The following is a 115,343-nucleotide window of genomic DNA, read 5'->3' as shown; positions in this document are numbered from 1 at the left end:
AGCCTATCTGGGACAGTACCACTTGCAGGTTTCCGTGCTGGAAGAGGGCAGGGAACGCGAGTTCATGGGCTGGATCATACCCAGTCGCGAGAAGTTCTCCTTCCTCAACGTGCTGCTCTCCAGCCTGCCCAAGGAACGTGGCCGCAAGTTCCCGCTGCACACCAGCAAGTTCGGCAGCCCGCGCGCCATCGTGCCGGTCGGCGTTTACGAGGACGTTATCCCGTTGGACATCCTGCCGACCCAGTTGCTCAAGGCGCTGGTGATAGGCGACACCGACCAGGCCCAGTCCTTGGGTGCCCTGGAACTCGATGAGGAAGATCTGGCCCTGGCCACCTTCGTCGATCCGGGCAAGCACGATTTCGGTATCGCGCTGCGACAGAATCTTACCCAAATCGAGAAGGAAGGCTAATGTCTGCTACCCGAGCATTTTTAGACAAGCTGCACCCGCACTTCGCCAAGGGCGGCCGCTTCGAAAAGCTGTACCCCGTCTATGAAATGGTGGATACGTTTTTGTATTCGCCGGCCGACGTGACTGCGGGCGCCACCCATGTGCGCGACGCGATCGACCTCAAGCGCGTCATGACCTATGTCTGGATCGCCGCGCTGCCCTGCATGCTGGTGGCCCTGTTCAACACCGGCTATCAGGCCAATCATGCCATGGAGGCGCTGGGCGTGGCCTCGGCTCCGGGCTGGCGCGGTGCGATCCTGGATGTCTTCGGCTACAACCCGGCCAATCCGATCTCCGATCTGCTGCACGGCGCGCTTTATTTCTTCCCGGTCTACATCGTCACCCTGGTGGCGGGCGGCATCTGGGAAGTCTTGTTCGCCACCGTACGCCGTCACGACGTCAACGAAGGTTTCTTCGTGTCGTCCATCCTCTTCGCCCTGACCCTGCCGCCGGATATTCCGCTGTGGCAGGTGGCTTTGGGCATCTCCTTCGGCGTGGTGATCGGCAAGGAAGTGTTCGGCGGTACCGGCAAGAACTTCATGAATCCCGCGCTGACCGGCCGTGCCTTCCTTTATTTTGCCTACCCGGCATCCATGTCCGGCGATTCCATCTGGACCGCCGTGGACGGATTCAGCGGCGCGACCACCCTGGGCCTGGCCGCTCTGGGCGGTCTGGACGGAGTTCATGCCGCCGGCATTTCCTGGTGGAGCACCTTCTTCGGCATCGAACAGGGCTCCATGGGCGAGACTTCCACCCTGGCCATCATCGTGGGCGCCGCCTTCCTGATCTACACCCGCATCGCCAACTGGCGCATCATCGCCGGCACCGTGCTGGGCCTGGTCGTCACCTCGATCCTGTTGAACATCATCGGCAGCAACGACAACCCGATGTTCGCCTTCCCCTGGTACTGGCATCTGACCGCCGGCGGCTTCGCCTTCGGCGCCGTCTATATGGCCACCGATCCGGTGTCCGCCGCTCAGACCCAGGTGGGCCGCTGGATCTTCGGCTTCCTGGTCGGCTTCATGACCGTACTGATCCGCGTGGTCAATCCGGCATTCCCGGAAGGCATCATGCTGGCGATCTTGTTCTCCAACATTTTTGCGCCGTTGATCGACTACTTCGTAGTGCAGGCGAATATCAAGAGAAGGGTGAAACGTCATGCCTAATAGCAATCAAACAGCGCAGTTCTCCGACAAGTTCGCCGGCTGGGTGGAGCGAGCAAACGTCTACGCGCAGCGCATCCTGTCGCTGCCCAATGACAGCTTCGAAAAAACCATCGCGGTGGCCTTCGCCCTGTGCCTGGTCGGCGCGGTGCTGGTGTCCGGTTCCGCGGTCATCCTGAAGCCCTTGCAGGTCGCCAACAAGGAAGCCGACGAGAAGGTCAACATCCTGGAAGTGGTCGGTCTGCTGGAAAAAGACACCAACGTCGACGAAGCCTTCAAGAAGTTTGAGGCCAAGATCGTGGACCTGGAAACCGGCGACTACATCGACGCCGTCAACCCGGCCACCTACAACCAGCGCAAGGCCGCCAAGGATCCGGGCTCCAGCTACGAGATTCCGGCCGACAAGGACATCGCCAAGATCGGCCGCAAGCCGCGCTACGCCAAGGTCTATCTGGTGAAGGAAGAGGGCAAGACCAAGGCGGTGATCCTGCCGGTCAACGGCTACGGCTTGTGGTCGACCATGTACGGCTACCTCGCCCTGGAAGCCGATGGCCAGACGGTCATCGGGCTGAATCTGTTCGACCAGGCGGAAACCCCCGGCCTGGGTGGCGAAGTGGTCAATCCGAAGTGGAAGGCCTTGTGGAAAGGCAAGAAGGTCTACAAGGAGTCCGGCGAGGCTGGCAAGGAATTCTTTGCCAAGGACCATACCGAAGTCGGTGAACCGGTGCTGGGTCTGGTGAAGGGCTCGGTCGATCCGAGCAAACCCGGTTCCGAGCATCAGGTCGACGGATTGGCGGGCGCCACCCTCACCAGCAACGGCGTGACCAATCTGGTTCGCTACTGGCTGAGTTCCGAAGGCTTCGCCCCCTACTTGGCCAAATTCAGATCACAAAGAGGTTAAGACGATGGAAGCTGAAACCAAGAAAGTTCTCCTAGACCCGTTAGTCGACAACAACCCCATCACCCTGCAGGTGCTGGGCATTTGCTCGGCGCTGGCGGTGACGTCGCAGTTGTCCACGGCGCTGATCATGAGTCTGGCGCTCACCGCCGTGACCGCCTGTTCCAGCGCGGGCATCGCTTTCATCCGCAACCACGTGCCCAGCAGCATCCGCATCATCGCGCAGATGGTCGTTATCGCCTCGCTGGTGATCGTGGTCGACCAGCTCCTCAAGGCTTTCGCCTACGACATCAGCAAGCAGTTGTCGGTATTCGTCGGCCTCATCATCACCAACTGCATCGTGATGGGCCGAGCCGAAGCCTATGCCATGAAGAACCCGCCGCTGGAAAGCTTTTGGGACGGCGTCGGCAACGGCCTGGGCTATTCGCTGGTCCTGATCACCGTGGCCATCGTTCGCGAGTTGTTCGGTTCGGGCAAGCTGTTGGGTATCGACATCCTCACCCTGGTGAAAGACGGCGGCTCCTATGTGCCGAACGGCCTGCTGCTGCTGCCTCCGAGCGCGTTCTTCCTGATCGGCCTGCTGATCTGGGCGGTGCGCACCTGGAAGCCGGTACAAGTTGAGAAGGCCGACTTCGCCATCAGTCATGCCGCTCACGGGGAGGCACACTAATGGAAGCCTTGATCAGTCTTGCCGTTAAATCGATCTTCATCGAGAACCTGGCGCTGTCCTTCTTCCTGGGGATGTGCACCTTCATCGCGGTATCCAAGAAGATCAGCACCGCCGTAGGTCTGGGCATCGCGGTCATGATCGTGCAAACCCTGACCGTCCCGGCCAACAACCTGATCTACGGCTATTTGCTGAAGGAAGGCGCCTTGTCCTGGGCCGGTCTGAACGACACCGATCTCAGCTTCCTGGCTTTGATGAGCTGTATCGGCGTCATCGCCGCCCTGGTGCAGATCCTGGAAATGACCCTGGACCGCTTCTTTCCGGCCTTGTACAACGCGTTGGGCATCTTCCTGCCCCTGATCACGGTGAACTGCGCCATCCTGGCCGGCTCGCTGTTCATGATCGAGCGCGACTACAACTTCCAGGAAAGCGTGGTCTACGGTGTGTCTTCCGGCTTCGGCTGGGCCCTGGCGATCACCGCCATGGCTGGCGTGCGCGAGAAGCTGAAATACAGCGACGTGCCGCCGGGTCTGCGCGGTTTGGGCATCACTTTCATCACCGCCGGTTTGATGGCCCTGGGTTTCATGGCCTTCTCCGGCATCCAGCTCTGAAGGATAAAACGCGATGTTGGAAATTATTCTAGGAGTTACCTTTTTCACGGTGATCGTGATTGCCTTGGTGTTCGTCATTCTGGGCGCCAAGTCCAAGCTGGTGGCCGAGGGTAACGTCGAAATCGAGATCAACCACGAAAAGAAGATCCACGTTCCGATCGGCTCCAAGCTGCTGACGGCGTTGGCCGACAACAATCTGTTCGTCTCCTCGGCCTGCGGCGGCGGCGGCACCTGCGCGCAATGCCGGGTGCAGGTGCTGGAAGGCGGCGGCGACATTTTGCCGACCGAGCTTTCGCACATCACCAAGCGCGAAGCGGCGGCCGGCGATCGTCTGGCCTGCCAGGTGACCGTCAAGCAGGACATGAAGATCCATGTCCACGACGAAGTCTTCGGCGTGAAGAAGTGGGAAGCCACCGTGCGTTCCAACCACAATGTGGCGACCTTCATCAAGGAGCTGGTGCTGGAACTGCCCAAGGGCGACCTCATCGACTTCCGCGCCGGCGGCTACATCCAGATCGAGTGTCCGCCTTACCACGCCAAGTACGCCGATTTCGCCGTCGAGGAACGCTTCCGCGACGAGTGGGACAAGTACAACCTGTGGAAGTACGAGTCTGTCGTCAAGGAGTCGGCCATCCGCGCCTACTCCATGGCCAGCTATCCGGAAGAGAAGGACATCGTCATGCTCAACGTGCGCATCGCCACGCCTCCGCCGGGGCGTGACGATGTACCGCCGGGCATCATGTCGTCCTACATCTTCAGCCTGAAGCCGGGCGACAAGGTCACCATTTCCGGTCCGTTCGGCGAGTTCTTCGCCCGCGACACCGACAACGAGATGGTCTTCGTCGGCGGCGGCGCCGGCATGGCGCCGATGCGTTCGCACATCTTCGACCAGCTCCGCCGTTTGAAGAGCAAGCGCAAGATGACCTTCTGGTACGGCGCCCGCTCCTTCCGCGAAATGTTCTACGTGGACGATTTCAACACGCTGCAAGCCGAAAACCCGAACTTCACTTGGCACATCGGCTTGTCCGAGCCCAAGCCGGAAGACAACTGGACCGGCTACACGGGCTTCATCCACAACGTGCTGTACGAGAACTATCTGAAGGACCATCCGGCGCCGGAGGACTGCGAGTACTACCTTTGCGGTCCGCCCATGATGAACTCCGCGGTCATCAAGATGCTGCTGGACATCGGCGTCGAACGCGAAAACATCCTGCTGGACGACTTCGGCGGCTAATCAGGTCAAAGTCGAACAACAAGGGGAGCCTTCGGGCTCCCCTTTTTTTGTGCCTGTGCGGTCGGTCTTAATCTGTTCTTAATGTAGGGCTCATCTGGGCTTAAGCTGGCCTCATTAGACTTTCCCACGTCTGAAACGCATGCCTAAAGGAGGCGGCTATGTTTAATCTGATCAAAGCGATCTTCATCAGTGTCTTGTTTTCGTCCGCCGCCATGGCCGATGGGCACGGCCATGGCCATGGCCGTGGGCATGGCTGGGGGCACCACCACCATGACCACGACGAACACGTCATCGTGGAGCATGTCTACTATCCCGAACGGGTGATTCATGCTCCGGCACCGGTGCCGCGCTACCAGAGCTACGACCAGCGTTCGGCGCAAGGCTTGGTCGGAGGCGCCGTGGGCAGTGCGATAGGTTACGAAATGAGCAAGGGCGACCCGCTGGGCGCCGGCCTGGGTGCAGCGGCCGGCGCGTGGATCGGCAATGGCATTGCCCGCTAGAAGCATAGGGCGCGCGATATTTCGAAGCTGGCGCCGGGGGTATTCAAATGTGTTGTCTGAGCTATATATGGTGTGTATGGAATCCATGCGCTGACTGACTCGGAGTGTGTGGTCTCCGTCGTCTGGGGAGAGGGGTTAAGCACAGCCCTGGTTTTCTGCTTGCGGCGGCTTGCGCGGAAGGGCGGGTGAGCGTAAAAAGCGTCCATTCCAGATTCAAGACCATCCGGTGTATGAGCCGGCCAGCGGAGATAAAGCTATGACACTTTTCCTGATCAGTTTCGCCGTCATCGCCGTGGTGATCTTCATCATGGCGATAGGCGTGATATTCGGACGGCATGCCATCAAGGGCAGTTGCGGCGGCCCGGGGGCGGCCGATTGCGTTTGCGTGGAGAAATGTGACAAGCGTCGCAAGTGGGAGGAGGCGCAGAATCTTTGAGCCGCCTCCTTCGATTTCCATTGGGAGTCAGACAACAACAAGGGGGACATCATGCTAGCGAATATCAGCGTCAAAGAGTACATGACACCGAATCCGGTGGTTTTTCGCCCGGATACCGGGGTTCATGAAGCCATACGCATACTGCTGGAGCACCGCATCACGGGCGCTCCCGTGGTGGATGGACAGGGGAAAATACTGGGCGCGTTCTCTGAATTGGATTGTCTGCGCATCATCTCCACCTCGGCCTACCACGAGGACATGGGCGGCAAGGTGGGCGAACTGATGACGCGCGATGTGACCGTGCTCGACGCCGAAGCCAGCATACTGGACGCGGTGGACAAATTTTCCGGCACCCAACTGCGCCATTTTCCCGTCGTCAACGAGGGTAAACTGGTGGGCGTGCTGAGTCGCGTAGACGTGTTGAAGGCCTTGGTAGCTCTACGCTAATAAGTTTGCAATCCCCTCTTTCGAGCGATCACGGCGGAGCTGGAAAACAAAGGTCAGCCGCGCAGCGGGTAGACCGGGATGTTTTCCATGCCCCCCAGAAGGCCCAGGGCCGGGCGGGGCACCGCAGGGCGCAGGCTTTATTGCGTCCGTAGGTGACCTGCAAGGCATCCCGAACAGGCCGTAGAGTCATCTCGGAGCGATGCGGAGGCGACGGCTCTAAGGTCGCTGGAGCGAGTCGACGGGGGACGGCTGGGGCGCCGAAGGCAATAACCGTCCCGCAAGTGCGGCCGTGCGGCGTAGGGAACGCCGTTAGGCACAGCACGTCGTGGGACACGCTGCTCCGACGTGATCGCTTTTTATTGAATGTCCAGAACCACACTTTACTGGCACGACTACGAGACCTCGGGCATCGATCCGCGGCGCGACCGTCCCGTGCAATTCGCCGGGCTCAGGACCGACCTGGATCTGCATCCCATCGGCGAGCCGCTGACGCTTTATTGCCGTCCATCCCTGGATACGTTGCCGACACCCGAAGCGAGTCTGGTCACCGGCATCACGCCGCAACAGGCGTGGGAAAAAGGCGTTTGCGAGGCGGATTTCGTCGCCGCGATTCATGGCGAATTGGCACGGCCCGGTACCTGCGCCTTGGGTTACAACACCTTGCGCTTCGACGACGAGGTGACGCGCAACACGCTGTACCGCAATTTCTACGACCCCTATGAACGCGAATGGCGTAGCGGCAATTCGCGCTGGGATCTGATCGACGCGGTGCGCGCGGCCGCCGCCTTGAGGCCGGAGGGAATCGAGTGGCCAAGGGACGAACAGGGAAGACCCAGTTTTCGTTTGGAGGTCTTGACCGCGGCCAACGGCATCGCCCACGCCGGCGCGCACGACGCCCTGGTCGACGTGCGCGCGACCGTCGAACTGGCCCGCCTGCTTCGTCAGCGTCAGCCCAGGCTGTACGATTTCCTCTGGTCCAACCGGGGCAAGCGCGAAGCGGCGGCCCTGATCAAACTGGGCGAGTTTGCCCCCGTCCTGCATGTTTCGGAAAAATTTCCGGCCGAGCGCCATTGCCTGGCGGTGGTGGTCGCGCTGGCCCGTCATCCGGACAACGGCAACGGGGTCATCGTCTACGACCTGAGCGCCGATCCCGCGCCTTTGCTGGAACTGGATGTCGAGCAAATCCGCGCCCGATTGTTTACGCCCGTCCGCGACATGCCCGAGGGCGTGGAACGGATCCCCTTGAAGACCGTGCATCTCAACCGCTGCCCGGTGCTCGCGCCGATGAATGTGCTGAGGCCGGCCGACATCGAACGCCTGCAACTCGATCTCGAGCGGTGTCGCAGGCATCTGGAAACGTTGCGCCGCGCATCCGGCCTGGACGGCAAGCTGGCGGAGGTCTTTTCCGCTGCTCCGCCGGAAAAGCCGGACGACGGCGATCCCGATTTGATGATCTACCGGGGCGGATTTTTCGGCGATGCGGACCGCTACCGCATGTCCGAGATACGCGCTTTGGGGCCGGAGGATCTCGCCCGGCGCTATTTCGATTTCGACGACGCCCGCCTGCCGGAAATGCTGTTCCGCTACCGCGCCCGCAACTGGCCCGACACGCTGAGCGAGGAGGAAAGGGCGCGTTGGGAGACCTTGCGCCGGACCCGGCTGACGGAAGCCGGTCATGGCGCCTCCATCACCCTGACGGAGTATGAGAACCGCATCGAGGCACTGGGTCGGGAGCATGCGGACGACTCGCGCAAGCTGGCCGTGCTCGAGGCGCTGCGCGCCTGGGGTCGGGAAATTATCAGTTAACCCGCTCAGATTTTGTCCTTATACTAGGCGGCGTTTCAACGCAGACCACTTGGAGGAGTTAATGAAAAAAATCGCTACGCTCGCGGCCGCCGTCGCGCTGGCCTGGACCGCCACCGCCGATGCCCATGGCCCGACGCGCCAGAAAGTGACCGAAACCATCGAAATCAATGCCTCGCCGGATGTGGTGTGGAACATCATCAAGGATTTCGGCAATGCCGCCTGGATACCGGCCGTCGCCAGCACCACGGCGCAGGGTGGCAACGAAAAGGGCGCCACCCGTGAGCTGACCCTGAAGAAGGGCGGGGTCATCAAGGAAGAATTGAAGTCCTATGATGCCGCCGCCAAGAAATATTCCTACCGCATCAGCGACGAACCCGATTGCGCGGTGCTGCCGGTCAACAACTATTCCTCGAATATCAGCGTGGAAGCCAGCGGCAGCGGCTCCAAGGTCGAGTGGAACGGCGCTTACTACCGTTGCTTCCTGAACAACAACCCGCCGCCGGACCAGAACGAAGAAGCCGCCAACAAGGCTATCACCTCCTTGTACAAGGAGACTCTGGCCAATGTGAAGGCGCTGGCGGAAAAGAAGTAATCCGCCTTATGCGAATCTCCATCAAAGCTTCGGGCTTTGAGGCGAAGGCGGCGGCGTTGATCGCCGCCTTTTTCGTTTCGGGCGCCCCGCAGGCCGAGCCCTACGCCTGGATCACCAACCAGAAGGGCGACAGCGTTTCCGTCATCGATACCGCTTCGGGTTCCGTGGTCAAGACCCTCGAGTTGCCGAAGGGTTCCGAGCCGGCGGGAGTGGCCGTGAGTCGGGACGGCGGTCGCGTGGTTGTCGCCAATCCCGGCAAGAAGACGGTGACGGTCATCGACGGTAAGGGGCTCGCCGTGACGGCCAACCTGCCGCTCGGCGAGGGGCCTTTGGGCATCGCCATCGACCCGGCCGGCCGGACCGCCTACGTGGCGGATTGGTACGAGGCCAGCCTGCTCGTGCTCGATCTGGATGGGCGGACCGCTACAACCAAGATAGCGGTGGGTCATGTCCCCGCCGGCGTGGTGGTTTCGGCGGACGGGGCCAGGGTCTATGTCGCCAATCGGGACGACAACACGGTTACCGAGATCGACGCGAAAACCCGTGCCGTGGCGCGCACCGTGCAGGTCGGCCGGCATCCTTTCGGAATTTATCTATCGGATGACGGCCAGCGTTTGTATTCCGCCAATGTCGAGAGCAACGATGTCACCGTCGTCGACACCGGCACGATGCAGCCGATCAAGACTCTGGCCGTGGGCGATAGGCCTTATGCCCTGGCGGCGGCAGGCAAGCACGTGTTCGTGACCGACCAGTACGACAACGATGTGACGGTGATCGATACGGATAACTTGGCGGTGACCGGCCGGATTAAGGTGGGCGAATATCCGGAAGGCATCGCCACCCATCCGGACGGGCGGCACGTTTACGTGGCCAACTGGTTCGCGGACACCGTCTCGGTCATCGACGCCGAGGCCTTGAAAGTGGTTTCCACTTTGAAGACCGGAGCCGGCGCCCGGGCTTTCGGGCAATTCATGCCGCGCCCCGCTCCTCGATGATGCTAAGTACGCGTCAGAGCCGGTATTGCCCCGGCTGATTCCGGCACGCTCAGGAGCGCAGGAGATGCCGCACCATATCCCGCTCGGCCAATAGCTCGGCCTCGTTCGCCCTCATGCGTTCGAGGTCGAAATCGTCGAGCGGGAGATCTTGGACGATACGATAATCGCCATCCGCCGTGACGACCGGGAAGGAGTAAACCAGGCCTTCCCGGATTCCGTAGCTGCCGTCACTGTATACCCCCATGCTGACCCAGTCGTTCTCGGGCGTTCCGGCCAGCCAACTGCGCATATGGTGCAGGGCGGCGTGGGCGGCTGAGCCGGCGCTGGAGCGGCCGCGGGTTTCGATGATGGTCGAACCGCGCTGCTGGACGGTGGGGATGAAGACGTCCCGGTACCAGGCCAGTTCCACTTTCTCCAAGGCAGGGCGGCCCGCCACGAGGGCATGATGCAGATCGGGGTACTGCGTGGGCGAGTGATTTCCCCAAATGGCCACCCGGCTGACTTCGCTCACCGGGTGTCCGGTGTGCGTCGCCAGCAGGCTGAGCGCGCGGTTGTGGTCCAGCCGGGCCATCGACGAAAAGTTGCGCGGCGAGATCTCGGGTGCGTTGCTCAGCGTGATCAGGGCGTTGGTGTTGGCCGGATTGCCGACCACCAACACCTTCACGTCGCGCTTGGCGGCCGTGTTCAGGGCTCTTCCCTGCAGGGCGAAGGCTTCGGCGTTGATTTGCAGCAGGTCGCGCCGTTCCATGCCCGCCGTGCGGGGTTTGGCGCCGATGAGGAAGGCCAGGTCGGCGTCCTGGAAGGCTATCTGCGGATCGTCGGTGACCACGACGCCGGCCAACACGGGCGAAGCACAATCCGCCAGTTCCATCACCACGCCCTGCAAGGCCGCCACGGCTTCCGGCACCTCCAGCAAGCGCAACACGACTGGCTGGTCGATGCCCGCCAATTCGCCGGCGGCCAGCCGGAACAGCAGCGCATAACTGATCTGCCCGGCCGCGCCCGTCACGGCGATCTGCAGCGGAGTTTTCATCGAGACACCTTATTGTTCTTATCTGTTTTCGGCTGTGGGTCGGGGACGGGCGCGCGCCATTGCACGGAATCCGCGGACAAAAATCAATGGCCGGCCGCGCCGAACCCTGACGGAATCAGGTCAATTGGAAGCCCTGGTCGGCGATCGCCTTCTTGATCGTTTCCAGACTCACCTGGCCCTCGTCGAACTCGATTTCCACCGTATTGGCCTTGTGGTCGGGGCTCACCGACTGCACACCGGGATAAGCCTGGACGGTGGTGCGGACCGTGTTCTCGCAGCCGCCGCATTTCATGCCTTTTACGTTCAACACAGTCTTCATGCCCAAAATCTCCTCTAAGTCTCCGTTGAGTTACCTTGTGGAAGCTTCGAACCGGCAACGACCGAGCTCTTTCACGACCGCCGGAATCGAGCGTTCGTAAGCCCGTGCGTCATTATACAGGCCGACGCACGCGCTTCCCTCATGGGAATCGAGCGGTTATCCTGCCTTGATCGACAAACTTCCGTTCCTAACAGCATGAATTTGAAACCCTCCGAGATTTTCAGCCGCTTCAGCCAACAAGGACTCATCACCCGCCATGACGGGCCGGACCATGCTATTGGCCGTTTCGCACCGGTCGAGGACTGTGGTCCCGGTGACCTGGTGTTCGTGGACAACGCGAAATATCTGCCCCTCGTGCGCGAACACCAACCGTCCGCCGTCATCACGAGCGAAGCGATCGCCAACGAACTGACGGAAGGGGATGATCTGGCCATATTGGTGGCCGCCAACGTGCGGCTGGCGACGGCGCTGGTCAAGCAGGCTTATGACGATCGTGATTACCGTACGGACGAATGGCCGCGCGTCCATCCCTCTGCCGTTATCCACGAGAGTGTCCAGGTGCCGACCGATGCCGTGATCGGTCCCGGGGTCGTGATCGGCGCGAACGTGAGCCTCGGGGAAGGGGCGGTGCTGCTCGCCAATGTCGTCGTCGAACACGACGCCCGCATCGGCGCGCAAACGGTCCTGCATCCCGGCGTGGTGATCAGTTACGGCTGCGAGGTCGGCGCGCAGGCCATGCTCAAGGCCGGCTGCGTCATCGGCTCCGAGGGCTTCGGCTTCGCCCAGGACGAAAAACGGCATAACTACCGCATCCCGCATACCGGCAAGGTCGTCATCGAAGACCGCGTGGTGATCGGCGCGAATACCACCATAGACCGCGGCACCTACGGCGCGACGGTCATCCGCGCCGGCACCGTCATCGACGCGTTGTGCCACATCGGCCACAACGTCGAGATCGACGAGGACTGCATACTTTGCGCCCACACCGGCATCTCCGGTTCCAGCCGCTTCGGCAAGCGCGTCATCGCCTCCGGCCAGACCGGGGTGCTGGACCATGTCAGCGTCGCCAGCGATTCGGTGCTGCTGCACCGGGCCGGCGTCAACAACAGCATCAAGGAGCCCGGCATGTATGCCGGCGGTCCGGTTCAACCGCTGCAGCAATATCTGAAAAACATGGCGGTCATGCCCAGGCTCACTGAAATCTGGTCGCGCTTGAAAAAGCTGGAAAAAGCCGTGGCTGGACTGGCGGCGTCGGCCCCTGCCAAGGACTAGACCGCGCAGGCGCGCGCGCCGACCGGCTGGCTTCCGCCACGCCCTGCTTTTGCGGCAGCGGCGAGAATACATCAGGGGAGGCGCCTTCCGATCATGCCATCTCTGCCGTCCTATCCTGCCGGCGGATCGGATGACGGTATGCGTATCGTCCGATGGCTATTCAGGCCAAGCATCCGAAGAACTCCGAAAAAACGCTTGGCCTCGGTCGTCCACGGCGCGATGACCTGTCGGCACCTCGTGGAAGTAGCGCGAGCAGTTTACATCCGCGGATGAATGCGTCACGCTGGGCAGGCAGTAAGGGACCACGAGGGAAAAAGCATGGCTGACAAGAAAGACGGCCCGCATGAAGCGCCGCTATTGTTCGTGCGCTCGCCCGTAGTTCGGCAGATGCGGGATCCGCTCGATGCCGAATGGAATCGCGAGCCGCGGTCTGATTTAGCGGAAGAAGAGCTTGATTTGGCGCAATTGATCGACTTCGGCCAGATGAACGCGATCTTCCAAAGCTTACTCGAAGTGATCGGCCTGCCGGTGGCGATCGTCGACTTTCAGGGGCGTGTCCTGGCCTCGTCCAATTGGCAGCGTCTGTGCCTGACGTTTCACCGTACCCACAGCGGAACCCTGGCGCGTTGCCGGGAAAGCGACATCAGCCTGTCGCGGCAGATGCAGGAGGGTAAGACCTATGCCATTTATCGCTGCCGCAATGGCCTCACCGACTGCGCCTCGCCTATCGTGGTCGAGGGACGTCATGTCGCCAACCTGTTCATAGGGCAGTTCCTGCTTAACCCGCCCGATCCGGATTATTTCGAAGCGCAGAGGGCCGAATTCGGTTTCGACAAGGCTGACTATTTCAAGGCGCTGGCGGAAGTCCCCATCGTCAGTGAAGAGAAACTGCCGGCCATACTGAGTCTGCTGACCGGTTTGGCGAAACAGCTAGCCGCGCACAGCGTGTCCGAATACCGGGCCAAAGCGGCTTATGCCTCCGTGGAGCGGCAAATTGCCGAGCGTACGGCCGAGTTGCAGGTCAGTTACGATTTGCTGCATAACCTGGCCACGCAGGTGCCCGGCGTCATCTATCAGTACCGCGTGCGTGCCGATGGCAGTGCGCATATGCCTTACGCCAGTGACGCGATGCGCGCAATGTTTCGCCTGGAGCCCGAGGCGGTAAAAGGTACGGCACAGCCGGTGCATGCCTTGCTGCACCCGGATGATTACGCCGCGGTCATGGCCTCCATACAGCAGTCCGCTCTATCCTTGACGGTCTGGAAGCAGCGGTTCCGGATAATGCTCGCCGACGACGATGTCCGTTGGCTGTTGGGGCATGCCACTCCTCAGCGCGAAGCCGACGGCAGCACCCTATGGCACGGGTTCGTCACCGACGTGACCGAAGATGTCTCCGCCGAAGGGCGCTTGCGCCTGGCCGCCAGCGTCTTCGCCAATACCCGGGAGGGCATCCTGATCACCGATCCCAAGGGCCGCATCGTCGATGTGAACCCGGCGTTCACCGACATCACCGGTTACACCCGCGAAGAAGTCTTGGGCCATCTGCCCAAACTGCTATCGGCCGGCCGTCATGGGGCCGTGGTTCCGGAAGCGATGTGGCGATCGCTCAGGGAAACGGGCGCTTGGCGCGGCGAAGTCTGGAATCGCGACAAGAATGGCGAGGCGCATCCCCATCTGATCTCGATCTCGGCGGTGTGCGACGAGGCGGGTAAGGTGAGCCGTTACGTCGGAGTGTTTTCCGATATTACGTACTTGAAGCAACACGAAGCGGAACTGGAACTCACCGCTCATTATGACGCGTTGACCCGGCTTCCCAATCGCTTGCTGCTGGCCGATCGTCTGCGGCAAGCCGTGGTTCTGTGCCACCGGCACGCTCGTTTGCTCGCCGTGGTCTATCTCGATCTGGATGGGTTCAAGGCGGTGAACGATCAGCATTGCCATGATGTCGGCGACGAGCTGTTGATAGCGCTGGCTCAGCGCATGAAAGCCGCCCTGCGCGAAGGGGACACGTTGGCGCGCATCGGTGGCGACGAGTTCGTCGCGGTATTGACCGAACTGGAATCGCCGCATGATTGGCAGCCCGTCGTTAATCGCCTGTTGCACGCCGCAGCCGGTAAGGTGGTGGTACGTGAACTGACGTTGCAGGTTTCCGCCAGTATCGGCGTGACCGTCTATCCGCAGGACCCTACCGATGCCGCGGGTTTGCTGCGCCATGCCGACGAAGCCATGTATGCAGCCAAACAAGCCGGCAGAAATAGCTACCACTTGTACAACGCCGAGCAGCGGGTGGCGGAGAAGGCTTAACGCAAGACGCCCGGAGTTCGCCGCCGCCTAAACGGACGCGTCCGATCCAGCCGAGGCTCATGCCTGGCAGACACGGAACCGGTGAATTTTCGGCGCGGGTTCACGCGTGCTCGGTATCCGCAAGCGCCCAAGCCCGGTATTTTGTGAGGCGGGCTTCTCTTCTGAACGGATCCGAAACGGAATCTCCATGCTGAACTGGTTTGAAAAACGGGTAAATCCTTTCCCCGCCGAGTCTTCTCCGCCCCTGCCGAGCGGATTGTTCCCTTTTCTTTGGGTCTGCACGCAAGGTCTCAGGCGCTGGATCGCCGCCATGACTCTGCTCACCGCCGTCATCGGCGTGTTCGAAGCCATTCTGTTCGGCATGCTGGGGCGTGTCGTCGACTGGCTGGAGCGGGTGGAGCCGGCGCGGCTGTGGATCGACGAGCGCGATAAACTGCTGCTCTTGGCCGGCATACTCCTGGCCAGCCCGCTGGTGATCGCGGGCCAGACCATGATCAAGCACCAGGTCTTGCTGGGCAATTTCCCCATGCGGCTGCGCTGGAACTTTCACCGGCGGATGCTGGGCCAGAGCATGAGCTTCTACCAGGACGAATTCGCCGGCCGGGTCGCCACCAAGGTCATGCAAACCGCGCTGGCGGCGCGCGACACCGTGCTGGTGCTCACCGACATCCTGGTCTTCGTGGTCATCTATTTTGTGACCATGGTGCTGGTGGCCGCCAGTTTCGACACGGTGCTGCTGTTTCCCTTCCTGATCTGGCTGGTGCTGTACGCCGGCACCTTGCGATTCTTCGTGCCGCGCTTGGGGTCGGTGGCGCAGAGCCAGGCCGATGCGCGCTCCCTGATGACCGGACGCATCACCGACGCCTACGCCAACATCGCCACCGTCAAGCTGTTCTCGCACGCCGGGCGCGAGGCGGCCTATGCGCGCCGCGCGATGGAGGAGTTCCTGCGTACCGTGTACCGGCAGGGTCGCTTGGTGACCCGCTTCCAGATCGTGATCCATACCCTGAACATGCTGCTGGTGTCGGGCACCGCGGGTTCCTGCCTGTGGTTGTGGAGCGAAGGCCGGGTGGGCGTGGGCGCGGTGGCTGCCGCCACCGCCATGGCCATGCGCCTCAACGGGATCTCCCATTGGGTAATGTGGGAGGTTTCCGGCCTGTTCGAGCACATTGGCACGGTACAGGACGGCATGAACACGCTCTCCCGGATCCGCGCCGTCACCGACCGGCCCGACTCCCTGGCCTTGCAGGTGAAACAGGGCGAGATTCGCTTCGAGTCGGTGGGCTTCGGATACGGCAAGGATGGCCCGAAACTTTTCGAACGCTTCAACCTCAGCGTCCACCCGGGCGAAAAGATCGGCCTGGTGGGCCGTTCCGGCGCCGGCAAATCGACTCTGGTGAACCTGCTGCTGCGCTTCTACGATCTGGATGCCGGCCGCATCCTCATCGACGGCCAGGATATTTCCCAGGTCACCCAGGAAAGCCTGCGCGCCCAGGTGGGCATGGTGACGCAGGACACGTCTCTCCTGCACCGTTCGGTGCGCGACAATCTCCTCTACGGCCGCCCCGGTGCCGGCGAGATGGAAATGATCGCCGCCGCCCGGCGCGCGGAGGCCCATGATTTCATCTTGGGATTGACCGATCCCAAGGGCCGCATCGGCTACGACGCCCATGTGGGCGAGCGTGGCGTGAAGCTGTCCGGCGGGCAGCGCCAGCGCATCGCCATCGCCCGTGTAATGCTCAAGGACGCGCCCATCTTGCTGCTGGACGAAGCCACCAGCGCGCTGGATTCCGAGGTGGAAGCGGCGATACAGGAAAGCCTGTACCGTTTGATGGAAGGCAAGACCGTGGTTGCCATCGCTCATCGCCTGTCCACCATCGCCGCCATGGACCGCCTCGTCGTGATGGACAAGGGGCGCATCGTCGAAGAGGGCGCCCATGCCCAGTTACTGGCCCGTGGGGGTCTCTATGCCCGCTTATGGGCGCATCAGAGCGGTGGGTTCCTGGGAGAACTCTTGGAAGAAGTAGGGGAGGCCGAGGCGGTGGCCTGATGCGGGCGCTATTTCGGCTTGGCTTAAGGCGCCGACCGGCCGATGCGCCGCCCCGCTGGGCTGATGCCCGTATTTCCCCTTGGTTTTTTTTGCGCCTATTCCCGACAAACATTGTCGGGGTTCTTACATCCCGTGCGCTTTGAGATTCCGTAAGTCGCTGAAATTGATGGCGGTGCGGTCACGGTATGTCTTTTGCCTTCTGGTACTTGTTTACATTGATTCGGTTTTTTAAGCCGCCTCGCGGTCCATTACTGGTGGGACAAGTACTATGAACGAGTTATTTGCGGTTTGCCGTACCGTTGAAATCGACGAAGAGCAGGCACGCGGCTTCTGGCTGGCGATACGGACCGAGAGCGGCGAGGTGAAGCCCTGGCCCATCCTGGTGACCCGCAAGGGCAACCGCTTTTTCGGTTTCGAGAACGTGTGCCCTCATGCGGGCAGCCGCTTGGACACGGTGCCGGGACAGTTTCTGGACGAAGACGGCAACTTCCTGACCTGCGGCAAGCATCGCGCCCAGTTCGACATCGATACCGGCAAGTGTTTCATCGGTCCCTGCCAGGGCAAACAACTCGCGCCCGTGACCCTGGTGATCGACGACGGTGATGTTTGCGTTACCGGAGTGGAACTGGCCGAGGAGGATGGTTTGGACAGGGGCGACTGACCCACGGCAGGCCGCCATGGGTGCCGATTGATCGCCGCTCCGGGGCTGGAAAAGCGGGCTATCTGGGCGGAGCTCGCCCTGTGACGGGATCGTGAATCTCGGGGTTGCCTTCCTGATCGGTCGGCGGTTTTCAGCCTTGCGGTGACCAGCTCCTGGCTCGCCACTTCCGCGCATAGCGCAGGATCCTTGGGCTCGCGGCCCCGCGCCGGTAAAGCTCCCCCAAGGAGTCGGGAGGCCGATCTGAATTCAAGCGGGATTTCGTTCGTCGTCTTCCAACAGATTGAGGTGGTGCTGTACGACGGCCCAGGAACCGCCGATGCCCAGTGCGGTGGCCAGGGCGATCAGCCAGGCGGATTCTTCCAGACTGAGGAAGGCGAGTTCGAAGCCGCCTCCGTAGAGGGTCGACAGTTCGCGCACCGGGCCGTTGAGCAGCAGGAGGGTGAAGCTGACCAGCAGCCAGGCGATGATGCCACCGAGCAGGCCATACCACAGGCCGGTGTAGAGGAAGGGGCGGCGGATGAAGCGGTGGGTGGCGCCCATCAGCCGGGTGACGGCGATTTCCTCGCGGCGGTCCTGTAATTCCAGGCGTATGGTGTTGGCCACGATGAACAGGACCGCCGTGCCCAGCAGGATGCCCAGTACGATGCTGCCGCGTTGGGCGATGGTGATGATGGCGCGCAGCTTGCGTAGCCAGTCCATGTCGATCTGCACGTAATCGGTCTCTGACAAGCCGCGCAGTTCCTCCGCCAGGCGCTCGATCTGTTCCGGCTGGGTCAGCGTTGCCTTGGGCAGTATGCTGACCACGGCCGGCAAGGGATTGAAATCCAGCGCCCGCAGCGCGTCGCCGAATCCGCTGTAGGTCTGGAATTCCTTGAGGCCGGCTTCCTTGGTGATCAGTTCGGCCAGTGCGATATCTGGGTGTTTGCCCAGGCTTTCGGCCAGTTTTTTCCCCGCTTCGTCCGCTAGCTCGGGTTTGAGGAAGAGCGAGATCTGATTGCTGATTTCCAGCGCGCCGCTGGCCTGGCGGGCGTTTTTTACCAGTACGTGGAAACTGGCCGGCAGCGCGAGGGCGATGGCGATGACCAGGATGGTCATGCCGCTGGCGACCGGCGTGCGATACATACGGCCCAGGCTGGCCACGCAGGTGTGTGCGTGCATGAAGCCGTAATTCTGGATGCGCTCCCACAGCGAGACGGAAACCGTTCTGTCCGCCGCCGGATGCTCGCGGGTGGGCGCCTTGCTGCTCATGCCTCGGGTTCCAGCAGTCGGCCTTGCTGCAGGCGCAGCACGCGGCCGCCCAGTCGCGAGATCAGGCTTAGGTCGTGGCTGGCGATCAGCAGGGTTACGCCGACCCGGTTGAATTCCTGGAACAAGGCCATGATCTCCCTGGACAGTTCGGGATCCAGGTTACCGGTGGGCTCGTCGGCCAGGATCACCGGCGGTTTGTGGGCGATGGCGCGGGCGATGCCGACCCTTTGCTGCTCGCCGCCCGATAGGCCTCTAGGGTAACGCTTTTCCTTGTTGAGCAGGCCGACCTTGTCCAGGGCAGCGCGCGTGCGCCGGCTGACCTCATGCTGGCTGTGGCCCGCGATGATGAGGGGCAGGGCGACGTTGTCGAACACCGTGCGGTCGTAAAGCAGGCGGTAGTCCTGGAAGATCAGCCCCAGCTTGCGGCGCAAATGCGGAATGTCGCGCGGCCTGAGCTTGGCCAGGCTCTGGCCGTCCAGCACGATTTGCCCCCGGCTGGGGCGCTCGATGACGGGGATCAGGCGTAGCAAGGTGCTCTTGCCGGCGCCCGAGTGTCCCGTGAGGAAGGCCATTTCGCCCCGATCCAGATTGAAGCTGACGCCATTCAAGGCGTCGCCGCCTTCCGGGTAGCGCTTGCAGACCTTGGTGAATTGCAGCACGGAGTCGAAACGGAGCGCGGAGTTATTCGGCGAACAGCGCGTCTATGAACTGGCGCGCGTCGAAATCCTGCAGGTCGTCGATGCTCTCGCCGACGCCGATATAACGCACCGGGATGCCGAACTGCTTGGCCAGGTTGAAGATCACGCCGCCCTTGGCGGTGCCGTCCAGCTTGGTCAGTACCAGGCCGGTCAGGCCCACCGCCTCGTTGAATTGCTTGGCCTGGTTGATGGCGTTCTGGCCGGTGCCGGCGTCCAGCACCAGCAGCACCTCGTGCGGCGCGGCCGGATCCAGCTTGGCCATGATGCGCTTGATCTTGGCCAGTTCTTCCATCAGGTTGGATTTGGTGTGCAAGCGGCCGGCGGTGTCCGCGATCAGCACGTCCACGCCGCGCGACTGCGCGGCCTGCACGCCGTCGAAGATCACCGAGGCGGAATCGGCCCCGGTGTGCTGGGCGACCACGTGGATGTCGTTGCGTTCGCCCCAGGTCTGCAGCTGCTCCACCGCCGCGGCGCGGAAGGTGTCGCCGGCCGCCAGCATCACGCTATGACCTTGATTCTTCAGCCGCTTGGCCAGCTTGCCTATGGTGGTGGTCTTGCCCACGCCGTTGACGCCGACCACCAGGATGACGAACGGCTTGTGCGCCGCGGTGTCGACCGCCAGGGGATGGCTGACCGGCTCCAGCAACTCGTACAAGTGCTCGCGCAGCCGGCCGGTGAGCGCGGATACGTCGTCGAGCTGATGGCGATCCAGGCTGCTGGTCAGGTCGGCAATGATCTCCTGCGTGGCGCTTACGCCGATGTCCGCCATCAGCAATTGGGCCTCGATGTCTTCCAGCAGGTCGCGGTCTATGGCTTTCTTGCCCAGTGCCAGATTGGCGAGAAAACCGGTCAGCCCGCCGCGAGTCTTGCCCAGGCCGCTCTTGAGGCGTTCGAACAGCGCCGGAGCCGGTTCGAGGGCCGCGGGCGGTATTTCGACCGGCGGCAGGACGACTTCCGCGATGGGGGCGATGGCCTCGCGCCGCACCGGTGCTTCGGCCCCTGCCGCCGCTTCGGCGGGTGCGGGCTTGCGCAGGTAGAACAGGATGTGCAGCAGATTGAGGAGCAGCAGGGCGGCCACGGTGCTGTGGGCCACCGCGATGGGCGCGGGCAGGCGCAACAGTATCGCCCCGATGCCGAGGGAGATTTGTGCGAGCAGCAGGAAGTTCAGCAGCAGTCCCGGCTTGCTCAGGCGCGGAATCTTGGGATTGGAGGTGAGCAGCAAAGCCAGGATGCTGAGTAGCACGAATACGGCGACCGACCCCAATCGATGAGCCCAGTGGATGGCGGCCCGCGCCGAATGGGAGAGCAGGCTGCTCGCCTCGGGTGCCAGGCTGGGCGTGAAACCGCCGGCATAATCCACCGGCGGGTTGAAGGAGCCCAGGCAGGTCGGGAAATCCGGGCAGGCCAAGCCCGCATAATTCGCGCTGGTCCAGCCGCCCAGTGCGATCTGCAGCAGCAGGGCCAGCAGGCTGGCCCGCGCCAGCCAGCGCAAGCCGGGGGTGTCCTGCGTCGGCAATCGATCGGCATCGGGGCGCTGTCCCAGGTAGACCCGGTAAAGCAAGCCCAGGGTCAGCAGACCCAGCGCCAGATGGGCGAGTATGCGTACGGGCGCCGCGAGCCAGGCGGCGGCCCACAGCCCCAGAAACGCCTGTCCGGCGACCGCCGCCAGGGCCAGGAAAGCCAGTAGAACGGTGGCGAGGCGTTGCCGCTGGACCCGAAAAGCAGTGGCAAAGAGCAGCAGCACCGCCAAACCCAGGCCCTCGGCCAGGTGGCGATGGGCGGTCGCGAGCACTGTGCGCACGGTGTCGGCCGTGGCTGGCTGGGGCGTGGCGTCGACGATGATGCGGCCGAAGCAGCCCGGCCAGTCGGTGCAGCCCAGGCCGGCGTCGACGACGCGGACATAAGCGCCCAGCGCGAGGATGCTGAGAGTCAATAGGACGCAGAAGAGGGCGTAAGGTCGGAACATAAGGGGCTCACGTAAGAGTAGGGCGCGATCAACCGATCTGGGAGACGCGGAGCAGGCGTTGCAAATCGCGCTGGGCGCCGTAGGGATCGAAACCGGGTTCGTACCACATCAGCAGGTTGGCGAAGGGGTCGAACAGGAGGATGGTGCCTTCCTTCAACGGCTGGCCGACGGCCGATTTCAGCCTGTTCAGGAGATCGTCGGAAATGCCCGCGACCAGCAGGGTGGGGTCGGCCTGCATCAAGGCCTGCAGGGATTGCGTGTCGGCTTGTCCTGGGACCAGCAACAGCCGCCTGACCCGAGTGATCTCCTTGTTCAGCATCAGGCGCAATTGGGCTGTTTTGGCGGCGGTGGCGCGACAGGCGTCGTCGCAGGCCGGGCCCGGCGCGATCTGGACCAGCAGCCAGTGCCCCTTGGCTTCCGGCAGATGCCCGGCCGGGCTGATCGGTCGGGCGAGCAGTTCCCCGTAATCGATGGGTATGGCCGGATCGATCAGGTGTCCATAGTTGGTCTTCTGCCGCTCGTGCACCAGGTCGGGGTTCTTGGCCATATACCAGGCGATGCCGAAAGGCACCACGCAGATCAGGAGGATGGCCAGGACGATGAGACTGTTGCGTCTCGAAGGGGGGCGTAGGTCTGTCACGGTCGGAAAAGTCGTGGAGTTCGGGTTGGAGTGTGATTACGGGGCGTCGGGCGGGGTGACGCGCTGGGCTTTGAATCCATACCAGAGGTACAAGGCGAACAGGACAGCGGCGAAGGAAAACCACTGCACGGCGTAGCCCTGGCTTTTCTCCGGATGCAAGTCCACCGGGCGCCAATCGCGGACATAACCGGCCGCCTCGGCGGCGGGCAATAATACCTGATAAGGCAGCAACCGATAACCAAGCCGTTCCGCCAGCCGATCCGCATCCAAGATCTGGACGACGGAAGGCCAGCCCGGCGCGGGGACATCCGCGCCTTCGAGCCTGAACCCGACCTGGGGGAAACGGTCCAACAAGCCGGTGAACTGCACTTCGATTTGCGCGATGGGGAGTTCCGGCAGGCGGTGACGGTCGCCCAGCGGTATCCAGCCGCGATTCACCAGGACGGCCAGATCGGAATCCGGCAGACGCAGCGGCGTCAAGACGTGATAGCCGGGTTGGTGGTTGTATATTTGGTTGTCGAGTAGCAGTTGGTGCGTCGCGTCGAACGTGCCCCTGACCGTGACGGGTCGGAAGCGGTGGCCTTCCAGGGGGAAGTCGGCGGTCAGTTGCAGGGGTACTTCGCTTTCATGTCGAATGCGTTCGTCCATCAGGTTTTGTTTTTCGTCGGCGCGCCGCAATTGCCAAAAACCCAGGGATATAAAGAGCGGTAGCAGCAAAGCGACAGAAATGGAAGCCAGCCAGCCGGGTTTAAAGGTATACTTTTTCTTCACGTAATCGTCCGCTCACTCGGAAAGCCGGAAGGCCTCATTGATGGCCCCCGGCTTTGGATTGTCAACCGCATTTCAGCGAGGCAGGCCATGCTACCCAAAATCCTGATTGTTTTCGTGTTGATCATGATAGTTGCCAGTCTGGGCACGGCCTTGGTTTATCTGCTCAAGGACCGCAACCGTTCACCGCGCACGGTCAAGGCGCTGACGGCGCGCATCGGCATGTCGATCGCCCTGTTTTTCCTCCTGCTTATCGGCTTTCAAACCGGGATCTTGCATCCCCATGGTTTGAACCCGGTCAGCGGACAATCCGGGGTGGCCCAGTCCGCACCCTGAGGCTAGTTTCTAGATCACTATGGAATGTCTCTTGCTAAGAGGCTGATGCAGTTTACCCAAGGTGCGGCTTGCCTCGGCAGGTTCGACCGGACTCACAGCAATCACGACGGAAATGACGACAACGCAAGAACAAGCGCTTGAATCCGACGGCACCTTGCCACGCTACCGCGATGTCATGCAGGTTTGCCATGACAACATCGTGGAGCGTTACACCAAGCTTTTCCAGGACTTGTTCGGACACATAGACGATTTCATGCTCGGCATTGCGGAAACTTCCGGAACCAATGCCGAGCGCAATCACTGCTTCGAAATCATGCACGAATTGCTCGTGCGTCAGGCGGATATCGAACGGAAGTTTTCCTCCGAGCTGTCACGCGGTTTCGCCAATTTCGCCCGCGGTGTCGTGGAGCCGCTACGCAGCGGCGAGGTGTCGCGCAAGTCCGATCACCTGAGCCTCATCGACAAGGAAGATTACGAGATCACGCTGGCCTGGAGCGGTGTTTGCCATGCGGCGAACGTGCGTTATGCCTCCGAGTTATTCGCTCTCAACCACCGTCTGGCCATCGTCAACGGAGGCGTCAAGCTGGGTGAGTACAATCCGGCCCTGCCAGGTTCTCCGGCCCAGGTCTGCGACGCTTTTCGCAACGCCCTGGATTTGCTCGACCTCCCCATCGCCCACAAGATCAAGATCGCGCTCATCGCCGAATTCGGCCGAGGGGTGTTGTGCGAGGCCGGGACCCTGTATGCGGATTTCAACGACACACTGATCCGGGCCGGCATATTGCCCCATCTTTCGCTCGAAGCCATCGGTTACAGGCCGCCGTCCGAGGCGGCGGAGCCTGCGGCCGAGCCAGACATCCTGGATGAGGAGCACGCCGCGCCGGAACGGGTGTCCGGCACGCGCGAGCAGGAGGCGAGGCAGGCGCGAAGCGGCGGCGAGGAGAAGGAATCGTCTCTGGACCGGGAGATCTTCAACAGCATCCAAGAAATACTCGCGCGTCGGCATGACGGGGCGGGCGGAGCCGCCAGTGCCGCGCCGGTGCAGACCAATATTCCCGAGTTGCTGAATTCCTTGAACACCCTGCAGCTCAAGGTGCCACCGAGCACGCGCCGGGAGTTGGCGGACCAGAGCCTGGATACGGTCAAGCAGGCCTTTGCCGAGCAACTCGCGCGACTCGCCGATGTCGTCAAAGAGCAACAGGTCAATGCCGCCGATGCCGACATCATCGATCTGGTCGGCATGTTGTTCGAGTTCATCCTCAACGATCAGACCCTGCCCGATTCGGTCAAGGCTCTGCTCAGTCATTTGCACACGCCGATCCTCAAGGTCGCCTTGCTGGACAAGAAGTTCTTCTTCCGCAGCAAGCACCCTGCGCGCCGACTGCTCAACGCGTTGACCCAGGCCGGAGCCTTGTGCAATCCGGATGAAAACGAAGACCAGGGCATGTTCGCCAAGATGCAGAGCGTGGTCGAGCGGATATTGAGCGAGTTCGACGAAAACACGGAACTGTTCAACACCTTGCTGGAGGATTTCACCGACTTCGTCGACCATTTCAACCGCCGTTCCAAAGTAGCGGAAAAACGCACGGTGGAAACCGCCAAAGGGCGCGAGCGGTTGCGGGAGGCGCGACAGGCGGTGTCTCAGGAAATCGTCGACCGCACCTGGAACCGTACCCTGCCCAAGCCGGCCGAGGAACTGCTACTGGGCCCTTGGGCCAACCTCATGGTGCTCACGGCCTTGCGCAACGGGGAGGAAAGCGAGGAATGGAAGCAGGCCCTGGCGGTGGTCGACCGGGTGATACAAAGCGTGGAGCCGCCGGCGGGAGAGGCCGAGCGGCAGAAAGTCAGGGCCAACCTGCCCGATTTGGAGCAGACCATACGATCGGGCTTGACCTTGATCGGCGATCCGGAAGTGAACACCAATGCCTTACTGGAACAACTGCTCCGCTGCCAGCAGGAGGTGCTCGCCCGGGCGGTCGCTCCCCGCCCGCAGGCCGCGGTTAAGCCCGAACCGGATCAGCCTGGCGTGGAGCAGATTGAACTCAGGCCGCCCAAGGCGATCTGGAACGACGTCGAAGTCGAGGGCCCGTCGAATCGGCAGCCCTTGTTCTTGCGCGATGCCAGCCCGGCCTTGCTGGCCATCGTCGAACAGTTGCGCAACGCGCGCCTGGGCATGGCCTTCGAATTCACCGACTCGAACAAGCGCCAAAAATTGCGCGTCAAACTGTCCTGGTACAGCCCCAAGACCTCTTACTACATTTTCGTCAACCAGTCCGGCATCCAGGCCGCGGTGAAGTCCTTGCGCACGCTGGCCAAGGAAATGGAACGGGGCGAGTCCCGCATCCTGCCGCAGGAGCGCAAGCCTTTCATGGAGCGTGCGTTGCAGTCCATCCACACCTTGCTGGAGCGGCCGGAATCCGTGTCATCCAACTCTCCGGCGGGTCTGGCGACGCGATGACGACCTACGGGCCCCCTGGGGTCGGTTTCCACGTTAAACGATGACCTCATGCCGCAGCTTCCCTCCGCCGATCCCGAATTGATCCTGAATGTGCTCGATCAGGCGCCTCTCGGCGTGGTGCTGGTGCGCGCCCGACGCATACTCTGGCTCAACGAGCGCTTGGCTGAAACCTTGCGCGTAGCGCCCGATGCATTGGCCGGCAAGCAGCGGGAGGAACTGCCCGCAGGCCTCGCCAGCTTGTTGGACGAGCAGGCCGAGGAGTTGACCCTGACGCTGGCCGACGGAGCGCGCCGGCACTTGCGCCGCCGGCGGGTGATTTTGCCCGCGTGGGAGGCCGAGGTGTATTACTTCGACGACATCACCGACCTGCGCGCACTGGAGGCCGAACGCGAACGCCTGCAGATCCTCGTCGACACGCTGGACAATCGCGACGGGGAAACGGGCCTCAAGAACCGTAACGCTATTCTTCTGGCCCTGGAAAATCAGATCAGCCGCAGCCGTCGGTACGGCAACCCGTTTTCGGTCATCCGCCTGCGCCTCGTGCCGCCTGCGGGTCTCGCCGAACCCGGACAGGCCTTGGGCGAGATCAGTCGGGAGTTCAACAGCCAGTTGCGCTGGGCGGATGATATCGGACGTCTCGACGCGGAAACCTTGCTATTGATACTGCCGGAAACGACGCAGAGGGATGCCGAGGATCTGACCGTTAAATTGGGGCACGAGAGAGTGGCCTTGGCGAGCCGCGCCGAGGGTTGGTTCATCGACTTCGCCGTGACCGATTGGCGCCAGGGCGACGATGCCCGCAAACTGTTGGATCGGGTCTGCGCCTCCGACAAGTGAAGCTAGAGCCCCTGCGTCCCATCGTCTTCGGTCGGCCCGGCGAAGAGATCGGCAAGAAAGACCTTGCGGCCATCGTGCAGCGGTTCAAGAATCTGCACAAACTGCAGTTGCAGCGCATCCAGGCTCAGCTGTCGCAGCGCCAGCGCGATTTCCTGGAACTGTTGCCCTTGTTGCTCCACGTCAATCATCCCCTGCTGCCGGGTTATGTCGACAGCGAAACGCCGGCCGGCATTCCGGACTATCTGCCGTCGAGGCAAACCCTGCTGCGCGCGGCCCGCCTGTCGCGCAGTTTCGAATTCAAGCGTCGCGCCCTGCCGCATCATCCCATCCAGGGTTTGTTTCTGATGGGCAGCGTCGGCAGCATCGCCTATACGCGCAAGAGCGATCTCGACATCTGGCTGTGCCATGGAACCGAGCTCACCGGCGACGAGTTGGATGCCTTGCGCCGCAAGGCCCAGCTGCTGGAGCAGTGGGCCGAGACTTTGCAGCTCGAGGCGCATATATTTTTCATCGACCCGGTCGGCTTCCGTGCCGGCCACGGCGAGCCCATCTCCACCGAAAGCTGTGGCAGCATCCAGCACCACCTTTTGCTCGAAGAGTTCTATCGTACCAGCTTGTATCTGGCCGGCCGGGCTCCCGCCTGGTGGCTGGTTCCCCCCGAACAGGACCCGAGTTATACCGAATATCTGAGCCATTTGCTGGAAAAGCGCTTCGTCGCGGCCGGCGAGCTGATCGACTTCGGCGGACTGGAACACGTGGCGGCCGGTGAGTTTCTCGGCGGAACCTTGTGGCATCTTTACAAAGCCATAGGTTCGCCGCACAAATCCTTGCTCAAATTGCTGCTGATGGAGGTCTATGCCGGCGAATTCCCCCAGCCGGAATGGCTGTGCACCCGTCTGAAGAGCGCCGTGTATTCGGGCAGCGTCGAGCCGGCCGAACTGGATTCCTACATCCTGATGTACCGCAAGGTGGAAGCCTATCTGCGGCAGCGGCGCGAATACGACAGGCTGGAACTGGTGCAGCAATGCTTTTATCTGAAGATCAACGAAGTGCTCAGCGTGCCCGCGGTCAGTTCGGTGGAAAAACGTTATCGCCGCGATGTGCTGCAAGCGCTCATCGGCGCGTGGGGCTGGTCGCCGGCGCGCCTGCGCGAACTGGATGCGCAGCGGCGTTGCCGCATCGCCCAGGCATTGGAGGAGCATCGCCGCATCGGCAAGGAATTGACCCAGGGCTACCGAAACGTGAGCCAGTTCGCCCGCGAACACGGCCGCAGCATGCGTCTGGAAAACGACGAGATCATCCTGCTGGGGCGCCGGCTTTACGCGGCGATCGAACACAAGCCGGGCAAGGTCGAACAAATCAGCCAGGACATGTGGGAAGAACTGCTGCCCGAGGATCTTTGCCTGCAGGCGCATCCCGCGGCCGACGACGGCATAGGCTGGGAGTTGCGCACAGGCGGAAACGAGAACGCCGAACCGCTGGCGCGCGCGCGCAACTTGCTGGAAATCCTCGCCTGGCTGAGTCTGAACGGGTTTTACGGACACCGGAGCCGGCTCAGCCTGGAAAACGCCGCCGCCAGCAGTTTCGGGATGTTCGAATTGAAAAGCTGTATGTATGTCCTGGCGGATTTCCTGCGCCGTTATCTACGCGAGCAGGCAAGCCTGGATGCCTATGCCGCAGCACCCCGCATCGACGCGACGGCCTTGTTCATCAACCTGGAGGGGGGGGGGGATGGCGAGCGCCGGGATGGCCTGGTCATCACCAGCAACCGCTTCGATCCGCTCAGCTTCGGGTCGGGTCGGGTAAGCCTGGTTGCGACGGTCGACCATCTCAAACTGACTTCCTGGCAGGAATTGCTGGTCGAACGGCGCTATGGGCTGGACGGATTGTTCGACTGCTTTTGCGAGATATTGAACAAACGCGGACCGGGTAGCGAAGCGCCGGCCTTCGAATGCCACAGCTTCGGTTCATCTCGCTCGCAAAACATCGTGCTGCGCATCCGCGAACTGTTCGGCGACCTGACCGCCATCTTCATGCGCAAGCCGACGGCGCGCTATGTGGCGCGCGGCGGCGAGGCGTTCTACGTCTTCGAACGGCGCGACGGTTCGGTGCGTTACCGCATCGCCGCCGACCCGGCCGGCTTGATGGCCATGCTGGCCGAGCCGAACCCGGTTTTCGCGCCGGTAGAGTTCGACCGGCTCGCGCTGGAAAACTCCCCTCTGCCGGCCGTGTACGAGCACAACCAGGAAGGCGTTATCCAGATTTTCTGCCGGCCGGAAACCGCCGGCTGCGAGGTCTACATCCTGGACGAGCGCGGCAGCCTGTTTTTCCGCCTCCATCGCGGCGGCTCTCCTCAGCGGCTGTTTGCCGGCTATGCGCTGTTTTTCAGTGCCGTCCAGCGGCACACGGTGACGGCGGCCTGGGGTTTGGAGTTCTTCTTGCTGGAGGGCGGCCGCGGCAGCGAATGGCGGGCTCACGCCCTCGACGAAAGACCGGTATTGAGCGGGCGCCAGCTTCCTCTGCGTATTTTCGGCTCGGAAATAGAGCCGGGGCGTACCGCGTTCACGATACAGTGCGACGACCAGGAGTTTTCCTCCATGGAGTGGGGGGATCAGGTTTTCGCCCGCGCCGCCGAGCATATCCTGACGTTGCGCAAGGGGGGTGAACGCTACCCCATCCATGTGACCGATATCGATGCGCCGCCCGAGGTCCTCGGCGCGCCGGATATCGCCAGCCTGCAATCCGTCCATTTTCTGAACTACAAGCGCAAGGTGGAAGAAAGACTACAGGTCTGAGCTCCGCCGCATTCCATTTCTCCTTCCCCTCCTGTCCACGATGAAACCCAGATTACGCTTAACGTCGCTCGTATTCATGTCCATCCTGCTCGTCGCCTGCCAGCCGAACGGCGGAGAAACCGAACTGGCCGGTTCGGTGCAAGGCACGACCTACCACATCAAGTGGGCGCACGCGAACCCCGACCTCAAGATCGAGGACATCCGCAAAAACGTCGAAGACATCTTCGCCCGCATCGACGTCAAATTGTCCAACTGGCGCCAGGATTCGGAGATCTCCGCTCTGAACCGAGCCAAGACCACAGCCTGGCTGCCGGTTTCCCCGGAGATCGCCGAACTGATCGCCATCGCGCGGGTGGTGCACGAGAAATCCGCGGGTTGTTACGATTTGACCGTCAAGCCGATTTTCGACCTGTGGGGATTTTCGCGCCATGAAAACCGCGTGCCGACGGCGGAAGAAATCGCCGCGGTGTTGCCGCACATCGGTCTGGACAAGCTGGAGCTGGACGCGGAAAACCTGCGTATCCGCAAGCGGGATCCGGAACTGGCCATCGATCTTTCATCCATCGCCCAGGGGTATACGGTGGGCGCCGTCGCCCGTTATCTGGAAGGCTTGGGTATCCAGAATTACCTGGCGGAAATCGGCGGGGAAATGAAGGTGAAGGGCCGCAAGGCCAACGGCGACGAATGGCGGGTGGCCGTGGAAAAACCCACCCCGTTTACCCGCGAGGTGCAGAAGATTCTCTCCATCCACCAGCAAAACGGCGTGGCCATCATGACCTCGGGCACTTACCGCAATTTCTTCGAGCAGCAGGGCCATGTCTACTCCCACATCCTCGATCCCAAGACGGGGAAGCCGGTCACCCATCACCTGCTCTCCGACACCGTGCTACATGAAGACCCTACCTGGGCGGACGCGTGGTCGACCGCCTTGCTGTGCCTGGGGGAAGAGGAGGGCGCCCGGGTGGCGGAAGCGGAGAAATTGCGTGTGCTGTTCATTTCCGGTGAAAACGGCCAGCTCAAGGAGCGGCTCAGCAGCGAGTTGGAAAAGAATCCCGACGGCGCTCCGGCCGCCCCCTGAACGATGAAGTTGAACCTGCTCGACTTGGGACGGCGGGACTACCGGGAAACCTGGGAGGCCATGCGCGCCCATACCGACACGCGTGGCCCAGGCACCGAGGATGCGCTCTGGTTGGTGGAGCACGCGCCGGTGTATACCCTGGGCCGCAACGGCGACCCAGCGCATATCCTGGGGGCGAGCGCTATTCCCGTGGTCGAATCCGACCGGGGCGGTCAGGTGACCTACCATGGCCCCGGGCAGTTGGTGGTTTATACGCTGTTCGACCTGAGCCGGTTGGGCATCGGCGTGCGCACCCTGGTGAGCGGCCTGGAAAACGCCGTTATCCGCACCCTGGCCTGGTACGGCATACAAAGCGAGGCGCGGCGGGACGCCCCGGGCGTCTATGTGGACGGGCGCAAGATCGCCTCATTGGGTCTGCGGGTCCGGCGTGGATGCAGCTACCACGGCCTGGCCCTGAACGTGGATGCCGGTCTGGCCCCGTTCGCCGCCATCAATCCTTGCGGTTATCCGGGCTTGCAGGTCACCAGCCTGGCCGACCTCGCCGTCCCGGTGCGCGTGCACGAGGTCGCCATTCCCCTCATCGGGGCCATCGTGCAAGAATTCGGCTTTACCGGCGTGAGCCGGGCCGCTCCGATCACTCCCTTCGAGCCATCATGACCGACGCCTACATCGCTCCCTCCCGCCTCACGCCCGACAGCCACCAGCGCAAGCAGGACAAGCTGTCGCGCATCCCCATCAAGGTCGAGCAGCCCGCCGAAGCGCTGCGCAAGCCGAACTGGATACGCGTGAAAGCCGGAGCCAGCGAGGAAACCCTGCGCGTCAAACGCCTGCTGCGGGAGAACGGCTTGCACAGCGTCTGCGAAGAAGCGGCCTGCCCGAATCTGGGGGAGTGTTTCAGCCACGGCACGGCGACCTTCATGATCATGGGTGATCTTTGCACCCGGCGCTGTCCCTTCTGCGACGTGGCGCACGGCAGGCCCCAGCCGCTGGATGCGGACGAGCCGGCGCATCTCGCCGACGCCATCGCCCGCATGGGATTGCGCTACGTCGTCATCACCTCGGTCGACCGAGACGATCTGCGCGACGGCGGTGCCGGCCATTTCGCCGCCTGCATCCGCGCCATCCGCGCCGCCAGCCCGGCCACCCGGATCGAGGTCCTCACCCCGGACTTCCGCGGGCGCATGGATCTTGCCCTGGCGGCCCTGGCCGAGGCGCCGCCGGACGTGTTCAACCACAATCTGGAAACCGTACCCCGTTTGTACCGCCAGGCCCGGCCCGGCGCGGATTACCGGGAGTCGCTCGCGCTACTGCAGCGTTTCAGGACGGCCTTGCCCGAGGTGCCGACCAAGTCCGGGCTGATGCTGGGCCTGAGTGAGGAACTGGCGGAAGTGGAGCAGACGCTGCGCGACCTGCGTGAGCACGGCTGCGAGATGCTGACCCTGGGCCAATATCTCCAGCCCAGCCGCGACCACTTGCCGGTGGTCCGATACGTCACGCCGGAGGACTTCGAGCGCCTGGGCGAACTGGCCCGCGGCCTGGGCTTCAGCGCCGTCGCCAGTGGCCCGCTGGTGCGTTCCTCCTATCACGCCGACCTGCAGGCCGCCGAGGTGTTGACGGAGTTCTGACGGCAGCGTCGCGGCAGGCGCTGCGCCCATCGCTCCAGCGTGGCGACCGAACTCAGGCCGCCGTCTGCGGCCGTCCGTCCGGGCCGAAATCCAGCTGCGTGACTTCCCCTTCCGCGTCGGCGATCTCGGCCCACAACAGAGTATCGTCGTCGCGGTATTTATATCGATGCTGCATTTCGACTTCGCCGTAGACCATTTTTTGCAGGCCGGTCAGCCGCGATTTCTCGTCGAAATAGCCGCGGAAATAGGTGTTCCGGTTTTCAATTTGAGCTGGCTCCAGTTCGTTGAGCAGTTTGAGGGGCAGCTTGATACCGGTATAAGAGAGAAAATAACGGAGCAGTCCGGGTAGTTCGGCGGTCATGGAGCCTCCACGCGTCGGGGATCGAGTAGCCCGATGATGACATAAAGTCCATTGAAAATGCAGGGCCAATGGGGCGGGCCGGCTCCGGGATTTGCTGGCGGCGGAACGGGGCGTCGTGGTCGATCAAGGATTGATGCAGCGGTATACGCCGAACGGTTGCTCGCCGTCCACGACTTCGCCCTTCGCCACGATGGAATCGCCGCCCATGGCGCCGGCGTGGTTGCGCGCCAGACGCAGCAGTTCTTCGCGCACGTTGTCGCGCGAGCGGGCGATGAAGCCGACGGTCGCGGCGGTGGCTACGGTCACATTGCCGAGCGCCTTGCAGCGTCCGACTTCCTGTTGCGCGAGTATGCGCACTTTTTCGCCCTGGGGCTTGAGGTCGACGAAGGTGCAGCCGGCGAGGAATGCCGTCGCCACGAGTGCGGCCAACAGGGTAAGGCGGGGACTTGGGATCATCGCGGAGGTCTCCTTAGGATTTCGAAGACGCTTATGTTAGCGCCTGGATATCGGCTGGGGTAATTTGCCGCGGGCAGGAACACGGTGACTTGTACCCCACCCGTCGAGTAAAATGGGCGCGTTATCAGATTCTTGCGGGCCCCCGTTATCGCTCGGCCATGCTTGGGGCGAGGCGCCGGGTGCTCCCCGGTCGCCGGCAGGTTCGGACGACCAAGATGGCTCACTTACGACATCGAGCCAGCATCCCGGACGGGAGAGCCAACGCGTCGATTTAGCCTTTTCCGGATTTTCATGACCAAATACATATTCATCACCGGCGGGGTGGTTTCCTCGTTGGGCAAGGGTATTGCAGCATCGTCCCTGGCGGCCATACTCGAGGCGCGCGGGCTCAAGGTCACCATGACCAAGCTCGATCCTTACATCAACGTCGATCCCGGCACCATGAGCCCGTACCAGCACGGCGAGGTGTTCGTGACGGAGGACGGCGCCGAAACCGATTTGGACCTGGGGCACTACGAGCGCTTCCTGCGCACCACTATGCTCAAGGTGAATAGTTTCACCACCGGGCAGATTTACGAAAACGTCATCCGCAAGGAACGCCGGGGCGAATACCTGGGCGCCACCGTACAGGTGATTCCGCACATCACCGACGAGATCAAGCGGGTCATCAAGCTCGGCGCCGAAGGCTACGACGTGGCCTTGATCGAGATCGGCGGGACGGTCGGCGACATCGAGTCTCTGCCGTTCATGGAGGCGATCCGCCAGATGCGGGTGGACCTGGGCGAGGACAAGTCGCTGTTCATTCATCTTACCCTGGTGCCTTACATCGCCAGCGCCGGTGAACTGAAGACCAAGCCGACCCAGCATTCGGTCAAGGAGTTGCGGACCATAGGCATACAGCCGGACATCCTGATCTGCCGTTCCGAGAAGGCCATCCCGGCCAGCGAGCGGCGCAAGATCGCGCTGTTCACCAATGTACACGAAGACGCGGTCATTTCGGCGGTGGATGCCGATTCCATCTACCGCATTCCGATGTTGTTGCACGAGCAGGGGCTGGACAAGATCGTGGTGCGGAAACTGCGTCTGGACGTGCCGCCCGCCGATCTGCACGAGTGGCAGAGCGTGGTCGAGGCACTGGAGTCCCCCGAAGAGGAAATCACCATCGCCATGGTCGGCAAATACGTCAACCATTCCGATGCCTACAAGTCGTTGACCGAAGCTTTGATACACGCCGGCATCAAGACGCGCACCAAGGTCAAGGTCAAACTGATCGAGGCCGAAGAGGTCGAGGCCAAGGGCGTCGGCGTCTTGCAGGATGTGGATGCGATCCTGGTACCCGGCGGTTTCGGCAAGCGCGGTATCGAAGGCATGATCGCCAGCGTCAAGCATGCGCGCAAACAAAAGATTCCCTATCTCGGCATCTGCCTCGGCATGCAGGTGGCCGTCATCGAATACGCCCGCGACGTGGCGCAATTGGAAGGCGCCAATAGCACCGAGTTTCTGCCGAATACGCCGCACCCGGTCATCGCCTTGATCACCGAATGGCAGGATTCCTCGGGCCAGATCGAGCAGCGCAGCCAGGAGTCCGATCTGGGCGGCACCATGCGGCTGGGCGGGCAGCATTGCAAACTGGTGTCCGGCAGCCTGGCCGAGCAGGTTTACGGCAAGGACGTCATCGGCGAACGTCACCGCCACCGCTACGAGTTCAACAATCGTTATCTCGATGCCTTGCAGGAGGCCGGGCTCAGAGTGTCCGGCAAGACCCTGGATGGGCGCCTGGTCGAAGTGATCGAAATCCCCGACCACCCCTGGTTCCTGGCTTGCCAGTTCCACCCCGAATTCACCTCCACTCCGCGCGACGGCCACCCTCTGTTTACCGGGTTTGTGCGCGCGGCGCGTCAGCATAAGAAGGCAACCTAGTCATGAAGCTTTGCGGATTCGAAACCAGTCTGGAACAACCCTTGTTCCTCATCGCCGGCCCTTGCGTGATCGAAAGCGAGCAACTGGCGCTGGATACCGCCGGCGCGCTCAAGGAAATCACCGCGCGACTGGGCGTCAACTTCATCTACAAGTCGTCCTTCGACAAGGCCAACCGCTCCTCGCTGGACAGCTTTCGTGGACTAGGTCTGGAGGAGGGCTTGCGCATCCTGGAGAAGGTGAAGCAGACCCTAGGCGTGCCGGTGCTGACCGACGTGCACGAATACACGCCCTTGAACGAGGTGGCCGCAGTGGTCGATGTGCTGCAGACCCCGGCCTTTCTCTGTCGCCAGACCGATTTCATCCAGAATGCCGCCGCCACCGGCAAGCCCGTCAACATCAAGAAAGGCCAGTTCATGGCCCCCTGGGATATGAAGAACGTCGTCGCCAAGGCCAGGGCTACCGGTAACGAGCAGATCATGGTGTGCGAACGGGGTGTTTCGTTCGGCTACAACAATCTGGTGTCCGACATGCGTTCGCTGGTCGTGATGCGCGAAACCGGCTGTCCGGTGGTGTTCGACGCCACTCATTCGGTGCAGTTGCCGGGCGGGCAGGGCAACGTTTCCGGTGGACAGCGCGAGTTCGTGCCGACCCTGGCCAAGGCGGCCGTGGCGGTGGGCATCGCCGGCTTGTTCATGGAAACGCATCCCGATCCGGAAAAAGCCCTGAGCGACGGTCCCAACTCCTGGCCGCTGGATCGCCTGGAAGCCTTGCTGGAAACCCTGGTGACCCTGGATCGAACGGTCAAACGCTCCGATTTCCTGTAGGTCGGGTTAGCGTAGCGTAACCCGACGGTTCGGCTGGATAAACGCAGCTACGCAATTCTCGTCCATTCACTTTCATAAGGATGCAGGCATGAGCAAGATCATCGATATCCGGGCGCGCGAAGTCCTCGATTCGCGGGGTAATCCCACGGTCGCCGCTGAAGTCTTATTGGAAAGCGGCGCCACAGGCTCGGCCATGGTGCCGTCGGGCGCCTCCACCGGAACGCGCGAGGCCATCGAGTTGCGCGACGGCGACAAGTCTCGCTACCTCGGCAAGGGCGTGCTCAAGGCGGTCGAAAATGTCAGAAGCGAAATCCGTTCGGCCGTACTCGGTTGGGATGCCGACGATCAGGCCGGCCTGGATGCGCGTCTGATCGCGCTGGACGGCACCGACAACAAGGGCCGCCTCGGTGCCAATGCCTTGCTGGCCGTGTCCCTGGCCAATGCCCATGCGGCCGCGGCCGACGCCAAACAGCCCTTGTATGTCGCGCTCAACCGGGACGGCAGATTCGTCTTGCCGGTGCCAATGATGAACATCATCAACGGTGGCGCCCATGCCGACAACAACGTGGATTTGCAGGAGTTCATGATCCTGCCGGTCGGTGCGCCCAGCTTCCGCGAAGCGCTGCGCTACGGCACGGAAGTGTTCCACAACCTCAAGAAAGTCCTGCAAAGCCGAGGACTGGCCACCACAGTCGGCGACGAGGGCGGCTTCGCCCCCAATCTGTCGTCCAACGAAGAGGCGATAGGCGTCATCCTGGAGGCGATCGAAAAGGCCGGCTACACCCCCGGCAAAGACGTTTATCTGGGGCTGGACGTGGCCAGTTCCGAATTCTACGAGGACGGCGCCTATGTGCTGGCTTCCGAGAACAAGCGTTTCAATGCCGTGGAGTTCGCCGATTATCTGGCCGGCTGGGTGGGCAAATACCCCATCATCACCATCGAAGACGGCTTGGCCGAGGGCGACTGGGACGGCTGGAAATACCTGACCGAGCGGCTGGGCGGCAAGATCCAGCTGGTGGGCGACGACCTGTTCGTCACCAATCCGGCCATACTCAAGCAGGGCATCGACAAAGGCGTCGCCAATTCCATCCTCATCAAGGTGAATCAGATCGGCACGCTGAGCGAGACGCTGGAGGCCATCCGCCTGGCGCAGGCCGCTGGATACACCGCCGTGGTTTCGCACCGCTCGGGAGAGACCGAGGACACCACCATCGCCGATCTGGCCGTGGCTACCGGCGCCGGCCAGATCAAGACCGGCTCGCTCAGCCGTTCCGACCGCGTCGCCAAATACAATCGCCTGCTCAAGATCGAGGACGAGTTGGGCGACAAGGCGGTCTACGCCGGTCGCGACGCGTTCAAGCGGGCGCTGTAAGTTCGGCCGACCGTCATCGTCGGGGTGAATAAACTCACGGCATTTCTCGTGCTTTTGATCGGCCTGTTGCAGTTCAGGCTGTGGTTTGGCGACGGCAATCTCCTGGAGTTTCACCGGCTCAACGAACGCATAGAGGATCTCCGGCAGGAGGGCGACAAACGGCGCGAGCGTAATGCCGCCCTCGAAGCCGAGGTCATGGATCTCAAGCAGGGGCTGGATGCCGTGGAGGAGCGGGCGCGGCAGGATCTGGGGATGATCAAGGAGGGGGAGGTCTTCGTGCAGGTCATTGACGCGCACCATGAGGCCGCCACCCCGCCGCCCGCTCCCCCCGAAGCGGAAGCCAAGCCCGACGAGAACAAACCTAAACGGCAGCGCGCGCGCCGGGCCAGATCGGCCCGCGCCGAGCGGCCGATTCCCGAGGTCGAGCCCAAGCTTGTTGAGCCCGCCGAGGCGCCGGTCGAACAAGCGACAGAACCGTCTGAGTCCACGGAGCCGGTGGAACCGGCCGTGGACAGCGAAACCGAATGAGCAATCCGCATCCCGCCTATTGGGGCGTCGTCCCCGCCGCCGGCGTCGGCAAACGCATGGGCGCCGATTTACCCAAACAATATCTGCAGATAATCGGCAAGCCCGTACTGCAACACACGCTCGAACGCCTGTTGAGCGTGACGGAGTTGAGCGCCGTGGTGGTGGCCTTGGGACGCGAAGACGGCTATTGGCCCGATCTTCCTTTCGGGGAACACCCGCGCATCCTCACCGCCGAAGGCGGCAAGGAGCGGGCCGATTCCGTGCTGTCCGCTCTCGACCGGCTGCACGGCTTGGCCGCGGCCGACGATTGGGTGCTGGTGCATGACGCCGCACGCTTGTGCATCACGCGCGCCGACGTGCGCAAGCTGATCGAGACCTTACGGCACGACCCCGTCGGCGGCATTTTGGCCCTGCCTTCCAGCGATACGCTCAAGGGTGTCGAGAATGGCCTGATCGTCGACACGGTGGACCGCAACCACGTGTGGCGCGCGCTGACCCCGCAGATGTTCCGCTACCAGGCCTTGCGCAGCGCGCTGCGTGAGGCGGCCGAATTGGGCCTGACCGTTACCGACGAGGCCAGCGCGCTGGAGTTGAAGGGCGAGACCCCGCGCATCGTCGAGGGGCGGCCGGACAACATCAAGATCACCCGGCCGGAGGACCTGCCCCTGGCCGCTTTCTACCTGGAGCAGCAATGTTACGAATAGGCCAGGGCTACGATGCCCATAAATTCAAGGAGGGCGATCACATCGTCATCGGCGGCGTCACCATACCGTACGAGAAAGGCATGGCCGCCCACTCCGACGGCGACGTCGCCCTGCATGCGCTCTGTGACGCCTTGTTGGGCGCGGCGGCGCTGGGCGACATCGGCAAGCATTTTCCCGATACCGATGCGGCGTTCAAAGGCATCGACAGCCGCATACTGCTGCGCAGCGTACACGACAAGCTCGCCGGGCTGGGTTATGGCGTCGTCAACGTCGACGTCACCATCGTCGCCCAGGCACCCAAGATGGCGCCGCATATCCCGCAGATGCGGGAGTTCATCGCCGCCGATCTGCACGTCGAGTTGGACGCGGTCAATGTCAAGGCGACCACCACCGAGCGCATGGGCTTCGAAGGACGCGGCGAGGGCATTTCGTCCCTGGCCGTCGCCCTGCTGCAGAAACGATGAGCGACTGGCGCTTCGACTGGCCTTACGCATACGGCGGTCCCGCCGCGCGCGGGGTGATCAAGCAGGTGCCCGAGGATTTCTTCGTCGATGAAATCCTCGGATTCGAGCCTTGCGGCGAGGGCGAGCATGTCTTCCTGAAGATCGAAAAGCGCGGCGAAAACACGGACTACCTGGCCCGCCAGTTGGCCAAATATGCTGGATTGCCCGCCCGGGACGTGAGCTATGCCGGCCTGAAGGACCGCCACAGCCGCACCGTGCAATGGTTCAGCGCGCACATACCCGGCAAACGGGAAGTGGACTGGACGGGCTTCAATTCGGATACGGTGTCGGTGCTCGCGGCGGTGCGCCACAACCGCAAGCTGAAAAAGGGCGCGCTGAAGGGCAACCGCTTCGAGATCACGGTGCGCGAACTGGCTGGCGATACGGATTTGCTGGAGGAACGGCTGGCGCGGATCAAGGACTGCGGTCTTCCCAATTATTTCGGCCCGCAGCGTTTCGGCCACGAGGGCCGCAATATAGAAAAGGCCACCGCCCTTTTTGCGGGCGAGCTCAAGCTCCGCGATCGCCAACTGGAAGGCATTTATTTGTCGGCTGCGCGTTCCTATCTGTTCAATGCAGTACTTGCCCGACGGGTGGATGAGGGAACGTGGAACCGCGCCATCTCGGGCGACGTCTTCATGTTTTCCGATTCGCACAGCTTCTTCAAGGACGAGGTGACGGCGGAAATCGTGGCTCGTGTCGAGTCGCTGGCGCTTCATCCTTCCGGTCCGCTTGCCGGACGCGGCGAATCACCCGCCGACGCGGATGCCCTGACCATCGAACAAGCGGTTGCCGAGCGCTATCGGAGCCTGAGCGAAGGCTTGGCCCGTATCGGCATGGAGGTCTCGCGACGCCCCTTGCGCCTCACGGTGGACGATTTCGAATGGGCTCTGCTTCCCGAAAATGCCCTCCGCGTGGCCTTCATCTTGCCGGCCGGCGCCTATGCCACGGCCGTGCTGCGCGAGGCGATCGATTTCGGACCGGCCCTCGACTGATGGAAGACGAGCAACTGCTGCGCTACAGTCGCCAAATCATGCTGCCCCAGGTCGATATCGAGGGGCAGGAAAAGCTGTTGGCTGCGCATGCGTTGATCATCGGTTTGGGAGGACTGGGCTCGCCGGCGGCGATGTATCTGGCGGCGGCGGGGGTGGGGCATTTGGTGTTGAACGATTTCGATGCCGTCGATCTGTCCAATCTCCAGCGCCAGATCATCCACGACACGGGCAGCCTGGGGATCGGCAAGGCGGAGTCGGCACGCCGCAGCCTGGCGCGCATCAATCCCGAAATCCGCATCGACACGATAGTTCATGCCCTCGAGGGCAGGGGCTTGGAGGAGGCGGTCGCGGCCGCCGATGTGGTGCTCGACTGCTCCGACAACTTCGCCACGCGCTTCGCCGTCAATGCCGCTTGCGTGGCCACTTCCACGCCTCTGGTATCCGGTGCGGTCATCCGCTTCGAAGGGCAGCTTACCGTCTTTACTCCGGGACGGGACGAAAGCCCCTGCTATAACTGCCTCTATCCCGATCAGGGTGAGCTGGCTGAGAGCTGCGTGCGCAACGGCGTGATCGCGCCGCTGCCGGGCATCGTCGGTTCCATGCAGGCGTTGGAAGCCATCAAACTATTGTTGGGTATCGGCGAGACCTTGACTGGTCGCTTGCTTCTGCTCGATGCGCTCTCCATGGAATGGCGGAGCATGAAACTTCGTCGCAATCCGAGTTGTCCTACGTGCGGTCGTGAAATATCGAGCGGCGAGCGGGGAAAAATTCCTCTTTAGCGGGTTGGCGCTCGGCTATGTCGCAAGCGTCTCTTCAAGGTGTCATGTTTTGCCCGGAAAGCCCGGTTTTCGCGGGGTGCGGCGAGTCGTTCCCATTGGCGGGCGGGTTGTTGCGCCCTAAAAGACCCCGACGTATACTCTGCCGTGAGCTATCACTAGCGACCAAAAAAGCTTAACAACATTTTTACTGGAGGTAGACGATATGAAATGGGAAACTCCTAGCTACAACGACCTGCGTTTCGGCTTCGAAGTAACGATGTACATCTACAACCGTTAATTCGGGACCAGGTACGGAAACGGGGCTCACACCCAAGGGTGTGGCCCCGTTTTTCGTTAGGGCGGCGGGCAAACACTGACGGGTACAGATGAAGATTCGGGTATTGGGTGCGGGTGCGGGCGGCGGTTTCCCCCAGTGGAACTGCAACTGTCATAACTGTAAACGCCTGCGCGCCGGCGAGCTGCGCGGGACGCGCAGGACGCAGTCTTCCATCGCGGTGAGCAGCGATGGCCGCAACTGGCTGCTGTTCAACGCTTCACCGGATATACGCGCACAACTGGAAGCGTTTCCCGAGAGTCATCCGCGTACGGGTGTGCGTGACACCGGCATCAAGGCCATCCTGCTGATCGACAGCCAGATCGACCACACCACCGGCCTCCTGATGCTGCGCGAATCCACCAGCCCGCTGGAAATCTATTGCAGCGAAATGGTGAAGCAGGATCTGACCACCGGCTTTCCTCTGTTCACTATGCTGGAGCATTACTGCAAGGTGAGCCATCATCCGGTTCCGCTGAACGGCGAAGCTTTCACCATTCCCTCGATAGACGACCTGCGGATATATACCCATGCCTTGAAGAGCAAGGCGCCGCCGTATTCGCCCCATCGGCACGACCCGCATCCCGGCGACAATATCGGTGTGATCGTCGAGCAGATTTCTACCGGCCGTAAACTCTATTACGCGCCAGGTCTGGGTGAGATAGAGCCGCATGTATACGGGGCCATGCAGGCCGCTGACTGCGTACTGGTGGACGGAACCTTCTGGCAGCACGACGAGATGTCGCGCGCCGGCATTTGCGAGAAGCGGGCGCTGGAAATGGGCCACCTGCCGCAATCCGGCGAGGGCGGCATGATAGAAACCCTGAGTACCGTACCGGCAGGCCGAAAAATCCTGATCCACATCAATAACACCAACCCGATCCTGGATGAAGATACGCCGGAGCGGAAAACGCTGGAACAGGCCGGTATCGAAGTCGCCTTCGACGGCATGGAAATCACTCTGTAGGGGAGCGCCATGAGCACCGAACAACAGCCTTGGAGCCGGGACGAATTCGAAGCCCGACTGCGCGCCAAGGAAAAGTTTTATCACATTCAGCATCCTTATCATGTGCAGATGGCCGAGGGAAAACTTGACCGGGCCCAGATACAGGGCTGGGTGGCCAACCGTTTCTATTACCAGATCAAGATACCGGTGAAGGACGCCAACATCCTGGCCAATTGTCCGGACCGCGAAACTCGCCGCCAGTGGATACAGCGCATCCACGATCACGACGGTTGGGGCGAGGATGCCGGTGGTATCGAGGCCTGGACGCGGCTGGGCGAGGCGGTCGGGATACCGCGCGAGGAGCTCTGGTCGTTGCAGCACGTGCTGCCCGGCGTGAGATTCGCCGTCGATGCCTACGTCAATTTCGCCCGCAACGCGACCTGGCAGGAGGCGGCCTGCTCCTCGCTCACCGAAATGTTCGCACCCACCATCCACAAGCAGCGCTTGGCCGGCTGGCCGGACAAATATCCCTGGATCGAGGCGGAAGGCCTGGCTTATTTCCGCAAGCGCGTCAGTCAGGCGAGCCGCGATGTCGAGCATGGTCTGGCGATCACCCTGGATCATTTCAAGACCCGCGAGCAGCAGGAACGCGCCCTGGACATCCTGCAATTCAAGCTGGATATCCTGTGGACCCTGCTGGACGCGATGTGGTTGGCTTACGTCGACAAAAAGCCGCCTTATTTCAATGTCGCCGGATGATGCGATGAGCCTGGACCCTCTGAAAACCCTGGCTTTTTCGCCTTTGCACCGCTTGCAGTGGGAGGACGCCCAGCAAAAGCACGTGATCCTCTACCCGGAGGGCATGGTCGAGTTGAATCTGCCGTCCGCCGAAATCCTGAAGCTGTGCGATGGCGCGCACACGGCGGACGGCATCGTCGAGGAGCTGGAACGAAAATTCGAACAGTCGGGTCTGAAGAACGATATTTACGGCTTTCTGGAGGTTGCGCTTGGAAACGGCTGGATCAGGCAGTATTAGAATTACGCCCCCGCGCTGGTTGCTGGCGGAGCTGACCTACAGTTGCCCGCTCCAGTGCCCCTATTGTTCCAATCCCATCGATTTCGCCCGTCACAAGGACGAGTTGAGCACCGACGACTGGTTGCGGGTATTGTCTCAAGCCCGCGCCATGGGGGCCGTGCAACTGGGCTTTTCGGGCGGCGAACCGCTGACCCGGCCGGATCTGCCCGTCCTGGTCAGACACGCCCGCCAGCTCGGTTACTACAGCAACCTGATCTCGTCCGGCTACGGTATGACCGAGGACAAGATCGTCGAGTTGAAGGAAGCCGGCCTCGATCATATCCAGATCAGCATCCAGTCGCCGGACAAGGCGCTCAACGATCAGCTCGCCGGCACCGTCTCCTACGAGCACAAAAAGGAAGTCGCCCATTTGATCAAGAAGCACGGCTATCCCATGGTGCTGTGCGTGGTCATACACCGCCAAAACATCCACCAGATGCGCGACATTCTGGAAATGGCGATCGAGTTGGAGGCCGACTATCTGGAGTTGGCCAACACGCAATACTACGGCTGGGCTCATCTCAATCGCGACCGACTCATGCCGACCAAGGAGCAGTTCGAAACGGCTGAGGCCATCGCCCAGGAGTACAAGGAAAAGCTGCAAGGCAGGATGAAGATTTACTACGTGGTACCAGATTTCTTCGAGGATCGCCCGAAGGCCTGCATGAACGGCTGGGGCACCACCTTCCTGACCATCGCCCCGGACGGTACCGCCTTACCCTGCCATTCGGCCCGCGAATTACCGGGCTTGAACTGCCCCAACGTGCGAGAGTTCAGCGTCAGCGACATTTGGTTGCACTCGGAAGCTTTCAACAAGTTCCGCGGCTACGACTGGATGAAGGAGCCGTGCCGCTCCTGTCCCGAGAAGGTCAAGGACTTCGGCGGGTGCCGCTGCCAGGCTTATTTGCTGACCGGGGACATGACAAATACCGATCCGGTCTGTAGTCTTTCACCGCAGCGCGACCGGGTGTTGGAGGCCATCGCCTCGGCCCGCGCAGCGGCGGAGGATAACTCCGCCGAGCCGGTGCCTTTGGTTTTCCGCAACCCGAAGAATTCCAAGGCATTGAGTTCTTAGCCCCCCAGTGGTGTGACGGCCGTATTCGCGTTCGGCAGGGGGTATCACTCGAACCAACGGTTGCTTCATTTCGCTTGCGAGGGCAAGCTCCGTATCATGAATCCCTTATATTTCGGCTGGTCCGCCGTAGTGGCTTATATCGCCGCGACGTTTGTTCTGGTGCGTTCCTCGCGTACCGACTTCATCCTGATGCCCTCATCCCTGGGCAAGCGCTTGCCCCTGCTGGCTTTGGGGTGGGTGGCGGCCGGTCTGCATCTGTCCAGTCTGCTCGGAATGTGCGACCGGGCAGGTGCGGTCAATTTCAGTTTTATGAGCGCGTCGTCGCTCGCGGCCCTCGGCATCGTCCTGCTGTTTCTGCTGACGGCCTTGGTTCGGCCGGTAGACAAACTGGGTGTGATTATTTTTCCGCTGGCCAGCGCGATTGCGCTGCTCAAAATCGTCTTGCCGGAAGAAGCGCACACGCTCAAGGTCCACGCCTGGCAGATGAACGTACATATCTTGGCATCGATGCTGGCCTACAGTTTCTTGAATATCGCCGCGCTCCAGGCCTTGCTGGTGGCATTCCAGGATTGGAACTTGCATCGGCATCACGCCACAGGTTTCGTCAAATCGCTCCCGCCCTTGCAGACCATGGAAAAGTTGCTGTTCCAACTGATCGGAGCGGGGTTTCTGTTGCTCAGCTTGTCATTGCTGAGTGGCTTCGTCTTTCTGGAAGATCTGTTCGCTCAGCATCTGGTGCACAAGACCGTGCTTTCCATTACCGCATGGCTGATATTTGCCGTCGTCTTGTGGGGGAGATTCCAGCGGGGCTGGCGCGGGCAGACCGCGATCCGTTGGACCTTGGGGGGGTTTGCGGCTCTGATGCTGGCTTATTTCGGCACCAAGATGGTTTTGGAGTGGATACTGCACAAGGCGTAAAGGGAACTCTGTCGCCTGCTCGTCCGGCCGCGGGACTAGATGCGGATCATTCTTCCCCGGAAATAGTGGAATAGGCGGATTGCGCTTTTTGTGCTTTCCTGAATGAGGACAGCTCTTTGGCGATCAGGTTGCGGTGCTGAATACTCAGATTCAATAAACGGTTATTACCCGCCTGAATTTCCCGCAGAATATCAATCCATTCGGCAGTAATAGTTGAAGTATCCTCCAATCCCGAAAAGAGCGCGACGATCATAGCGTCACGCTCCTGGAGTTTGCCTTGGAGGACGTCCCACTCGCCTCGTGCGGCCAGGTCCAGCAGCTCTTTGCCGAGCGCCAGCGCACGTTCGGCGAGCGCTGTTCTGTCAGGTGTCATGCTCGCAGGCCCATGGTCGCAGGCGCTTCATGCTTATTGGCCACTTCGCGTATGGCCGCCCAAGCTTGTTCGATTTCCCTGACCAAACCGCTGACTTCGTCGATAGATTCCGGCATGTTTTGGGTGCTGGCTGCCAGCAGACACTTGACGATATAGTCGTATAGGGCGTCCAGGTTTTCCGCAAGTTCGCCGCCTTTTTCCTTATCGAGACAGGCTTGCAGGTAAGCCACTATGTCTATGGCTTTGCCGATAGCCTCGCCTTTTTTTCCCCAGTCTTGTCTCAGCATGGCGCCTTTGGCGATGGCCAATCTTTCCTGCAGACCGCCAAATAGCATCGTAATCAGGGTATGGGGATCGGCATAAGCCGCACCGGCGTCGATGGTGGTTTGTCTGTATTCATTCAGTGCATGGCGCGACGGACTCATGATCGTTCTCCGGGTTCTGTGTTCCTTCCAGTCATCTTAGCGGCGTTGGGCTTAGTTACTTGAGTTGCTGTTGGGCAGGTTACTCAGTTGTTGCGCAAGATAACTCCCCGTGGACTGAAGCTGTCCGACCAGCGAATCCATGGCGGTGAATTGCTTGATCAAACGCCTCTGCAACTGGCTCATCCGTTCCGCCAGTTTGTCCCGGTCGCTCTGGATGCGGTCCAGATCCTTCTGCAAGCCGTTGAGACGTGCGCTCACCGAGCCGTTCGTATTCAAAATACTGCCCAAGGCTTTGTCCAGCCGCTCGGTGAGCCCCCTGGAGAAACTCACGGCTCCTTTATCGCCGGCCGTATTGTCGCCGATAAGCAGTTTGAGACCGCTCGCGTCGCCACTGATGGCGGATAATTGCTGACCCTTGCCTTCCGCCTCGAGTCCGCCGATTGTCCCGGCGATGTCGCTTCCCGCTGTACTGCCCGAACCTACGGTGAGCCCTAGGGCCGAATTAGCCTGGGTAACCGACACATTCGAACTCGACCCGAAGCTTTTGGAAGTGATGACCAAATGGTTGCCAGCGTCCAAGGCGACGCTGACCGATACGTTCGCGGTTCGTAGCTTGCTGTCGCCATTGATGCGGGCTTGGATTTCCGTCGCCAGGGCGTCACCATTCGCATAAGTGTTTGGCGTTAAGGCGATGGGGTCGGAATTCACGCCATCGACGCTGATGCTGAAAGTGTTATCGTTGCCGGCACCCGTAAGCACCAAGGGAAATGGCGCGGCCAGGGCATTTCCGGTTAAAAAGCCTTGTGTCGCGGCATGGGTCACATTGACGGCATAGCTTCCGGTTTTGGTGGCGCTGGTGGCGTCGGTGTATTGAACGCCGGTATTGCCGGGCCTGCCGAGCACCGCGAAGACTGCCGCCACACTATCCCGATCGGTCGAGACGGCCTGCTTCAGCTTTGTGGTGTCCAGGCTCAAGGTACCGTCGGCCTGAGTGCGCAGGCCGATATCGACCAGGCTCCTGATGGATCCTGTCAAGCCGGAGACCGGCTGGGTCAACTGCGAGCGCACCATGGCCATGGCACCTTGCACCACGGAATCACCGAGCAGGGGGCCGGCCGTTTTGGTCGCCGCGTTGTAGCTCGCGACACTCTTCACCGCGGCGTACAAGTCGTTGTAGCTTTTGACAAAGTCTTGCAATGGCTTGGTGAAGCTATCGGCGCTCCCCTGGCTTATATCGACATTGACCAGGGTTTGGGTGTTGGGAGCCTCGGCCTTCAGCAAATTCAGAGTCACGCCTTTCAGTGCATTGCTCACCGTATTGCTGGTGCTGTGCACATCCAATCCGTTGATGCTGACGATGGCATCCTTAGCCGCCTGGGTTTGCGTCATCGTGTCTCCGGCAACTGTGCCGGAAGTGTATTGAAGACCCGCAATGCCCGTGATCTGCATGGCGTTCTTGACGCCGCCGTCCTCCGAGTTAAGCACCAACTGATAGCCGGAGCCGTTATAGACGATGGCGGCGCTAATGCCCGCATCGGCCTTGTTGATCGCATCCCTGATTCCGCTCAAGGTGTTATTCGAGCTGTCGATCGTGAGCGACAGGGTTCCCTTGTCGGGGTTCTGGACGAAGGTGGGGGACGGTTCGGTCTGATAGGTGCCTAACTTGATGGTCAGGGTCCCCGTGCCCACCGGCGCATTAACGGTAGCGAACGGGGTGCTGGCAACGGCATGGCCTTGCGCCAACTGCTTGACTTCGAGCCGGTAATTGCCGAGATCGGCATTGCTGTCGGCCGTTACCGTCACGGAGCTGGTATCGCTGGACGTCGCGGTGCGCTGATTGGTATTGCCGAGTTTGGAGAGCCCCGCCAGGCTGCTGCGAAAGTCCGCAAGCGCACCCTTGATGGTGCCGAACGCAGTGAGTTTTGCCTGGTCGGCGGCCTCCCTTTTGTTCAACTTTTGGGTAACGGGCGCCTGTTCGGCATTCACCAGGTTGGTGACCAGGCTATTGATGTCGATGCCCGATCCCAAGCCCATCGATGATATGACGCTGGCCATGACGCACCTCGTTCATTTGCTGTTAAAACCGCTAGGGAGAAAGGCTGGGGCTAGGCTTTCTCCTCGAATAAAAGTCCCTTGAATTTATCAATCTGCTTGGCAATCGTCAGCATGTTTTCCGGGGGAATCTGCCTTATTACCTGGTCGGTGTCTGCGTCCTTGATCTGTACCACCGTGCGTCCGCTGTCCTCGTCCACGGTGAAGACCAGCGTCCTGCGCACCATCTGCAGGAATTTGTTCATGTCCTTGACCGCATCGGCCACCTGTTGCTGATCCGGCTTTCCACCAAGCTGAGCAGGGTCGGATGATTCGGCATTCGTTGCGGCTGATGCGGCAGCTTGTCCAGCGGCGTTGATAACAGTGCCGCCGGTTTCAAGTCCGGGCTGAGGAACTGCGGTCCGCTGCAAGAAAGTCGTATTGGGCGGCAGATTACCGTTAATCACATTCGCGGTAGTCATAAAACCCTCCTAATCACAGAGACGCGGCGGCGAAAAGCTCGCCGCCGCAAGGGGGTTTATGTATTAGCGCAGGAGCGTCAATACATTCTGGGTCGCCGCATTGGCCTGGGATAGCATGGCGGTGCCGGCCTGCTGCAATATCTGCGTGCGGCTCAGTTCCGCCGTTTCCGCCGCGAAGTCGGTATCCTGGATACGGCTGCGCGCCGCGCTGACGTTTTCCGAGGTGGTCTGCATGCTGCTGATCGCCGAACCGAAGCGGTTGGTGATGGCACCCAGGGTGGCGCGCAGGTCGTCGATGAATTGCAGCGCGCCGTCGATCACCTTCAAGGCGGTATTGGCGCCCGATTGGGTGCCCACCGAGATGGAGCTCACCGAGGACAGCGTACTCGGCACGCTGGCTGCGCCCAGCACCGTGTTGGTGGCGTCGTCACTCGTTACGGTGAATCCACTCGGTGCGCTGAATTCGACCTTGCCGCCCACCACTATGCTATCGGTATTTACGCCGCCGCCGCCGGTGAGTGTAGTGCCAGCCACGCTCACCGTTTTGGTCGCGCCGGTGTTATCAAAGTCCTGAATCTTGATGTCGTAACCGGAGGACTGGGTGAGGGTGATGGACGCCTTGTCGGCGCTCAGTGCGGCGGTGATGCCGGTCGCTCCGGTCTTGTCGTTGATGGCGCTCGCGAGGCTGCCCAGATCGGTAGTGCTGGCCACCGCGACGCTGATGCTGGCGTTGCTTTCACCGGACAGGGTGAAGCTGACCGTTCCGGCACTACCCAGCGAGGCTATGGTGGCTGTGGTGGTGGCGCTGGCGGTGACGCCGGTGGTCGTCGAGACATTGTTGACCGCATCGGCGATGCCCTTGGCGGTGGAACCGGCGGTGATGGTGGTGTTGGGTATGGTCGCGCTGCCCGAGGGGCCGCTGACGGTCAGGGCCTGGGCCGCAACACCGTTGCCTCCGGCGATGGTTGTCGCGGCTGTCAAGGCGGTGCCCACATTGGTTTTGGACGCCGCCGCGTTGGAGCCGATCTGCGTGCCCTTGGCGCTGGCGATGGACACGCTGATGGTCTGGTTGGCGTAAGCGCCCACCTGGAACTGCTGGTTGGTGAAGGTGCCGTCGATGACGTTCTTGCCGTTGAACTGGGTTTGTTCGACGACGCGGTTGATTTCCGCCTGCAGCTGGGAGACTTCCTTCTGGATGGAGGCGCGGTCGCTGGCGGTGTTGGTGTCGTTGGCCGCCTGCACGGAAAGCTCGCGCATGCGTTGCAGGCTGCTGGTGATTTCGCCCAGCGCGCCTTCGGCCGTCTGCGCGACGGAAATGCCGTCGTTGGCGTTGCGGGTCGCCTGGGTGAGGCCCTTGATCTGAGAGGTCATGCGGTCCGCGATGGCGAGGCCGGCTGCGTCGTCCTTGGCGCTGTTGATGCGCAAGCCCGAGGAAAGCCGCTGCATTGCCGTTTGCTGAGCCATGCCCGATTTGAATAACTGGCGTTGCGCGTTAAGGGAGGAAACATTGGTGTTGATGACTTGTGCCATGACACATCTCCTTGGATAGCTACAGGTTTAAGGTTTACGAACCGGTGATTCCGCATCACTCGATTTGGTCTCGAACCCTGTATCGGTACGGCGACGTGGAACTTTAGCGGCATCCGGCCCCGCAGTCCCATCGGTCTTGCAGCCTCCTAGGTAGGCGCGAGTGGAAACAGGCCATGGCGCGATCGCCATGACCTGTTATGAGTCCCGGCTCCTGCCTTTATTACTTCAACAGCGAGAGTACATTCTGGAGAGACGCGTTTGCCTGGGACAGCATGGCGGTGCCGGCTTGCTGCAATATCTGCGTGCGGCTCAGTTCCGCCGTTTCCGCAGCGAAATCGGCGTCCTGGATGCGGCTGCGCGCCGCGCTGACGTTCTCCGAGGTCGACTGCAAACTGCTGATGGCCGAACTAAAGCGGTTGGTGACCGCGCCCAGGGTGGCGCGCAGGTCGTCGATGAATTGCAGCGCGCCGTCGATGATCTTCAGGGCCGAGTTGGCGCCCGACTGGGTGCCCACCGAGATGGAACTCACCGAGGACAACGAACTCGACACGCTGGCCGCGCCCAGCACCGTGTTGGTGGCGTCGTCACTCGTCACGGAAAAGGCACTCGGTCCACTGAATTCGACCTGGCCGCCCACCACCAGGCTGTCGGTGCCTGCGCCGCCGGTGAGTGTAGTGCCAGCCACGCTCACCGTTTTGGTCGCGCCGGTGTTATTGAAGTCCTGAATCTTGATGTCGTAACCGGAGGACTGGGTGAGAGTGATCGACGCCTTGTCGGCGCTCAGCGCGGCGGTGATGCCGGTCGCTCCGGTCTTGTCGTTGATGGCGCTCGCGAGGCTGCCCAGGTCGGTATTGCTGGCCACCGCGACGCTGATTGCAGCGCTGCTTTCACCGTACAGGGTGAAGCTGACCGTTCCGGCACTACCCAGCGAGGCTATGGTGGCCGTGGTGGTGGCGCTGGCGGTGACGCCGGTGCTCGGGGAGACGTTGTTGACCGCATCGGCGATGCCCTTGGCGGTGGAACCGGCGGTGATGGTGGTGTTGGGTATGGTCGCGCTGCCCGAGGGGCCGCTGACGGTCAGGGCCTGGGCCACCACATTATTGCCTCCGCTGACGTCGGCCGCGGCCGTCAAGAGGCCGCCCACATGAGCGGTCGAGTTCGCCGTATTGGAGCCGATCTGCGTGCCCTTGGCGCTGCCGATGGAGACGCTGATGGTCTGGTTGGCATAAGCGCCCACCTGGAACTGCTGGTTGGTGAAGGTGCCGTCGATGACGTTCTTGCCGTTGAACTGGGTTTGTTCGACGACGCGGTTGATTTCCGCCTGCAGCTGGGAGACTTCCTTCTGGATGGAGGCGCGGTCGCTGGCGGTGTTGGTGTCGTTGGCCGCCTGCACGGAGAGTTCGCGCATGCGTTGCAGCGAGTTGGTGATTTCGCCCAGCGCGCCTTCTGCCACCTGCGAGACGGAAATGCCGTCGTTGGCGTTACGAGCGGCCTGGGTCACGCCTCTGATCTGAGAGGTCATGCGATCGGCGATGGCTAAACCGGCCGCGTCGTCCTTGGCACTGTTGATGCGCAAGCCCGAAGAAAGCCGTTGCATGGCCGTTTGCTGACCCATGCTCGACTTGTACAAATTCCGTTGCGCGTTGATCGACGCGATATTGGTATTGATGACTTGCGCCATGACACATCTCCTAACAGTGGATTTGATTTCTTTGTGCCGGAGACGCGCTCAACACCCGATCGCCTCATAGGCGGAACTGGAGCATCGGGGTGACCACGGGATACTCATCGCCCGGCAGTCTCGCTGACCATCCATCCAACAAGCGTGCCATTTTGCGAAAGTCAAGAGCCGCGCGGCTTGCAGCGATTCGGCGCCTTCAACAGGGCCGGAATGCAGCCCTTTCGACGGCAAAATATTGCCGCCCCTGACTGCAAGAGCGGGAAAACCGACGGCAAGGGGCAGGTTGGGCAGGCTACGGTCGACGGAGAACACTCAGCCGAGCGATCGCACCTTCAAAGGCTTTGCGGACTCGTGCGGGGAGTTTGATAGGGCTCATTGCATTCCAGCTTCTTCCGGCGTCTTAATGGTTCGGGCTTGAGCCATTCCAGCGGAGGGCGCTAAGCCGATAAGCTTTGTCGAGCCGGTCGAAAGGCGGAGTGGGTGAGATCCTCGGCGTCGGCGCCCGTTTCACGTCGCGTAGACGATTGGCCGTGGATGGCGCGCGGTGTAGCCGTCAATTTATTGGCGATCTCGCCTGATGTGCGATCAGCCTTGCATTCGGTAAGCAAACTCGTGGAATCCGGCCCGGATTGCGGAATTCTCAGCTAGGGAAGCGGCACAGGATGTGCTGATAAAAATTTGTATACAAATTTTCCCGGCATAAGGGCTTAACACCCGCGTGCCGCTCACCCTTACCGGAGGATCGTGCCATGTCGTCTCAAGTCGAATCGGACCGCGCTTCATCCACCGCTCTGCAGGCCGCGCGCGATGTGCGGGATTATTTTAAGCAAACCGTTACGCATGCCATCGTTCATCAACGGGTCGAGGCGTCGGAAGAAGCGGCGTTTTATCTGGTCGAGTTACTCGCCCAGTTCACGCGCTCCGATGCACTATTCGAGTGCACCGCCGATGGCGTGGGCATCAAACCCTTGGCCTTGTGCTATGCCGATGCGGTTCAGGCGGAAAGTCGCAGCGTACGCCATCAGGCACTGAAGCGCCTGGGCGACGTAGCCCTGATGGTCGCGGGCATGTTTTCCGCCAGCCTCACCCGCAAGGTGGTGGGCATGGACTATTACATCGCCATGGGCGGCAGCGCTTATGCCTTCCTCTCGGAAAGCCTGGGCGGCGCGCCCGCGCGGGTGTTCGGCGAGTTGGCGGCGAAGTTTCAGCCCTTCGTCGACGTGTTGGGCGAAGTGAGCGATCAGACCAGTCTGCGCGCGCCGCAAGACGTGCTACGGATCTACGATAACTGGACTCGCACCGGCAGTCGGCGCGCCGCGGCGCAACTGCGCCGGCTGGGCATAGAACCGGCCATCGGCTCCATCCGGCCGATGTGATTCCAGCCTATTTCTGCTGGCGCCAGCGGTGATGGACCTTCCCGTCGTCGCAGCGCCAGCCTCCCCGGTTGCTGCCGGATTCTACGCCCACGTCGATGCAATGGTGGGCGGCTTTGAACGCCTCCCAATCCTCGTCGGCCTCATGTACGCCGAGCAATAGATAAGCGACGACGGCCGCGGCCGCGATCAACGAGGCCGCGACGGCTTTTTCCATGATCGAGAATGTCGGCAACATGAGCGCACTCCAAACTGACGGGCGCTACAATCGTCGCGCCGGTTTTAGCGGTTTGTCGAGAAAAAATCAGCGGGGAAAGGCTGGAATGAACAGAACTTGGGTGGCCTTGTTTTTCGGCGTATTGCTGTGGTCGGGGCTGAGTCCTCACGACTACCTGACCTGGTTTCTGGAAGTGTTGCCGGCGCTGATCGGCTTCGTACTATTGGCTGCGACCCGGCGGAGTTTTCCGCTGACTCCTCTGGCCTACTGGCTGATTCTGTTCGAATGCCTGGTCCTCATGGTCGGCGGGCATTACACCTATGCCCACGTTCCGGTCTTCGAGTGGATCAACGGCTATTTCGACCATGGCCGCAACAACTTCGACAAATTCGCGCATTTCTTCCAGGGATTCGTGCCCGCGATCGCGGTGCGTGAGGTGCTGCTGCGTTTTTCGGCGGTGAATGGCCGGGGCTGGTTGTTCTTTCTGGTGAGTTGCGTGTGCCTGGCGGTCAGCGCTTTCTACGAAATGATCGAATGGTGGGTGGCCGTCGTCGCAGGCGGCAGTTCGGAGGCCTTTCTCGGCACCCAGGGTTATGCCTGGGATACCCAGAGCGACATGGCGCTGGCTCTGTTGGGATCCATGCTGGCCCAGTTGGGCTTGAGGCGGTTGCACGACGCGCAACTCGCTCGATTGTAAGCCTGAGAGGTTGTCAGGTCTTTGAAAGGTGGCGGTAGTAAGATCGGGCTCCTATATAACATTTGAATCGCTTAAATCCTATAATCAAGAATGGTTGGGAATATCTAATGAAGGAACTCGCGGGAAAACCGTCCCGTACTCTCAGGCATCGAATATCAGTTTTTTGCCTGTCCCTGGTTTTGTCGGGATGGGGAGTGGTCAGGGCCGAGCCTCTGACCCTCGTTCAGACCCTGGGCTTGCTGGAAGGCAAGAACCCGGCGTTGGCCGGAGCGGAGGCCCGGCGGGAGTCGGCACAGGCCGCCCTGGTCACCGCCAAGGCTTATCCGAATCCGGAAATCGAGGTCGGCGGCGGTTCGTCGACCGGCATAGGGCAGGGCGCCCTGAACGGCGACAACGAATTGCTCTATCTGTCCCAGCCCCTGGATCTTCCCTTCGTGCGCGAGGCCCGGCGCAAGGTCGCCGACGCCGGCATCGTCTCGGCCGATGAGGCCAACCGCGCAGTCTGGCTGGCGGTTCGCGCCCAGGCCCGGCTGGCGTTCTACGACATACTCCGGCGCCAGGCGGAACTGGCGCTGGCCGAGGACAACGAACGCCTGCTGGGTGCGATCCGCGACAAGGTCAAACTCAAGGTGGAGATCGGCGAGGCCGCCCGCTACGAGACGGTGAAGGCCGATGCGGAATGGTTGAACGCGGTGAAGCTGCGAGAAAGCGCAGGCGTGCGGGTGGATGATGCGAAATCGGCCTTGCGCGCCCTGTTCGGTTCCGCGCTGCCGGCGCAGTTCGACGCCGTCGGCGAGTTGCCCGAAGCGCCCGTCAGCCTGCCCGGCCTCGAAACCCTGCGCGAGACGGTGCTGAGCACCCAGCCGGCCCTGCATTACGCCCGCGCCGAGGTGGAAAAAGCCCAAGCCAAACTGCGCCTGGAAGAAAAGCTGCGCTACCCGCAACTGACTTTGAGGGCGGGCGCGGAGCGCGATCCTGGCCTGGAACAATACCGTATCGGCTTCTCCCTGCCTTTGCCTCTGTGGAACCAGCGCCAGGGGCCCATAGGAGAAGCCCAGGCCGATCTGAAGCAGTCCGAAGCTCAGGCCAGCCAGCAGGAGCTGACGGTCTTGCGCGAACTGGAAAATGCCTACAACCGTTACCGCATCGCCCATCGCCAGGTGGAAACCTTCGAATCCGGCCTGATGAAACAGGCGGAGAATGCCTTGAAGGTGGCCGAAGCGGCTTACCGTCTGGGGGAGCGGGGCATACTCGATTATTTGGACGCCCAGCGCACCTACCGTTCGGTGCGCAACGACTATCTCAACGCCCGTTTCGACCGCCAGGGCGCCTTGATCGACCTGGAGCGGCTCACCGCCGCGGATTTGAAGGATAAACAACCATGACGGTGTTCCGTATTACGCGTTTGGCCGCCGTGTTGGTCGGCATTTCGCTCTTAAACCTGCCTGATGCTGTCGCTGAAACGCCCCGCACGGTCGATGCGACGCCAGCCTTGTCGGGCTTGATCAAGATACAGGCCATAGGCCAGGCCGAGGTGCGCGATTCGCTGCGCCTGCCCGCCCGCGTGGAACTGGACCAAAAACGGGTGGCGCGCATCGGCGCCACGGTCAGCGGGCGCCTCACCGACATCCGGGCCTTTCTCGGCCAGCCCGTACGCAAGGGCGACGTGTTGGCCATGCTCAACAGCACCGAGCTGGGTATGGCGCAATCGGACTATCTGAAGGCGTGTTCCCAGGTGAATCTGCGCCGCCTGGCGGTGCAGCGTGCCCGCCGCCTGCTGGAGAGCGACGTGATCGCCGCCGCCGAATTGCAGGAGCGCGAGGGTGTGTTGAACGAAGCCGAGGTGGATATGCACGCGGCGGAGGATCGGCTCCGCGTGCTGGGCATGTCGGAAGGCGACCTGAAGCGGCTGGCCCGGGAGCGCACCCTGCGCTCCTACTCGCCCGTGACGGCCAGCATCGACGGAGTGGTCATCGAACGCAACGTCAACCTGGGCCAGGTGACCCAGCCGTCGGACGCGCTCTACACCGTCGCCGATCTTTCCCATGTCTGGCTGGTGGCCGAGGTGCCCGAACAGCAGGCGCAATGGGCCCACACCGGCGACGAGGCGGAAGCCGAGATCCCGGCCCTGCCGGGGCAGAATGTGCGCGGCAAGCTGATCTACGTGGCCGACATCGTCGATCCCGAGACGCGGACCGTCACCGTGCGCATGGACATACCCAACCCGGTGCGCTCACTCAAGCCGCAAATGCTGGCGACCTTGTTGATTCAAAAGCAGGGCGCCCAGACCCTGGTCGTGCCGGACGGCGCGGTGGTGCGGGAAGAAGACAAGGACTACGTCTTCGTGGAAATCGCGCCGCAAAAATTCGCCCTGCGCGCGGTTCGCTTGGGCGAGGCGGAAGGCTCGCAGCGCCCCGTGCTGGATGGCCTCAAGGCCGGCGAGCGGGTGGTGGTGGCGGGCGCCTTTCATTTGAACAATGAAAGGCTGCGCAAGGAGCTGGAGTAGACCATGATCGAAGGATTGATACGCGGGGCGATGCAGCAGCGCATCGTCGTCGTGGTACTCGCGCTGGGTTTGATTGCATTCGGCATACGCGCGCTCGGCCACTTGTCGGTCGACGCCTTCCCCGACGTGACCAACGTGCAGGTACAGATCGCCGCCGAAGCGACCGGCCGTTCGCCCGACGAAGTCGAACGCCTGATAACGGTGCCGCTGGAAATCGCCATGACCGGCTTGCCGGGCTTGACCGAGATGCGCTCGCTGAACAAGAACGGGCTGTCCATCATCACCCTGGTGTTCACCGACGAAACGGACGTTTATTTCGCCCGCCAACTGGTCATGGAGCGCCTGCTGGAAGTCCAGCAGCGCATGCCGGAAGGCGTGACCCCCATCCTGGGGCCGGTATCCACCGGATTGGGCGAGGTGTATCAGTACACGCTGGACCGGGACGACGACGGCCAGCGCGCGCTGACGCCGGAAGAATTGCAGAAGCGGCGCGAGGTGCAGGACTGGGTGGTGCGTCCTCTGCTGCGCGGCATATCCGGCGTGGCGGAAATCAACTCCCAGGGCGGTTACGTCAAGCAATACCAGGTGCTGGTCAATCCGGACCGGCTGCATCATTACCGCATCGCCCTGGCCGACGTCTTTAACGCGCTGGCCCGCAACAACGCCAACAGCGGCGGCGGTGTGCTACCGCATTATGCCGAACAATACCTCATCCGCGGGGTCGGCCTGATCCGCGACCTGGAAGACATCGGCAACATCGTGCTCAAGGAGGAGGAAAGCGTGCCGGTTCACATCCACGATGTGGCCGAGGTCAAGATCGGTCACGAGGTAAGGGTCGGCGCGGTGATCAAGAACGGCTATACGGAATCGGTCGGCGGCATCGTGATGATGCTGCGCGGCGGCAACGCCAAGGAAGTGGTCAGCCGCATCAAGGCCCGCGTGGCCGAGATCAACGACAAGGGCATGCTGCCAGACGACCTCAAGATCGTGCCCTACTACGACCGCAGCGAACTGGTGGATGCCGCCTTGCACACCGTCACCAAGGTGCTGATCGAAGGTATCGTGCTGGTGGTGGTCGTCCTGTTCCTGTTCCTGGGCGACGTGCGCTCCAGCCTGATCGTCGTCGGCACTCTGATCGTCACGCCCCTGGTCACCTTCATCGTGATGAACCAGTTGGGCATTTCGGCCAACCTCATGTCGCTGGGCGGCCTGGCCATCGCCATCGGCCTGATGGTGGACGGTTCGGTCGTGGTGGTGGAAAACGCCTTCCGCCTGCTGGGCGAGCGCCGGGGGCGGGCGACCAGCCGGCTGCGCGTGGTGATGGCGGCGGCCGAGGAAGTCGCCACGCCCGTATTGTTCGGCGTCGGCATCATCATCCTGGTCTTCCTGCCGCTGATGACCCTGCAAGGCATGGAAGGCAAGATGTTCGCCCCGCTGGCCTACACCATCGCTATCGCCCTGCTGGTCTCGCTGATTTTGTCGCTGACCTTGTCGCCGGTGTTGTGCTCCTACCTGCTGGTGGGGCAGAGCGGGGAGCACGACACCCGCATCATCGCCGCCCTCAAGCGGCCGTATCTGGCCTTGCTGGACTGGGCCATGGGCAACGGTATCAAGGTGGTGGGCGGCGCGGTAGGCCTGTTCGTCGGCGCCGCGGTTCTGCTGCCCTTCCTCGGCAGCTCCTTCATCCCGGAAATGAAGGAAGGCTCGGTCGTCCCCGCCATCAACCGCATGCCCAACATCTCCCTGGAGGAGGGAATCAAGATGGAAATGGACGCCATGAAGATGGTGATGGACATTCCCGGTGTGCGCATGGCCGTCACCAACATAGGCCGCGGCGAAAGCCCGGCCGACACCCAGGGCCAGAACGAGTCCACGCCCATCGTGACCTTGAAGCCGCGCGAGGAATGGCCGGCCGGCTGGAACCAGGACACCATCGCCGATGCCATGCGCGACAAGCTGGTGGCCGGATTGCCCGGCGTGCAGCTGGTCATGGCTCAGCCCATCTCCGACCGGGTCGACGAACTGGTGACCGGCGTGCGCTCCGACGTGGCGGTCAAGGTGTTCGGCGACGATCTGGAAGAGCTCAAGCGCTCCGCCAACGAAATCGCCAAGGTCGCCGGCGGTGTGCGGGGCGCGCAGGACATCCGCGTGGAGCGGGTGACCGGCCAGCAATATCTGAACATCACCATCGATCGCCAGGCCATCGCCCGCCACGGTTTCAACGCCGCGGACGTGCACGAGGTCATCGAAACCGCCATAGGCGGCAAGCAAGCCACGGAAATCTATGAAGGCGAGCGGCGCTTTTCGGCGGCGGTGAGGCTGCCGGAGGGATTCCGCGACAGCATCGAAAAGATCGACGGTATCATGCTCACCTCGCCCAACGGCGCCCGCGTGCCGCTGGGCGATCTGGCCAAGATCACCCTCAACGACGGTCCCGCGCAGGTCAGCCGGGAAATGGCCAAGCGCCGCATCGTGGTCGGCATCAACGTGCGCGACCGCGACCTGGGCGGATTCGTCGCCGAGTTGCAAGAAGTCGTGGCCGGCAAGGTCGAACTGCCGGACGGCTACTACCTGGAATGGGGCGGGCAGTTCCAGAACATGGAGCGCGCCCTGGGCCATTTGCAGATCATCATCCCCATCACCATAGGCGCGATCTTCTTCCTGCTGTTCATGCTGTTCAACTCGCTGCGTTTCGCCGGCCTCATCATCCTGGTGCTGCCTTTCGCCTCCATCGGCGGGGTGGTGGCCTTGTTCGTCACCGGCGAATATCTGTCGGTGCCGGCATCGGTCGGATTCATCGCCTTGTGGGGCATCGCGGTGCTCAACGGCGTGGTGCTGGTGTCCTATATCCGCACGCTGCGGGACGATGGCATGGGCCAGGCCGAAGCCGTGCGCCGAGGCTGCGAGCAGCGTTTCCGCCCGGTGATGATGACCGCCACGGTGGCCCTGCTGGGCCTGGTGCCCTTTTTGTTCGCCACCGGCCCCGGCTCCGAGGTGCAGCGGCCCTTGGCCATCGTGGTCATCGGCGGCCTGATCACCTCCACCCTGCTGACCCTGGTCGTGTTGCCGACCTTGTACGGTTGGTTCGAGGAAAAGCGGGTGGAAGCTTGAGTTCAAAATATGCAGGTCGGGTTAGCCGTGTTTCGCGGCGTAACCCGACCAGCCTGATGCCATCGGATGAGCACCTGTCATGAAAGTAATCAAAGCCGTCATACAACCCCATAAGCTGGAACTGGTCCGCGAGGCCTTGACCGCCGTGCCGGAGTTTCCGGGCATGACCATCAGCCGTGTCGATGGCTGCGGTCCGGCGCTGGACAAGGAAGGGCACGATCAGGACGTGCGCGAACAGCTCACCGATTTTTCCCATAAGGTCCGGCTGGAGATACTCGCGCCGGACGAAATAGCCGGCAAACTGGCCGAACTGATCCATAGGGTCGCGCATACCGGACAAACCGGCGACGGTATCGTCTGGATCACGGCGGTGGAAAGTTTTGAGCGTATACGCTTCCCGGTGGCCGGTTCGTGATGAGATGATCGGTATACACCGATAACCATTATGGTTGGAACTGCATGCCAGAACCGCTTTTTCCCCGTACGCCCCGGCTGGCCGGGTGTGAAGCTGAAACGCTCCGCCGCACGCTCAGAAACTACTTCCACGCCACCTTCGATCGTTACGAGCAATTGTTCGACAGCTTGCAGGGGGATGAGGCCTATTACCGCAAGCCCATCCCGTTACGGCACCCGCTGATTTTTTATTTCGGCCACACGGCCACCTTTTTCGTCAACAAGTTCATGCTCGCCGGCTTGACCGGTAGTCGCATCGACCCGCGACTGGAATCCCTGTTCGCCGTCGGCGTCGACGAGATGAGTTGGGACGATTTGAACGAAGCCCATTACGACTGGCCGGCGGTCGAAGCGGTGCGCGACTATCGCCGCCAGGTGCGCGCCATGGTGGACGAAGTCATCGCCACGGCACCGCTGGAACTGCCGCTGGACTGGAACAACCCCTGGTGGGCCGTGCTCATGGGCATCGAACACGAGCGCATCCACCTGGAGACGTCCTCGGTCCTGATACGCCAGCACGAACTCCGCCATGTTCGCCCGCACCCCGCCTGGGAGCCTTGCCGCGAGAGCGGAGCGGCGCCGCAAAACACTTGGGCCGAGATTCCGGCCGGCACGGTGAAGCCGGGTAAGGAGCGGGGTGATCCCCGCTACGGCTGGGACAACGAATACGGCCGGCATGAGACCGAGCTGCCGGCTTTCCGTGTGTCCCGATACCTCGTCTCCAATCGCGAGTTCGAAGGCTTCGTGGAAGCCGGCGGCTATGCCGACGACGGTTGGTGGGATGAGGAGGGCTGGGCCTGGCGCCGCTACACCCAGGCCGAACATCCCACGTTCTGGATACCGGCCGTCGGCGGCTGGAAGCTGCGCCTGATGCTGGAAGAGGTCGACATGCCCTGGGACTGGCCGGTGGAGGTCAATTACCACGAGGCCAAGGCGTTCTGTAACTGGAAGCAGGCGCAGACCGGCCTGCCGGTCCGTCTGCCGACGGAAGACGAGTGGTACCGCTTGTACGATTTCGCCGGTTTGCAGGAAGTGCCCGAAGATCAGGCCGCTCCGGCCAACCTCCATCTGGACCACTGGGCATCCTCCTGTCCCGTGACGCGTTTTCCGCAGGGCGAGCTTTACGATGTGGTCGGCAACGTATGGCAATGGACGGAAACGCCCATTTATCCGTTCGAGGGCTTCGAAGTCCATCCGCTCTACGACGATTTCACCGCGCCCACTTACGACGGACGGCATAACCTGTTCAAAGGCGGCTCCTGGATCTCGTCCGGCAACGAGGCCTTGCGCGCCGCGCGCTATGCCTTCCGCCGGCATTTCTTCCAGCATGCCGGCTTTCGCTATGTCGAAGCCGAAGCGCCGGCGGAACGGCCGTCCTCGCATTACGAAACGGACAAGCTGCTGTCGGAATACGCCGAATTCCATTACGGCGACGAGTATTTCGGCGTGGCCAATTTTTGCCAGACTCTGGCCGAACTGGCCATCGCCGCGATGGGCGACAGGCCCGCACGCAAGGCCCTGGATCTGGGCTGCGCGGCGGGACGGGCGAGTTTCGAACTGGCCCGGCATTTCGCTCATGTCACCGGCATCGACTTCTCCGCCCGCTTCATCGGTTTGGGGGTACACATCGCCGAGCAAGGCAGGCTGCGCTACACCCTGGCCAACGAAGGCGAACTGGTGTCCTACAAGGAGCGCAGCCTGGCCGATCTGGGATTGGAAGATGTGCGCCACAAGGTCGAGTTCTGGCAGGGCGACGCCTGCAACCTCAAGCCGATCTTCACCGGTTACGATTTGATACTCGCGGCCAACCTGATAGACCGGTTGTACAGCCCGCGGAAATTCCTCGCCGCCGTGCACGAGCGCCTCAATCCCGGCGGTTTGCTGCTCATCGCCTCGCCCTACACCTGGCTGGAAGAGCACACGGTCCGCGAGGAATGGCTGGGTGGCTACAAGAAGGACGGCGAGAGCTACACCACCCTCGACGGCCTGAAGGAAGTGCTAAGCGAGCATTTCAATCTGGTTCGCGGGCCGCTGGAAGTCCCCTTCGTCATCCGCGAGACCCGGCACAAGTTCCAGCATTCTCTATCCGAAGTGACCATTTGGGAAAAACGACCATGAGTTTCGATTTCGACACGCCTATCCCCCGCGAGGGCACCGATACTTCCAAATACGGCGCCCGCCAGGCGATCTTCGGCACCGAAGACGTGATTCCGCTCTGGGTAGCCGACATGGATTTCGCCGCGCCGGGTTATGTCACCGCCGCGGTCAAGGCCAGGGCCGAACATCCGATCTACGGCTACACCGAATATCCGCCCCGCCTGGCCGACAGCCTGATCGCCTGGCTGCGCGGGCGGCACGGCTGGGTCGTCGAGCGCGAATGGATCGTCTACACGCCGGGCGTGGTGACGGGACTCTTCGCCGCGGCCACGGCTTATGCCCAGGCGGGGGAGGGCGTCATCGTCCAGTCGCCGGTCTACCATCCCTTCTTCTCGGCGGTGACAGTGACCGGGCGCAAACTGTTGCTCAATCCGCTGATACGTGTAGGCGAGCGCTACCGCTTCGACCTGGAAAGCTTGGAACAACTGGCCGCGCAAGGCGCGCGCGTGCTGTTCCTGTGTTCGCCGCACAATCCGGTCGGGCGGGTATGGACGCGCGACGAGCTGAGCGAAGTGCTGGCCATCGCCCGCCGCTACGGGCTCACGGTGCTGTCGGACGAAATCTGGGCCGACCTGGTTTACCCAGGCCACAAGCACACTCCGCTTGGCCTGCTGGCCGGGGAAAACGATGCCGTCATCACAGCCGTCGCCCCCAGCAAGACCTTCAACATCCCGGGCCTGGGTCTGTCCGCCTTCATCGTCCCCGATGCCGGGCGACGCGCCGCCTTCGTCCACACACTGGAAAGTTTGCATGTCGAGGCGAGAAATCCGTTCGGCATCGCGGCCTTCGAGGCGGCCTACAGCGGCGGCACGGACTGGCTGGACGCCTTGCTGGCTTACCTGGCCGGCAACCGCGATTTCGTCGTCGACTATCTGGCCCGCCATGTGCCGGCCATCAAGGTGGTCCCGCCGGAAGGCACTTATTTGCTGTGGCTGGATTGCCGCGAACTGGGCATGAACGATGCCTCGCTCAAGCGCTTCTTCATAGAACAAGCCAGGGTCGGCCTCAGTCCCGGCGTACTGTTCGGCGCGGCCGGCAGCGGCTACATGCGCCTCAACATCGGCGCTCCGCGCGCGACCATCGCCGAGGCGCTGGAACGCATCGCCCGCGCGCTGCACGGGCGATGACGGGTATCGTCCATCTCGGTATCGTCGCCCATCTTCGTGGCGATCCGTTTCGTTCCGCATCGGCGCTGGAGATCATCGAAGACGGCGCGCTTTGGGTGGACGGAACGGGGCGCATCGTCAAAACGGGGCCGCGTGCGGCCATCCTGGCCGAGGCCGATGCTATTGAACGCGTCAATCACGGCTCGGCCTGGCTGTTGCCGGGGCTGGTCGATGCCCATGTGCATTTCCCCCAGTTTTATGCGACGGCGTCTTACGGCCGGGATCTGCTGGACTGGCTGGAGCGGTCGATCTTCCCGGCCGAAATAGCTCTGGCCGACGAAGTTTTGGCGACCGAGGTTGCGGAGCGCTTCGTTGCCCGGCTACTGGCCGCCGGCACCGCCACGGCCATGGTGTTCGGCTCGCAATTCCTGCCGGCCAATCTGGCCCTGTTCGAAGCCGCCGAATCGGCCGGCCTGCGCCTGATCGCCGGCATGACGATGATGGATCGAGGCGGGCCGGAGGCCCTGCTCAAATCGCCGGGCGAGGCGCGCGAGCAGTGCCTAGCCCTGCTCGACTACTGCCGCGGCCGTCCGCGCCTGCACTACGCCATCACGCCGCGTTTTGCGCTGTCGTGCAGCGAAGCCATGCTGGAGCTCTGCGGCGACTTGCTGCGGGAATACCCCGAGGCTTATCTTCAGACCCACATCAACGAGAGTCAGGGCGAGCTGGACGCCGTGGCCCGGCTGTTCCCGCAGGAGGCGGACTATCTGGCGGTGTACGAGCGCTTCGGGCTGGTCACGCCGCGCACGGTGCTGGCTCACGACATACACGTGAGCGACGGGCAACTCGCCCGCATGGCCCATGCCGGCTGCGCCGTCTGCCATTGTCCTTCCAGCAATTTTTATCTTGGCAGCGGGCTGTTCCCGCTCGCGCGCCATTTGCGGCATCGCATACCGGTCGCGCTCGGCACCGATATCGGTGCCGGTACCCATGGCTCGATCTGGCGGGAAGCCGGTGAAAGTTACAAGGTCCAGCAGCTTCAGGGCTTAACGCTCGACGCCGCGCAACTGCTGTATTTGGCCACCCTGGGTGGCGCTGCGGCGCTGCGGCTGGATCATGAGACCGGAAACTTCGCTCCGGGGAAGAGTGCCGACTTGTTCGTGCTGGATCCCGGGGCCAGTCCGTATCTCAGCGAGCGGCTGCGCCGCTGCGAGTGCTTGGAGGACCAGCTTTTTTGCCTGCTGCATCTGGCCGGCGAGGCGGAAGTCGCGGCGAGCTGGGTTGGGGGCGTAAGGGCTTGCGGCCGCGTATGAGCGGCGCTGTCAAGACAAAAGGCAGGCCCTGACGGGCCCGCCCCTTGCCTGATCCTGGGGGGATGGGGATTACAGCGCGACGCAGACTCCGCTGGCGCCGGGGATGTCGAGGCAGGCCTTAAACTGATCGGCCGCGGCGATCACCCGGCCGCTCACGCCGGCGCTGACCGGCCGGCCGTTGACCGTGAAGGTGTAGTTGCCCGAGATCGTCCCGCTGAGGCCGTCATTGTTGATGGTCACCGTGGTCGAACCGCTGAAGTCGCCGAGCTTGGGCAGGGCGTTGACCACCGCTTGGGCGGTTCTGAGCGTTTCCTGGGCGATCTTCAGCGAGCCGATCAGACCGGCGACGCGCGGGTCGGCATCGATGGGCGTGGACAAGACCACGGTGTTGATCCCCGCCAGGCTTAGCTGCGCGCCGCGCAAGGTGCCGAGCGCAGTGGCCTTGGACGCTTCCAATCCGCCGATGTAGGTGTACAGCCCGCCGATGGCCGTGCCGCGCCAGCCGACCTCATAACCCAGCTTGGTCCAGGCCCAGCTCTTGTTGTACCAGGGCTGTCTGTCATACCAGCGCTGCCAGCTGGCAATCTCGGAGCGATAGCGGCGGATGGTCCCGTAGGCCGCGTTGATCTGGGCCTGTAGTATATTGACCGAGGTTTGTGCGGTGTTGACCGCCCGCTGGGCGTTTTGCAGTTGCGCCGCGACACGGTCGTGCTCTGCCTTCACGATCTGGCGCTGCTGGTCGATCTGGCTGTTCAGGCGGTCGACGGCGTCGAGGGCGTTTTGCAGGTCGCCGTTCGCTCGTTTGATCTGCGGTCCCAGCACGTCGGCGAACTTGGACAGCGGGATGTAGACGCCGGTGCTGCCGCTCAGATTGACCGACGAGCGGGTAACGGAGCCGGACATGTCGATCTTGCCGAGCACCGCGTCGATCTGGCCGCGGATGGCCGCTCCCCGGGAATCGACCTTCAGCGAACTCTTGCCCAAAGGCACGCCGGCGACATTCAGATCGCCCTGCAGGCTCAGCGCGGAGGCGTTGATGTCGTCGGCGGGAATGTCCAGATTCACGTGTACGTTGCCGGAGAATCCGACATGGGGTATCGGTAGGCGCGAGGTGGTTTGTCCGGCGAGTGCGAAGCCATGCTTGTCCAGGGTGAGTTGGGCGCTGGCCACCGCCAGATTGCCCAGATCCACGCCGGCCAAGGCCCCCAGATTGCTGGCGTCGTAGCCGAAGTTGCCGCTGGCGACCAAATAGCCTTCCTTCATGCTTTCCAGCGCCTGCTGACGGCCTTCGGGCGTGGCGAAATTGGTGGTGTCTATCAGGAAATGGCCGGTCACGTTCAACACCGTTTCCTGGGTCAGGGGCAGGTATTTCGGGATGATGGGCAGGGTCGCGCTGCCCACGTCCTGGATGCCGTTGAAGTAAACGCTTTTTTCGAACTTGGAGTTGTTGACCAGCACCGTGCCTTCGGCGAGCTGGATGCCGGTCTCGAACACCTTCAGAAACGGGATGGAAACATCCAGGGTGCCCTTGGCCGCCAGCTTGGTGTCGATGCCCAGCGCATTGGTCGGTATGCCGCCCGCGCCCAGCGGCGAGTCGAAGAAGGTGACGCCGTCCTTGTCCGTGTCGATGTTTACCACCGCTGTGCCACTGATCGACAGCGGCAGGTCGCCGAGTGGTATGGTGCCGTCGAGTACCAGATGGCCTTTCATGTCCGCCAACTCATCGGCAAACGGCAAGGCCGGGTCGGCCTCGAAGGGGATCAAGCCGTTCAGCGAGATGCCGAAGCCGTAGTCTTCGCCGGTTTTCGCGCAGTCTTCCTCGGTCTCGCAGAATTCGACGCCGAAGGTGCCTTCCCCGGCGAAACCGCTGCCGCCGATGTAGAAATAAGGGTCGCTCGGGTCCAGCACGAAGGTGGCGCTATGCCCGCCCGGTGCGGTGATCTTCATCGGGCCGACCGTGCCGCTCAGCCCCTGGTCGAAGTGGAACAAGAGATAGTTCCGGTCCGGATTGAGATGGGCGCCCAAGTTCGCCAGGTTGGCCCCGCTGTCCATGCCGATGAGGGCGGTGGCGTTTTGCGTGATGCCGGCGTTTTTCAGAAAGCCCAGCTTGGGAAAGGGCAGGGTGGCGGTGCCCTGGATACTGGCGATGCCGGCGGCCGACGAGCTGTCCAGCGTCACCAGCAGGTCCACATTGGTCAGCGGAATATCGCCTTGCGGGCTCTTGATCGTGACATCCCCGCTCAGATGGTAGCCCGTCGAGCTGGAAGTGATGGCCGACGCCGCGACGGACAACTCGATGGCCGGCTCGAACGGCGAGGTTCCCGGCAATCTCAGCGACAGGGTACAGGTGGCATCCTGGGAAGCGTTGGCGCATTCGAGGACGGGCGCGGCCGCCGCCGCCACGCTTGCGGGATTGAGCGGCGCGGACGAGGTCGCCGTGAGGACCGGGTCCGTCGAGGCCTGGGCCGTGAGCGGCGACAAAGCCGCGGTGGAGCCGAGCAATAGGGTGCCGGAGGCGATCAGGGCGGCCTGCTTGGAACGGGAAGGCAGTTTGCTGGTTTTCATGAGTAGCTCCTGTCGAGACGATGGATTAAGGGTGTGGTTACGCGGTCTGCGTGTCGCGCTCGCTGCGCCCCTTTCCTGTCCCAATTCCCGGGCCAGTCTCGGTCAGGTGCCGTAAAGACGAGATAAAAGTTAATTCAAACAAGCATTTGCCCCATGCTTATCGCGCGCCCATGGGGTGTCGTCGATCAGGGTGTATTTTAGGTTTGTACGAAATGTCGACATATAAGCGAAATATGGGCATTTGCGCTTGCCTTGGGAGGTGTCTCGCGCTCGCGGGTATCGGTCCGCCTACGTTGGGCGGGGTAGGGCCGGCCTATGGCATTCCATGAACCGTGACGATGGGCGATGCAGGACAAGCATGGAGGGCTGAATGAGTCACACCACTTCCGGCCGAGGCGCAGGGGATTGCCGGGCTGACGGCACGCACGCGATACCCGGCCTACGGCACCGATACGCGGCATCGCGGGAAGATCATCGGGGGCGTTTGAATGCAGCCATCGGGCGGATGGCGTATCGAGAAGGAGTTCGTTGACTGATCCGCGGCTCCGCATGTGAAGGCGGCCCTAGGAAGGCGAGATTGCCGAGCTATGGGCGAGGGCCGCGATGGCTGGCGGAGGCTTGGTTCCTGAATCATGCGGCCACCGGGTCGGCGGGCTCTAGCCCGGCGCTTGTTTCAGCCGGGGTTTGGTTTGCACGGTGGTGCCGCAGGGCTTAGGGCGAGCGGGATAGGAGGGCCGGGTCTTGCCTATGGGATTTTCAGGCTAGCCCCGGCCGCGGAGTTTTCGATCCTGACGATATGGTCCGGTCTTTTGCCCAAGACCGGGTTTTCGTGTGTTCGGTCATCAAACCCAGGATGTGGCCAAGAGCATCAGTAAGCAAATTGCATGTTCTGGACACCCACCGAGTCGATGGTAAAAACAATCTTGCTGTGCGCTTGATGGTGTATGCCGTTGGTTTCGCTGGCGAAATCGAAGGTTTCCTTGCGGCCGTCTTCCAGCACCGTGACCGGCGCGGTTCTCGCGTGCACACGGTTGCGCAGCCCGCGTAGGCGGTAAAGTTCTTTCTGAAAAAGTGCGGCAAACGATCCCGCACCGACGTCCTGCGCACTTTTCGTTCCCCGTTCATTCCCGGAAATGTTGGAGTTTCGCCCCAAATTGCATCCGGTGATGTTTATTCTGCAGCTTGCCTGCAGGCCGAGTTCGATCAGCGAGCGCGCCAATACCTCGGCGGACACTCTGGATACACGGTTGTTATTGACGTCGCCATGCCCTCGGATTATCAGTTCAGAATGGTCGGTAAGTCCTTTCAGGCGCATGGACAGACCGGCCTTCTTGTAGATGATCTGGCTATTGTTCAGGAAAAACCAGGTGGTATCGATATAGTCGGAGGGTAATACTATGTTATCCGTGGGTATGGACGCCAAATTGTATTTTTTAAGATATCCCCCGATTAATCGATCGGTATTTTTGTAGATGGTTTCGTCTCCGGCATCCGTTTCCTTCACGATTTGCAGGATGTAGTATTTGTCGGCGTTCTTCATTTCTCTCACCTTAGGGTTTAAAGGTATTCGGGTTGGTTCATGACGCTATGGATTCAACGACAGGCCTTCCACGGTCAGGACCAGGACTTCCTGCAGGGGATTTTCGTGGCTGACGGATAAGGAGGACGGCCAAGCGCTTTCGATATTCCATTGCGCGAGTTCGCCCCGTTCGGCACTGACCAGGGTGATGCTGGCATTGAGTCTGGCTTTGTCCGCTCCCCCTTTTTCGACTTCCCGCCGCCACGACCAGATCGACGAGGCTTTTTGCGGCTGGATGTCGCGCACGCACACGATATCGTTGAACTTCAGCCGGCCCGGGATTTTACGCACGATCTCGGTTCTTCCCCTGTCCACCAGCATCTTGTGTTCCACCACCTCGTTAGATGAGCCGATGCCGGAGCAGCGGGCGAAATATTCCTCGCTGCCCTTGCCGAAGCTCAGCCTGAACTGGTAATCGGCGCTGTTGCCGTAAGAACTTTCCGCGGCGAGAGCCGTGTCTTGCAGCGCGAGGGACAGGGCGAAAAAGGCCGTGAGGCGGATGGCGGATTTCATGGCAGGACTCCTTGGGTACTTGAGATTTACGGCTTCGTTGAGCTTGCGCCGCCGCGATGGGCGATGCGCATGCTTCCTGGGTCACAAGTACCGGGCCAAGCCGTCGGAATCCGCCAAAGGTATCCGCAAGTCCCTGTTTTTAAATTGATTTGAATTTCAGCCCGATTCGTCGCGCGATGCCGTATGCCGGCAAGAGTTGTCGATATCTCGTATGGAGGACGAAATATCGTAAGCGCGAGCGGCGCCGTCGAGGGGGCATCCTGTCGCACGGCCGCCGATACTTGGACGGCCGGTTCGATCCGGCGGCATTGGTTCAAATCGTGGTTGTTTCCCACCATACGCCGGGAGTTCCGGCGATTTTTGTTCGTACGTAGTTGATTTAATGGATATTCGCCGTTGGCATCATGAGTGCTATGGAGGATCGTGTCTAAGAACCGCCGGTACCCCCTCATGAAGCTGTTGAGCATATTGTTTGGACGCCCGCAGGCGACCCCTTCCCTGGAGTCCGACCAGGACGGCCTGGAGGATCAGATCGCCCCTCTGCTGGTTTGGCTGATGATCGCCATCGTGTTCATCGCACTGTTTTGATGGCTCGCCGCCCGGTGCGGGCCGATGCCCCACTCAGGCATGAGCCCTCGGCTATGAACGCTCAATTGTAAAAAAAGGCATGGACCTTGATGATGCAGTGGAGATTCTTCAATCGGTCTCGCTTTTCAGTGAGAGGAAGCGGGCCGGCAAGGATCGGAACGGGCGGCTCCCCGCTGACGCCGCCCATCACTGACTCGAAGCGTTCGATGGAGAACCGATGGACCACCCCGTTAATTTGAATTCCCTGCCCGCAACCGGGCTGACAGGCCTGAAGGCCCACTGGCGCAAGGATATTGCCGCCGGTTTCCTGGTGTTTCTGATCGCCTTACCCCTGTGTCTGGGGGTGGCCGTGGCCTCGGGCTTCCCGCCCATGGCCGGGATATTGACCGCCGCCGTCGGCGGACTGCTGGTGTCCCGGATCAACGGCTCCCATGTCACCATCACGGGGCCTGCCGCCGGCCTGATCGTGGTGATCCTGGCGGCGGTGCAGTCGCTCGGGCAGGGCGATGCCATGGCCGGCTACCGCTACACCCTGGCGGCCATCGTCATATCCGGCGTGCTGCAGATAGCCCTGGGCTATTACAAGGCGGGCCGGTTGTCCGCATTTTTCCCCGCCTCGGTGGTACACGGCATGCTGGCCGCGATCGGCATCATCATCATGGCCAAGCAGATACCGGTGATGGCGGGCGTGAAGACCGTCAGCGGCGGCCTCTTGTCGAGCATCGCCGACATCCCGCGCGGCCTTTCGTTTTTCATACCGGAAGTCGCCTTCGTCGCCCTGGTGGGCCTGGGCGTGCTGGTCGCCTGGCCGAAAGTCCAACAGCCCTGGCTCAGGAAGATACCGGCACCGCTGCTGGTCGTCGCGTCCGGCATGTTCCTCGGGCAGGTTTTCGGCCTGGACCACCTGCGGCCGGGCGAATCGTTCATGGTGCCCAAGGACTTGATCGTCGGCCCGGATTTTCTGGTCACCATTCCCGACAGCATTGCGGCCAGTTTCTATTTCCCGGACTTCTCCAAGATCTTCACCCTGGCCTTCTGGGAAAGCGTGCTGGCGATCACCCTGGTGGGTAGCCTGGAAAGCCTGCTGAGCACGGCGGCGGTGGACAAACTCGATCCCTACCAGCGCTATTCCGACCTGAACCGCGACCTGACCGCGGTGGGGGTGGGCAATACCCTAGCCGGGCTGATCGGCGGTTTGCCGATGATCGCCGAAATCGTGCGCAGTTCCGCCAACGTCGATGCCGGCGCCAGGACCGGCTGGGCCAATTTCTTCCACGGGGCCTTCCTGCTGATCTTCGTGATCGCCCTGCCGCATGTGATCGACACGATACCGCTGGCCTCGCTGGCCGCGCTGCTGGTCTATACCGGGTTTCGCCTCGCCTCGCCGCAGGCTTTCGAGCGGACGATGGATCTCGGCAAGGAACAGCTCGTCCTGTTCGTCCTCACCATCGTCGGTGTGCTGGCCACCAATCTGCTGGCCGGGGTGCTGATCGGCATCGCCGCCAAGCTGGTGATCCACGTGGCGCGAGGCGTTCCATTGCGCAATTTGTTGACCATTTCCTACCACCTTGAGCGCCGGGACGCGAACACCTGTGTCATCCGTGTGAGTGGCTCGGCCATTTTTTCCAATTTTCTCGCGCTCAAGAGTCAACTGGCCGAATTCCCGGCCGCCAAGACGGTGGTTTTCGATTTGTCCGACGCCTATCTGATCGACCACACGGTCATGGAATTCATCGAGCATTACCGGCAGGACCGGATCGCCCGCGGCGGACATTGCGAAATTCACGGCCTGGGCGAACACGAAGCCTACGCGGACCACGTCCTGGCGGCCCGCATCAACAAGCAGCAAGCCTAAGCCGGAAGCCGAGATGTCCTTGTTTTTCGCCTATCTGTCCGTGCTGGCCGCTTTGTCGTCGGGTCTGCTGGCGCTCGCCGTGCATGGGCGCGCGGAGTTGGAGCGGCTCGTCGGCCGGTGCTGGCCGGGCGGTCCTGGCCGGTCGGCCCCTTGGGCCGGTGTGTTCGCGGAGCCGGGCTATGCCGGCCGGCTCCGGCGGGGCGTGTTCGCCCTGCTGGGCCTCGCCGGTACCAGCGCCTTGCTGGCCGGCCTGGGCGCGTTGCTGAGCGACGGGATACTCTCCGACACCCTGCCTTTAGGCTTGCCGTGGCTGAGCTGGCATGTCCGCCTCGACGCCTTGTCGGGCTTTTTCTTTTGCGTGCTGGGTCTGCCGCTGATCGCCGTCAGTCTTTACGGACCGGGCTATGTGGAGGAGTTCGAGCACGGCAAACACGCCTTCGCCGTGCTGGGGTTGTTCACCGGTCTGTTCGTCGCCGGCATGGAACTGGTGCTGCTGGCGGACGATGCGTTTTTCTTTATGATCGCCTGGGAGCTGATGTCGGTCGCCAGCTACTTCCTGGTCGCCTACCAGCACGAGCATGCCGCCAACCGGCGGGCCGCATTCCTCTATCTGCTGATGGCCGAGATCGGTGCCATCGCCATCATTTTGGGTTTCGGTGTCGTCGCCGGATTCGCCGGCGGATTGAGCTTCGATGCCTTGCGCGGGGCCCGTTTGAGTCCGCTGTGGGCCAGCGCGGCCTTCGTGCTGGGCCTGCTCGGCTTCGGCATGAAGGCCGGGCTGGTGCCCATCCACGCCTGGCTGCCGGAAGCCCACCCGGTCGCGCCCTCGCATATCTCCGCGCTGATGAGCGGGGTGATGCTGAAGATCGCGGTTTACGGCTTCATTCGCTTTACCTTCGATCTCCTGGACCAGATCCTCTGGCAATGGGGCGTGCTGGTGCTGGTGATCGGTTCGGCCTCGGCCGTGCTGGGCATTTTGTATGCCTTGCAGCAGCAGAACCTGAAGCGTCTGTTGGCCTATTCCTCGGTGGAGAACCTCGGCATCGTGTTCGTGGCCCTGGGACTGTCCCTGATTTTCCTCAGCAACGGCCAAAACGAACTGGGCGCCCTGGCCCTGGTGGCGGCGCTGTTGCATGCCTTCAACCATGCCTTGTTCAAGAGCCTGTTGTTCCTGGGGGCGGGCGCCATCCTGCATCAAACCCACGAGCACAGCCTGGAGGCCATGGGTGGGCTGATCCATCGCATGCCCAAGCTGGCGGGCATCTTCCTGGTCGGCACCCTCAGCATCGCCGCCTTGCCGCCCCTGAACGGCTTCGTTTCGGAATGGCTGATCTTCCAGACCGCGCTGCAGGCCGGCACGCTGCAGAGCGGGGTGCTGCGCAGCCTGATACCCGCCGCCAGCGCCGTGCTGGCCCTGACCTCGGCGCTGGCTGCCACCTGTTTCGTCAAGGTCTACGGCGTGGCCTTTCTGGGGCTGCCCCGTTCGCACCATGTCGCTCATGCCCACGAGGTGAGCCATCGCGGCATGCTGGCAGGGCCCGCCCTGCTCGCCATGGCCTGCGTGCTGTTCGGCGTGCTGCCCGGGCCACTCATCAACGGTGTCGGTGCGGTGACCGGGCAGTTGACCGGATTCACCCTGCCCAGCCTGTCCGCGCTGGGCTGGCTATGGTTGACGCCCGTGTCGCCCGAAGTGGCGTCCTACGCGCCGGCCCTGGTTCTACTCGGGATCCTGGCGGTGGGCTGGGTCTGCTACCACGTCCTGTATCGCCGCAGCGGCCTGGAGCCGCGCCAGGCCGAGCCCTGGGATTGCGGTTTCGGCGGCCTGACGCCGCGCATGCAATACACCTCGGGCGCTTTCAGTATGCCCATTCGGCGCATTTTCAATCCGGTGTTCGATGTGCGCGAAAACCTCGAAGAGATCCGGGGAGGGGCGGGCGACACGCGGGTGTTGTCCCAGCGCTATCACTTCCAGGTGCTCGACCGCTTCTGGCGCTGGCTGTACGAACCGGTGGGGCATGCCGTCAACCGCCTGGCCCGCGAAGTGGGGCGGCTGCAAACCGGGAATATTCGCACCTATCTGGCTTATTCCTTTTTTACCCTGGTCTTTCTCCTTTGGGTGATCAGCTGATGCCCTGGCTGCTTGCGTTCCTGCAAACCCTGCTCTTCGTCGCCGCCGCTCCGCTGCTGGCCGGCTGGATCAAGCGCGTCAAATGCCGCTTGCAGAACCGCAAGCCGCCTTCTCTGTTCCAGCCTTACCGGGACCTGCTCAAGCTGTACCGCAAGCAGCCCATCGTTCCGCATCCGGCTTCCTGGATATTCCGCGCCGCGCCCTACATCGTGTTCGCGTCCACCGTGTTGGCGGCGGCCATCGTCCCGCTGGTGGCGGTCGATCTGCCGACCGCGCGTATCGCCGACGTCATCGTGCTGGTGGGCTTCTTCGCGCTCGGACGGACCTTCCAGGTGCTGGCGGGCATGGACATCGGCACGGCCTTCGGCGGCATGGGCTCCTCGCGCGAGATGACCATCTCTTCGCTGGCCGAACCGGCCATGCTGATGGCGGTGTTCACCCTGGCGATGAGCGCACATACCACCAATCTGTCCCAGGCCATGAACTATGTGCTGGACACCGGGCTGGTGCTGCGGCCTTCATTCGTCTTCGCCATCGCGGGCCTGATGCTGGTGGCCATCGCCGAAACCGGGCGCATTCCCGTGGACAACCCGGCCACCCATCTCGAACTGACCATGATCCACGAGGCCATGATCCTGGAATACAGCGGCCGCTGGCTGGCGCTCATCGAATGGGCCAGCCAGATCAAGCTCATGCTCTACGGCGTGCTCATCGCCAACATCTTCTTCCCTTGGGGCATCGCCCAGGACTTTTCCCCGCAGGCGCTGGGGCTGGGAGTGGCCGTGGTGCTGGGCAAGCTGGCCGCATTGGCCGTGGTCCTGGCCTTGTCCGAAACGGTATTCGCCAAGATGCGCATCTTCCGGGTGCAGGAATATCTCAGCTTCGCCTATCTCCTCAGCGTGCTGGGCATGCTGAGCCACATCATCCTGGAGGCGGCCCGTGTCCATCATTGATCTCGATCTTTACGGCCAGGCCATATTGCTGCTGGCCGGACTGATCGCCCTGACCTCCTTTTTGATGCTGGGCCAATCGCGCCTGGTGCGGCTGGTCTTGGTATTCGCCGTGCAGGGCTGGTTGCTCGCGGCGGCCACGGCCTTGGCTGCCGGCGTGCTGAATTATCCCCATCTCTATGTGTCGGCGCTGTTGAGCCTGGTGCTGAAAGGGATCATCCTGCCGCTGCTGCTGTATCGGCTGATCCACCGGCTGGGCTTGCACCGGGTGATGGACACCATCGCCCATCCGGCCCGGGTGATGTTGGGCGGCGCCTCGCTGGTGGTGTTCAGCTACTACGTGTCCCTGCCGGTGGTCGCCCATTCGCCCCTGGTGACGCTCAACGCCATCGCCGTGAGTCTGGCGGTGGTCCTGCTGGGCATGCTGCTGATGATCACCCGGCGGCAGGCGGTCGCCCACGTGGTGGGCTTCATGTCCATCGAGAACGGTCTGTTCTTCGCCGCCGTCGTGTCCACCTACGGCATGCCCATGGTGGTCGAGCTGGGCGTGGCCTTCGACGTGCTGGTCGCCGCGGTGGTGTTCGGCGTGTTCTTCTTCCAGATCAGCGCCAGCATCGACTCGCTGAACGTGGACCAGCTCAGCAAGCTCAGCGAGGTGGAGCGATGACGGGCGTCTATCTGCTGCTCGCCGTGCCCATCGCCGGCATGGCCCTGCTGGCCTTCCGCGGCGGCAATCTGCAGGCGGGGGTTTTCAATATCCGCTGCAACGCGCTGGCCCTGGCGGCCTCGGTCTGGCTCGCGGTCGACGTGCTGCTGCATGGTCCCGTGCTGTCGACGGGGCACATGCTTTACGTCGACAGCTTCAACGTCTATCTGGTGGTCCTGACGGCTTTCGTCGGCCTGACCACGTCCGTCTTTTCCGGCCCCTACATGGCGCACGAGCAGGCGATCGGCCGGGTCAGTCCGGCGCGCCTGAAGCTTTACTACACCATGTACCAGGGCTTCATGCTGGCCATGTATCTGGTGCTGACCACCAATAACATGGGCGTGATGTGGGTGGCGATGGAGGGCGCGACGCTGGCGACGGTGCTGCTGGTGAGCCTTTACCGCACGCCGGAATCGATAGAAGCGGCCTGGAAATATTTCATCCTGTGCGGCGTGGGCATCGCCCAGGCCTTGTTCGGCACAGTGCTGCTTTATTTCGCCGCCGAGCAAAAACTGGGCGTGGGCGGGGAAGGGCTGCTGTGGACGGTGTTGCACGATCATGCGGCCGAACTCGATCCCGCCATCCTCAGCCTGGCCTTCGTCTTCTTGTTGGTGGGCTACGGCACCAAGATCGGCCTGGTTCCGCTGCATCAATGGCTGCCGGACGCCCATTCCGAAGGCCCCACCCCGATGTCCGCCATCCTGTCCGGTTTACTGCTCAACGACGCGCTCTACGCGGTGGTGCGCAGCAAGATGCTGGTCGACGGCTCCCTAGGCACGCATCTGGCGGGCAACCTGATGATGGGCTTCGGCCTGCTGTCCTTCCTGGTGGCGGCGCTGTTTCTGCACCGCCAGACCGACATCAAGCGGCTGTTCAGCTATTCGTCCATCGAGCACATGGGGCTGATGACCTTCGCCTTCGGCGTCGGTGGCCCCTGGGCGACTTTCGCCGCGCTGTTCCACATGACCACCCATGCGCTGACCAAGTCGGCCATCTTCGTCACCGTCGGGCATGCCGCCCAACTGGCCGGGACCCAGCGCATGGAAAAGATCCGCGGCCTGATCCTGACCCAGCCGGCCATAGGCTGGGGCTTGCTTGTAGGCACCGTGGCCATCGCCGGCTTTCCGCCCTTCGGCGTGTTCGCCAGCGAATTCCTGGTGCTGGTCGCCACCATGCATGACTATCCCTGGCTGACGCCTCTGTTGCTGCTGGGCATAGGCCTGGCTTTCGCCGGCCTGTTCCGCCACATCCAGCCCATGGTCTACGGCGACGTGCCCGAAGGCCAGAAAGCCATCAAGGCCAACCTCAAGCCGGTCGCCCTGCACCTGGTCTTGGTGCTTTGGCTGGGCCTGGCCATTCCTTCCTTCCTGGGCAATTGGTTCAACCAGGCGACCCAGCTGATCTCCGGGAGTTTGCCGCAATGAACGAGACCGGCGACCAGACGCTTGAGACTTTGGCACGCTTCGCCGAACGGGGCCTCGAACTACGGTCGGTCGAACCCAGCCAGCTGCCGCCGGCCGAAGTTGCCCATATCGCCGCGGCCGATTGGCGACGGGCGGCGCAGATCGCCAAGGCCGAAGGCTGGCGCTGGGCAGGCGTGTGGGCGGAGGACTTGGGTCCCGAATTGCGGGTCAGCGCCTGCCTGCAGAAAGATGGCGGTTATCTGATAGTTCGCACCGTGCTCGATCCGGCCCACGCGAGCCTGCCTTCCCAGGCCTCTTATTTCTGGGCGGCCGACCGTCCCGAGCGGGCTATCCGTGATCTCTACGGCATCCGTTTCGAAGGACATCACGACGAGCGCCGCTGGGTGCGCCACCAGGCCTGGGACGAACGCAGCTTTCCCCTGCGCAAAAGTTTTCCGGCCGTGGGCCGCCCGCCCGAGAGCACGCCAGCGGACAAGGATTACCCCTTTCTCCAGGCGCAAGGCCCCAGCGTCTACGAGATCCCCGTGGGGCCGGTGCACGCCGGCATCATAGAACCCGGCCATTTCCGCTTCCAGGCGGTGGGCGAGACCGTGCTGAATCTCGAAGAGCGGCTGGGCTACGTGCACAAGGGCGTGGAAAAAATCGCCGAAGGCCGCGATGCGGCGGGCCTGGCCCGGCTGGCGGGACGGGTGTCGGGCGATACCACGGTCGGACATGCCTACGCCGCCTGTTTGGCGATGGAGTGCGCGGCAGGGATGGCCATTCCCGAGCGGGCAACCTGGTTGCGCGCCCTCCTGGCCGAGCGCGAACGGGTTGTCAATCACTTGTGGGATCTGGGCGCTCTCTGCAACGACGTCGGCTTCGCTTTCGGCTACTACCAGCTCGGCCGTCTCCGGGAACTGTGGTTGAGGGAAAACCAGCAATGGTTCGGCCATCGCCTGCTGATGGATCGCATCGTGCCGGGCGGCGTGACCGTCGACGTCCTGCCGGATGTGGCGACGAGCATGCGTTATTCCATCGTCGCCCTGCGGGCCGAACTGGACGAGTTGCTGACCCTGCTCGACGGCAACTCCTCGCTGGAAGACCGTTTCCTCGGCGCCGGCGCGTTCAGCGTCGAACTGGCCGCAGAACTGGGCGCATTGGGTTTCGTCGGGCGCGCCAGCGGACAGACTTTCGACGTGCGCAAGGATGCCCCCTATGCACCCTACGACCGATTGAACCTGCGGGTTCCGGTCGAAGTGCAGGGCGATGTCGCCTCGCGTTTCTGGGTGCGCTACAAGGAATTGCGCGTCGCCTTGCGCCTGCTGGAACAGTTGCTCGAAAGCTTGCCCGCGGGCGCGATTGCCGCGCCCTGGCTGGCGCCGCCGGAGGGAGCGGAAGGCTTTGCCGCCGTCGAAGGCTGGCGCGGCGAAATCCTCTGCTACGTCCGTTTCGGCGGGGAAGGCCGGATAGACCGCTACTGGCCGCGCGATCCCAGCGTCGTCAACTGGCCGGCCCTGGAAAAGCTGGTGCTGGGCAACATCGTGCCCGACTTCCCGGTGTGCAACAAATCGGTCAACGGCTCCTATTCCGGCCACGACCTCTGAGAGGAATGCCTTTGAGCATCTACGGCAAGATATTCAGAACCGGCGTACTCACCGAAAAGCTGCCGCCGCGTGCGCGCGACGAGGCGGTCGAGCAGGTCGGGGCGCAACTCAAAACCGTCGTCGACAAGCGCTTCCGCGGCAGCCTGGCGATACGGCAGGTCGACGCCGGCTCCTGCAATGGCTGCGAGCTGGAGATCCACGCGCTCAACAACGTTTATTACGACATCGAGCGTTTCGGCGTGCATTTCGTCGCCTCGCCCCGCCATGCCGACATCCTGATGGTCACCGGCCCGGTCTCGCGGCACATGGAGACGGCCCTGAAGCGTACCTACGAGGCCACGCCCGATCCCAAGTGGGTCATCGCGGTGGGCGACTGCGGCGCCTGCGGCGGCGAATTCGGCGTGTCCTACGCCAGTTGCGGCGCGGTCGGCAACGTCATTCCGGTGGATCTGACCATCCCGGGTTGCCCACCGACGCCGCTGGCGTTGTTGCAGGGGGTGTTGAGCTTGTGCGCTCGCCGGTGATTCCATGATTCCGCAATGCATCAAGCTGCGCGAGTTTGCCGACCCGCGCTCGGCGAGCCTGGATGATGCCCAGTTGGCCGTCCGCATAGTACAGGCCCTGGAACCCGAGTCGCAGTGCTGGGTGGAACTGGATTTTTCCGGCGTGTGCGGGGTGAGCGAAACGTTCGCACGGGCATTTCTTCGGCGGCTGGAAAGCAAGCTGCCCGGACTCTGGCTGGTGCCCACGCATTACGGCCCGCACGCGAACGAACTGGTCGTTCCGTTGATCGAGCGTCTCGAGCGGCTGCGTCAAAAAGTCTGGCTCGCCGGGTGTGAGCGATTTAGCACCGGCTTCGATCAACTCCCCTAGGACGATCCGCCGACTCCCATCCTCGGCCTATTCGTGGGCCAAGAATCTCCTTATTTCGCTGACGGAAGTTCTCTCCGCCAAGGTGTGCTGGGCGCTGGATCGATCAGATACGTGGTTTGCGATGGTTCCGTGATTCCCGCCGGGCAGTTCGATTTCGTCAGAATCATGCGTCTCGACGTCGGGTTCGAGGACCTCGACTCCTTGAGGGTCAGTCGCTACCTCAATGGAAAACTTGCGGGGTGGCAGGCCGGTCGCCCGGACGACTGAGTTTGGGGGAGCGAGCCGATTCCACAGCCGGGAGAGGCCCTCGACAGAAATAGTCACCGGCCTGATTTGTACCGTCACCAGATCGGACGGGCCTCGTTGCTGTCGGTTTTTCTTACACCTGCCCGCCGCTTGATCTCAACTCGGGGGAAGGACCGATAAGTCCTTGATACTGGGTTATGCGATTGCCCCCTATGCGTCGTCTTCGGAGAGGGGGCTGGGTGTTATGCCGCGGCTTTTATGTTTCCGCTATACGCTTTTTTATTAGTTAAACCAGGGTATCAAACAAATACGGGCTTATAGCGGCGACGTGCCGTTCTTAAGTAACTGGTTGAAAGATAAACCTTTGCCCCTCGTATAATTAACATTTACGAAATAGTCTTATATGTCCCGGTGTCGGCCGATTTTACAGTGTAGATACTTAGGCATAAGCGGGATGTGGTCGATACCAAGTTTTTCAAGTACTTGCTCTTGCTGGTCCGGCTTTTGCTAAAACGTTTCTTGGCAATATCATAGCCGTTGGGGAAGTCCGTTTCCGGCGGCCGTCCGTTTTCAGGATGGTAAGGAATTATTTCGAACTATAAGGAAACTAAATAGGAGTATCGGGTATGAATTTGAGTCGCAGATTCCGGATTTTCTGTGCCGTCACGTTCTTGCTGGGCGGAATTGCCGCGATGCCTGCCGCGCAGGCCGCCGTAATCGAGTTGGAGTTACCAGACGCGGCGAAACCCGGTGAAGGGTTGGCAGTTGGAGAAGTATTTACAGCCACTTTAGTTGGGCGCGGTTTTGACCGTTCGACGATAGGCGGCGGGGTCAATTTGTTTTTCGACCCGGCCATACTCCGGCTGGATTCGGTGAGTTTCCAGCATAGCGCCTTCGACTTCCAGAAGCAGGTCAATGCCGTCGACAACCGTCGCGGTGTGGTCGACAGCGTACTGGTATCTTCGATATTGACCGAGCATAACGGGCGCTTCGCCATCGCGGAATTGGCGTTTACCGCGATCGGTGCGGGCATTAGCCCGCTAAGTCTCGCGCCTTCCGATTTCGCCGCGCCGTGGCTGACCTCGCTGGGGGACGAAATCGATACAATCTATGCCGCCAGCTCGGTGCAGGTCGTTCCCCTGCCGCCGGGTTTGACCTTGTTGGCGTCCGGGGTCGGCATGACGTTCTTCAAAATGCGACGTAAATCCTGATCGCGGCGATGGATAGCCGCAGGCATACCTATTTGCCCGGCAAATGGGTATGCCCGGCAGCCCATCGTTAACCCATTTTCAGACGTGGACAGTTTCGATATCCGAATATAAGGCCTCGGAGGGTCTTGGCATGGTTGCGTATCTAATTCGGTTGTTGGGTGTCGTAGTGTTGCTGGCCATACAGTCGTCTGCTTACGCGGCGACGGGCGACCTGGATAACGACGGGGTGGCCGATACGGCCGACAACTGTACGCTGGTCGCGAATCCCGACCAGCGGGACACCGACTGCGACGGTTACGGCAACCTTTGCGACGGCGACCTGGACAACAATGGCGTCGTCAGCACGCCTGATCTTGCGCTGTTCCGTAAGGTTTTGTTCACCAAAAACAGCGCGGATGCCGATTTCGACGGTGATGGGGCGGTCAGCACGCCGGACCTCGCGCGCTTCCGCCAACTCTTGTTCAAGCCTCTGGGACCCAGTGGCCTGACACCCAAACTGAAAAACCACTGCCCCGTCGCCCACGCCGGTCCGGACCAGGTGCTGACGCAATTGGGCGACGTCGCCCTGAGTGGTGTCGGCTCCACGGACGCGGACGGCGATCCGCTCCGTTATTCCTGGACCCTGCTGGACAAACCAGCCGGTAGCGGCGCGGCTTTGGCTGCCCCGACGGCGCCGCGGCCCAAGTTGAGCACCGACCTGCCAGGAGACTACACCGTAAAACTTACGGTCAGCGACGGCACTGCCCGCCGCGACGATACCGTGTTGCTCAGCACGGGTAACGTCCCGCCGGTGGCCTCGGCGGGTGACGATCAAACGGTGGTTCTGGACGGACTGGTGCACCTCGACGGCAGCTCTTCCAGCGACGCCAACGGCGATTTGCTCGTTTATGCCTGGACCCTGGCTGCCAAGCCGCAGGGCAGCGCGGCGACATTGGCCGGCGCTAACCAAGTCAATCCGAGCTTTACCGTTGATAAGGCCGGCGAATACCGGGCGTCGCTGGTTGTGTCGGACGGGCAGAAGAACAGTGCGGCCGACAGCGTCACGATACGGACAGACAATTCCCGCCCGGTGGCCGACCCGCGCGGCCCTCAGTCCGCTGTTCCGGGGCAGGCGCTCAGTTTCAGCGGGGCCGCCTCGCGCGATGCCGACAACGATGCGCTGAGCCATCAATGGAGCCTGCTGTACCAGCCTCCGGGCAGCGCAGTCCAGCTGACCGGGGGCAGCACGGTTTCCGCCGGATTGGTGCCCGACGTCGTCGGCGACTACATCGCCCAGTTGATCGTCAAGGACGGCCAATCCAGTGCCCCGGCGACCGTCGTAGTGCGGGCCGCCGATAACACGGCACCGCAAATCGCCACGCAGCCGACGGTCAACGCATTCGTCGGGCAGGTCTATGCCTATGACGTCGACGCAGTCGACGGCGACGGCGACGTTCTGACGTATGCCCTGACCGCAGCGCCGAACGGTATGGCCATCAATGCCAGTAGCGGACTCATAAGCTGGACGCCGGGCGAGGCACAGGCCGCCGATCAAGCCGTCAGTGTGAAGGTCAGCGACGGTAAGGGCGGCACCGCGGTGCAAAGTTTTTCGGTCGCCGTCAGCACTGTTTCCACGGTCAGCACGGTACCGGCTGTGGTCGGCAAGAGCCGCGACCAGGCGGAGGCGGTGATAATACAGGCGAAGCTGCGACTCGGCGCGCTGAGCTTCCAGCACAGCACCACGGTTGCGGAGGGCGTGGTCATCAGCCAGACGCCGTCGGCCAGCGCGACCGCCGAGCTCGGGGCGGCGATCGATCTCAAGCTTTCGCTCGGACCGGAAAACGGCCTGCCGCCCAAACCGGAAACGGTCGCGACGGTCATCGCCAATCCGGAAGCCATCTCCACCCATCAGGCGACGGAGTTTCTATATAAAGGCGCGGTGCCCATACAGACCGGGGTCGCGGAGGGCACCATAGAACCCAAACGGGCAGCGGTCATACGCGGCCGGGTTTTGAACAAGGCCAACGGTCCGTTGGCCGGTGTGGTCATCACCGTCAAGGATCATCCCGAGTTCGGCCAGACCAAGACGCGCGCTGACGGCCAGTTTGATCTTGCGGTCAACGGCGGCGGCTATGTTGCGGTTAATTTCAACCTGACCGGTTACCTTCCTGCACAGAGGATGATCGATGTGCCCTGGCAGGATTTCGCCTTGAGCGAGGATGTCGTCCTGCTGCCCGTCGACAGCAAGGTGACGACCGTCAGTTTGGCAGCCAATCAGCCGATGCAAGTGGCCCAAGGCAACTCCGTCAGCGACAGCGACGGCACCCGGCGCACCACGGCATTGTTCCCGACGGGCACTCAGGCGACCGTTACTTTGCAGGACGGGTCGGAACAGCCGCTGTCCGGCCTGCACGTCCGCTCGACCGAGTACACCGTGGGCAGCAATGGGCCTGCGACGATGCCGGGCGCCTTGCCGCCGACCAGCGGCTACACCTATGCCATGGAGCTGAGCGTCGACGAAGCCCAGCAGGTCGGCGCCAAAACGGTCGATTTCAACCAGCCGGTGCCTTTCTACGTCGACAACTTCCTGGGCTTTCCGGTCGGGCTGGACGTGCCGGTGGGGTACTTCGACAAGGACAAGGCGGCCTGGATACCGTCAGACAACGGTCGCATCGTCAAGATCGTCAGCATCCAGGCGGGTAAGGCAGAACTGGATACCGACGGCGATGGGAATGCCGACAACAACCCGGCCCTGGGTATCACCGACGCCGAGCGGGTTAAGCTCGCCGGACTTTATCCGGCCGGCAAGAGCCTCTGGCGCGTGCAGGTCAAGCATTTCACGCCGTGGGACTGCAACTGGCCCTACGGCCCGCCGGGCGATGCCGCGCCTCCGGGCGACACGTCCGGTGGCAACGGCAATCCGGGTGATGATGGTCCGCCTCCGGACTGCTCCAGTGGTTCCATCGTCGAATGCCAGACGCAGGTCTTGGGCGAAACCTTGCCCTTGACTGGAACGCCCTATGCTCTGAGTTACCGCAGCAGCCGCGTACCGGGGCGGACCGGTGGCAAATCGCTGGTGGTTTCGGTCAACGACAAAGTCCTGCCGCCCAGCCTCAAACGCATCGAATACCAGGTCACCGTGGCGGGCCGACAACTCACGCAAAGCGTGTTGCCCACCGGTAACAAGAAGGTGAAGTTTGATTGGGATGGCCTGAATGCTTACGGCCAGGAACTGCAAGGGAGTCACAACGCGCAAATACGCGTAGGCTACGTCTACGACGCCGTCTATTACGCGGCTGCTGGCGGCTTCCAGCAATCCTTCGGTCGTTTGTCCGGCGTTCCTATCGAAGGCAGCCGAGCCCGCCAAGAAGTCACGCTCTGGAAGGAGAGCGAAACCAAGCTCAATACCTGGGATGCTTCCAAGCAAACCATGGGCGGCTGGACGCTGAGCGTGCACCATTCGTACGACCCAGCCGGCAAGAAGCTGTACCTGGGCGATGGCTCGATCCGCGCCGAAGATTACAAGGCCCCGGTGGTCGAAATCGCCGCAGGTTCCGGCGCCAAGGGCTATTCCGGGGACAACGGAGTCGCGACTGCGGCCACCTTCAATTTCCCGCGCGAAGTGGCCGCAGGTCCGGACGGCAGCCTTTATATCAGTGATAGCGGCAACAACCGCATTCGCAAGATTGGCCCGGACGGCAAGATCGCCACGATAGCCGGCGACGGCGTGTTCGGTTTCGGCGGCGACGGCGGCCAGGCGAAGAACGCCCGATTCCGCTTCCCGCGCGGGCTGACGATAGGAACCGACGGATCCATCTACATTGCCGATTTCCTCAACTACCGGGTGCGGAAGATCGGCCCCGATGGCGTGATCAAGACGGTGGCCGGCAACGGCGTCAAAGGCTATGCCGGCGACGGCGGACCGGCGACTTCGGCCAGCTTCGACGGTGTGGAAAATCTCGCCGTGGCGCCCGACGGCACGCTTTACATCAGCGATACCGGCAACCACCGCATCCGCGTGGTCGGCACCGACGGCATCGTCACGACGCTGGCCGGCGACGGCACGGCGGGTTTCAGTGGCGACGGCGCCTTCGCCGGCAATGCCCGGGTCAGTGCGCCGCGCGGCATCGCGCTCGACGAGAAAGGCGTGGTGTATTTCGCCGACAGCGGCAATGCCCGCATCCGCCGCATCGGCAATGACGGGCGCATCTCGACCTTCGCAGGCAACGGCACCATCGGCTATGCCGGTGACGGTGGTCCCGCGCTCGGTGCTAGCCTGGGTGTGCTGCGCGGCCTGACCATCACCCGCGGCGGCGCGGTGTGTGTGTCGGACTTCTCCAACCATCGCGTGCGTTGCGTGGGTTCGGAAGGCCGCATCACCACCGCGGCCGGCAACGGCAGCAGCAACGCCGCCAAGAAAGGCGCGTTCGCCACCCAGTCGCCGGTGGAATATCCGCGCTCCATCACCTTCGCGCCGGATGGCGGCCTATACATCGCTCGCGAGAACGCCAACCAGATTCTCCACGTCACCAAGGCTTTACCGGGCTTCGACGGCGGCGATCTGGCCATCGCCTCGGAAGACGGCGGCTTGCTCTACCGTTTCGATCAGAACGGCCGACATCTGTCCACGCTGAATACCTTGACCGGAGCCACGCTGTTGAGCTTCGGCTACGACGGCGAAGGGCGGCTGACCCAGGTGAGCGATGCTAACGGCAACGTCACCACCCTGGAGCGGTCGGCCACGGGCGTGTTGCAGGGCATCGTCGGACCCTACGGCCAGCGGACTGATGTGACTTTTGACGCCCACGGCTATTTGGCTAGCGCCAGGAACCCGCTGGGTGAGACCTTCAACATGGCGTACACGGAGTCCGGTCTGCTGACCGAGTTCCGCAATCCGCGGGGCAACGCCTCGACTTTTACCTACGACGCCAACGGCCGTCTGCTGAAGGACCAGAATGCCGCCGGCGGTTACCAGACTCTGGCCTTGACGGAGTTCAGCGGCGGTTTCGACGTGAGGCGCACTACCGCGCTGGGCCGCAGCACGCTTTATCACACGGAGACGCAGCCCAACGGCGGGCAAAAGCGCATGCGCACCTACCCCGACGGCACCTGGGAAAAGCGCGACATTGCCGCCGACGGCGCTACCACCGTGGAGCAGCCGGACGGCAGCAGGGTGAGTACCGTCGAAGCCACCGATCCGCGCTTCGAATCCGCCCGTTATCCGGGCAGCGTGCAGCTCACGACCGGCGGCCTGACGCTGAGTTCCACCACGCAGCAGACGGCGACCCTGAGCGATCCTGCCGACCCGTTCAGCCTGACCAGCCTGACGCAGACCACCACGCTCAACGGTCGTAGCTATTCCAGCGCCTACGCCGCGGCGACCAAGACCCTCACCACGACCTCGCCGGTCGGACGGCAAAGCAAGACGGTGCTGGACGCGCTCGGTCGGACGACGCAGACGCAGGTGACCGGCATTTTGCCGGTGGCCAACAATTATGACGCGCGTGGCCGGCTCGCGTCCGTAAGCCAGGGCACGGGGACCGACCAACGCACGCTGGGTTATGCCTACAACGCCCTCGGTTATCTGGAATCGGCCACCGACCCGCTGGGGCGCAAAGTCAGTTTCGAATACGACCTGTCCGGCCGGGTGACCAAGCAGATCTTGCCCGATCTGCGCGAGATCGTCTTCAGCTACGACCAAAACGGCAACCTAAAATCGCTGACCCCGCCCGGTCGGCCGGCGCACGAGTTCCGCTACACGGCCGTCGATCTCAACGACGAATACACGCCGCCGGACGTTGGCGCGGGCACCAACCACACGGTCTACGACTACAACCTCGATCAGCAACTCACCCGCATCACCCGTCCGGACGGCCATACGCTGGACTACGGCTACGACGGCGGCGGCCGGCTCAACCGGCTGACGATACCCGACGGCCATTTCGATTTCGCTTACGACGGTGCGACCGGCAAGCTGGCGAGCATTACCGCGCCCGATGCTGGCCGGCTGGACTACGCCTACACCGGCTCCTTGCTGAGCAAGACGACGTGGTCGGGCAGCGTGTCCGGTTCGGTCGAATACAGCTACGACAACGATTTGCGCCTGGCTTCGGTGGGTTTGAATGGCGGCGACGTCATCAACTACCAGTACGACGGCGACGGATTGCTGACCAAGGCCGGCGCGCTTAGCCTCAGCCGCAATGCACAAAACGGCTTGCTGACCGGCACCGCACTGGGCACGGTGACCGACAGCTTCGCCTACAACAGCTTCGGCGAGGTGACGACCTACGATGCCAAGTACGGTGCGACCGGTTTGCTCAAGGAGGAATATACCCGCGACAAGCTGGGGCGTATTACCCAGAAGAAAGAAACGGTCGGCTTGGTCAGCCATACCTATGGATACGACTACGACACGGCCGGCCGTCTGATCGAGGTCAAGAAAGATGGAGCCGTGATATCCAGCTACGCCTACGACAGCAACGGCAACCGCCTGAGCCGCACCACGCCGACCGGTACCGAAAGCGGCACTTACGACGACCAGGACCGTTTGCTCTCCTACGCTGGCGCGACCTATGCCTATACCGCCAACGGCGAACTGGCCGCCAAGACGGTCGGCACGGCAGTAACCAAATACCAATACGACGTGCTGGGCAATCTGAAACACGTCGACCTGCCCGGTGGTGCCAAGATCGACTACGTCACGGACGCGCAGAACCGCCGCGTCGGCAAGGAAGTCAACGGTGTGTCGGTGCAGGGCTTCCTCTGGCAGGATTCCCTAAAGCCCATAGCCGAGCTGGACGGCAGCGGCAACGTCGTCTCCCGCTTCGTCTACGCCACCGGTGTCAACGTACCGGACTACATCGTCAAGGGCGGGGTGGCCTACCGCGTCGTGACCGACCACCTGGGTAGCCCGCGCCTCATCGTCGACGTCGCTACGAATACCGTCGCCCAGGAACTGGATTACGACGAATTCGGTAAGGTGATACTGGATACCAATCCTGGGTTTCAGCCGTTCGGGTTTGCTGGGGGTATCTATGACAGGGATACGGGGTTGGTTAGGTTTGGGGCTAGGGACTATGATGCGCGGCTAGGACGTTGGATAGCCCAAGATCCAATATTGTTCTTAGGTAATGCATCAAACCTATATGGATATGTCCAAAACGATCCGATAAATAATTTTGATGCTTTTGGGCTTGTAGATGCTCCTGGCTTTGGTGAAAGCCTTATTCCAATATGGGGCTCAGGAAAACAGGCTATTCATGATTTTGAATGTGGAAATTGGGGGTGGGGTCTTGTCAACACAGCAATGGCAGTTTCTGATGTGTTTTTAGTTAAATCACTCGCAACCGCCTTGGGTAAAGGGATCATCAAAACTGGTAGTCACAGTTGGAGCGCTACTAGTAAATGGCTGACAAAAACGGGGTGGCGAGAATTTAAGGGCCAGGAAATGCATCATTGGCTTATACCGCAAAACGGATGGGGCAAAAACGTCCCGAATGCCATAAAGAATCAGCCTTGGAATTTGATGCCCATGCCCAGTAGAGAGTTTCATGAAGGTCTTCATGGCTGGGGCGAAATGAATGCTGCTGAACGACTTTGGAATGGTACACCGACTGGGGCCAAGGCGCTTGCCGGTTCTACTGCTGGACGGGGCGCTAACGCTGCCAGAGGGGGCGGTAATTGTGAATGCGATTAAATTTCCAGTTCTTCTATTCGACCGAAAAATAATTAGGGTTAGAGATAGTATGGATATGCTCACAACTACCACAACCGCTGGCTTAAAGAATGGACTATTCGACAATATACTCTTAGTTGATAGCAATGGTGTTTCGTATCATATTGTCGGAGCGAAAAAATTGCATGGTGTCGGCCCGTTTTGGGGGTTTAATATTTTTTTAAATCAAAGAATTAGGGTCGAGCCGGTGTTTGATGGGGAGCCAGCAGAAATGTCACTTGATGAAGTTAGGAAACGTATATTTTCCTCGTTTAAGTCCAAGCATGGCTGGGAAACTAGAGGTGATATTGTCGAGCTAAAAAAGGCTATAAATTCGGCTGCCAACTTTTCTGAACTCATTGAAGCGTTGAGAGATCCCGGTGTTGGGAAAGCTGCGCTAGCCACGTAAGGCGGAAGCGCATTTTGGGTTTCACCGTTTCGGAATGGACACGACGCGGAGTTTCTGCAGCCCGCGTAGGGCGGAACCGTCTCTTCGGGTTCCGCCATTTTGGAACGGACACGAGTCGGAGTTTCTGCGGGTTTGGTGCGAAGGTTTGAGCTTATGGCTCTTGGTGGCGGTGGATGGATGGGTCGCCTGGCGGCATCCACCCTACGCTAACTCTCGTATTCCGCGTAAGGCGTAATCGGTTTACTGGGTGAAACCAGCCCTGACACCGGTTGGCGTCTATTGACTTCACGCGACGGACGGATATGCGGCCTACCGCTAATGCTGAGGATAGATGTGATTGGCGGCTGCCTGATGTCATTCTTTTTTGATGGAATACCTTTGAGTTTCCACCCCGAGAGGGTAAGTGTATGCGCAAAGCTCGGGACTGGATGAATATTCCTCCGACCAGGGAGTTTGACCGAAAATCCGGTAGAGGCGAATTCATTCGCCCAGGGCGATTAATATCGCTCCTATTTGAATTCAAAAACCCGGTCCGGCTTTGGGCAAGTGTTCGGCCGCCGGGCTCATAGGTCCAGCAATCATAGAAATGGCAGCGCTGCACTTCGTTTAACCCGGAAAAGTTTCAAGCCCTATCTTGGAGAATGGCGATGGAGAATACACTGAGCACCTGGATCAAACTGCCTTTGGTAATTTCGGCTACTGTGGTGCCGGTGCAATACGGCGAGGCCGCGGCGCTGACTTGGCAGAGCAAGGTGAACGGGTTTTGGGACGTGGCAGGCAATTGGAGCTCGAATCCTGCACTTCCCGCGGGTGCCGATACGTTGACGCTGAACCAGCCGGGCTTGCTCAGCATCACTCATCGCTCCGGCACGGATGCCGTCACCACCATTAATAGTCAGGAAGTGCTGTCTTTTACCGGAGGCACGCTAACCGTTTCCGGCAGCTATACGAATTCGGCCAATACCCAAATTGCAGGGGGGCGGCTGAACCTGAACGGGGCGTCGACCTTGCAAAGCGTCGATCAAACCGGAGGCACACTGGGGGGTAGCGGCGCCGTCACCGTCAGTGGCGCAAGCACGCTGAGTGGCGGTTTGCTCACGGGCAGCGGCAATCTGCTGGCGAATGGCGGTTTGGCCGTCACAGGCAGCTTCGGCTTGGATGCGGGGCGGATCTTAACCAACCTAGGTACCGCCAGTTGGACCGGCGGGTCGATCAACCTGAATGCGGATGCCTTCGCCGGCAGCGGCAGCCTGGTCAATGCGGCCGGGGCGACCTGGCGGATAGAAGGCAACAACCCAGCGACCGTATATGCCAATAACTACGGTGCCGCCGACAGCGGTGCGTCGGCAGCGTTCAGCAATGCCGGCACGCTGATCAAGGCGGACAGCACCGTGTCCGACGTGACCACGATATCCACGCAGTTCAACAATACCGGCACGGTGGACGTGCAGTCCGGCATCCTGCAGCTTTCCGGTAACAGCAACCAAGCCGGTGTGGTTACCGTCGCTTCCGGAGCGGAGCTGGGGCTGAACGGGGGCACGCATACGCTGAGTAATACCAGTACGACGGTGGACGGTTTTCTCCGCGTCAATGGCGGAACCGTTAACTTGACGACCGCGCAGACTGTAAGCGGAGCCGGTACTTTCGTGCAAAGCGGTGGTACGGTGAAAGGCGCGGCCTTGACCATCTCCGGTGGTGCGGAGCTCGGCGGCGGTATCCAATCGGGTGCTTCCACGACCAGCTTGAAAGGCAACTCGCTCGTCAACGGCAGCTTCGGCCTGGATGCCGGCCGCGTGCTGCGCAACGAAGGCACGCTGACCTGGACAGCTGGCACCTTCAACCTGAACGGCGATGCCTTCGCCGGCAGCGGCAGTCTGGTCAACACCGCGGGTGCTTCCTTGTTGATACAGGGCAATAACCCGAACTCCCTGGTTTCGACCAATCGGGGTACCGCCGACAACGGGGCATCCGCAGTCCTGACCAATGCCGGTTTGATACGCAAGTTGGACAGCGTGGCGACCGACGACACGACGATTTCGGTCAAGCTGGAGAATACCGGAACCTTGGACGTCGCTTCCGGCCGCTTGCGGCTGGATTCGTCGTCCACGCATACCGGCGCCACGCTTACGGGTGCCGGTATCCTGGCCTTCGGCGGGTCGGGCGCGGCGCATAGCCTGGACGCGACGACGCAGTTGAGTAGCGCGAATCTGGAAATCTACGGGGGCAAGACGACGGCAGCCGGAGCCGTCGAGGTGTCCGGCGGCACGACCGTGAGCGGCGGAAGCCTGCATCTAACCGGGGCTGTGACCAGTTTGGGCGAGTCGGTTTCGGTCGCATCCAACGGGCTGTTGGATTCGGGCAGCCAGTCCGTCGGCGTCGGTTTCTATAACCAGACCTCCGGCACGCTGTTGAACAACGGCGAGTTGGTGGTCGCCGGCTCGGCACTGCTCAGCGGCGGCACCGTGACCGGTAGCGGATCCATCCAGGCGTACGGCACGGTAACCGTGCGGTCCGCCGGATTCGACGGCGGGCAAGTGGTGCGCGGTCGCGACTTGTTGCTTTGGGACAGCGGATCCATAGACCTGAATGCGAGCTACTACGACCCGGACACTGCTCAAACGAAGAACCGCTTGGGTGCGGCACGGATACAGAACGATGCCGGGGCCTTGTTCGAGGCTCAGGGGTACCAGTTGTATTCCAGCAACCGAAATTCTGCGCTGGCCGGAGACGATGGCCTCAACGCGCGCATCGACAATGCGGGTTTGTTCCGCAAGACGGGTTCCGGAGCCACTTATGTCGATGTGGTGGTGAACAACACCGGGACGCTGGATGCGGCGGAAGGAACGTTTTACCTGCGCAATGGCAGCAATCAGACCGGGGTGTTGCAGGTCCAGGCCGGCGGTAACCTCGAGTTGGCCGGCGGAACCCATAACCTCAACAGCACGGCCAATACCGTGGAAGGCAATTTGCGGCTGAGCAGCGGGACCTTGAACGTGGTGGCCGAGCAGACGATAGGCGGCACCGGCAGCTTTAACCAGACAGGTGGTTTGATCAAAGGCGCGAATCTCACGGTGGCGGGAATTGCCAACTTGAGCGGTGGCAGCCAAAGTGGCGCGTCGACGACGACGCTGAAAGGCGCGACCACCATCGCTGGCAGCATCGGCCTGGACGCCGGCCGTACCCTGAAGAACGAAGGCACGCTGAGCTGGACGTCGGGCTATATCAACCTCAACGACAGCGGCACCACGGGCAGCGGCACGCTGGTCAATGCGGCGGGGGCGAGCTTCGAGATCCAGGGCAACAATGCCTATCAGGTGTATGCCAGCAACAACGGCACGGCGGACAACGGCAGCGGCGCCAGCTTCAGCAACGCCGGCACGCTGCGCAAGAGCGGCAGCACCACCAACGACAACACCAACATCGCCACCAGCTTCACGAACACCGGCACGGTGGACGTACAGACCGGTGTGTTGCAGTTCTCCGGCAACAGCACCCTGGGCGGTAGTCTCACGATTGCCGACGGCGCGGAACTGTTGCTGAACGGCGGTACGCACACGGTCGGCGGCAGCGTCGCCCTGGCCAGCGGCGGCAGCTTGCGTATCAACGGCGGTACGGTGAGCCTGGCCAATGCGGGCAACAGTCTGGCCGGTGAAGTTGGGCTCAGCGGCGGCACCCTGGACCTGGGGGCGGCGCAGACGCTTGCGGCCAGCGGTAGCTACACGCAAAGCAGCGGCACGCTGAAAGGCGCGAATCTCACGGTCAGCGGTGCAGCGGCGCTCAGCGGTGGCAGCCAAAGTGGCGCGTCGACGACCGCGCTGAAAGGCACGACCACGATTACCGGCAGCATCGGCCTGGACGCTGGCCGTACCCTGAAGAACGAAGGCACGCTGAGCTGGACGTCGGGCTATATCAACCTCAACGACAGCGGCACCACGGGCAGCGGCACGCTGGTCAATGCGGCGGGGGCGAGCTTCGAGATCCAGGGCAACAATGCCTATCAGGTGTATGCCAGCAACAACGGCACGGCGGACAACGGCAGCGGCGCCAGCTTCAGCAACGCCGGCACGCTGCGCAAGAGCGGCAGCACCACCAACGACAACACCAACATCGCCACCAGCTTCACGAACACCGGCACGGTGGACGTACAGACCGGTGTGTTGCAGTTCTCCGGCAACAGCACCCTGGGCGGTAGTCTCACGATTGCCGACGGCGCGGAACTGCTGCTGAACGGCGGCACGCATACACTGGGCGGTAGTCTGAGTGTCAGCAACGGAGGCACGCTGCACCTGGCCGGCGGGACCCTGGATTTAGCGGCGGCGCAGACCTTGGGCGGCACTGGCAGCTTTAGCCAGACAGGTGGTTTGATCAAAGGCGCGAATCTCACGGTGGCGGGAACTGCCAACTTGAGCGGTGGCAGCCAAAGTGGCGCGTCGACGACGACGCTGAAAGGCGCGACCACCATCGCTGGCAGCATCGGCCTGGACGCCGGCCGTACCCTGAAGAACGAAGGCACGCTGAGCTGGACGTCGGGCTATATCAACCTCAACGACAGCGGCGCCACGGGCAGCGGCACGCTGGTCAATGCGGCGGGGGCGAGCTTCGAGATCCAGGGCAACAACGCCTATCAGGTGTACGCCAGCAACAACGGTACGGCGGACAACGGCAGCGGCGCCAGCTTCAGCAACGCCGGCACGCTGCGCAAGAGCGGCAGCACCACCAACGACAACACCAACATCGCCACCAGCTTCACGAACACCGGCACGGTGGATGTACAGACCGGCGTGTTGCAGTTCTCCGGCAACAGCACCCTGGGCGGCAGCCTCACGATTGCCGACGGTGCGGAACTGCTGCTGAACGGCGGTACGCACACGGTCGGCGGCAGCGTCGCCCTGGCCAGCGGCGGTAGCCTGCGCGTCACCGGTGGCACGGTGAGCCTGGCCAATGCGGGCAACAGCTTGGCCGGTGAAGTTGCGCTCAGCGGCGGCACCCTGGATCTGGGGGCGGCCCAGACGCTTGCAGTCAGCGGTAGCTACACGCAAAGCAGCGGCACGCTGAAAGGCGCCAACCTCACGGTCAGCGGTGCAGCGGCGCTCAGCGGTGGCAGCCAGAGCGGGGCTGCGACGACCGCGCTGAAAGGCGCGACCACCATCGCTGGCAGCATCGGCCTGGACGCCGGCCGTACCCTGAAGAACGAAGGCACGCTGAGCTGGACGTCGGGCTATATCAACCTCAACGACAGCGGCACCACGGGCAGCGGCACGCTGGTCAATGCGGCGGGGGCGAGCTTCGAGATCCAGGGCAACAATGCCTATCAGGTGTATGCCAGCAACAACGGCACGGCGGACAACGGCAGCGGCGCCAGCTTCAGCAACGCCGGCACGCTGCGCAAGAGCGGCAGCACCACCAACGACAACACCAACATCGCCACCAGCTTCACGAACACCGGCACGGTGGACGTACAGACCGGTGTGTTGCAGTTCTCCGGCAACAGCACCCTGGGCGGTAGTCTCACGATTGCCGACGGCGCGGAACTGTTGCTGAACGGCGGTACGCACACGGTCGGCGGCAGCGTCGCCCTGGCCAGCGGCGGCAGCTTGCGTATCAACGGCGGTACGGTGAGCCTGGCCAATGCGGGCAACAGTCTGGCCGGTGAAGTTGGGCTCAGCGGCGGCACCCTGGACCTGGGGGCGGCGCAGACGCTTGCGGCCAGCGGTAGCTACACGCAAAGCAGCGGCACGCTGAAAGGCGCGAATCTCACGGTCAGCGGTGCAGCGGCGCTCAGCGGTGGCAGCCAAAGTGGCGCGTCGACGACCGCGCTGAAAGGCACGACCACGATTACCGGCAGCATCGGCCTGGACGCTGGCCGTACCCTGAAGAACGAAGGCACGCTGAGCTGGACGTCGGGCTATATCAACCTCAACGACAGCGGCACCACGGGCAGCGGCACGCTGGTCAATGCGGCGGGGGCGAGCTTCGAGATCCAGGGCAACAATGCCTATCAGGTGTATGCCAGCAACAACGGCACGGCGGACAACGGCAGCGGCGCCAGCTTCAGCAACGCCGGCACGCTGCGCAAGAGCGGCAGCACCACCAACGACAACACCAACATCGCCACCAGCTTCACGAACACCGGCACGGTGGACGTACAGACCGGTGTGTTGCAGTTCTCCGGCCAACTGACCAACGCCGGGTCGATAAAAGTCTCGGGCGGTCAATTCATCACGACTGCCGCCTTCCAGCAAAATGGCGAATTGGCCCTGGAATCCGGCAGCGTTCAAGTCGGCTCCGTCACGGTCGGCGGGTCAGGCTATATCGCCGCCGCTGCAAACACGCGGATCGTGGTCCAGGACGACTTCAATGTGCAGAGTACGCAAAAACTGGCTTGGAATACCTTGGACGGCATTCTCGAGTTTTCGGCATACGGCAATCACGATTTTCTGTTGGCCGGGGTAGACCTGGGGGCGGTGGAAAGCGGCTACACCGACAATTTTGCCTGGGGAGGCCTGAAGCTGGACACCGGCGCCGTACTCAATCTGAAGGACGGCAATGCAGTCAACGGCGCGGCTTTGTACGTGGGCGCGTTGGAGTTAGGTGGGGGCATCAGCCAATTGGCCAACATCAATTCCGCCTTCGACATTTACTACGACGTCAACAACGCGCTCAATGCCTATCTGGGTGGAAGCGCCTACGCCTTGACCGGCGGCGGACAATTGACCGCAGTCTCCACGCTGGCCTTGTTCGCGTTGTCGGCGCCGAGTCCCGTCGCCGCGGCCTTGATTGGCGAAGACGGGGTTTTCAATCGGGCTTCCGCCGATGCCATCCCGACGCCCTTGGCGCCGTCCGTCTGGCTGTTCGCTAGTGGCATCCTGCCCATGCTGCGGCTATATCGGCGTAGGGGCGGCCAATAGGCGCCAGCTCGGCTTGGCCCCCGGAGGGGAGCGGCCGCCGCGCTCAGCGTTCGCGCCCTTCGACCGGTATGCCGTATTTGCGGATACGGTAGCGCAGGGTTTCGCGCGTGGTGCCCAGCGCCCGGGCGGTGGCGACGATGTTGTAGTTCATGCGTTGCAGCGCGGTTTCGATGATGTAACGGTCCATGTCGTCGAGGTTCATGCTGCCGTCCAGGGGTATGAGCAGGCTGTCTTCCGAAACGGTTTGTGGCTGGGCAGGGGATTTGCCCGGAAGTTGCAGCCACGCGGCGGGAAGATCCGGTCCGTCGGAAAACAGCACGCAGCGCTCGATGACGTTGCGCAGTTCCCGCACGTTGCCCGGCCAGTCGTGGGCGCGCAGTTGTGCCCAGGCGTCCGCCGGTATGGTCCGGACGCGTTTGCCGGATTTGGCGTTGAATTCGGCCACGAACAAGGGCACCAGTTCGTCCAGATCTTCCCGCGATTCGCGCAGCGGTGGCAGGGTGAGGCGGAATACGCTGAGGCGGTGGAAAAGATCGCCGCGGAACTCCCCCTCGCGCACCATTTGTTCGAGGTTGCGGTGGCTGGCGGCGACGATTTGCACGTCCACCGCGATCTCGCGCTCGCCGCCCAGCCGGCGGAATTTGCGGTCTTCGATGGCCTTAAGCAGTTTGGCCTGCAGGTCCGGCGACATCTCGCCGATTTCGTCCAGAAACAGCGTGCCGCCGTCGGCCTGCTCGATCAGGCCGCGGTGGCGCCCGCTGGCGCCGGTGAAGGCGCCGGCTTCGTGGCCGAACAACTCCGATTCCAGCAGTTCGCGCGGCAGCGCGGCGCAATTTAGTTCGATCAGGGGATTTTGCGCGCGCGCGCCGGCATAGTGGAGGATGCGGGTGACCAGTCCCTTGCCGGTGCCGGTTTCCCCGCCGATGACCAAGGCGCTGAACGGAACCTGGGTCAGCTTCTCCAGCATGTTGCGCACGTTTTGCGCGGCGGCGCTGCTGCCCACATAGGCATCCGGCAGGTAGCGCCGGTGGCGCTGCTGGGTCTGCTCGATCAGCCGGCGCTGGGCCATGGCACCGCGCGTGGCGCTGGCGACGGCCAGATCGAGTTGTTCCAGGTTGCAGGGTTTTTCCAGGAACTCGTAGGCGCCCAGGCGGAGTGCGCGTACTGAGTCGGGCACGTTGCCGTAGCCGGTCAGAAAGATCCATTCGGCATGGGCGGTTTGCTTGGGCTTGATGTCTTCCATGAAGTCCAGGGCATTGCCGTCCGGCAGATTCATGTCGGAGAGGATCAGCAGCGGTTCCCAGCGCTGCGTCAGCAGGATTTCACGCGCCCGGGCCAGGTTCTCGGCCCATTCGACCTCATATCCTTTCTTGCGGTAGTGGCGGCTGATTTCCGCTCCCAGCAGGGATTCGTCTTCGATGATCAACAGGCTGCTGGCGCTCATGAGGGTTTTCCCGCGGGCAGGGTGAGGGATACGCAGGCGCCGTGCGGCAAGTGGTTGGCCAGCCGCAGCTGGCCGCCCAGTTCGCGCGCGAAGCGCTGGACCATCGCCAGTCCCAGCCCGGTGCCGCTGGCCCGCCCCGTGCCGAAGGGCCGGATGCCGAGGGTCAGTATCTGGTCGCCGAAGCCGGGACCGTCGTCGTACACCTCGATGCTCAGGGTGCCGTCCTCGATGCGTGCCGAAAGGCGAATGTGGCCGCTCGCGCCGTCCAGGGCCTGGGCCGCGTTGAGCACCAGATTGAGCAAGGCCTGGCGCAGGTTGGATTCGGGCAGGAAGCAGGCCAGGTCATCGGGTATGTCGTAATCGAGCGCGATCTGCGGGGGCAGCTGGTAGCGGGTAAGGGCGAGCAGTTCGCGCACCAGGGGGGCGAGCTGGAATTCGCTGGGCGGCGTGGGGACCTGCCGGCCCTGGGCCAGCAATTCGTTGAGCAGGCGGGTCATGCGTTTCAACTCCTCACCGATCAGATCCAGCCGTTCGGCCTGATCCGGGTCGCCGATCTCGCTGCGCAGGTTGGCGCAGCTCATCTGGATGCCCGCCAGCGGATTGCGCAATTCGTGCGCCAGGCTGGCGGCCAGCTCGCCTACGGCGGCCAGCTTCTCCGCGCGCGCCAGGCTGCGTTGCTGCTCCAGCAGGGCGCGGGTGGCCGAGCGCACTTCGGCCTCCAACGATTCCGCGTAACGGCGTTTGGTTTCCTCCAGCTCGCCCAGATTCTTCACCATCACGTTGTAACTGTTGAACACCGGCAGCAGCAAGGGGTCCAGGCCTTCCGTTTCGATCGGGGAATAATCCTCGTCGGCCAGGTTCAGCAGCAAGCGGCGCAGGTCGTGCAAGGGCGCGAGTATACGCCGGCGCAGGAAAACCCAGGCCAGAAGCAGTATCCCGGCCAGCGTCGCGGTAGCCAGTTCCAATTCGCCCAGGGTGTTGCGATTGATGCCTTCGAGTACCGTTTCGCGCTGGTCCGTCTCGCTGTTCAGGATCTGGTTCATGGCGCGCAGGGCCTGGAACAGCTCGGTTTCCTCAGGCAGCGGTGCGAGACCGCCGGCGCGGCTGAGGGCGTCGTTCACTTGCCGGAGGTGCTCCGGGGTGTCGGGGGATAGATGGGCTTCTTCACCGGCCAGGTCGCGGATTTTCTTGGCGATCTCCCGCAACCTTTCGGCTTTGAGCGGGCGTCCGCTCGCTATCTGATCCATCAGCGCCTGCTGCAGATCGAGCCCGGCGTTTTGTATGCGGTGGGAATAGCCCACATAGGCGTGGATGGTGTCCAGCCGCTCCAGATTTCGCCAGATCATCCAGCCCAATATGAACAGCACCGACAGCAGCAGGGCCAGCAGGGCCATGCCCCGCAGGCGGGCCGGGCGGTCCAGCAGTGTCTGATGGGGCGCTGCGCCGAGTCGCATGGGGCGTATTGCGGCCTACGGGTCAGTTCAGCCGGCCATAGTGATGATGGTTATACAAGTCGCTGGCGGTCTGGTAGTAAGTGATCGCTTCTTGTAGCAGACCGGGATCGGGCGTGGTAAGGGTGCTTTCCCGGGAGCCGGCGTCGACAGCCAAGGTTTCGCTATTCTCCTTGGGGCTCAGGACCGTCAGCTTGCCGTTTTTCAGCAGGCCCAGTTCCTGGTAGTTGCTGATGAAGGCCCGCGCCTGGCTGTCGTCGGATTGCAGGATGTCGTGGCCGTAAAACTTGGTCTGATAGCTGAAGTTCAGCAGGCCCAGCAGGGTGGGTGGGACATCGATCTGGCTGGCCAGCTGAGTCACCCGGCCCGGTTGAATATGCTTGGGGCTGTAGACGATCAGAGGAATTTGGTATTTGTCCACCGGCAGCTTGGTCTTGCCCGCGCTGCTGGCGCAGTGGTCGGCGACGATCACGAAGACGGTGTCGTCGAACCAGGGTTTGCTGCGCGCCTGTTCGATGAATTGGCCGATGGCGTAGTCCGTGTATTTCACCCCGCCGAATTTGCCGGTATGCGAGGGGATGTCGATGCGCCCTTCCGGATAGGTGTACGGCCGGTGGTTGGAGGTGGTCATCAACATGTTGAAGGACGGTTTGCCGCGGGCGTAGGAGGCGTCCATTTCCTTGAGGGTTTTCGCGAAGAGGTCTTCGTCGGCGATGCCCCAGACGTTGGCGAAATGGATTTCGTCCTTGTCCATGCTGGCGCGGTCGACGATGTCGAAGCCGTTGCCGGCGAAGAATTCGTTCATGTTGTCGAAATAGCCGAATCCGCCGTAGATGAAGCGGGTGTCGTAGCCCTTTTCGCGGAAGATGAAGCCGGTGGAAAACAGGTTGCCGTTGTTCGGGCGCTTGACGATGGACTGACCGGGGGTCGGCGGCAAGGACAGGGTCAACGCCTCCAGTCCGCGCACCGTGCGGGTGCCGGTGGCGTAGAGGTTGGTGAACAGCAGGCTTTCCTGCGCCAGCTTGTCCAGGTTGGGGGTCAGATTGCCCGGGTTGCCGAAGCTGCCCAGATAGGACGCGCTGAGGCTCTCCACGGTGATCAACACCACGTTCAAGCGTTTTTCCGGACCTTGAGCGACGATATCCCGGCGTATGTCCTCGTTTTCCTGGCCGACGAAACGGGCGTGTTTTTCCGCCAGCAGGCCTTTCAGTCGGTCCAGCGCTTCCGTCGAGTCGACGGTGCGGTAGAAACTCGGGTAATCGAGCTGATTGTTGCGGAAGGCGGCGAAGAAATCGTAGATGCCGTTGCCCGCTAACTCGTTGGCGTAGCGGTTGTCGCCGATCTGGGCTCCCGAGCCGTCGACCGCGACGATCCCGACGGCCGGGATCAGCAGGAAGATGGCGGCGGCCGGTGCCCGACGCCCCAGCGTGCTGGTGTTCCTCAGGCTCCGGTCTATGGGGCCCTTGAGCGCGAAAAACACCAGCAGGGTGAGGGCGAACAGGGCGGCGAATATCGCCGGCAAGGGATAGGATTCCTGGATATTGCCGATGACTTCGTGGGTATAAACGAGGTAGTCGACCGCGATGAAGTTGAAGCGCGTGCCGAACTCGTCCCAGAAGACCCATTCCGCCGCCGCGGTGAACAGCAGGATGAACAATGCCGCGATATGACCGGCATAGATTACGGGTTTATGCCAGCGATGCAGGTAGATGCGGTCAGGGACGACGAGCCAATACAGGGTAAAGGGCAGGGCGAAATAACACGCGGTGAGGGTGTCGTAAAGCAGTCCGATGAAGAACGCCTTGGGCAGCAAGGCCGGCTCGAGGCCGCTTTCGAAAACCGCGCGGGCTGACAATGCCAGTCGGGTGAGCGCGGCAATCGCGAGAAAGGTCAGCAGGAATAATACGCCTCCGTAGGCGCGGCGTTGCAGGATCAAAGACATAAGGCTGGCAGCTTTAAGGTTAAGTCGCGCTCGAAGGCGAACGAGGAAGATTCGGTGTGTTTGCGCCCGTGTCGTCCGTGCGGGCCGGTCAGATCGCGCAGCCGTTGCGCTCATTCCCCTGGCCGCGCCGCATTCCCGGTACGTCGATCGGGGTGGGTAGCCGCCCCGCAGGCGCTTCATCAGGCGGGGACATCCCGGTCTAGGGGCTGCTATACGAGGAGCAAATATCGAGCCTACGTCCTGTGCCCCAGACGGCTCAGGGGGCTAAGAGGACACGCCTGCTCCGGCGAACGCACGCGGGTGAACGTCATGTCCGGCGGGACCTGGGACAGCGTAGCCGGCCGCCCGTGCGGCCGGCTGACGGAGGCTCTGTCCGGTTGCGAACAGTCCGGCAACATCACTGTGCCGACGAGGCCAGTCGGCCGTGCACACGCCGCCGGGCGGCCAACGGGTGGTCCGAGGTAGCCGTATGCCTGTGCAGGCCCTGGATCCGGCAGCTACCCCCTCGCCGTTCGTAATCTTCGCAGTAATGGTGGATGAACTCCATCACCGTGTGATCTATGGTTTCCGCCTCGGACAGGTCGAATACCAGTTTCTTGCGCTCGGGCAGGGCGGCGAGTTCGCTTTTCAGCGACAGGAAGTTGGCGAAGAAAGCGGCGCCGTCCACGCGGATGTGGAACTCGCCGGGCTCGATTTCCTCCACCTTGAAATAAAGCCTGAGCACCTGTTTCCAGTCGACGCTGCGCAGCAGATGGACCAGAAACTCGGTCGCCATGCCGATCGCGACGCCGACCAGCAGGTCGGTGGCGATCACACCGATGATGGTGATGACGAACACGATTAATTGTTCGTAGCCGATCGCCAGGGTCTTCATGAATTCCTTGGGAGACGCCAGCCGGAAACCGGTGTAGACCAGCAGGGCGGCTAGCGAAGCCAGCGGAATTTCGTGGATCAGGTGCGGGAACAGCGCGACGAAGATCAGCAGGAACGCGCCGTGGAAGAAATTGGACCAGCCGGTCTTGGCGCCGTTGTTGATGTTGGCCGAGGAGCGCACGATTTCCGCGATCATGGGCAGGCCGCCGACCAGGCCGGCCAGGGTGTTGCCCAGGCCGACGGCGGTCAGGTCGCGATTCAAATCGGAATAGCGCTTGTGCGGATCGAGCTTGTCCACCGCCGCGGCGCTGATCAGGCTTTCCAGGCTGCCGACCAGGCAGATGGCGACGACCTGCTGCCAAAAAGCGAAGGTGCCGATCAGGTCGAAATCGGGAAATGCGAAGCCCGACAGGAAATGCTCCGGGATGGCCACCAGAAACCGGGGCCCTATCGTGAATTCGTGGTGCGGCAGAACCGGGTCGTTGGGTAGGAACAGGTAGACATGCTCGTGTTCCAGGTCGAAATATTGACCCAGCGCGAGCCCGGTCAGCACCACCAGCAGCGGCGCCGGTATCATCCTGAGGTAGCCGTTTTTCAGGAATCCCCAGCCTACCATCAACGCCAGACTGATGAAGCCGATGATCGCCACTTCCGGGTTCAGATCCACGAAGCTGCGGGGAATCGCGCCTATGGTCTGGAACAAGGTCTCCGCGTCCGGTTTCACCCCCAGCAGGGTGTGGATCTGCTTGGACATGATGATGATGCCGATCGCGGCCAGCATGCCGTGGACCACGGACGAGGGGAAAAAGGCGCTCAGCTTGCCCGCTTTCAAAAAGCCCATCAGGGTTTGTAGCAGGCTGGCGACAACGATGGCGGCCAGGGTGTAGCGGTAGCCGGCCATGGAATTGCCTTGCCCCAGTTCCTGAACGGAATCGAGGATGACCACGATCAAGCCGGCGGCCGGGCCATTGATGGTGACGAAGGAGCCGTTGAAGCGCGAGACGAGCAGGCCGCCGATGATGGCCGAGATGATGCCCGCCATCGGCGGAAAGCCGGAGGCCATCGCGATGCCGAGACACAAGGGCAATGCGATCAGGAATACGAGGAAGCCCGACATGACGTCGCTGCGCCAGTTTTCGCGTAAGCCGGCCAGGCCGGTGCGGGGGACTGGAGTGCCGAGGGTGGAATTGCTCATGGTTTTACGCCGCGGTGAGTGATACCTGGGTAGTCGAGACACATATCGTGCCATGTATTAAATCGCGCGCAGTTTGTTGATATTGAAGATTTTTTTAGTGAGGCTGAAGCCTGCTGAGGGCCGTTGGGTCGGCGTGGCGGTTGTTTTGAACCAAGCGTCTGGGCAAAAACACCACGTCCCGGCTTGGCCTATTATGTGCTGGGAATTTCGAAATGACGGTGATGCGAGTGATGATGACGAGGTATGGGGCGATAGCGGTCGGCCTGCTGTGGCTGATCGGAAGTGAGGTGCGGGCTCAGGCCGGCGAGGGTTTGCCCGAACTGCCCAAGGCCGGGCTGGAGGCGAGCGAATTGGCGGTGGTGGTCAACCTCGACGATCCGCTCAGCGTGCGCGTCGGCGATTATTACCGGGCACGGCGCGGCATACCCGAGGAAAACCTGATCCGCGTCCATCTGCCGCCCAATCAGTCGGTGCTGGCGCGCGAGCGCTTCGCCGAATTCAAGGCGGAACTCGACCGCCTTACCCCCGCCCGCGTGCAGGCTTACGCCCTCGCGTGGACGCGGCCCTACCGGGTCGACTGCATGTCCGTCACCTCGGCGGTTGCATTGGGCTTCGATCCGGCCTATTGCTCGAAACAATGCGGCGCCACCAAACCTTCGGGCTACTTCAACTCGGCCAGTCATGCGCCCTGGACCGATCTCAAGATACGCCCCGCCATGCTCCTGGCCGGCCAGACTTTCCAGGACGTCAAGCAACTCATCGAACGCGGCGTGGCGTCCGACTACAGCTATCCGGCAGGCGTGGGGTATTTGCTGAACACCTCGGACAAGCACCGTAGCGTACGCAGCATTTTCTTTCCGGAGACCGTCAAGGCATTGGGGGACGCTTTTCATCTGGAACGGCTGGACGCCGATTCCATCAAGGGCAAGAAAGACGTGCTTTTTTATTTCACCGGGCTGGCCAAGGTGCCCGATTTGCCCAGTCTGCGCTTTTTGCCGGGGGCCGTGGCCGATCATTTGACTTCAGTGGGCGGGGCACTCACCGACACCAAGCAGATGAGCAGCCTGCGCTGGCTGGAGGCCGGCGCGACCGGCAGTTATGGCGCGGTGGTCGAACCCTGCAACCACGTGACCAAATTTCCACATCCCGGGGTGCTGATGTGGCGTTATGCCGAAGGCGAGCCCTTGATCGAAGCGTATTGGAAAAGCGTGGCCTGGCCGGGCGAAGGCGTGTTCATCGGCGAGCCCCTGGCCCGCCCCTTCGCGCCCCGCTGGAAGCCGGCTGCCAACCAGGAACCTTCGCTGCAGTTGTTTTCACCGGAATGGAAGACCCTGCGTCTGGAAACGGCGACTTCGGCGGTCGGGCCTTATCGTACGGCCGAGGTGTCGCCGGTGAAGCCGGGATACAACGACGTGAAAATACACTTGTCCGCTACGGGTTTTTACCGCATCGCGTTCTGAAGGGATAATACCCGGCTTTTTGAGGGAAGAGCATGGCTTATCTGTCTGCCGGTGCCTTGCTGGCCGCGTCCGCCGGCCTGGCCTGGTTCGTCACCAGTCGGGTGCGGCGCTACGCCCTGGCTCACCTGCTGGACACGCCCAATGGTCGAAGCTCCCACGCCGTACCCACACCACGCGGCGGCGGGGTGGGTTTCGTCCTGGCTTTCGCCGCCGCCCTGCTGGGCTTGTGGACATCCGGCAAGCTGGTCGGCGACGAGTTGGTGGCCTTGCTGGGCGGAGGGCTGCTGGTGGCCGGAGTCGGTTTCTGGGACGATCACGGCCATGTCGCGGCCCGCTGGCGCCTGTTGGCGCACGGGCTGGCCGCCGTTTGGGCGCTCTCCTGGCTCGGCGGCACGGAGTCCTTGTCACAGGTGTTCGCCCCGCTGCCTGGCTGGATCGGTGTGGTTTTGGCGACGCTTGGGGTGGTCTGGATGATCAATCTGTTCAATTTCATGGATGGCATCGACGGCCTCGCCGGGGCCGAGGCGATCGTCATCGCCGCCGCCGCCGCGCTGCTGGCTCCGGTCGGCGGGCAAGCACCGATTTATGCCGTTTTCGCCGCCTCCACCGCCGGTTTTCTGATCTGGAACTGGCCGCCGGCGAAAATCTTCATGGGCGATGTGGGCAGCGGTTTTCTCGGTTACGCGCTGGGCGTATTCGCGCTGATGTCGGCGGTGTCCGGCGCGACCGGATTTCTTCCGTGGCTGATACTGGGGGGCGTGTTTCTGATCGACGCCAGTTTGACGCTCTTCCGCCGCGTGCTGGCTCGCGAGCGCTGGTGGGAGGCTCATCGCAGCCATGCCTACCAGCATGCCGCCGCGCGCTGGGGCCACCGGCGGGTCACCCTCGCTGTGACGGGCCTCAACCTGATCTGGCTGGCACCTCTGGCCTGGGGGGGTGCGCGCTGGCCGCTCGCGGCACCGATCTGCCTGCTTGCAGCCTGGCTGCCCCTGCTCGTTCTCGCCTGGCGCTTGAAGGCCGGGCGGGCTATCTAATCCGGATTCGAGTTTTTATGGAACGATTCCCACGGCTGCGATCACGCACCGTCATCTTCACGCACGATTTGATCATGGTTGCCCTGGCCTGGATCGGGGCCTACTGGCTGCGCTTCAACCTGAGCGTAATACCGGCCTCCTACCTCCGTTCCGCCTTGTCCTGGTTGCCCGTGGTCTTGGTTCTGCAGGGCGGATTGTTCCGTTTGTTCGGCCTTTACCGGGGCGTTTGGCGCTTCGCCTCGCTGCCCGACCTGGTGCTCATCGGCAAGTCGGTGTCCTTGGGCGCCCTGGCCGCGGGCGTGACGGCATTTCTCTACAACCGCCTGGAAGGCGTGCCGCGCTCGGTATTACCGCTCTATGCCGTCTTGCTGTTGATGTTGTTGTGCGGTCCGCGCATCGCTTATCGCATGTACAAGGACCGCGGCCGATTGTCCGGGAGCGGCAAGCGGGCCCTGGTCGTAGGCGCCGGCTGTGCCGGCGAGATGCTGGTGCGCGACCTGCGGCGGGAGCGCAACGCCGAGTTTCTGCCGGTGGCCTTCGTCGACGACGATGCGCGCAAGAAAGGACGCGAGATACACGGCCTGCGCGTGCGCGGCGGCTGCGAGCGCATCCCCCAGCTCGTCCGCAGCCTGGAGATAGAAACCGTCTTGATCGCCACCCCGTCGGCGGACGAGAAGCACATGCGCCGCATCGTGGAAATCTGCGAAACCGCCGAAGCTCCTTTCCTGACCTTGCCTTCCGTGCACGAACTGCTCGCCGGCGGGCTGCCCCACAGCCTGCGCGACGTCTCCATCGAAGACCTGCTGGGCCGGGCGCCGGTCAGCCTGGACCACCGGGCCGTCGCGGATCGTCTGCGCGGCAGGCGGGTGCTGGTCACCGGTGGCGGCGGCTCGATAGGCTCGCAGCTTTGTCGCGAGATCGCCCGTTTCCCGGTGTCGGAGCTGATAGTTTTCGAGCGCTGCGAATTCAACCTCTATCAGATCGAAGGCGACCTGCGTAGGTTGAATCCGGACCTCGCTTTCGTCCCCTTGCTGGGCGACGTGACGGACCGGGCGGTGGTGGAACACACGCTCGCGCAATACCGGCCGGATGTCATCTTCCATGCCGCCGCCTACAAACACGTGCCCTTGCTCCAACAGCAGGCGCGGGCCGCCGTGCTCAACAACGTGGCGGGCACGCGTACCGTCGCCGAGGCCGCGGTGGCCGTCGGCGTCGGAAGCTTCGTGCTGATTTCCACCGACAAGGCGGTCAATCCGACCAATGTCATGGGCGCGACCAAGCGGGCCGCCGAAATGGTGGTGCAGAGCCTGGTCGGAGCCGGCGCCACGCGCTTCGTCACCGTGCGCTTCGGCAACGTGCTGGACTCCGCCGGCAGCGTGGTGCCTTTGTTCCGCGCCCAGATCCGGGCGGGCGGACCCTTGACCGTCACGCACCCGGACATCACCCGCTATTTCATGACCATACCCGAAGCCTGCCAGCTCATCCTGCAGGCCGGCGCTGTGGGGCGGGGAGGGGAGGTTTTCGTGCTGGACATGGGGGAGCCGGTCAAGGTGAGCTATCTCGCCGAGCAAATGATACGGCTCAGCGGCAAGCGGCCGGGCGTGGACATCCGGATCGAATACATCGGTTTGCGTCCCGGCGAGAAGCTGTACGAGGAGTTGTTCCATGACGAGGAGCCGCTGACGCCGACCGGGATCGCCAAGTTGCTGCTCGCGCAGGCGCGTCCGCTGAAGCCGTGGGAGTTCCGCCCGGTGCTGGAACAACTCGAATCCGGCTGCGCGACGTTCGACGAGGCGCTGATCGAATCGCGGCTGCGCGCATTGGTGCCCGAGTTTCGGCCGTCGGATGATGTCGCGGAAGCCGGCGAGGGCGGCGCGCTCGCGCCCGTTTTGATCGCTCGCGCTTGACACTCAAACGTTTGATTAACATCATTCCAGTCAATCGTTTGATTCAATGCGTCCGGAGATCGGTTTCATGAGGCGGCATGGCCAGGGCTGAGGAGGGCGTGGTGGAAAACGGCGACGCGCGCAGCCGGCTGGTGCTCGCGGCCTTGCGGCTGTTCGCCGAGAAGGGTTACGAAGGGGCGACCACGCGGGAGATCTGTGAGCGGGCGGGAGCCAACGTGTCCGCCATACGCTACTACTTCGGTGACAAGGCCGGTCTCTATCGCGCGGCATTCACCGAGCCCATGGGAGACAAGCCCTGCCACGTCAGCATCGATGCCTACGACGGACTGCCCCTGCCGGCCGCCTTGAACCGCATGTTTCGCGATTTCCTGGAACCCTTGAAAAGGGGCGAAGAGTTGCGCTGGGTCATGAAGCTGCACTTCCGGGAAATGGCCGAGCCGACCGGAGTGTGGCGCGAGGAAATCGACACCGGAATCAAGCCCCAGCACGATGCCCTGGTCTCCGCACTGAAAAGGCATTTGGAGCTGTCGCGCGTCGACGCGGACATTCACAGGCTGGCCTTCGCCATCATCGGTATGGCGGTGCATTTCTATGTGGGCCAGGAAGTCGTCTCCGCCATCGCGCCCCAACTGCTGGCGACCCCCAAGGCCGTCGACGCGCTGGCCGACCGCCTGGCGGCTTACGCCGTTTCCATGATCGAAGGCGAAGCCGAGCATAGGCGGCTGAGCGCCCAGCAGTCCCCGTTGCCGGGCTCTTGAGCCCCATCGTTGATACGAACTTCCAGGAGGAAGCCGGTGATTAAAGGAAAATTGGGCGCCGCAATCGCGGCGGTCGTCCTGCTCGTGGGCCTCGGCATAGTGCTGGCTCCCGGCGGCCGCTCGTCCGCGACGGTCTCCGCCCCGCAAACCCGACCGGCCTTGAGTGTGACGCTCACCCGGCCCGAGCGACAGGAAATTCCCATCGCCTTGTCGGCCAACGGCTCGATCGCCGCCTGGCAGGAGGCCGTGATGGGCGCCGAGGTCAGCGGCTTGCGCCTGGCGGATATCCGTGCCCAGGTGGGCGATGTGGTGAAGAAGGGGCAGGTCTTGGCGCTCCTCGACGATTCCCGCGTGGCCGCCGACGTTGCGCAGGCCCGCGCCATCCTGGCCGAGGCGGACGCCAATTTGGCGGAAGCCCGCGCCAATGCCGAACGCGCCCGCCGGGTGATCAAGTCCGGCGCCATGAGCGCGCAGCAGGTGGGTCAGTACCTGACCGGCGAGAAAACCGCCGAGGCGAGGGTGCAGTCGGCCCAGGCCCAGCTCGACATTCAATTGCTGAGGCTGCGGCATACCAAGGTCGTGGCCGGCGACGATGGCGTGATTTCCGCCCGCAACGCCACCCTGGGTGCGGTCCCCTCGGAAGGCCAGGAGCTGTTCCGCCTGATCCGCCAGAACCGCCTCGAATGGCGGGCCGAGGTGACCGCCGACGAATTGCTCAAGATCAAGCCCGGTCTCGATGTCACCGTCGCGGTGGCCGGTGCCTCCACGGTGTCCGGCACGGTGCGTGCGGTGGGGCCGGTCCTGGACGCGCAGAACCGCAACGCGCTGGTTTACGTCGACCTCCCGCAAGCCGGGCAGGCCGGCCTGCGGCCGGGGATGTTCGCCCGCGGCGAGTTTCAACTCGGTAGCAGCCCGGCCCTCACGGTGCCGCAGGAGGCTTTGAGTCTGCGCGAAGGCTTCAGCTATGTGTTCCGCGTGGGGGAGGCCAGCGGCGATGTGGCCAAGGTCGCCTTGGTCAAGGTGCAACTGGGCCGCCGAGCCGGCGATCGGGTGGAAATAGTTTCCGGGCTCGATCCGCAGGATCGCCTGGTGGCCAGCGGGGCTTCCTTCCTGGGCGACGGCGATAGCGTTCAGGTGGTCGCGAAATGAACGTTTCGGCCTGGTGCATCCGCAATCCCGTCCCGGCCGTGATGCTGTTCGTGGCCCTGACCCTGGGAGGACTGATGAGTTTCAAGTCCATGCTGATCCAGAACTTCCCCGATCTGGATCTCCCCACCGTCACGGTCACTTGCAGCCTGCCGGGCGCCTCGCCGCCCCAGTTGGAAACGGATGTGGCGCGCAAGATCGAAAATGCCATCGCCACGCTGCAGGGACTCAAGCATGTCGGCACCAAGATACAGGACGGCAGCGTCACCCTGACGGTGGAGTTCCGTCTGGAAAAACCGGTGCAGGAAGCAGTGGACGACGTGCGCTCGGCCGTCTCCAGGGTACGCGCCGATCTGCCGGCGGAGTTGCGCGATCCCATCGTCACCAAGCTGGATCTGGCCCGCTCGCCCGTGCTGGCCTATACGGTCAGCTCCGCTCAGCGCGACGATGAGGCCCTGTCCTGGCTGGTGGACGACACCGTGACCCGGCGGATGCTCGCCGTGAAGGGCGTCGGCGCGGTGAACCGGGTGGGCGGGGTCAGCCGGGAAATCACCATCGCCCTGGATCCCGTCAAGCTGCAGGCCCTCGGAGCGACGGCCGCCGACATTTCACGCCAGTTGCGGCAGGTGCAAAGGGAAAGCGCCGGAGGTCGCACCGATCTGGGCAGCGGCGAGCAGCCGGTGCGCACGCTGGCCAACGCGTCCTCGGTGGAGGAATTGAGGCCCTTGGAGCTGTCCCTTTCCGACGGGCGGCATATCCGCCTGGAGCAAGTGGCCACGGTCAGCGACACGGTCGCCGAACCGCGTTCTTTGGCTCTGCTCGACGGCAAACCGGTGGTGGGCTTCGAAATCACCCGCAGCCGCGGCGCGGGGGAAGTGGAGGTCGGTGCCGGAGTGCAGAAAGCGCTCGCCGACTTGCGCGCCGCCCATCCGGACCTGACGTTCACCGAGGCCTTCAATTTCGTGACGCCCGTGGAAGAGGAGTTCCAGGGGTCCATGAGCCTGCTGTACGAAGGCGCCTTGCTGGCCGTGCTGGTCGTCTGGCTGTTCCTGAAGGATGTTAGAGCCACCTTCATATCGGCCGTGGCCCTGCCTCTGTCCGCCATCCCGGCGTTTTTGGGCATGCATTATTTCGGATTCAGTCTCAATGTGGTGAGTTTGCTCGCCTTGTCCCTGGTGGTCGGCATCCTGGTGGACGACGCCATCGTGGAGGTGGAAAACATCATGCGCCACCTGCACATGGGCAAGACGCCCTACCAGGCGGCGATGGAGGCGGCCGACGAAATCGGCCTGGCGGTGATCGCAACGACTTTCGCGCTGGTCGCGGTATTTCTGCCCACGGCTTTCATGAGCGGCGTAGCCGGACGTTTTTTCATCCAGTTCGGCTGGACCGCCGCCCTGGCCGTACTCGCTTCGCTGGTGGTCGCTCGCATGCTCACGCCCATGATGGCGGCCTATATGCTGAAAAATACCGGGCGCTCCGAAGCGCGCGAAGGTTGGGGCATGCGCGCCTACATGCGGCTGGCGGCCTGGTGCCTGAGGCACCGGCTGATCACGGTCGCCGGCGCGACGGGGTTTTTCGTCGGCTCGCTGTTCTTGATACCGCTGCTGCCCACCGGTTTCGTCCCGCCGGACGACAATCCGCAGACCCAGGTCTTCGTCGAATTGCCGCCGGGCGCGACCCTGGCCCAAACGCGGGCGGCGGCGGAGGCCGCCCGCGCACGGGTGGCCGGAGTGTCCTACGTCAAGAGCGTCTACACAACGATAGGTGGCGGCAGCGCCGGCAGCGACCCCATGGCTCCGCAATCCGGCGGCGAGGTGCGCAAGGCCACGCTGACGATAGTGCTCGCCAACCGCCAGGATCGGCCGGTGCGTAAGCAGGTTATCGAGCAGGACATCCGCCGGGCTCTGCAATCTCTGCCGGGTGTGCGGACCAAGGTCGGATTGGGCGGTTCGGGCGAAAAATACATCCTGGTGCTGAGCGGCGAAGATCCCAAGTCCCTCGCGACGGCCGCCCGCGCGGTGGAAAAGGACTTGAGGACCATACCCGGTTTGGGCAGCATTGCTTCCAGCGCCGCCCTGGTCCGCCCCGAGATCGCCGTGCGGCCCGATTTCGCCCGCGCCGCCGATCTGGGCGTGACCACCGCCGCCATCGGAGAAACGCTACGCATCGCGACGGTGGGGGATTACGACATCTCCCTGCCCAAGCTCAACCTGGCCCAGCGCCAAGTGCCCGTGGTGGTCCGCCTGGCCTCGGACGGACGGCGCGACCTGTCGGTGCTGGAGCGTCTGGCCGTGCCCTCGGGCAAGGGAGGCGCGGTGATGGTGGGGCAGGTCGCGCGGCTGGAGCTTTCCAGCGGACCGGCCGTCATCGACCGCTACGATCGGTCGCGCAACATCAATTTCGAAATCGAGCTCTCCGACTTGCCACTGGGCGACGTGGCGCGCGCGGTGCAAAATCTGTCCAGCATCCGAAACCTGCCGGCGGGTGTTAAGCAGATCAACATCGGCGACGCCGAGATGATGGGCGAGTTGTTCGCCAACTTCGGCCTCGCCATGCTGACCGGTGCGCTGTGCATCTTCATCGTGCTGGTGCTGCTGTTCAAGGACTTCATCCAGCCCGTCACCATCCTGGTTGCCTTGCCCCTGTCGTTCGGCGGCGGCTTCGTGGCGTTGCTGTTGACCGGCAAGGCGTTTTCCATGCCCTCCCTCATCGGGCTAGTCATGCTCATGGGTATCGCCACCAAGAATTCCATCCTGCTGGTCGAATACGCCATCGTGGCGCGGCGCGACCATGGCATGAGCCGCACCGAGGCGCTGCTCGATGCCTGTCGCAAGCGCGCCCGGCCCATCGTCATGACCACGATCGCCATGGGCGCCGGCATGCTGCCGATCGCCGTGGGGACCGGCACGGCCGACCTGTCCTTCCGCAGCCCCATGGCCATCGCCGTCATCGGCGGCCTGGTAACTTCCACGGTGTTGAGTTTGCTGGTCATACCGGTCGCTTACACCTACCTGGACGACCTGAAAGGCTTTTCCCGAGGACTATGGCAGCGCTACGCCACGTTCCGCGCGGCCAAGGTTGCAGGATGAGGATGCGCACTCGTGATATCATGGGCCTCGCATTCGACATCGCCGCTGGGCTTAGTCGGAAGGTCATGTTCGGGCTTGTCTTGAGCGATAGCCTCAGGTAATATGCGCCGCTTTATAGAAGAAAGCCAAATTTTGGAGCTCGAGCAGCATGAAAACCTTTAGCGCGAAGCCGGCCGAAGTAAAACGCGACTGGTATGTCATCGATGCCGATGGCAAGACGCTCGGTCGACTCTCCACCGAGATTGCGCGCCGTCTGCGCGGCAAGCACAAAGCGGAGTATACGCCGCATGTTGATACCGGCGATTACATCATCGTCATCAATGCAGAAAAAGTGCATGTGACGGGAAACAAGGAAAAAGACAAGATTTATTACAAGCACACCGGCTATATCGGTAACATGAAGTCGGTTGCTCTCGGCAAGCTGCGCCAGACTCACCCGGAACGCATCATCCAGACCGCCGTGAAGGGCATGCTGCCGAAGAATCCGCTGGGTCGCGCGATGTTCAAGAAGTTGAAGATCTACGCTGGCGCCGAGCACGGTCATCAGGCACAACAGCCGAAGTTGTTGGAAATCTAAACAGTTAAGTCAGGTCAACCATGGCACAAGCTCAGAATTACGGAACCGGTCGTCGCAAGAGTGCGATTGCACGGGTTTACGCCAAGTCCGGCACGGGTCTCATCACCGTCAACAACAAGGCGCTCGACGATTACTTCGGCAGAAAGACGGACCGCATGATCGTGCGTCAGCCGCTCGAAACCCTGGAGTTGGGCGACAAGATCGACGTGAACGTCAAGGTCGTTGGCGGTGGCCCGTCCGGTCAGGCTGGCGCGATACGCCATGGTTTGACCCGCGCCCTGATCGACCTCGACGAGACCCTGCGTCCCGCGCTGCGCAAGGCCGGCTACGTCACCCGCGACGCTCGCGAAGTGGAACGTAAGAAGGTCGGTCTGCACAAGGCGAGAAGACGCCCGCAGTTCTCCAAGCGTTAATCGTTTTCGGACGCTTCCTGCTCGGCGTCCGCTACACAGGCTATTGGGGGATCGTCTAGCGGCAGGACTATGGACTCTGACTCCATCAACCTAGGTTCGAATCCTAGTCCCCCAGCCAATACAAAAGGTTTACCTGCTTCGTGCAGGTAAACCTTTTTTTATGGTCGACGGATGCTTGTAAAAGCGTGCCGGCTTTCGTCTTGGCAACGAGCTTCCTTGTAGCCCCGTCATACGGCACATGCAATCCCCGGCGGATAACCGGGCTGTTTTTCCAGACTACCCCACATTCAAGCAGACATGAGCAACCAGAAACGATACTTGGACGTGCCTTATGCGGAGAAGGATCAGGCGAAGGCGCTTGGCGCGCGCTGGGATGCCGCGCGGAAGAAGTGGTACATCCCGAACGGGATCGAGAGCGCCCTGTTCCAGAGGTGGCAGCCTGCAGACGCGGGCGGTGAGGCCAACTCGCCCGGCGCCGTGAAAGGAAATGAAAAGTCGTCTTACGCGAGGGGCGGGCGCAAATCACCCCGGCCCGCCGCGGACGAGCATGGGGTCGTCACTCTCGCGACGATCGAACCAACGGATCCGAGTTTCGTGCCTTACTGCGGTGTAGACCCGCCTTGGGATTCGTAGACTTTGCCGTTATAGTCCGCAGCCACACCCCAGAAGGCCGATAATGCGGATATCACCCAATCGTTGGCGGTAGGGTGGACTACAATGCCCAGGCCGGCTCAGAATGAGCGCCGGGGATTCCGTAGATGTGCGGCCGATCGCGGCCTTGGCCGGTGGCCTGGAAACCGAGGCATTATCATGTCCAGCAGACTGCTCCAAGTTTTATTCACCGTGGTTCCACTTATCTTGATGGCCGCCTGTAGCACGAAACCCGTGGTCCATAAGACTAACGGGAGGTCACAGGCAACTCCGCCACGCGAGCCCATTGCTCCGTCCAACCCGATCCTGGCTTACCCCGACGATACACCGGAGCCGGCATACCACCCGTCGGAGGTGTTTCCCAGGCCCAGGGAGATCGAGCCCCAGGTGAAATTCTGGCGCAAGGTCTACGCCAGCTGGAGCCGGTCCCAAGTAGCCATTCATGACAAGCTTCACATGAATGTGATCTATGAGGTCGTGCAGTTGCCGGATGGGGTAGGCGAGAGCCTGACTCCCGAACAGAAGGAATACATCCAGTCGCGCCTCGATGGCTGGAAGCGCCGGTTGGGCGATTTGGAATATAAGCTAGCCTCGGGGGCGGCGTTGAACGGCGATGAACAAGGGCTGGTGGAGCAGGTGGGGCAGATCACCGGCGACCGCAATGCCATTTATGGCGCCAGTCAGCGCCTGCGCCAGCAGCGCGGACTCCGGGAACGGTTCAAGAAGGGGCTGGCCATCGGCAGTCGCTACGACCGCAAGTATCGGGAAATCTTCCGCAACGCCGGTTTGCCGGAGGACTTGGCGTATCTGCCCCACGTGGAGTCTTCGTTTCAGTTTAACGCGCATTCCTCGGCTGGCGCGTTGGGCGTCTGGCAATTCACCGCCGGGGCGGCCCGCATCTTCATGGACGGCGACGACAGCGCGGAGGCCCGGCTCGATCCTATCGCCTCGACGTATGGCGCCGCCCGCTACCTGAGCCATGCCTACCACAAACTGGGCAGTTGGCCGCTCGCCGTGACCTCGTACAATCACGGCATAGGCGGCATGCAAAGGGCCAAGAACCGCTTTGGCCACGACTTCCCGCGGATCGTCAAGGAATACGACCACCCGCAATTCGGCTTCGCCTCTCGCAACTATTACGCCGAATTTCTGGCGGCGCGGGAGATCGCCAGCGAGCCGCAGCGTTTTTTCCCGGAAGGTCTGAATTATGAGGGTGACGCTATCTGGACGGCCGACGCGTCAGCCAGAAAATCCGCGTTTAGCGCCGCATCCACGGTGCCACAACCTGTCCCCGCAACGCTGAAAGTCGCCAGCGCGGCCACGTCCGCGCCCGTTGTCCCAATCCTGGCGCCGAAGGCCGCATATCCACGGCAACTCGCCGGCGCGGCACGGGTTCAGCCGGTATCTTTCAAAGGCGTCAGTACGGTGAGGGCCGAACCGAAGAAAGCCGTCTTGGTGGAATACAGCAAGTCGCGGCCGTCCGTATCACCGAAAGCCCAGGCTCTTGCCGGCGCTCGGCGGGGAGAAACCCGTCCACAGCTTGTTCCCCGACAGGCAAACGCGCCCAAAAGCGCTGCCAAGAACCAAGCGCGAGCCGTTCCGGTCGGCTATGGCGAGGAGCGCCGCCCAGTACCGGCGACCAAGTACCCGCCGAAATCCCGCTGAGCCCTGCTCAGTCCGTTTACTGGCCCTTACAGGGTTCGGATAGCCCATGGCCTTCCGCACCCGATGCCGTCCTACCTCGGGCGCGGCTTCGGGCGGTAAATTCCGGCGATGGTCTAAAGTGCCCAGCGCTGCCGGATGGTAAGCACAATGTCGGCGGGATCGGTCGACGCCTCGATGATCATGCCTTCATCGGAATCGAGCGGTTCCAGGGCTGCGAATTGGCTTGCCATGAGTCCGACACCCGCGAAATGAGCCTGGCGAGTCGTGAGGCGCAAACGAATGATTTCGGGCGTTGTGCTTAACTGAACGAATACGACTCCCGGGCCCGCGGCCCTGAGCCGATCCCGATAGGACCGTTTCAGGGCGGAACAACTCGCCACGGCCGATTTTTC

93 protein-coding genes and 1 tRNA gene (2 of these 94 cut by a window edge) are annotated in these 115,343 nt (G+C 62.3%); 70 read left to right on the top strand and 24 right to left on the bottom strand.

Going from position 1 to position 115,343, the window contains the following annotated elements; genetic code table 11:
- From JWZ97_RS11715 to JWZ97_RS11660, 12 genes are all read left to right on the top strand, one after another.
- A protein-coding gene (locus JWZ97_RS11715) for a Na(+)-translocating NADH-quinone reductase subunit A (protein ID WP_205429288.1) crosses the window boundary here: on the top strand, window positions 1–409 show its final stretch. The gene continues 950 nt to the left of window position 1, outside the view; only the last 409 of its 1,359 coding nucleotides appear in the window; the start codon falls outside the window, past its left edge; its stop codon occupies window positions 407–409.
- Complete coding sequence (locus JWZ97_RS11710) at window positions 409–1,614, top strand: NADH:ubiquinone reductase (Na(+)-transporting) subunit B (protein ID WP_205429286.1); 1,206 nt, start codon at window positions 409–411, stop codon at window positions 1,612–1,614. Before JWZ97_RS11715 ends, JWZ97_RS11710 begins: the two co-directional genes overlap by 1 nt.
- Window positions 1,607–2,512, top strand: coding sequence for a Na(+)-translocating NADH-quinone reductase subunit C (locus tag JWZ97_RS11705; protein ID WP_205429279.1), 906 nt, complete (start codon window positions 1,607–1,609; stop codon window positions 2,510–2,512). The genes JWZ97_RS11710 and JWZ97_RS11705 overlap by 8 nt, the downstream gene beginning before the upstream one ends.
- A gap of 4 nt (window positions 2,513–2,516) precedes the next feature.
- The gene (locus JWZ97_RS11700) at window positions 2,517–3,179 is read left to right on the top strand and encodes an NADH:ubiquinone reductase (Na(+)-transporting) subunit D (protein WP_205429277.1); all 663 of its coding nucleotides are present in this window, start codon (window positions 2,517–2,519) and stop codon (window positions 3,177–3,179) included.
- A complete protein-coding gene (gene nqrE / locus JWZ97_RS11695; RefSeq protein ID WP_205429275.1) occupies window positions 3,179–3,787 on the top strand; it encodes an NADH:ubiquinone reductase (Na(+)-transporting) subunit E in 609 nt (202 codons plus the stop codon). Before JWZ97_RS11700 ends, nqrE begins: the two co-directional genes overlap by 1 nt.
- A gap of 13 nt (window positions 3,788–3,800) precedes the next feature.
- Complete coding sequence (nqrF, locus tag JWZ97_RS11690) at window positions 3,801–5,021, top strand: NADH:ubiquinone reductase (Na(+)-transporting) subunit F (protein ID WP_205429266.1); 1,221 nt, start codon at window positions 3,801–3,803, stop codon at window positions 5,019–5,021.
- Between the two features lie 158 nt (window positions 5,022–5,179).
- Window positions 5,180–5,521: a hypothetical protein gene (locus JWZ97_RS11685; protein ID WP_205429264.1), complete on the top strand. Its 342-nt coding sequence runs from the start codon at window positions 5,180–5,182 to the stop codon at window positions 5,519–5,521.
- Between the two features lie 256 nt (window positions 5,522–5,777).
- A complete protein-coding gene (gene nqrM / locus JWZ97_RS11680) occupies window positions 5,778–5,957 on the top strand; it encodes a (Na+)-NQR maturation NqrM (protein ID WP_205429262.1) in 180 nt (59 codons plus the stop codon).
- Window positions 5,958–6,008: 51 nt separating this feature from the next.
- The gene (locus tag JWZ97_RS11675; RefSeq protein WP_205429260.1) at window positions 6,009–6,404 is read left to right on the top strand and encodes a CBS domain-containing protein; all 396 of its coding nucleotides are present in this window, start codon (window positions 6,009–6,011) and stop codon (window positions 6,402–6,404) included.
- Between the two features lie 363 nt (window positions 6,405–6,767).
- Window positions 6,768–8,210: an exodeoxyribonuclease I gene (gene sbcB, locus JWZ97_RS11670; protein WP_205429258.1), complete on the top strand. Its 1,443-nt coding sequence runs from the start codon at window positions 6,768–6,770 to the stop codon at window positions 8,208–8,210.
- Window positions 8,211–8,271: 61 nt separating this feature from the next.
- Window positions 8,272–8,802, top strand: a complete 531-nt coding sequence (locus tag JWZ97_RS11665; RefSeq protein ID WP_205429256.1) for an SRPBCC family protein — start codon at window positions 8,272–8,274, stop codon at window positions 8,800–8,802.
- 8 nt (window positions 8,803–8,810) lie between these two features.
- Window positions 8,811–9,797 carry a glutaminyl-peptide cyclotransferase gene (locus JWZ97_RS11660; RefSeq protein WP_205429254.1) on the top strand — a complete coding sequence of 329 codons (987 nt, stop codon included), beginning with the start codon at window positions 8,811–8,813 and terminating at the stop codon, window positions 9,795–9,797.
- Between the two features lie 49 nt (window positions 9,798–9,846).
- On the opposite strand, the gene JWZ97_RS11655 is transcribed toward JWZ97_RS11660, so the two are convergent.
- Both JWZ97_RS11655 and JWZ97_RS11650 read right to left on the bottom strand, forming a co-directional pair.
- Window positions 9,847–10,830: a malate dehydrogenase gene (locus JWZ97_RS11655; RefSeq protein ID WP_205429252.1), complete on the bottom strand. Its 984-nt coding sequence runs from the start codon at window positions 10,828–10,830 to the stop codon at window positions 9,847–9,849.
- A 115-nt stretch (window positions 10,831–10,945) separates the two neighbouring features.
- Window positions 10,946–11,149: a heavy-metal-associated domain-containing protein gene (locus tag JWZ97_RS11650; RefSeq protein ID WP_205429250.1), complete on the bottom strand. Its 204-nt coding sequence runs from the start codon at window positions 11,147–11,149 to the stop codon at window positions 10,946–10,948.
- A 195-nt stretch (window positions 11,150–11,344) separates the two neighbouring features.
- Here JWZ97_RS11650 and lpxD point away from each other — a divergent pair, with 195 nt between their 5' ends.
- The 4 genes from lpxD to JWZ97_RS11630 all read left to right on the top strand — a co-directional run bounded on the left by lpxD (window position 11,345) and on the right by JWZ97_RS11630 (window position 17,436).
- On the top strand, window positions 11,345–12,421 hold the full coding sequence (lpxD, locus tag JWZ97_RS11645) for a UDP-3-O-(3-hydroxymyristoyl)glucosamine N-acyltransferase (protein WP_205429248.1): 1,077 nt from the start codon (window positions 11,345–11,347) through the stop codon (window positions 12,419–12,421).
- A gap of 318 nt (window positions 12,422–12,739) precedes the next feature.
- A complete protein-coding gene (locus JWZ97_RS11640) occupies window positions 12,740–14,725 on the top strand; it encodes a PocR ligand-binding domain-containing protein (protein WP_205429246.1) in 1,986 nt (661 codons plus the stop codon).
- 187 nt (window positions 14,726–14,912) lie between these two features.
- Complete coding sequence (locus JWZ97_RS11635; RefSeq protein ID WP_205429237.1) at window positions 14,913–16,775, top strand: ABC transporter ATP-binding protein; 1,863 nt, start codon at window positions 14,913–14,915, stop codon at window positions 16,773–16,775.
- A 268-nt stretch (window positions 16,776–17,043) separates the two neighbouring features.
- A complete protein-coding gene (locus JWZ97_RS11630; protein ID WP_205429235.1) occupies window positions 17,044–17,436 on the top strand; it encodes a Rieske 2Fe-2S domain-containing protein in 393 nt (130 codons plus the stop codon).
- Between the two features lie 246 nt (window positions 17,437–17,682).
- Here the strand turns inward: JWZ97_RS11630 and ftsX are convergent, their stop codons facing one another.
- The 5 genes from ftsX to JWZ97_RS11605 are packed head-to-tail and all read right to left on the bottom strand — an operon-like array spanning window position 17,683 to window position 22,759.
- On the bottom strand, window positions 17,683–18,684 hold the full coding sequence (gene ftsX, locus JWZ97_RS11625) for a permease-like cell division protein FtsX (RefSeq protein ID WP_240342328.1): 1,002 nt from the start codon (window positions 18,682–18,684) through the stop codon (window positions 17,683–17,685).
- Window positions 18,681–19,343, bottom strand: coding sequence for a cell division ATP-binding protein FtsE (gene ftsE / locus JWZ97_RS11620; protein WP_205429226.1), 663 nt, complete (start codon window positions 19,341–19,343; stop codon window positions 18,681–18,683). Before ftsE ends, ftsX begins: the two co-directional genes overlap by 4 nt.
- A 22-nt stretch (window positions 19,344–19,365) precedes the next feature.
- Window positions 19,366–21,348: a signal recognition particle-docking protein FtsY gene (ftsY, locus tag JWZ97_RS11615; protein ID WP_205429224.1), complete on the bottom strand. Its 1,983-nt coding sequence runs from the start codon at window positions 21,346–21,348 to the stop codon at window positions 19,366–19,368.
- A 28-nt stretch (window positions 21,349–21,376) separates the two neighbouring features.
- Window positions 21,377–21,988, bottom strand: a complete 612-nt coding sequence (locus JWZ97_RS11610) for a hypothetical protein (protein ID WP_205429223.1) — start codon at window positions 21,986–21,988, stop codon at window positions 21,377–21,379.
- 36 nt (window positions 21,989–22,024) lie between these two features.
- A complete protein-coding gene (locus tag JWZ97_RS11605) occupies window positions 22,025–22,759 on the bottom strand; it encodes an SURF1 family protein (protein ID WP_205429221.1) in 735 nt (244 codons plus the stop codon).
- A gap of 87 nt (window positions 22,760–22,846) precedes the next feature.
- Between JWZ97_RS11605 and JWZ97_RS11600 the strand changes: the two genes are divergently transcribed.
- The 7 genes from JWZ97_RS11600 (at window position 22,847) to lipA (ending at window position 31,885) form a co-directional block, all read left to right on the top strand.
- Window positions 22,847–23,092, top strand: coding sequence for a twin transmembrane helix small protein (locus JWZ97_RS11600; RefSeq protein WP_205429219.1), 246 nt, complete (start codon window positions 22,847–22,849; stop codon window positions 23,090–23,092).
- A gap of 112 nt (window positions 23,093–23,204) precedes the next feature.
- Complete coding sequence (locus tag JWZ97_RS11595; protein ID WP_205429217.1) at window positions 23,205–25,550, top strand: DUF1631 domain-containing protein; 2,346 nt, start codon at window positions 23,205–23,207, stop codon at window positions 25,548–25,550.
- Window positions 25,551–25,598: 48 nt separating this feature from the next.
- A complete protein-coding gene (locus JWZ97_RS11590; protein ID WP_205429214.1) occupies window positions 25,599–26,387 on the top strand; it encodes a diguanylate cyclase domain-containing protein in 789 nt (262 codons plus the stop codon).
- A complete protein-coding gene (locus JWZ97_RS11585; RefSeq protein ID WP_205429206.1) occupies window positions 26,384–29,182 on the top strand; it encodes a class I adenylate cyclase in 2,799 nt (932 codons plus the stop codon). The genes JWZ97_RS11590 and JWZ97_RS11585 overlap by 4 nt, the downstream gene beginning before the upstream one ends.
- A gap of 76 nt (window positions 29,183–29,258) precedes the next feature.
- Entirely contained in the window at window positions 29,259–30,260 is a 1,002-nt protein-coding gene (locus JWZ97_RS11580; protein WP_240342327.1) for an FAD:protein FMN transferase, read from the top strand.
- A gap of 3 nt (window positions 30,261–30,263) precedes the next feature.
- Window positions 30,264–30,917: a lipoyl(octanoyl) transferase LipB gene (gene lipB / locus JWZ97_RS11575; RefSeq protein WP_205429203.1), complete on the top strand. Its 654-nt coding sequence runs from the start codon at window positions 30,264–30,266 to the stop codon at window positions 30,915–30,917.
- Window positions 30,914–31,885 (top strand): lipoyl synthase, encoded by a 972-nt coding sequence (gene lipA, locus JWZ97_RS11570; protein ID WP_205429201.1) that lies wholly within the window; start codon window positions 30,914–30,916, stop codon window positions 31,883–31,885. Before lipB ends, lipA begins: the two co-directional genes overlap by 4 nt.
- A 52-nt stretch (window positions 31,886–31,937) precedes the next feature.
- Here the strand turns inward: lipA and JWZ97_RS11565 are convergent, their stop codons facing one another.
- A complete protein-coding gene (locus tag JWZ97_RS11565; RefSeq protein WP_205429192.1) occupies window positions 31,938–32,246 on the bottom strand; it encodes a DUF6156 family protein in 309 nt (102 codons plus the stop codon).
- Window positions 32,247–32,369: 123 nt separating this feature from the next.
- Window positions 32,370–32,702, bottom strand: coding sequence for a DUF4156 domain-containing protein (locus JWZ97_RS11560; protein ID WP_205429190.1), 333 nt, complete (start codon window positions 32,700–32,702; stop codon window positions 32,370–32,372).
- 291 nt (window positions 32,703–32,993) lie between these two features.
- Here JWZ97_RS11560 and JWZ97_RS11555 point away from each other — a divergent pair, with 291 nt between their 5' ends.
- The 14 genes from JWZ97_RS11555 (at window position 32,994) to JWZ97_RS11490 (ending at window position 44,654) form a co-directional block, all read left to right on the top strand.
- Window positions 32,994–34,622 (top strand): CTP synthase, encoded by a 1,629-nt coding sequence (locus JWZ97_RS11555; RefSeq protein WP_205429188.1) that lies wholly within the window; start codon window positions 32,994–32,996, stop codon window positions 34,620–34,622.
- A 2-nt stretch (window positions 34,623–34,624) separates the two neighbouring features.
- The gene (gene kdsA, locus JWZ97_RS11550; protein WP_205429186.1) at window positions 34,625–35,446 is read left to right on the top strand and encodes a 3-deoxy-8-phosphooctulonate synthase; all 822 of its coding nucleotides are present in this window, start codon (window positions 34,625–34,627) and stop codon (window positions 35,444–35,446) included.
- An 88-nt stretch (window positions 35,447–35,534) separates the two neighbouring features.
- The gene (eno, locus tag JWZ97_RS11545) at window positions 35,535–36,818 is read left to right on the top strand and encodes a phosphopyruvate hydratase (RefSeq protein ID WP_205429185.1); all 1,284 of its coding nucleotides are present in this window, start codon (window positions 35,535–35,537) and stop codon (window positions 36,816–36,818) included.
- Between the two features lie 24 nt (window positions 36,819–36,842).
- Entirely contained in the window at window positions 36,843–37,346 is a 504-nt protein-coding gene (ftsB, locus tag JWZ97_RS11540) for a cell division protein FtsB (RefSeq protein ID WP_205429183.1), read from the top strand.
- On the top strand, window positions 37,343–38,050 hold the full coding sequence (gene ispD / locus JWZ97_RS11535) for a 2-C-methyl-D-erythritol 4-phosphate cytidylyltransferase (RefSeq protein WP_205429181.1): 708 nt from the start codon (window positions 37,343–37,345) through the stop codon (window positions 38,048–38,050). The genes ftsB and ispD overlap by 4 nt, the downstream gene beginning before the upstream one ends.
- Window positions 38,038–38,514 (top strand): 2-C-methyl-D-erythritol 2,4-cyclodiphosphate synthase, encoded by a 477-nt coding sequence (ispF, locus tag JWZ97_RS11530; RefSeq protein WP_205429179.1) that lies wholly within the window; start codon window positions 38,038–38,040, stop codon window positions 38,512–38,514. The genes ispD and ispF overlap by 13 nt, the downstream gene beginning before the upstream one ends.
- Window positions 38,511–39,548 (top strand): tRNA pseudouridine(13) synthase TruD, encoded by a 1,038-nt coding sequence (truD, locus tag JWZ97_RS11525; protein ID WP_205429178.1) that lies wholly within the window; start codon window positions 38,511–38,513, stop codon window positions 39,546–39,548. Before ispF ends, truD begins: the two co-directional genes overlap by 4 nt.
- The gene (locus JWZ97_RS11520) at window positions 39,548–40,327 is read left to right on the top strand and encodes a molybdopterin-synthase adenylyltransferase MoeB (RefSeq protein ID WP_205429176.1); all 780 of its coding nucleotides are present in this window, start codon (window positions 39,548–39,550) and stop codon (window positions 40,325–40,327) included. Before truD ends, JWZ97_RS11520 begins: the two co-directional genes overlap by 1 nt.
- A 202-nt stretch (window positions 40,328–40,529) precedes the next feature.
- A complete protein-coding gene (gene pqqA / locus JWZ97_RS11515) occupies window positions 40,530–40,604 on the top strand; it encodes a pyrroloquinoline quinone precursor peptide PqqA (RefSeq protein ID WP_205434646.1) in 75 nt (24 codons plus the stop codon).
- Window positions 40,605–40,692: 88 nt separating this feature from the next.
- Entirely contained in the window at window positions 40,693–41,607 is a 915-nt protein-coding gene (gene pqqB / locus JWZ97_RS11510; protein ID WP_205429175.1) for a pyrroloquinoline quinone biosynthesis protein PqqB, read from the top strand.
- A 9-nt stretch (window positions 41,608–41,616) separates the two neighbouring features.
- Window positions 41,617–42,345: a pyrroloquinoline-quinone synthase PqqC gene (gene pqqC, locus JWZ97_RS11505; RefSeq protein WP_205429173.1), complete on the top strand. Its 729-nt coding sequence runs from the start codon at window positions 41,617–41,619 to the stop codon at window positions 42,343–42,345.
- A gap of 4 nt (window positions 42,346–42,349) precedes the next feature.
- On the top strand, window positions 42,350–42,622 hold the full coding sequence (gene pqqD / locus JWZ97_RS11500) for a pyrroloquinoline quinone biosynthesis peptide chaperone PqqD (protein WP_205429171.1): 273 nt from the start codon (window positions 42,350–42,352) through the stop codon (window positions 42,620–42,622).
- Window positions 42,594–43,736, top strand: coding sequence for a pyrroloquinoline quinone biosynthesis protein PqqE (gene pqqE, locus JWZ97_RS11495; protein WP_240342326.1), 1,143 nt, complete (start codon window positions 42,594–42,596; stop codon window positions 43,734–43,736). The genes pqqD and pqqE overlap by 29 nt, the downstream gene beginning before the upstream one ends.
- Window positions 43,737–43,832: 96 nt before the next feature.
- A complete protein-coding gene (locus tag JWZ97_RS11490) occupies window positions 43,833–44,654 on the top strand; it encodes an inner membrane protein YpjD (protein WP_205429169.1) in 822 nt (273 codons plus the stop codon).
- 46 nt (window positions 44,655–44,700) lie between these two features.
- Here JWZ97_RS11490 and JWZ97_RS11485 read toward each other — a convergent pair whose 3' ends face one another.
- The 6 genes from JWZ97_RS11485 to JWZ97_RS11460 all read right to left on the bottom strand — a co-directional run bounded on the left by JWZ97_RS11485 (window position 44,701) and on the right by JWZ97_RS11460 (window position 51,176).
- Window positions 44,701–45,027, bottom strand: a complete 327-nt coding sequence (locus JWZ97_RS11485) for a flagellar protein FliT (RefSeq protein ID WP_205429160.1) — start codon at window positions 45,025–45,027, stop codon at window positions 44,701–44,703.
- Window positions 45,024–45,452, bottom strand: coding sequence for a flagellar export chaperone FliS (gene fliS, locus JWZ97_RS11480; RefSeq protein ID WP_205429159.1), 429 nt, complete (start codon window positions 45,450–45,452; stop codon window positions 45,024–45,026). The genes JWZ97_RS11485 and fliS overlap by 4 nt, the downstream gene beginning before the upstream one ends.
- Before the next feature lie 51 nt (window positions 45,453–45,503).
- On the bottom strand, window positions 45,504–47,507 hold the full coding sequence (gene fliD, locus JWZ97_RS11475; protein WP_205429157.1) for a flagellar filament capping protein FliD: 2,004 nt from the start codon (window positions 47,505–47,507) through the stop codon (window positions 45,504–45,506).
- 50 nt (window positions 47,508–47,557) lie between these two features.
- Window positions 47,558–47,965 (bottom strand): flagellar protein FlaG, encoded by a 408-nt coding sequence (locus JWZ97_RS11470; protein WP_205429149.1) that lies wholly within the window; start codon window positions 47,963–47,965, stop codon window positions 47,558–47,560.
- A gap of 63 nt (window positions 47,966–48,028) precedes the next feature.
- On the bottom strand, window positions 48,029–49,495 hold the full coding sequence (locus JWZ97_RS20245) for a flagellin (protein WP_205429147.1): 1,467 nt from the start codon (window positions 49,493–49,495) through the stop codon (window positions 48,029–48,031).
- A 220-nt stretch (window positions 49,496–49,715) separates the two neighbouring features.
- Window positions 49,716–51,176 (bottom strand): flagellin, encoded by a 1,461-nt coding sequence (locus JWZ97_RS11460; protein ID WP_205429145.1) that lies wholly within the window; start codon window positions 51,174–51,176, stop codon window positions 49,716–49,718.
- Between the two features lie 749 nt (window positions 51,177–51,925).
- Here JWZ97_RS11460 and JWZ97_RS11455 point away from each other — a divergent pair.
- On the top strand, window positions 51,926–52,552 hold the full coding sequence (locus tag JWZ97_RS11455) for a hypothetical protein (protein ID WP_205429143.1): 627 nt from the start codon (window positions 51,926–51,928) through the stop codon (window positions 52,550–52,552).
- Window positions 52,553–52,559: 7 nt separating this feature from the next.
- Here JWZ97_RS11455 and JWZ97_RS11450 read toward each other — a convergent pair whose 3' ends face one another.
- Window positions 52,560–52,787: a hypothetical protein gene (locus tag JWZ97_RS11450; protein WP_205429141.1), complete on the bottom strand. Its 228-nt coding sequence runs from the start codon at window positions 52,785–52,787 to the stop codon at window positions 52,560–52,562.
- A gap of 85 nt (window positions 52,788–52,872) precedes the next feature.
- On the opposite strand from JWZ97_RS11450, the gene JWZ97_RS11445 reads away from it, so the two are divergent.
- From JWZ97_RS11445 to guaD, 8 genes are all read left to right on the top strand, one after another.
- Window positions 52,873–53,463 (top strand): DUF2238 domain-containing protein, encoded by a 591-nt coding sequence (locus JWZ97_RS11445; protein ID WP_205429132.1) that lies wholly within the window; start codon window positions 52,873–52,875, stop codon window positions 53,461–53,463.
- 107 nt (window positions 53,464–53,570) lie between these two features.
- The gene (locus JWZ97_RS11440; RefSeq protein WP_205429130.1) at window positions 53,571–54,848 is read left to right on the top strand and encodes a TolC family protein; all 1,278 of its coding nucleotides are present in this window, start codon (window positions 53,571–53,573) and stop codon (window positions 54,846–54,848) included.
- Complete coding sequence (locus JWZ97_RS11435; RefSeq protein WP_205429127.1) at window positions 54,845–55,969, top strand: efflux RND transporter periplasmic adaptor subunit; 1,125 nt, start codon at window positions 54,845–54,847, stop codon at window positions 55,967–55,969. The genes JWZ97_RS11440 and JWZ97_RS11435 overlap by 4 nt, the downstream gene beginning before the upstream one ends.
- Before the next feature lie 3 nt (window positions 55,970–55,972).
- Window positions 55,973–59,080, top strand: coding sequence for an efflux RND transporter permease subunit (locus JWZ97_RS11430; protein ID WP_205429125.1), 3,108 nt, complete (start codon window positions 55,973–55,975; stop codon window positions 59,078–59,080).
- Between the two features lie 79 nt (window positions 59,081–59,159).
- Window positions 59,160–59,495, top strand: coding sequence for a P-II family nitrogen regulator (locus tag JWZ97_RS11425; RefSeq protein ID WP_205429123.1), 336 nt, complete (start codon window positions 59,160–59,162; stop codon window positions 59,493–59,495).
- 44 nt (window positions 59,496–59,539) lie between these two features.
- Window positions 59,540–61,651, top strand: a complete 2,112-nt coding sequence (gene ovoA, locus JWZ97_RS20065; RefSeq protein ID WP_240342325.1) for a 5-histidylcysteine sulfoxide synthase — start codon at window positions 59,540–59,542, stop codon at window positions 61,649–61,651.
- On the top strand, window positions 61,648–62,817 hold the full coding sequence (locus JWZ97_RS11415) for a MalY/PatB family protein (protein ID WP_205429121.1): 1,170 nt from the start codon (window positions 61,648–61,650) through the stop codon (window positions 62,815–62,817). Before ovoA ends, JWZ97_RS11415 begins: the two co-directional genes overlap by 4 nt.
- Window positions 62,814–64,109, top strand: coding sequence for a guanine deaminase (gene guaD / locus JWZ97_RS11410; RefSeq protein WP_205429111.1), 1,296 nt, complete (start codon window positions 62,814–62,816; stop codon window positions 64,107–64,109). The genes JWZ97_RS11415 and guaD overlap by 4 nt, the downstream gene beginning before the upstream one ends.
- Before the next feature lie 69 nt (window positions 64,110–64,178).
- Here the strand turns inward: guaD and JWZ97_RS11405 are convergent, their stop codons facing one another.
- The 3 genes from JWZ97_RS11405 to JWZ97_RS11395 all read right to left on the bottom strand — a co-directional run bounded on the left by JWZ97_RS11405 (window position 64,179) and on the right by JWZ97_RS11395 (window position 68,766).
- The gene (locus tag JWZ97_RS11405; RefSeq protein WP_205429109.1) at window positions 64,179–66,674 is read right to left on the bottom strand and encodes a hypothetical protein; all 2,496 of its coding nucleotides are present in this window, start codon (window positions 66,672–66,674) and stop codon (window positions 64,179–64,181) included.
- An 868-nt stretch (window positions 66,675–67,542) separates the two neighbouring features.
- Complete coding sequence (locus JWZ97_RS11400) at window positions 67,543–68,214, bottom strand: C80 family cysteine peptidase (RefSeq protein WP_205429107.1); 672 nt, start codon at window positions 68,212–68,214, stop codon at window positions 67,543–67,545.
- A gap of 45 nt (window positions 68,215–68,259) precedes the next feature.
- Window positions 68,260–68,766 carry a phage tail protein gene (locus JWZ97_RS11395; protein WP_205429105.1) on the bottom strand — a complete coding sequence of 169 codons (507 nt, stop codon included), beginning with the start codon at window positions 68,764–68,766 and terminating at the stop codon, window positions 68,260–68,262.
- Between the two features lie 450 nt (window positions 68,767–69,216).
- Between JWZ97_RS11395 and JWZ97_RS11390 the strand changes: the two genes are divergently transcribed.
- The 13 genes from JWZ97_RS11390 (at window position 69,217) to JWZ97_RS11330 (ending at window position 95,343) form a co-directional block, all read left to right on the top strand.
- The gene (locus JWZ97_RS11390; protein WP_205429103.1) at window positions 69,217–69,354 is read left to right on the top strand and encodes a hypothetical protein; all 138 of its coding nucleotides are present in this window, start codon (window positions 69,217–69,219) and stop codon (window positions 69,352–69,354) included.
- Between the two features lie 217 nt (window positions 69,355–69,571).
- Window positions 69,572–71,209 carry a SulP family inorganic anion transporter gene (locus JWZ97_RS11385; RefSeq protein ID WP_205429102.1) on the top strand — a complete coding sequence of 546 codons (1,638 nt, stop codon included), beginning with the start codon at window positions 69,572–69,574 and terminating at the stop codon, window positions 71,207–71,209.
- A 13-nt stretch (window positions 71,210–71,222) separates the two neighbouring features.
- Window positions 71,223–73,337, top strand: coding sequence for a hydrogenase 4 subunit B (gene hyfB / locus JWZ97_RS11380; RefSeq protein ID WP_205429100.1), 2,115 nt, complete (start codon window positions 71,223–71,225; stop codon window positions 73,335–73,337).
- A complete protein-coding gene (locus tag JWZ97_RS11375) occupies window positions 73,337–74,290 on the top strand; it encodes a respiratory chain complex I subunit 1 family protein (protein ID WP_205429098.1) in 954 nt (317 codons plus the stop codon). The genes hyfB and JWZ97_RS11375 overlap by 1 nt, the downstream gene beginning before the upstream one ends.
- Complete coding sequence (locus JWZ97_RS11370) at window positions 74,277–74,954, top strand: formate hydrogenlyase (protein ID WP_205429096.1); 678 nt, start codon at window positions 74,277–74,279, stop codon at window positions 74,952–74,954. The genes JWZ97_RS11375 and JWZ97_RS11370 overlap by 14 nt, the downstream gene beginning before the upstream one ends.
- On the top strand, window positions 74,951–76,417 hold the full coding sequence (locus JWZ97_RS11365; RefSeq protein ID WP_205429094.1) for a hydrogenase 4 subunit F: 1,467 nt from the start codon (window positions 74,951–74,953) through the stop codon (window positions 76,415–76,417). Before JWZ97_RS11370 ends, JWZ97_RS11365 begins: the two co-directional genes overlap by 4 nt.
- On the top strand, window positions 76,414–78,003 hold the full coding sequence (locus JWZ97_RS11360; RefSeq protein WP_205429092.1) for an NADH-quinone oxidoreductase subunit C: 1,590 nt from the start codon (window positions 76,414–76,416) through the stop codon (window positions 78,001–78,003). The genes JWZ97_RS11365 and JWZ97_RS11360 overlap by 4 nt, the downstream gene beginning before the upstream one ends.
- Before the next feature lie 11 nt (window positions 78,004–78,014).
- Window positions 78,015–78,527, top strand: a complete 513-nt coding sequence (locus tag JWZ97_RS11355; RefSeq protein WP_240342324.1) for an NADH-quinone oxidoreductase subunit B family protein — start codon at window positions 78,015–78,017, stop codon at window positions 78,525–78,527.
- A 4-nt stretch (window positions 78,528–78,531) separates the two neighbouring features.
- Window positions 78,532–78,876 (top strand): hypothetical protein, encoded by a 345-nt coding sequence (locus JWZ97_RS11350; RefSeq protein WP_205429088.1) that lies wholly within the window; start codon window positions 78,532–78,534, stop codon window positions 78,874–78,876.
- Between the two features lie 872 nt (window positions 78,877–79,748).
- Window positions 79,749–80,333 (top strand): hypothetical protein, encoded by a 585-nt coding sequence (locus JWZ97_RS11345; RefSeq protein WP_205429086.1) that lies wholly within the window; start codon window positions 79,749–79,751, stop codon window positions 80,331–80,333.
- A 130-nt stretch (window positions 80,334–80,463) separates the two neighbouring features.
- Window positions 80,464–88,008, top strand: a complete 7,545-nt coding sequence (locus tag JWZ97_RS11340; protein ID WP_205429084.1) for a PKD domain-containing protein — start codon at window positions 80,464–80,466, stop codon at window positions 88,006–88,008.
- 49 nt (window positions 88,009–88,057) lie between these two features.
- Complete coding sequence (locus JWZ97_RS11335; RefSeq protein ID WP_205429076.1) at window positions 88,058–88,435, top strand: hypothetical protein; 378 nt, start codon at window positions 88,058–88,060, stop codon at window positions 88,433–88,435.
- A 647-nt stretch (window positions 88,436–89,082) separates the two neighbouring features.
- Window positions 89,083–95,343: a hypothetical protein gene (locus JWZ97_RS11330; RefSeq protein ID WP_205429074.1), complete on the top strand. Its 6,261-nt coding sequence runs from the start codon at window positions 89,083–89,085 to the stop codon at window positions 95,341–95,343.
- 43 nt (window positions 95,344–95,386) lie between these two features.
- Here the strand turns inward: JWZ97_RS11330 and JWZ97_RS11325 are convergent, their stop codons facing one another.
- The 4 genes from JWZ97_RS11325 to JWZ97_RS11310 all read right to left on the bottom strand — a co-directional run bounded on the left by JWZ97_RS11325 (window position 95,387) and on the right by JWZ97_RS11310 (window position 102,248).
- Window positions 95,387–96,787 (bottom strand): sigma-54 dependent transcriptional regulator, encoded by a 1,401-nt coding sequence (locus tag JWZ97_RS11325; RefSeq protein ID WP_205429072.1) that lies wholly within the window; start codon window positions 96,785–96,787, stop codon window positions 95,387–95,389.
- On the bottom strand, window positions 96,784–98,241 hold the full coding sequence (locus tag JWZ97_RS11320) for a sensor histidine kinase (RefSeq protein ID WP_205429070.1): 1,458 nt from the start codon (window positions 98,239–98,241) through the stop codon (window positions 96,784–96,786). The genes JWZ97_RS11325 and JWZ97_RS11320 overlap by 4 nt, the downstream gene beginning before the upstream one ends.
- 22 nt (window positions 98,242–98,263) lie before the next feature.
- Entirely contained in the window at window positions 98,264–100,180 is a 1,917-nt protein-coding gene (locus JWZ97_RS11315) for an LTA synthase family protein (RefSeq protein WP_205429068.1), read from the bottom strand.
- 397 nt (window positions 100,181–100,577) lie between these two features.
- Window positions 100,578–102,248 carry a SulP family inorganic anion transporter gene (locus JWZ97_RS11310; protein WP_205429066.1) on the bottom strand — a complete coding sequence of 557 codons (1,671 nt, stop codon included), beginning with the start codon at window positions 102,246–102,248 and terminating at the stop codon, window positions 100,578–100,580.
- Between the two features lie 212 nt (window positions 102,249–102,460).
- On the opposite strand from JWZ97_RS11310, the gene JWZ97_RS11305 reads away from it, so the two are divergent.
- The 11 genes from JWZ97_RS11305 to JWZ97_RS11255 all read left to right on the top strand — a co-directional run bounded on the left by JWZ97_RS11305 (window position 102,461) and on the right by JWZ97_RS11255 (window position 114,951).
- Complete coding sequence (locus tag JWZ97_RS11305; protein WP_205429064.1) at window positions 102,461–103,708, top strand: TIGR03790 family protein; 1,248 nt, start codon at window positions 102,461–102,463, stop codon at window positions 103,706–103,708.
- 32 nt (window positions 103,709–103,740) lie between these two features.
- The gene (locus tag JWZ97_RS11300) at window positions 103,741–104,742 is read left to right on the top strand and encodes a glycosyltransferase family 4 protein (RefSeq protein WP_205429062.1); all 1,002 of its coding nucleotides are present in this window, start codon (window positions 103,741–103,743) and stop codon (window positions 104,740–104,742) included.
- 17 nt (window positions 104,743–104,759) lie between these two features.
- On the top strand, window positions 104,760–106,649 hold the full coding sequence (locus JWZ97_RS11295; RefSeq protein ID WP_205429061.1) for a nucleoside-diphosphate sugar epimerase/dehydratase: 1,890 nt from the start codon (window positions 104,760–104,762) through the stop codon (window positions 106,647–106,649).
- Window positions 106,650–106,726: 77 nt separating this feature from the next.
- Complete coding sequence (locus JWZ97_RS11290) at window positions 106,727–107,407, top strand: CerR family C-terminal domain-containing protein (protein ID WP_205429059.1); 681 nt, start codon at window positions 106,727–106,729, stop codon at window positions 107,405–107,407.
- A gap of 36 nt (window positions 107,408–107,443) precedes the next feature.
- Window positions 107,444–108,556 carry an efflux RND transporter periplasmic adaptor subunit gene (locus tag JWZ97_RS11285; RefSeq protein WP_205429057.1) on the top strand — a complete coding sequence of 371 codons (1,113 nt, stop codon included), beginning with the start codon at window positions 107,444–107,446 and terminating at the stop codon, window positions 108,554–108,556.
- Window positions 108,553–111,645, top strand: a complete 3,093-nt coding sequence (locus tag JWZ97_RS11280) for an efflux RND transporter permease subunit (RefSeq protein ID WP_205429055.1) — start codon at window positions 108,553–108,555, stop codon at window positions 111,643–111,645. The genes JWZ97_RS11285 and JWZ97_RS11280 overlap by 4 nt, the downstream gene beginning before the upstream one ends.
- Before the next feature lie 148 nt (window positions 111,646–111,793).
- Window positions 111,794–112,222 (top strand): 50S ribosomal protein L13, encoded by a 429-nt coding sequence (gene rplM / locus JWZ97_RS11275; protein ID WP_205429053.1) that lies wholly within the window; start codon window positions 111,794–111,796, stop codon window positions 112,220–112,222.
- 20 nt (window positions 112,223–112,242) lie between these two features.
- The gene (rpsI, locus tag JWZ97_RS11270; protein WP_205429051.1) at window positions 112,243–112,635 is read left to right on the top strand and encodes a 30S ribosomal protein S9; all 393 of its coding nucleotides are present in this window, start codon (window positions 112,243–112,245) and stop codon (window positions 112,633–112,635) included.
- A gap of 44 nt (window positions 112,636–112,679) precedes the next feature.
- Window positions 112,680–112,753: transfer RNA gene (locus JWZ97_RS11265), tRNA-Gln, on the top strand.
- A 179-nt stretch (window positions 112,754–112,932) separates the two neighbouring features.
- The gene (locus JWZ97_RS11260) at window positions 112,933–113,268 is read left to right on the top strand and encodes a DUF5710 domain-containing protein (RefSeq protein ID WP_205429050.1); all 336 of its coding nucleotides are present in this window, start codon (window positions 112,933–112,935) and stop codon (window positions 113,266–113,268) included.
- Between the two features lie 474 nt (window positions 113,269–113,742).
- The gene (locus JWZ97_RS11255; RefSeq protein ID WP_240342323.1) at window positions 113,743–114,951 is read left to right on the top strand and encodes a lytic transglycosylase domain-containing protein; all 1,209 of its coding nucleotides are present in this window, start codon (window positions 113,743–113,745) and stop codon (window positions 114,949–114,951) included.
- A 113-nt stretch (window positions 114,952–115,064) separates the two neighbouring features.
- Here JWZ97_RS11255 and JWZ97_RS11250 read toward each other — a convergent pair whose 3' ends face one another.
- On the bottom strand, window positions 115,065–115,343 hold the 3' portion of the coding sequence (locus JWZ97_RS11250; RefSeq protein WP_240342322.1) for a gluconokinase. 213 nt of this gene lie beyond the right edge of the window; the window shows 279 of its 492 coding nt (coding positions 214–492); its start codon lies off the right edge, out of view — the gene reads right to left on this strand; it ends in the stop codon at window positions 115,065–115,067.

It is taken from the genome of Methylococcus sp. EFPC2, assembly GCF_016925495.1.
Lineage (GTDB): Bacteria > Pseudomonadota > Gammaproteobacteria > Methylococcales > Methylococcaceae > EFPC2.
Note: the sequence above shows the minus strand (reverse complement) of the source record. Positions and strands in the feature narration are given on the sequence as shown.

Coding starts and splice junctions, on each gene's coding strand:
- JWZ97_RS11675 (WP_205429260.1), top strand. CDS start 6,009: ATGCTAGCGAATATCAGCGTCAAAGAGTACATGACACCGAATCCGGTG.
- JWZ97_RS11640 (WP_205429246.1), top strand. CDS start 12,740: ATGGCTGACAAGAAAGACGGCCCGCATGAAGCGCCGCTATTGTTCGTG.
- JWZ97_RS11485 (WP_205429160.1), bottom strand. CDS start 45,027: ATGACACCTGACAGAACAGCGCTCGCCGAACGTGCGCTGGCGCTCGGC.
- JWZ97_RS11520 (WP_205429176.1), top strand. CDS start 39,548: ATGGAAGACGAGCAACTGCTGCGCTACAGTCGCCAAATCATGCTGCCC.
- nqrF (WP_205429266.1), top strand. CDS start 3,801: ATGTTGGAAATTATTCTAGGAGTTACCTTTTTCACGGTGATCGTGATT.
- JWZ97_RS11390 (WP_205429103.1), top strand. CDS start 69,217: ATGAAGCTGTTGAGCATATTGTTTGGACGCCCGCAGGCGACCCCTTCC.
- JWZ97_RS11635 (WP_205429237.1), top strand. CDS start 14,913: ATGCTGAACTGGTTTGAAAAACGGGTAAATCCTTTCCCCGCCGAGTCT.
- JWZ97_RS11400 (WP_205429107.1), bottom strand. CDS start 68,214: ATGAAGAACGCCGACAAATACTACATCCTGCAAATCGTGAAGGAAACG.
- JWZ97_RS11630 (WP_205429235.1), top strand. CDS start 17,044: ATGAACGAGTTATTTGCGGTTTGCCGTACCGTTGAAATCGACGAAGAG.
- JWZ97_RS11350 (WP_205429088.1), top strand. CDS start 78,532: ATGATTCCGCAATGCATCAAGCTGCGCGAGTTTGCCGACCCGCGCTCG.
- sbcB (WP_205429258.1), top strand. CDS start 6,768: ATGTCCAGAACCACACTTTACTGGCACGACTACGAGACCTCGGGCATC.
- JWZ97_RS11700 (WP_205429277.1), top strand. CDS start 2,517: ATGGAAGCTGAAACCAAGAAAGTTCTCCTAGACCCGTTAGTCGACAAC.
- JWZ97_RS11580 (WP_240342327.1), top strand. CDS start 29,259: ATGTCCATCCTGCTCGTCGCCTGCCAGCCGAACGGCGGAGAAACCGAA.
- pqqD (WP_205429171.1), top strand. CDS start 42,350: ATGAGCCTGGACCCTCTGAAAACCCTGGCTTTTTCGCCTTTGCACCGC.
- JWZ97_RS11455 (WP_205429143.1), top strand. CDS start 51,926: ATGTCGTCTCAAGTCGAATCGGACCGCGCTTCATCCACCGCTCTGCAG.
- pqqC (WP_205429173.1), top strand. CDS start 41,617: ATGAGCACCGAACAACAGCCTTGGAGCCGGGACGAATTCGAAGCCCGA.
- hyfB (WP_205429100.1), top strand. CDS start 71,223: ATGTCCTTGTTTTTCGCCTATCTGTCCGTGCTGGCCGCTTTGTCGTCG.
- JWZ97_RS11660 (WP_205429254.1), top strand. CDS start 8,811: ATGCGAATCTCCATCAAAGCTTCGGGCTTTGAGGCGAAGGCGGCGGCG.
- JWZ97_RS11450 (WP_205429141.1), bottom strand. CDS start 52,787: ATGTTGCCGACATTCTCGATCATGGAAAAAGCCGTCGCGGCCTCGTTG.
- ovoA (WP_240342325.1), top strand. CDS start 59,540: ATGCCAGAACCGCTTTTTCCCCGTACGCCCCGGCTGGCCGGGTGTGAA.
- JWZ97_RS11650 (WP_205429250.1), bottom strand. CDS start 11,149: ATGAAGACTGTGTTGAACGTAAAAGGCATGAAATGCGGCGGCTGCGAG.
- JWZ97_RS11280 (WP_205429055.1), top strand. CDS start 108,553: ATGAACGTTTCGGCCTGGTGCATCCGCAATCCCGTCCCGGCCGTGATG.
- JWZ97_RS11255 (WP_240342323.1), top strand. CDS start 113,743: ATGAATGTGATCTATGAGGTCGTGCAGTTGCCGGATGGGGTAGGCGAG.
- JWZ97_RS20245 (WP_205429147.1), bottom strand. CDS start 49,495: ATGGCACAAGTCATCAACACCAATGTTTCCTCCCTTAACGCGCAACGC.
- JWZ97_RS11705 (WP_205429279.1), top strand. CDS start 1,607: ATGCCTAATAGCAATCAAACAGCGCAGTTCTCCGACAAGTTCGCCGGC.
- rplM (WP_205429053.1), top strand. CDS start 111,794: ATGAAAACCTTTAGCGCGAAGCCGGCCGAAGTAAAACGCGACTGGTAT.
- fliS (WP_205429159.1), bottom strand. CDS start 45,452: ATGAGTCCGTCGCGCCATGCACTGAATGAATACAGACAAACCACCATC.
- JWZ97_RS11590 (WP_205429214.1), top strand. CDS start 25,599: ATGCCGCAGCTTCCCTCCGCCGATCCCGAATTGATCCTGAATGTGCTC.
- JWZ97_RS11440 (WP_205429130.1), top strand. CDS start 53,571: ATGAAGGAACTCGCGGGAAAACCGTCCCGTACTCTCAGGCATCGAATA.
- JWZ97_RS11335 (WP_205429076.1), top strand. CDS start 88,058: ATGGATATGCTCACAACTACCACAACCGCTGGCTTAAAGAATGGACTA.
- JWZ97_RS11600 (WP_205429219.1), top strand. CDS start 22,847: ATGCTACCCAAAATCCTGATTGTTTTCGTGTTGATCATGATAGTTGCC.
- truD (WP_205429178.1), top strand. CDS start 38,511: ATGAGCGACTGGCGCTTCGACTGGCCTTACGCATACGGCGGTCCCGCC.
- ftsY (WP_205429224.1), bottom strand. CDS start 21,348: ATGTTCCGACCTTACGCCCTCTTCTGCGTCCTATTGACTCTCAGCATC.
- JWZ97_RS11360 (WP_205429092.1), top strand. CDS start 76,414: ATGAACGAGACCGGCGACCAGACGCTTGAGACTTTGGCACGCTTCGCC.
- JWZ97_RS11310 (WP_205429066.1), bottom strand. CDS start 102,248: ATGAGCAATTCCACCCTCGGCACTCCAGTCCCCCGCACCGGCCTGGCC.
- JWZ97_RS11405 (WP_205429109.1), bottom strand. CDS start 66,674: ATGAAAACCAGCAAACTGCCTTCCCGTTCCAAGCAGGCCGCCCTGATC.
- guaD (WP_205429111.1), top strand. CDS start 62,814: ATGACGGGTATCGTCCATCTCGGTATCGTCGCCCATCTTCGTGGCGAT.
- eno (WP_205429185.1), top strand. CDS start 35,535: ATGAGCAAGATCATCGATATCCGGGCGCGCGAAGTCCTCGATTCGCGG.
- JWZ97_RS11295 (WP_205429061.1), top strand. CDS start 104,760: ATGGAACGATTCCCACGGCTGCGATCACGCACCGTCATCTTCACGCAC.
- lpxD (WP_205429248.1), top strand. CDS start 11,345: ATGAATTTGAAACCCTCCGAGATTTTCAGCCGCTTCAGCCAACAAGGA.
- JWZ97_RS11435 (WP_205429127.1), top strand. CDS start 54,845: ATGACGGTGTTCCGTATTACGCGTTTGGCCGCCGTGTTGGTCGGCATT.
- ftsX (WP_240342328.1), bottom strand. CDS start 18,684: ATGAGCAGCAAGGCGCCCACCCGCGAGCATCCGGCGGCGGACAGAACG.
- JWZ97_RS11345 (WP_205429086.1), top strand. CDS start 79,749: ATGAATTTGAGTCGCAGATTCCGGATTTTCTGTGCCGTCACGTTCTTG.
- JWZ97_RS11460 (WP_205429145.1), bottom strand. CDS start 51,176: ATGGCGCAAGTCATCAATACCAATATCGCGTCGATCAACGCGCAACGG.
- JWZ97_RS11490 (WP_205429169.1), top strand. CDS start 43,833: ATGAATCCCTTATATTTCGGCTGGTCCGCCGTAGTGGCTTATATCGCC.
- pqqB (WP_205429175.1), top strand. CDS start 40,693: ATGAAGATTCGGGTATTGGGTGCGGGTGCGGGCGGCGGTTTCCCCCAG.
- JWZ97_RS11340 (WP_205429084.1), top strand. CDS start 80,464: ATGGTTGCGTATCTAATTCGGTTGTTGGGTGTCGTAGTGTTGCTGGCC.
- JWZ97_RS11300 (WP_205429062.1), top strand. CDS start 103,741: ATGGCTTATCTGTCTGCCGGTGCCTTGCTGGCCGCGTCCGCCGGCCTG.
- ispF (WP_205429179.1), top strand. CDS start 38,038: ATGTTACGAATAGGCCAGGGCTACGATGCCCATAAATTCAAGGAGGGC.
- JWZ97_RS11425 (WP_205429123.1), top strand. CDS start 59,160: ATGAAAGTAATCAAAGCCGTCATACAACCCCATAAGCTGGAACTGGTC.
- JWZ97_RS11290 (WP_205429059.1), top strand. CDS start 106,727: ATGGCCAGGGCTGAGGAGGGCGTGGTGGAAAACGGCGACGCGCGCAGC.
- kdsA (WP_205429186.1), top strand. CDS start 34,625: ATGAAGCTTTGCGGATTCGAAACCAGTCTGGAACAACCCTTGTTCCTC.
- nqrE (WP_205429275.1), top strand. CDS start 3,179: ATGGAAGCCTTGATCAGTCTTGCCGTTAAATCGATCTTCATCGAGAAC.
- JWZ97_RS11710 (WP_205429286.1), top strand. CDS start 409: ATGTCTGCTACCCGAGCATTTTTAGACAAGCTGCACCCGCACTTCGCC.
- JWZ97_RS11305 (WP_205429064.1), top strand. CDS start 102,461: ATGACGGTGATGCGAGTGATGATGACGAGGTATGGGGCGATAGCGGTC.
- lipA (WP_205429201.1), top strand. CDS start 30,914: ATGACCGACGCCTACATCGCTCCCTCCCGCCTCACGCCCGACAGCCAC.
- JWZ97_RS11320 (WP_205429070.1), bottom strand. CDS start 98,241: ATGCGACTCGGCGCAGCGCCCCATCAGACACTGCTGGACCGCCCGGCC.
- JWZ97_RS11445 (WP_205429132.1), top strand. CDS start 52,873: ATGAACAGAACTTGGGTGGCCTTGTTTTTCGGCGTATTGCTGTGGTCG.
- JWZ97_RS11325 (WP_205429072.1), bottom strand. CDS start 96,787: ATGAGCGCCAGCAGCCTGTTGATCATCGAAGACGAATCCCTGCTGGGA.
- JWZ97_RS11685 (WP_205429264.1), top strand. CDS start 5,180: ATGTTTAATCTGATCAAAGCGATCTTCATCAGTGTCTTGTTTTCGTCC.
- JWZ97_RS11395 (WP_205429105.1), bottom strand. CDS start 68,766: ATGAAATCCGCCATCCGCCTCACGGCCTTTTTCGCCCTGTCCCTCGCG.
- JWZ97_RS11555 (WP_205429188.1), top strand. CDS start 32,994: ATGACCAAATACATATTCATCACCGGCGGGGTGGTTTCCTCGTTGGGC.
- fliD (WP_205429157.1), bottom strand. CDS start 47,507: ATGGCCAGCGTCATATCATCGATGGGCTTGGGATCGGGCATCGACATC.
- JWZ97_RS11330 (WP_205429074.1), top strand. CDS start 89,083: ATGGAGAATACACTGAGCACCTGGATCAAACTGCCTTTGGTAATTTCG.
- ispD (WP_205429181.1), top strand. CDS start 37,343: ATGAGCAATCCGCATCCCGCCTATTGGGGCGTCGTCCCCGCCGCCGGC.
- nqrM (WP_205429262.1), top strand. CDS start 5,778: ATGACACTTTTCCTGATCAGTTTCGCCGTCATCGCCGTGGTGATCTTC.
- JWZ97_RS11470 (WP_205429149.1), bottom strand. CDS start 47,965: ATGACTACCGCGAATGTGATTAACGGTAATCTGCCGCCCAATACGACT.
- JWZ97_RS11415 (WP_205429121.1), top strand. CDS start 61,648: ATGAGTTTCGATTTCGACACGCCTATCCCCCGCGAGGGCACCGATACT.
- JWZ97_RS11260 (WP_205429050.1), top strand. CDS start 112,933: ATGAGCAACCAGAAACGATACTTGGACGTGCCTTATGCGGAGAAGGAT.
- JWZ97_RS11565 (WP_205429192.1), bottom strand. CDS start 32,246: ATGACCGCCGAACTACCCGGACTGCTCCGTTATTTTCTCTCTTATACC.
- JWZ97_RS11365 (WP_205429094.1), top strand. CDS start 74,951: ATGACGGGCGTCTATCTGCTGCTCGCCGTGCCCATCGCCGGCATGGCC.
- JWZ97_RS11315 (WP_205429068.1), bottom strand. CDS start 100,180: ATGTCTTTGATCCTGCAACGCCGCGCCTACGGAGGCGTATTATTCCTG.
- JWZ97_RS11595 (WP_205429217.1), top strand. CDS start 23,205: ATGACGACAACGCAAGAACAAGCGCTTGAATCCGACGGCACCTTGCCA.
- JWZ97_RS11430 (WP_205429125.1), top strand. CDS start 55,973: ATGATCGAAGGATTGATACGCGGGGCGATGCAGCAGCGCATCGTCGTC.
- JWZ97_RS11665 (WP_205429256.1), top strand. CDS start 8,272: ATGAAAAAAATCGCTACGCTCGCGGCCGCCGTCGCGCTGGCCTGGACC.
- JWZ97_RS11375 (WP_205429098.1), top strand. CDS start 73,337: ATGCCCTGGCTGCTTGCGTTCCTGCAAACCCTGCTCTTCGTCGCCGCC.
- JWZ97_RS11655 (WP_205429252.1), bottom strand. CDS start 10,830: ATGAAAACTCCGCTGCAGATCGCCGTGACGGGCGCGGCCGGGCAGATC.
- JWZ97_RS11385 (WP_205429102.1), top strand. CDS start 69,572: ATGGACCACCCCGTTAATTTGAATTCCCTGCCCGCAACCGGGCTGACA.
- JWZ97_RS11560 (WP_205429190.1), bottom strand. CDS start 32,702: ATGATCCCAAGTCCCCGCCTTACCCTGTTGGCCGCACTCGTGGCGACG.
- lipB (WP_205429203.1), top strand. CDS start 30,264: ATGAAGTTGAACCTGCTCGACTTGGGACGGCGGGACTACCGGGAAACC.
- rpsI (WP_205429051.1), top strand. CDS start 112,243: ATGGCACAAGCTCAGAATTACGGAACCGGTCGTCGCAAGAGTGCGATT.